Source organism: Streptomyces sp. NPDC050508 (genome assembly GCF_040655155.1).
Classification (GTDB): domain Bacteria; phylum Actinomycetota; class Actinomycetes; order Streptomycetales; family Streptomycetaceae; genus Streptomyces.
This window is the reverse complement of the sequence record NZ_JBFAJJ010000004.1, coordinates 567,220-682,562: the sequence shown is the minus strand read 5'-3', so window position 1 is coordinate 682,562 and position 115,343 is coordinate 567,220. Positions and strand designations below refer to the sequence as shown.

The 115,343-nt window shown below is 69.8% G+C and carries 89 protein-coding genes (2 of these 89 only partly in view); 30 read left to right on the top strand and 59 right to left on the bottom strand.

The annotated features are described in order from the left end of the window. The 4 genes from AB0I69_RS15375 to AB0I69_RS15360 all read left to right on the top strand — a co-directional run. Positions 1-196 carry the final stretch of a DUF309 domain-containing protein gene (locus AB0I69_RS15375; protein WP_363096103.1) on the top strand. Its footprint begins 326 nt before the window's first position, so the window shows 196 of its 522 coding nt (coding positions 327-522); the start codon falls outside the window, past its left edge; it ends in the stop codon at positions 194-196. A gap of 57 nt (positions 197-253) precedes the next feature. Continuing rightward, positions 254-1,027, top strand: coding sequence for a precorrin-6A synthase (deacetylating) (gene cobF / locus AB0I69_RS15370; protein WP_363096102.1), 774 nt, complete (start codon positions 254-256; stop codon positions 1,025-1,027). Positions 1,028-1,099: 72 nt separating this feature from the next. Continuing rightward, the gene (locus tag AB0I69_RS15365) at positions 1,100-3,178 is read left to right on the top strand and encodes an MDR family MFS transporter (RefSeq protein WP_363096101.1); all 2,079 of its coding nucleotides are present in this window, start codon (positions 1,100-1,102) and stop codon (positions 3,176-3,178) included. Positions 3,179-3,221: 43 nt separating this feature from the next. After that, complete coding sequence (locus tag AB0I69_RS15360) at positions 3,222-3,707, top strand: hypothetical protein (RefSeq protein ID WP_363096100.1); 486 nt, start codon at positions 3,222-3,224, stop codon at positions 3,705-3,707. On the opposite strand, the gene AB0I69_RS15355 is transcribed toward AB0I69_RS15360, so the two are convergent. Beyond that, positions 3,691-4,443, bottom strand: coding sequence for a cobalt-precorrin-6A reductase (locus AB0I69_RS15355; RefSeq protein WP_363096099.1), 753 nt, complete (start codon positions 4,441-4,443; stop codon positions 3,691-3,693). The two genes, AB0I69_RS15360 and AB0I69_RS15355, sit on opposite strands and share 17 nt — an antisense overlap. A gap of 242 nt (positions 4,444-4,685) precedes the next feature. Continuing rightward, positions 4,686-5,465, bottom strand: a complete 780-nt coding sequence (locus AB0I69_RS15350; RefSeq protein WP_363096098.1) for a sulfite exporter TauE/SafE family protein — start codon at positions 5,463-5,465, stop codon at positions 4,686-4,688. A gap of 256 nt (positions 5,466-5,721) precedes the next feature. Here AB0I69_RS15350 and AB0I69_RS15345 point away from each other — a divergent pair, with 256 nt between their 5' ends. Both AB0I69_RS15345 and AB0I69_RS15340 read left to right on the top strand, forming a co-directional pair. Beyond that, a complete protein-coding gene (locus AB0I69_RS15345; protein ID WP_363096097.1) occupies positions 5,722-6,546 on the top strand; it encodes a lysophospholipase in 825 nt (274 codons plus the stop codon). A gap of 67 nt (positions 6,547-6,613) precedes the next feature. After that, a complete protein-coding gene (locus tag AB0I69_RS15340) occupies positions 6,614-7,426 on the top strand; it encodes an SAM-dependent methyltransferase (protein ID WP_363096096.1) in 813 nt (270 codons plus the stop codon). Between the two features lie 365 nt (positions 7,427-7,791). Here the strand turns inward: AB0I69_RS15340 and AB0I69_RS15335 are convergent, their stop codons facing one another. Beyond that, positions 7,792-8,295: a MarR family transcriptional regulator gene (locus tag AB0I69_RS15335; protein ID WP_363096095.1), complete on the bottom strand. Its 504-nt coding sequence runs from the start codon at positions 8,293-8,295 to the stop codon at positions 7,792-7,794. A 253-nt stretch (positions 8,296-8,548) separates the two neighbouring features. Between AB0I69_RS15335 and AB0I69_RS15330 the strand changes: the two genes are divergently transcribed. The 4 genes from AB0I69_RS15330 to AB0I69_RS15315 all read left to right on the top strand — a co-directional run bounded on the left by AB0I69_RS15330 (position 8,549) and on the right by AB0I69_RS15315 (position 14,171). Then, entirely contained in the window at positions 8,549-9,586 is a 1,038-nt protein-coding gene (locus tag AB0I69_RS15330) for a zinc-binding dehydrogenase (protein WP_363096094.1), read from the top strand. An 88-nt stretch (positions 9,587-9,674) separates the two neighbouring features. Next, positions 9,675-10,934 (top strand): sensor histidine kinase, encoded by a 1,260-nt coding sequence (locus AB0I69_RS15325; protein WP_363096093.1) that lies wholly within the window; start codon positions 9,675-9,677, stop codon positions 10,932-10,934. 85 nt (positions 10,935-11,019) lie between these two features. Continuing rightward, the gene (locus AB0I69_RS15320) at positions 11,020-12,501 is read left to right on the top strand and encodes an MFS transporter (RefSeq protein WP_363096092.1); all 1,482 of its coding nucleotides are present in this window, start codon (positions 11,020-11,022) and stop codon (positions 12,499-12,501) included. Between the two features lie 116 nt (positions 12,502-12,617). After that, the gene (locus tag AB0I69_RS15315; RefSeq protein WP_363096091.1) at positions 12,618-14,171 is read left to right on the top strand and encodes a carboxylesterase family protein; all 1,554 of its coding nucleotides are present in this window, start codon (positions 12,618-12,620) and stop codon (positions 14,169-14,171) included. A gap of 46 nt (positions 14,172-14,217) precedes the next feature. On the opposite strand, the gene AB0I69_RS15310 is transcribed toward AB0I69_RS15315, so the two are convergent. Continuing rightward, entirely contained in the window at positions 14,218-14,691 is a 474-nt protein-coding gene (locus tag AB0I69_RS15310; protein ID WP_363096090.1) for an ion channel, read from the bottom strand. A 190-nt stretch (positions 14,692-14,881) separates the two neighbouring features. Here AB0I69_RS15310 and AB0I69_RS15305 point away from each other — a divergent pair, with 190 nt between their 5' ends. The 6 genes from AB0I69_RS15305 to AB0I69_RS15280 all read left to right on the top strand — a co-directional run bounded on the left by AB0I69_RS15305 (position 14,882) and on the right by AB0I69_RS15280 (position 20,267). Further along, positions 14,882-15,220: a hypothetical protein gene (locus tag AB0I69_RS15305; RefSeq protein ID WP_363096089.1), complete on the top strand. Its 339-nt coding sequence runs from the start codon at positions 14,882-14,884 to the stop codon at positions 15,218-15,220. Positions 15,221-15,333: 113 nt separating this feature from the next. Next, positions 15,334-16,179 (top strand): hypothetical protein, encoded by an 846-nt coding sequence (locus AB0I69_RS15300; protein ID WP_363096088.1) that lies wholly within the window; start codon positions 15,334-15,336, stop codon positions 16,177-16,179. 137 nt (positions 16,180-16,316) lie between these two features. After that, on the top strand, positions 16,317-17,129 hold the full coding sequence (locus tag AB0I69_RS15295; RefSeq protein ID WP_363096087.1) for an SAM-dependent methyltransferase: 813 nt from the start codon (positions 16,317-16,319) through the stop codon (positions 17,127-17,129). A gap of 40 nt (positions 17,130-17,169) precedes the next feature. After that, the gene (locus AB0I69_RS15290) at positions 17,170-18,573 is read left to right on the top strand and encodes a glutamine synthetase family protein (protein ID WP_363096086.1); all 1,404 of its coding nucleotides are present in this window, start codon (positions 17,170-17,172) and stop codon (positions 18,571-18,573) included. A 2-nt stretch (positions 18,574-18,575) separates the two neighbouring features. Beyond that, positions 18,576-19,715 (top strand): amidohydrolase family protein, encoded by a 1,140-nt coding sequence (locus AB0I69_RS15285; protein ID WP_363096085.1) that lies wholly within the window; start codon positions 18,576-18,578, stop codon positions 19,713-19,715. 24 nt (positions 19,716-19,739) lie between these two features. Further along, positions 19,740-20,267, top strand: a complete 528-nt coding sequence (locus AB0I69_RS15280) for an NUDIX hydrolase family protein (protein ID WP_363096158.1) — start codon at positions 19,740-19,742, stop codon at positions 20,265-20,267. 10 nt (positions 20,268-20,277) lie between these two features. Here AB0I69_RS15280 and AB0I69_RS15275 read toward each other — a convergent pair whose 3' ends face one another. Continuing rightward, entirely contained in the window at positions 20,278-20,808 is a 531-nt protein-coding gene (locus AB0I69_RS15275) for a carbohydrate ABC transporter permease (protein ID WP_363096084.1), read from the bottom strand. Here AB0I69_RS15275 and AB0I69_RS15270 point away from each other — a divergent pair. Continuing rightward, positions 20,798-21,205, top strand: coding sequence for a hypothetical protein (locus AB0I69_RS15270; RefSeq protein ID WP_363096083.1), 408 nt, complete (start codon positions 20,798-20,800; stop codon positions 21,203-21,205). The genes AB0I69_RS15275 and AB0I69_RS15270 overlap by 11 nt on opposite strands. Positions 21,206-21,496: 291 nt before the next feature. Here AB0I69_RS15270 and AB0I69_RS15265 read toward each other — a convergent pair whose 3' ends face one another. Then, positions 21,497-22,264, bottom strand: coding sequence for a class I SAM-dependent methyltransferase (locus tag AB0I69_RS15265; RefSeq protein WP_363096157.1), 768 nt, complete (start codon positions 22,262-22,264; stop codon positions 21,497-21,499). A gap of 273 nt (positions 22,265-22,537) precedes the next feature. Between AB0I69_RS15265 and AB0I69_RS15260 the strand changes: the two genes are divergently transcribed. Then, positions 22,538-23,140, top strand: coding sequence for a TetR family transcriptional regulator (locus AB0I69_RS15260; protein ID WP_363096082.1), 603 nt, complete (start codon positions 22,538-22,540; stop codon positions 23,138-23,140). Between the two features lie 147 nt (positions 23,141-23,287). On the opposite strand, the gene AB0I69_RS15255 is transcribed toward AB0I69_RS15260, so the two are convergent. The 10 genes from AB0I69_RS15255 to AB0I69_RS15210 all read right to left on the bottom strand — a co-directional run bounded on the left by AB0I69_RS15255 (position 23,288) and on the right by AB0I69_RS15210 (position 39,949). Beyond that, positions 23,288-25,072 carry a tannase/feruloyl esterase family alpha/beta hydrolase gene (locus AB0I69_RS15255; RefSeq protein ID WP_363096081.1) on the bottom strand — a complete coding sequence of 595 codons (1,785 nt, stop codon included), beginning with the start codon at positions 25,070-25,072 and terminating at the stop codon, positions 23,288-23,290. Between the two features lie 201 nt (positions 25,073-25,273). Next, complete coding sequence (locus AB0I69_RS15250) at positions 25,274-25,885, bottom strand: sarcosine oxidase subunit gamma family protein (RefSeq protein WP_363096080.1); 612 nt, start codon at positions 25,883-25,885, stop codon at positions 25,274-25,276. After that, entirely contained in the window at positions 25,878-29,180 is a 3,303-nt protein-coding gene (locus AB0I69_RS15245) for a sarcosine oxidase subunit delta family protein (RefSeq protein ID WP_363096079.1), read from the bottom strand. Before AB0I69_RS15245 ends, AB0I69_RS15250 begins: the two co-directional genes overlap by 8 nt. An 11-nt stretch (positions 29,181-29,191) precedes the next feature. Then, complete coding sequence (locus AB0I69_RS15240; protein WP_363096078.1) at positions 29,192-30,424, bottom strand: sarcosine oxidase subunit beta family protein; 1,233 nt, start codon at positions 30,422-30,424, stop codon at positions 29,192-29,194. Beyond that, a complete protein-coding gene (gene glyA, locus AB0I69_RS15235) occupies positions 30,421-31,704 on the bottom strand; it encodes a serine hydroxymethyltransferase (RefSeq protein ID WP_363096077.1) in 1,284 nt (427 codons plus the stop codon). Before glyA ends, AB0I69_RS15240 begins: the two co-directional genes overlap by 4 nt. Positions 31,705-31,725: 21 nt before the next feature. After that, on the bottom strand, positions 31,726-34,164 hold the full coding sequence (locus AB0I69_RS15230) for an FAD-dependent oxidoreductase (protein WP_363096076.1): 2,439 nt from the start codon (positions 34,162-34,164) through the stop codon (positions 31,726-31,728). Between the two features lie 226 nt (positions 34,165-34,390). Then, positions 34,391-35,353 carry an ABC transporter substrate-binding protein gene (locus AB0I69_RS15225; protein ID WP_363096075.1) on the bottom strand — a complete coding sequence of 321 codons (963 nt, stop codon included), beginning with the start codon at positions 35,351-35,353 and terminating at the stop codon, positions 34,391-34,393. Positions 35,354-35,367: 14 nt separating this feature from the next. Continuing rightward, positions 35,368-37,371 carry an ABC transporter permease subunit gene (locus AB0I69_RS15220; RefSeq protein WP_363096074.1) on the bottom strand — a complete coding sequence of 668 codons (2,004 nt, stop codon included), beginning with the start codon at positions 37,369-37,371 and terminating at the stop codon, positions 35,368-35,370. After that, positions 37,371-38,459: a glycine betaine/L-proline ABC transporter ATP-binding protein gene (locus AB0I69_RS15215; protein ID WP_363096073.1), complete on the bottom strand. Its 1,089-nt coding sequence runs from the start codon at positions 38,457-38,459 to the stop codon at positions 37,371-37,373. The genes AB0I69_RS15220 and AB0I69_RS15215 overlap by 1 nt, the downstream gene beginning before the upstream one ends. Before the next feature lie 20 nt (positions 38,460-38,479). Next, positions 38,480-39,949, bottom strand: a complete 1,470-nt coding sequence (locus tag AB0I69_RS15210) for an aldehyde dehydrogenase family protein (protein WP_363096072.1) — start codon at positions 39,947-39,949, stop codon at positions 38,480-38,482. Positions 39,950-40,169: 220 nt separating this feature from the next. On the opposite strand from AB0I69_RS15210, the gene purU reads away from it, so the two are divergent. Further along, entirely contained in the window at positions 40,170-41,042 is an 873-nt protein-coding gene (gene purU, locus AB0I69_RS15205; RefSeq protein WP_363096071.1) for a formyltetrahydrofolate deformylase, read from the top strand. Positions 41,043-41,082: 40 nt separating this feature from the next. Here the strand turns inward: purU and AB0I69_RS15200 are convergent, their stop codons facing one another. Both AB0I69_RS15200 and betA read right to left on the bottom strand, forming a co-directional pair. After that, positions 41,083-41,919 carry a 5,10-methylenetetrahydrofolate reductase gene (locus AB0I69_RS15200; protein WP_363096070.1) on the bottom strand — a complete coding sequence of 279 codons (837 nt, stop codon included), beginning with the start codon at positions 41,917-41,919 and terminating at the stop codon, positions 41,083-41,085. A 6-nt stretch (positions 41,920-41,925) separates the two neighbouring features. Next, positions 41,926-43,593, bottom strand: coding sequence for a choline dehydrogenase (gene betA / locus AB0I69_RS15195; RefSeq protein ID WP_363096069.1), 1,668 nt, complete (start codon positions 43,591-43,593; stop codon positions 41,926-41,928). A gap of 151 nt (positions 43,594-43,744) precedes the next feature. Between betA and AB0I69_RS15190 the strand changes: the two genes are divergently transcribed. After that, the gene (locus AB0I69_RS15190) at positions 43,745-44,542 is read left to right on the top strand and encodes an IclR family transcriptional regulator (protein WP_363096068.1); all 798 of its coding nucleotides are present in this window, start codon (positions 43,745-43,747) and stop codon (positions 44,540-44,542) included. Position 44,543: 1 nt separating this feature from the next. On the opposite strand, the gene AB0I69_RS15185 is transcribed toward AB0I69_RS15190, so the two are convergent. From AB0I69_RS15185 to AB0I69_RS15150, 8 genes are all read right to left on the bottom strand, one after another. After that, a complete protein-coding gene (locus AB0I69_RS15185; protein ID WP_363096067.1) occupies positions 44,544-45,680 on the bottom strand; it encodes an aromatic ring-hydroxylating dioxygenase subunit alpha in 1,137 nt (378 codons plus the stop codon). Positions 45,681-45,770: 90 nt separating this feature from the next. Beyond that, a complete protein-coding gene (locus AB0I69_RS15180) occupies positions 45,771-46,940 on the bottom strand; it encodes an FAD-dependent oxidoreductase (RefSeq protein WP_363096066.1) in 1,170 nt (389 codons plus the stop codon). Continuing rightward, positions 46,937-47,299 (bottom strand): bifunctional 3-phenylpropionate/cinnamic acid dioxygenase ferredoxin subunit, encoded by a 363-nt coding sequence (locus tag AB0I69_RS15175; RefSeq protein ID WP_363096065.1) that lies wholly within the window; start codon positions 47,297-47,299, stop codon positions 46,937-46,939. The genes AB0I69_RS15180 and AB0I69_RS15175 overlap by 4 nt, the downstream gene beginning before the upstream one ends. Before the next feature lie 159 nt (positions 47,300-47,458). Then, complete coding sequence (locus AB0I69_RS15170; RefSeq protein WP_363096064.1) at positions 47,459-48,088, bottom strand: MBL fold metallo-hydrolase; 630 nt, start codon at positions 48,086-48,088, stop codon at positions 47,459-47,461. Continuing rightward, positions 48,088-49,173, bottom strand: a complete 1,086-nt coding sequence (locus AB0I69_RS15165; protein ID WP_363096063.1) for an S-(hydroxymethyl)mycothiol dehydrogenase — start codon at positions 49,171-49,173, stop codon at positions 48,088-48,090. Before AB0I69_RS15165 ends, AB0I69_RS15170 begins: the two co-directional genes overlap by 1 nt. A gap of 209 nt (positions 49,174-49,382) precedes the next feature. Then, positions 49,383-51,356: a discoidin domain-containing protein gene (locus tag AB0I69_RS15160; RefSeq protein WP_363096062.1), complete on the bottom strand. Its 1,974-nt coding sequence runs from the start codon at positions 51,354-51,356 to the stop codon at positions 49,383-49,385. Between the two features lie 89 nt (positions 51,357-51,445). Continuing rightward, positions 51,446-55,006, bottom strand: coding sequence for a choice-of-anchor D domain-containing protein (locus tag AB0I69_RS15155; protein WP_363096061.1), 3,561 nt, complete (start codon positions 55,004-55,006; stop codon positions 51,446-51,448). A gap of 253 nt (positions 55,007-55,259) precedes the next feature. Next, a complete protein-coding gene (locus tag AB0I69_RS15150; protein WP_363096060.1) occupies positions 55,260-58,373 on the bottom strand; it encodes a carbohydrate-binding protein in 3,114 nt (1,037 codons plus the stop codon). 267 nt (positions 58,374-58,640) lie between these two features. Between AB0I69_RS15150 and AB0I69_RS15145 the strand changes: the two genes are divergently transcribed. Continuing rightward, the gene (locus AB0I69_RS15145; RefSeq protein WP_363096059.1) at positions 58,641-59,375 is read left to right on the top strand and encodes a phosphatase PAP2 family protein; all 735 of its coding nucleotides are present in this window, start codon (positions 58,641-58,643) and stop codon (positions 59,373-59,375) included. A gap of 7 nt (positions 59,376-59,382) precedes the next feature. On the opposite strand, the gene AB0I69_RS15140 is transcribed toward AB0I69_RS15145, so the two are convergent. The 23 genes from AB0I69_RS15140 to AB0I69_RS15030 all read right to left on the bottom strand — a co-directional run bounded on the left by AB0I69_RS15140 (position 59,383) and on the right by AB0I69_RS15030 (position 89,474). Further along, on the bottom strand, positions 59,383-60,708 hold the full coding sequence (locus AB0I69_RS15140) for a glutamate-1-semialdehyde 2,1-aminomutase (protein WP_363096058.1): 1,326 nt from the start codon (positions 60,706-60,708) through the stop codon (positions 59,383-59,385). A 6-nt stretch (positions 60,709-60,714) separates the two neighbouring features. Continuing rightward, positions 60,715-61,266, bottom strand: a complete 552-nt coding sequence (rfbC, locus tag AB0I69_RS15135; RefSeq protein ID WP_363096057.1) for a dTDP-4-dehydrorhamnose 3,5-epimerase — start codon at positions 61,264-61,266, stop codon at positions 60,715-60,717. Then, positions 61,263-62,501 carry a polysaccharide pyruvyl transferase family protein gene (locus tag AB0I69_RS15130; protein WP_363096056.1) on the bottom strand — a complete coding sequence of 413 codons (1,239 nt, stop codon included), beginning with the start codon at positions 62,499-62,501 and terminating at the stop codon, positions 61,263-61,265. Before AB0I69_RS15130 ends, rfbC begins: the two co-directional genes overlap by 4 nt. Further along, positions 62,498-63,445, bottom strand: coding sequence for a glycosyltransferase family 2 protein (locus AB0I69_RS15125; protein ID WP_363096055.1), 948 nt, complete (start codon positions 63,443-63,445; stop codon positions 62,498-62,500). Before AB0I69_RS15125 ends, AB0I69_RS15130 begins: the two co-directional genes overlap by 4 nt. Then, a complete protein-coding gene (locus tag AB0I69_RS15120) occupies positions 63,442-64,749 on the bottom strand; it encodes a hypothetical protein (RefSeq protein ID WP_363096054.1) in 1,308 nt (435 codons plus the stop codon). The genes AB0I69_RS15125 and AB0I69_RS15120 overlap by 4 nt, the downstream gene beginning before the upstream one ends. After that, complete coding sequence (locus AB0I69_RS15115) at positions 64,746-66,020, bottom strand: DUF4910 domain-containing protein (RefSeq protein ID WP_363096053.1); 1,275 nt, start codon at positions 66,018-66,020, stop codon at positions 64,746-64,748. Before AB0I69_RS15115 ends, AB0I69_RS15120 begins: the two co-directional genes overlap by 4 nt. Continuing rightward, positions 66,017-67,042, bottom strand: a complete 1,026-nt coding sequence (locus AB0I69_RS15110) for an SDR family oxidoreductase (protein ID WP_363096156.1) — start codon at positions 67,040-67,042, stop codon at positions 66,017-66,019. The genes AB0I69_RS15115 and AB0I69_RS15110 overlap by 4 nt, the downstream gene beginning before the upstream one ends. Before the next feature lie 5 nt (positions 67,043-67,047). Then, the gene (locus tag AB0I69_RS15105; protein ID WP_363096052.1) at positions 67,048-67,695 is read right to left on the bottom strand and encodes a PIG-L deacetylase family protein; all 648 of its coding nucleotides are present in this window, start codon (positions 67,693-67,695) and stop codon (positions 67,048-67,050) included. Next, entirely contained in the window at positions 67,692-68,486 is a 795-nt protein-coding gene (locus AB0I69_RS15100; protein WP_363096051.1) for a sugar phosphate nucleotidyltransferase, read from the bottom strand. The genes AB0I69_RS15105 and AB0I69_RS15100 overlap by 4 nt, the downstream gene beginning before the upstream one ends. Then, positions 68,483-69,736 (bottom strand): class I SAM-dependent methyltransferase, encoded by a 1,254-nt coding sequence (locus AB0I69_RS15095; protein WP_363096050.1) that lies wholly within the window; start codon positions 69,734-69,736, stop codon positions 68,483-68,485. The genes AB0I69_RS15100 and AB0I69_RS15095 overlap by 4 nt, the downstream gene beginning before the upstream one ends. Beyond that, positions 69,733-70,974 carry a glycosyltransferase gene (locus AB0I69_RS15090; RefSeq protein ID WP_363096049.1) on the bottom strand — a complete coding sequence of 414 codons (1,242 nt, stop codon included), beginning with the start codon at positions 70,972-70,974 and terminating at the stop codon, positions 69,733-69,735. The genes AB0I69_RS15095 and AB0I69_RS15090 overlap by 4 nt, the downstream gene beginning before the upstream one ends. 2 nt (positions 70,975-70,976) lie before the next feature. After that, positions 70,977-72,290: an O-antigen ligase domain-containing protein gene (locus AB0I69_RS15085; protein ID WP_363096048.1), complete on the bottom strand. Its 1,314-nt coding sequence runs from the start codon at positions 72,288-72,290 to the stop codon at positions 70,977-70,979. A 1-nt stretch (position 72,291) separates the two neighbouring features. Next, on the bottom strand, positions 72,292-73,839 hold the full coding sequence (locus AB0I69_RS15080) for a right-handed parallel beta-helix repeat-containing protein (protein WP_363096047.1): 1,548 nt from the start codon (positions 73,837-73,839) through the stop codon (positions 72,292-72,294). An 8-nt stretch (positions 73,840-73,847) separates the two neighbouring features. After that, positions 73,848-75,803 carry an alginate lyase family protein gene (locus tag AB0I69_RS15075; protein WP_363096046.1) on the bottom strand — a complete coding sequence of 652 codons (1,956 nt, stop codon included), beginning with the start codon at positions 75,801-75,803 and terminating at the stop codon, positions 73,848-73,850. Then, positions 75,800-77,992 (bottom strand): bi-domain-containing oxidoreductase, encoded by a 2,193-nt coding sequence (locus tag AB0I69_RS15070; protein WP_363096045.1) that lies wholly within the window; start codon positions 77,990-77,992, stop codon positions 75,800-75,802. The genes AB0I69_RS15075 and AB0I69_RS15070 overlap by 4 nt, the downstream gene beginning before the upstream one ends. A 17-nt stretch (positions 77,993-78,009) precedes the next feature. Then, entirely contained in the window at positions 78,010-79,944 is a 1,935-nt protein-coding gene (asnB, locus tag AB0I69_RS15065) for an asparagine synthase (glutamine-hydrolyzing) (protein WP_363096044.1), read from the bottom strand. A 3-nt stretch (positions 79,945-79,947) separates the two neighbouring features. Continuing rightward, on the bottom strand, positions 79,948-81,468 hold the full coding sequence (locus tag AB0I69_RS15060) for a Wzz/FepE/Etk N-terminal domain-containing protein (protein ID WP_363096043.1): 1,521 nt from the start codon (positions 81,466-81,468) through the stop codon (positions 79,948-79,950). Further along, positions 81,465-82,835, bottom strand: coding sequence for a Wzz/FepE/Etk N-terminal domain-containing protein (locus AB0I69_RS15055; RefSeq protein WP_363096042.1), 1,371 nt, complete (start codon positions 82,833-82,835; stop codon positions 81,465-81,467). The genes AB0I69_RS15060 and AB0I69_RS15055 overlap by 4 nt, the downstream gene beginning before the upstream one ends. Continuing rightward, a complete protein-coding gene (locus AB0I69_RS15050; protein ID WP_363096041.1) occupies positions 82,832-84,097 on the bottom strand; it encodes a glycosyltransferase family 4 protein in 1,266 nt (421 codons plus the stop codon). The genes AB0I69_RS15055 and AB0I69_RS15050 overlap by 4 nt, the downstream gene beginning before the upstream one ends. Then, the gene (locus AB0I69_RS15045; RefSeq protein WP_363096040.1) at positions 84,087-85,403 is read right to left on the bottom strand and encodes a nucleotide sugar dehydrogenase; all 1,317 of its coding nucleotides are present in this window, start codon (positions 85,401-85,403) and stop codon (positions 84,087-84,089) included. The genes AB0I69_RS15050 and AB0I69_RS15045 overlap by 11 nt, the downstream gene beginning before the upstream one ends. Positions 85,404-85,473: 70 nt before the next feature. Next, complete coding sequence (locus AB0I69_RS15040) at positions 85,474-86,973, bottom strand: sugar transferase (RefSeq protein ID WP_363096039.1); 1,500 nt, start codon at positions 86,971-86,973, stop codon at positions 85,474-85,476. An 873-nt stretch (positions 86,974-87,846) separates the two neighbouring features. After that, the gene (locus AB0I69_RS15035; RefSeq protein ID WP_363096038.1) at positions 87,847-88,833 is read right to left on the bottom strand and encodes an aldo/keto reductase; all 987 of its coding nucleotides are present in this window, start codon (positions 88,831-88,833) and stop codon (positions 87,847-87,849) included. Then, the gene (locus AB0I69_RS15030) at positions 88,830-89,474 is read right to left on the bottom strand and encodes a hypothetical protein (protein ID WP_363096037.1); all 645 of its coding nucleotides are present in this window, start codon (positions 89,472-89,474) and stop codon (positions 88,830-88,832) included. The genes AB0I69_RS15035 and AB0I69_RS15030 overlap by 4 nt, the downstream gene beginning before the upstream one ends. Before the next feature lie 294 nt (positions 89,475-89,768). Between AB0I69_RS15030 and AB0I69_RS15025 the strand changes: the two genes are divergently transcribed. The 8 genes from AB0I69_RS15025 (at position 89,769) to AB0I69_RS14990 (ending at position 101,104) form a co-directional block, all read left to right on the top strand. Beyond that, positions 89,769-90,497, top strand: coding sequence for an FCD domain-containing protein (locus tag AB0I69_RS15025; protein WP_363096155.1), 729 nt, complete (start codon positions 89,769-89,771; stop codon positions 90,495-90,497). Positions 90,498-90,562: 65 nt separating this feature from the next. Further along, positions 90,563-93,958: a discoidin domain-containing protein gene (locus AB0I69_RS15020; protein ID WP_363096036.1), complete on the top strand. Its 3,396-nt coding sequence runs from the start codon at positions 90,563-90,565 to the stop codon at positions 93,956-93,958. Positions 93,959-94,008: 50 nt separating this feature from the next. Continuing rightward, a complete protein-coding gene (locus tag AB0I69_RS15015) occupies positions 94,009-95,106 on the top strand; it encodes an enolase C-terminal domain-like protein (protein ID WP_363096035.1) in 1,098 nt (365 codons plus the stop codon). Positions 95,107-95,138: 32 nt separating this feature from the next. Continuing rightward, a complete protein-coding gene (locus tag AB0I69_RS15010; protein WP_363096034.1) occupies positions 95,139-96,524 on the top strand; it encodes an extracellular solute-binding protein in 1,386 nt (461 codons plus the stop codon). Next, positions 96,521-97,453 carry a sugar ABC transporter permease gene (locus AB0I69_RS15005; RefSeq protein WP_363096033.1) on the top strand — a complete coding sequence of 311 codons (933 nt, stop codon included), beginning with the start codon at positions 96,521-96,523 and terminating at the stop codon, positions 97,451-97,453. Before AB0I69_RS15010 ends, AB0I69_RS15005 begins: the two co-directional genes overlap by 4 nt. Beyond that, positions 97,450-98,364: a carbohydrate ABC transporter permease gene (locus tag AB0I69_RS15000; protein WP_363096032.1), complete on the top strand. Its 915-nt coding sequence runs from the start codon at positions 97,450-97,452 to the stop codon at positions 98,362-98,364. Before AB0I69_RS15005 ends, AB0I69_RS15000 begins: the two co-directional genes overlap by 4 nt. A gap of 29 nt (positions 98,365-98,393) precedes the next feature. Then, positions 98,394-100,091, top strand: coding sequence for a class I mannose-6-phosphate isomerase (locus tag AB0I69_RS14995; protein WP_363096031.1), 1,698 nt, complete (start codon positions 98,394-98,396; stop codon positions 100,089-100,091). After that, on the top strand, positions 100,088-101,104 hold the full coding sequence (locus AB0I69_RS14990) for an ROK family protein (protein WP_363096030.1): 1,017 nt from the start codon (positions 100,088-100,090) through the stop codon (positions 101,102-101,104). The genes AB0I69_RS14995 and AB0I69_RS14990 overlap by 4 nt, the downstream gene beginning before the upstream one ends. 17 nt (positions 101,105-101,121) lie before the next feature. Here AB0I69_RS14990 and AB0I69_RS14985 read toward each other — a convergent pair whose 3' ends face one another. The 8 genes from AB0I69_RS14985 to AB0I69_RS14950 form a co-directional block, all read right to left on the bottom strand. Next, on the bottom strand, positions 101,122-101,289 hold the full coding sequence (locus AB0I69_RS14985) for a hypothetical protein (RefSeq protein ID WP_363096029.1): 168 nt from the start codon (positions 101,287-101,289) through the stop codon (positions 101,122-101,124). A 289-nt stretch (positions 101,290-101,578) separates the two neighbouring features. Continuing rightward, positions 101,579-103,519: a right-handed parallel beta-helix repeat-containing protein gene (locus AB0I69_RS14980; RefSeq protein WP_363096028.1), complete on the bottom strand. Its 1,941-nt coding sequence runs from the start codon at positions 103,517-103,519 to the stop codon at positions 101,579-101,581. 73 nt (positions 103,520-103,592) lie between these two features. Further along, positions 103,593-104,318, bottom strand: coding sequence for an SDR family NAD(P)-dependent oxidoreductase (locus AB0I69_RS14975; RefSeq protein WP_363096027.1), 726 nt, complete (start codon positions 104,316-104,318; stop codon positions 103,593-103,595). Next, positions 104,315-105,163: an ABC transporter permease gene (locus tag AB0I69_RS14970; protein ID WP_363096026.1), complete on the bottom strand. Its 849-nt coding sequence runs from the start codon at positions 105,161-105,163 to the stop codon at positions 104,315-104,317. The genes AB0I69_RS14975 and AB0I69_RS14970 overlap by 4 nt, the downstream gene beginning before the upstream one ends. Continuing rightward, a complete protein-coding gene (locus tag AB0I69_RS14965; RefSeq protein ID WP_363096025.1) occupies positions 105,160-106,113 on the bottom strand; it encodes an ABC transporter permease in 954 nt (317 codons plus the stop codon). The genes AB0I69_RS14970 and AB0I69_RS14965 overlap by 4 nt, the downstream gene beginning before the upstream one ends. 15 nt (positions 106,114-106,128) lie before the next feature. Next, positions 106,129-107,691 (bottom strand): ABC transporter substrate-binding protein, encoded by a 1,563-nt coding sequence (locus AB0I69_RS14960; RefSeq protein ID WP_363096024.1) that lies wholly within the window; start codon positions 107,689-107,691, stop codon positions 106,129-106,131. Positions 107,692-107,784: 93 nt separating this feature from the next. After that, complete coding sequence (locus AB0I69_RS14955) at positions 107,785-108,951, bottom strand: enolase C-terminal domain-like protein (protein WP_363096023.1); 1,167 nt, start codon at positions 108,949-108,951, stop codon at positions 107,785-107,787. Next, positions 108,948-110,171 carry an ROK family transcriptional regulator gene (locus tag AB0I69_RS14950; protein ID WP_363096022.1) on the bottom strand — a complete coding sequence of 408 codons (1,224 nt, stop codon included), beginning with the start codon at positions 110,169-110,171 and terminating at the stop codon, positions 108,948-108,950. The genes AB0I69_RS14955 and AB0I69_RS14950 overlap by 4 nt, the downstream gene beginning before the upstream one ends. A gap of 168 nt (positions 110,172-110,339) precedes the next feature. Between AB0I69_RS14950 and AB0I69_RS14945 the strand changes: the two genes are divergently transcribed. Continuing rightward, entirely contained in the window at positions 110,340-113,441 is a 3,102-nt protein-coding gene (locus AB0I69_RS14945) for an endo-alpha-N-acetylgalactosaminidase family protein (protein WP_363096021.1), read from the top strand. Between the two features lie 11 nt (positions 113,442-113,452). On the opposite strand, the gene AB0I69_RS14940 is transcribed toward AB0I69_RS14945, so the two are convergent. Together AB0I69_RS14940 and AB0I69_RS14935 are read right to left on the bottom strand one after the other, a co-directional pair. Beyond that, entirely contained in the window at positions 113,453-115,297 is a 1,845-nt protein-coding gene (locus tag AB0I69_RS14940; protein WP_363096020.1) for an immune inhibitor A domain-containing protein, read from the bottom strand. After that, positions 115,294-115,343 carry the 3' portion of a dipeptide ABC transporter ATP-binding protein gene (locus tag AB0I69_RS14935; protein ID WP_363096019.1) on the bottom strand. 985 nt of this gene lie beyond the right edge of the window, so only the last 50 of its 1,035 coding nucleotides appear in the window; the start codon falls outside the window, past its right edge — the gene reads right to left on this strand; it ends in the stop codon at positions 115,294-115,296. The genes AB0I69_RS14940 and AB0I69_RS14935 overlap by 4 nt, the downstream gene beginning before the upstream one ends.

Sequence of the window (115,343 nt, the reverse complement as noted above, 5' to 3'; positions counted from 1 at the left end):
CGGCGGCGCCCGACTGCTGCGGCGCGGCGCCGGGGGCGTCGAGGAGTGGGCGTCGCGGACGGGACGGGAGCAGCCGTACGGGATGGAACTCGCAGGGGTCGCCGCCTGGGCGCGGGGACTCGCGGACCACGTGGAACGGGAGGGCGGGGACGTGGACGCCCGCGCGCGGGCACCTCGGCTGCGGGGGACGCCGTAGCCGGTGCGTGCCGGTGCGGTGTACGGACTGTCAGTGGCGTGGGGCAGACTCGGGGGTGTGCGAAAGATTCATGTCATCGGTATCGGCGCGGGCGACCCCGAGCAGCTGACCCTGCAGGCGGTCAGGGTGCTGCGGAGCACCGACGTGTTCTTCATTCTCGACAAGGGCGAGGTGAAGTCCGACCTCACGCAGCTTCGCCGGGACATGCTTGACGCGCACATACCGGAGGGGACGTATCGCCTGGTCGAGGCGCGGGACCCGGAGCGGGACCGGACGGCCGGGGGTGCCGCGTACTCGCCTGCGGTCGGCGACTGGCGCAGTGCCCGGGCCGAGATCTACGAGCGGCTCATCACCGAGGAGTTGGGCGAGGACGAGAGCGGCGCGTTCCTGGTGTGGGGGGATCCTTCGCTGTACGACAGCACGCTCGGCATCCTGGAGGAGATCCTGGAGCGGGGTGCGGTGGCGTTCGAGTACGACGTCGTGCCCGGCATCAGCAGTGTCTCGGCGCTCGTCGCCCGGCACCGGACAGGGCTGAACCGGGTTGCCCGGCCGGTGCAGATCACCACGGGCCGGCGGTTGTCCGAGGGGTTCCCGGACGGGGTGGACGACGTGGTCGTGATGCTGGACGCGCATCAGGCGTTCCGGCGGTACGCCGACCAGGACATCGACATCTACTGGGGCGCCTATCTGGGCACCCCGGACGAGATCCTCGCCTCCGGTCCGATAGCCGAGGCCGCTCCGCGCATCGAGCGGCTGCGCGCGGAGGCCCGTGAGCGCAAGGGCTGGATCATGGACACGTACCTGCTGCGGCGGCACCCGAAGGGCGAGTAACGGGCTGGGGCCGGGTACCCGAGCGGACCCGCCCACTGTGCAGAGGCGGTCCCCTGGTGTGAAAGTGACCTCGTGACAGTCGCCGAGGACACCGCGCTGCCTTCCGCGCAGCAGCCCCCCGTGCTGGATTCCCGCCGCCGCAACGTCGTCTTCGTGACGATCATGCTGGGCATGCTGCTGGCGGCCCTCGACCAGACCATCGTGGGCACGGCGCTGCCGACGATCGTGTCGGACCTGGGCGGTGCCGCGCACATGTCGTGGGTGGTCACCGCCTATCTGCTCGCGGAGACCGTGGCGACCGTGCTGGTCGGCAAGTTCGGTGACCTGTTCGGCCGCAAGGTGGTCTTCCAGGTCTCGGCGATCGTGTTCATCTCGGGCTCGTTCCTGTGCGGCTTCTCCACCAACATGACGCTGCTGATCGCCTGGCGGGCCGTGCAGGGCATCGGCGCGGGCGGTCTGATGGTGACGGCGATGGCGCTGATCGCCGACGTCATCCCGCTGCGGGAACGCGGCAAGTACCAGGGCGCGATCGGCGCGGTGTTCGGCGTGGCCACGGTCATCGGACCGCTGCTGGGCGGCCTGTTCACCGACCACCTCACCTGGCGCTGGGCGTTCTACGTCAACGTCCCCATCGCGATCGTCGTCGTCATCGCGGCGGCCCGCACCATCCCCGTGGTCAAGTCGGCGATGCGGCCCGTCATCGACTATCTGGGCATCGCGCTCGTCGCGGTCGGCGCGAGCTCGCTGATCCTGGCGACGAGTTGGGGCGGCAACGAGTACGCGTGGGGTTCGGCGACCATCATCGGCCTGTTCGTGGGCGGTGCGATCGCGCTCGGCCTGTTCTGCTGGGTGGAGACCCGGGCCGAGCAACCCATGTTGCCCATGCGGCTGTTCACCAATCCGGTGTTCGCGGTCTGCTCGATCCTCAGCTTCATCGTCGGCTTCGCGATGCTCGGCGCGCTGACGTATCTGCCGACCTATCTGCAGTACGTCGACGGCGACTCGGCCACGATCTCGGGTGTGCGGACGCTGCCCATGGTGATCGGGCTGCTGATCGCATCCGTCTTCAGCGGCAATGTGGTCAGCAAGACCGGCCAGTACCGCATCTTCCCGATCATCGGCTCCGCGGTGATGGGAGTCGGCCTGTATCTGATGTCCCTCATGGGTCCGGGCACCGGCGCGTTCCTGGAGTCGGTGTACATGTTCGTGCTCGGCACCGGCATCGGGCTGTGCATGCAGGTGCTGACGATCGCCGTGCAGAACACCGTCGAGTACACCGACCTCGGCACCGCGACCTCCGGCGTCACCTTCTTCCGTACGCTGGGCAGTTCGTTCGGCACCGCCGTCTTCGGCACGATCTACGCCAACACCCTGGGGCCGAACCTCAAGGACGGGATCGCGTCGGCCGCGAGGACGAGCGCACTGAACCCTGCCGTCATCGCCAAGGCGGCGACGAGCCCGGAGGGCCTGCACAAGCTGCCGCACGCCGCCGCGGCACCGATCATCAACGCGTACGCCGACACCATCCACACGGTGTTCCGATGGACGGTCCCGGTCGCGGCGATCGGCTTCGTCGTGGCTCTCTTCCTCAAGCAGGTCGAACTGCGCGACAGTGCGCGGAAGGGCTCCACCGACATGGGCGAGGGCTTCGCGCAACCGCGCGGCGGGGACTCGCAACGGCTCCTCGAAGCGGCCGTCGGCAAGGTCATCGGCAGTACGGACCTGGACACCGCCCGGCGGATCATCACCGGCTCCGACACCCGGCTGGACGTCGCCGGTGCCTGGGCCGTGATGCAGGTCGAACTGTTCGGCAGGATGGTCGGCCACGCGAGCCTCGGCCTGATCGCGGCCCGCCGCCACATGCCTCCGGAGGTGCTCCTCCCGGTCTTCGACCGCATGGTCGAGGAGGGCTATCTGACCCGCGACGGCTACCTCCTCTCCCACACCGCGGCCGGCGAACGCGAGGCCGAGGTCATCGGCAAGGCGTGGGGCAACTGGCTGGAGGACCGGGTGCAGCAGGACATCGGCCGCCCCTCGGACACGGATCTGCGCGCCGCGGTCGACTCCATCGCCAAGCGCCTCCTGGTGGAGGACCTGACCTCCGGACTGCCGCGGCGTGGGGCGGAGTTGGAGTCGAGCTCGGCGCCGTGAAAACGGCGTGCCCGGCAAGCGGGGGCGCGGTCATACTCACGGCATGTCCCCGACGCCCGTGCGCTTCTACGACCCCGGCCACACCAGCGGCCACTTCGCGGCGTCGATGCTGGTCCGCTGCCCGCGGTGCGACCGGATCGCCCACTTCGAGCACCGCCCTTCCGCGCCTCCCGACGCCAATGGCAGGAGAGAACCGCGCTCCCGTCTCGTCTGCCGGTCCTGCGGCCTGTGCCAGATCGGCACCGGCGCGTACCGCTCCTCGCGGTACACCAGCGACTGTTCCTACCCGACGCTGTGGCTGCAGACCGACACCAGGCACGGGGAGCTGTGGGCGTACAACCTCCCGCACCTGGACCTGATCAGGCGGTTCGTCGCCGCCGACCTGCGCGAACGCGCGCCCTGGTACGACACCGGTCGGAAGAAGACGCTGGTCGCCCGGCTCCCGGTCTGGATGAAGAGCGCCAAGAACCGGGACGAGGTGCTGCGCGCGGTGGACCGTCTCCGGGCCACGGTCATCGCCCCGGGCTGAGCCCCAGCCGCTCCAGCACCCCGGCCACATCAGGCACCGCGCTCACCCCCTCCGGCAACGGCGGCCGTCGTACGACCACGACCGGGACGCCCGCCTCGCGCGCGGCCGTGAGCTTGGCCGACGTCGCCGGTCCCCCGCTGTCCTTCGTCACGACCACGTCGATACGGTGCTCGCGCAGCAGCGCCGCCTCGTCGGCCACCGTGAAGGGTCCGCGCGCCAGCAGCACCTCGGTGTCCGGCGGCATCGGAGGTGCGGGCGGCTCCACCGACCGTACGACGAAGTGCAGTTGGGGCAGGTGGGCGAAGGCGGCGAGACCGAGGCGGCCGGTGGTCAGGAGGACCCGGCGCCCGAGTCCGGGCAGCGCCTCCGCGGCCTCGGGCAGCGACGCGACCATGTGCCAGTGGTCCTCGGGCCCCGGCTGCCAGCCCGGTCGGCGCAGCACCACGACGGGCAGCCCGGTCGCCGCCGCGGCCCGCGCCGCGTTCGCGGTGATCGACTCGGCGAAGGGGTGTGTGGCGTCGACGACGGCGTCCACGCGGTGCTCCCGCAACCACTCGGCCAGCCCCTCGGCCCCGCCGAACCCGCCGATCCGTACGTCCCCGGCCAACGCCCCCGGCCGCGACACCCGCCCGGCGAGGGACGTGGTGACCCGGACCTCGGACGGCCGTGCCGCCAGCTCGGCGGCCAACTCACGTGCCTCGGTGGTGCCGCCGAGGATCAAAATGTGCGGGGACATGCGGTGAGCGTACGAGGTCACGGGGCCTAGGTCGTGTCCGCAAAGTCCCGTCGTCCGCCCGAAGGGCGGGCCCCGCGGCGTCCGGTGCGTGCTCTCGGTGTGCCGGGCGGAAGCCCTCGTACTGGACGTACTTGGGCTTTCGCCCGGTGCGGCGAGAGCGCGTGCCGGGCGTCGCGGGGCTGGGGGCACCTCCCACGCCTTTAAGGCAGTGGGGGAGGGACTTTGCGGACACGGCCTAGGGGTCAGCGGAGGAGCAGTTGCAGTCCGCCGATGATCGTCGCCGCGATCACGAGTTGCTCGAACAATCGCTGGTTGATTCGGTTCACAGCCCATTTGCCGATCAACGCACCGGGCACGACGAACGCCGCGAGTGCCGCGTCAAGCAGGAGGGAGTGCCCGTCGATGAGACCGAGCCCCACGCTGAAGGGCACCTTGGTCACGTTGACGATGAGGAAGAAGAAGGCCGACGTGCCGAGAAAGCCCAGCTTCCGGAAGCCCGCGGAGAGCAGGTACATCGACATCACCGGGCCGCCGGCGTTGGCGACCATCGTGGTGAAACCGCCGAGCACACCGTACGAGCGCGCCTTCGCCCGACCGGACCTGGTGGTGACGGAGTCCGGCTCGTCGTCGGCCCCAGCGTCCACCTTGCGCCGGCGCCACAGCGTGACCCCGGCCATCAGCAGCAGGATCGCCCCGATCGACGTCCGTACGACCGCGTCGTCGGCCCACACCAGGAACAGGGTCCCGATCACGACTCCCGCCGCGACCGCCGGGAACAGCCGCCACAGCGTGGGCCAGTGGGCGTGCCGCCGGTAGGTGAGGACGGCGAGGACGTCGCCGACGATCAGGATCGGGAGCAGTACGCCGGTGGAGGCGCGGGCCGGCAGGACTGCCGCGAAGATCGCCAGGCTGACCGTGTTGGCCCCGCTCACGGCGGTCTTGGAGAAGCCGACGAGCAGGGCCGCGGCGGCGAGCGCGGCGAATTCCCAGCCGGATATGTGCCAGAGAGTCATCGTGTTCATGCGAGCACCGATGGTATGTCCTTACATCTGGCCGCGTAAGGAGTGTCTCGTCAGGTGGCCCCTGCCACGCCCCGGCATCGCCGACAGCCGGGAGGAAGGTCACTGGTGGTGTTCGGTCCACGCGGCGGGCACCCTGACGACCAGGCACGGATCCCAGCGGCGCGCCGGCGAGATCGTCATTCCGAGTGTGGACCGCCGCGAGACCACCTGGGAAGATCCCCCGGACCGGGACCTTCCCGACACCACCGGAGGACACATGGCCGACACCCGCGAGCACCTCCTCACGGGCACCCGGGGCACGATCTCCGCGCACGAGTGGCCGCACGAACAGCCGCGGTACGTCGCCCTCGTCACACACGGATACGGCGAACACATCGGCCGGTACGCCGAGTTGGCCGCCGTACTGCTGACGCACGGCGCAGCCGTCTTCGGTCCCGACCACCAGGGTCATGGCGGGTCGGCCGGTGAACGCGTGCTGATCGAGGACTTCGAGGACGTGGTCACGGACCTGCACTCCGTCGCCGACCTGGCACGCGCCACGCATCCGGGCGTCCCCCTCGTCCTGATCGGCCACTCCATGGGCGGCCTGATCGCCGCCCGCTTCGCGCAGCGGTACGGCGACGAGCTCGCCGCGCTGGTGCTGTCCGGGCCGGTGATCGGAGCCTGGGAGCTGCCGGAACGGCTCCTCGTCCTGGCCGAGATCCCCGACACTCCGATCAGCCCGGCCGCGCTCTCCCGTAACCCTGCCGTCGGCGCGGCGTACACGGCGGATCCGCTGGTCTGGCACGGTCCAATGAAGCGGCCGACGCTGGAGGCCTTCGCCCGAACCCTGGAGACCGTCGCCGAGTCAGGCGACATCGGCCCTCTTCCCCTGCTCTGGCTCCACGGCAGCGACGACCGGCTCGTCCCGCTCTCAGGGAGCCGTGTCGGCGTCGAGCGGTTGAGCGGCGGCGAGTTGACCGAGATCGTGTACGCGGGCGCCCGGCACGAGGTGTTCCACGAGACGAACCGGGCCGCGGTCTTCGCGGATCTGATCCGTTTCCTGGACGGCGTGCTCATCGGCACCACCCGGCCTGCATGACCGTGCCAGACTTCTCGCACACCCCTTCGGGGTCGTCGTCGAACACAGTCGAGCAGAGGAGCATCGCGTGACCGGGACAGAACCGGCCGCCCAGCGGATCGACACGTCGAAGCCGCATCCGGCCCGGGTGTACGACTGGTTCCTCGGCGGCAAGGACAACTACCCGGTCGACGAGCAACTGGGGCAGCAGATCACGGCACTTGACTCGGGCGCTCCGCGAACCGCGCGGGCCAACCGCTGGTTCATGCAGCGGGCGACGCGACTGCTCGTGGGGCAGTCGGGCATCCGTCAGTTCCTGGACGTCGGCACCGGCATACCGACCGAACCCAACCTCCACCAGATCGCCCAGTCCAGCGCGCCGGACGCGCGGATCGTGTACGTCGACAACGACCCGATCGTCCTCGCCCACGCGGCGGCGCTGCTGCGCGGCACCCCCGAGGGCGCGACGGAGTACCTCCAGGCCGACGCCCGCGAACCGCTCACGATCCTCGAACAGGCGGCCCGCGTCCTCGACTTCGACCGACCCGTCGCCCTCTCGCTCATCGCCCTGCTGCACTTCATCGCGGACGAGGACGGCGCCCACGAGCTGGTGGACACCCTGATCGACGCGCTGGCGCCCGGCAGTTGTCTGGTGGTGTCCGCCATGACCGCCGACTTCGAGCCGGAGAAGGTGAAGCGGGGCATTGCCGCCTACGCGGCGGGCGGGGTGACCCTGGTGGCCCGCTCGCACGCCGAAGTGAGCAGCTTCTTCAAGGGACTTGAGCCGGTCGAGCCGGGAATCGTGTCCGTCGCCGACTGGCACCCCGAACTCGCGGCGGGCGAGACGCCGCTCGGCGAGGGGCCGATCTCGTTGTACGGCGGCGTCGGTTTCAAGGCCTGACGGAGTCGGAGGAGCCGGCTCCCGTCCAGCACCGAACGGGAGCCAGGTGCAGGGAAGTTCGACGCCGAACGGCCGGGCAGGTTCCGCCCTCCCGGCGGAGACGGTACGCGCGGCGGCGGCCGGCAACTCGACGTTGCCCCCTCGGTCACCGTCCGCCCCCTCAAGTACCTCACCGCCACGACGGCCGGCACACCCGTGCCGGCCTCGCCCGCGCCGACACTGCGCGAACCCCTCACCGATCGCCAGGCCGAAGCCGTACGCCTGCTCGCTCTGGACCGTTCCAACGCCGAGATCGCGGCCTGGGCATGGCAGCGCGGTCAGATGCGGCCAGGTCCCCGAGCCGTCAGGGGGACATCAGCCGGACGTCAGGCGGACGTTCCGAGGTCCACGGGCACCTCGGCGTGCGTGACGAAGTCGTCGACCAGCCGGTGGAAGAGCGCCGCGAGGTGCCGCAGGTCCTCGGAGGACCAGTCCGCCAGCGCCACCTCCATGCCTCGACGGCTCACGTCCCGTATGCGGTTGACGGCGGCCAGTCCGCTGTCGGTCAGCTGGATGCGCTGGGCGCGGCCGTCGTCGGGGTCCGGGATGCGGATCACATGGCCGAGTTGTTCCAACTGCCGTAGCTGGCGGGTGACATGAGAGGCCTCCACGGACATCCGGACCGCCAGCACCCCGGGGCGCAGCAACTCGCTCTCGGCGAGGTGGCGCAGGATCGCCACGGCGGCCCGGTCAAGCGGCAGCCCGGCCAGCGTCATCAGACGCTCGTGCTGCCGGGCCCGCCCGGCCAGGTAGGCGATGCGGGTGAGGACCCGCTCGATCTCGACTACGTCCGTCGGAACGGGCGCTGTCGCGGGTGGCGGTGTGGACATGGCCCCACCGTAACAGCTACTTGCCTGAGTCAAGCAAGGTCGAAACGGTTGCTTGACTTAAGTAACGCATTTATGGTTGCCTAACTCAAGTAAGTCCAGAGCTGGGGTCGCCTAAGCGGAGGTGTCCCCGTCGCGCCGCACGCCGTGGGGACGGAGTGCGGCGCAGTCACCGGTCCCGGCGGCCGGAGCACTTCCCCCGTCCGCCGCCGGGGCCGGTGACACCCCTCACGCACATGGAAAGCGAGCCCTCCTCATGGCCACGATGAAGTCCGTGCAGACCGGTGCCGTCGACAAGATCGACGTGGTGGACGTCGAGCGTCCGGTGCCCGGGCCGAAGGACGCCCTGATGAAGATCCGCGCCTGCGGGATCTGCGGCACTGACACCTTCTTCCTCCACCTCGGCGGCGGCCCCTTCGGACCCGGCGGCGCCATGACCCCGGTCCCCCTCGGGCACGAGCCGGCCGGCGAGATCGTCGAGGTCGGCGCGGAGGTCGAGGGCCTGAAGGCCGGTGACCGGGTGGTCGTCAACCCGCAGAGCTCGCCCTCCGGGATCATCGGCTGCGGCGGCAAGCACGGCGCCATCAGCGACTACCTCCTCCTCGAGGACTGCGAGCTCGGCAAGAGCGTCACCGTCTTCCCCGACACCGTGCCGTTCGACGTCGCCGCCCTCAACGAGCCGATGGCCGTCGCCCGGCACGCGGTCAACCGCTCCGAGGCCGAGCCGGGCGACAAGGTCGTCATCTTCGGTGCCGGACCCATCGGTCTGGGCGCGGCGATCTGGCTGAAGCTGCGCGGGGTCGAGCACGTCGTCGTCGCGGACGTCATCGCCTCGCGCCTGGAGACGGCACTCGCCGTCGGCGCCGACGCCGTCATCAACTCCGCCGAGGAGGACGTCACCGCCCGGCTGACCGAGCTGCACGGCCAGGCCGCCAACGCGCTCGGCCAGCCCCGCCCCGGCACCGACATCTACATCGACGCCGCCGGTGTCGCCGCGGTCGTCAACACCACGATCGACTCCGCGAAGTGGGGTGCCAAGCTGGTCATGGTCGCCGTACAGAAGAAGGGCGCCGACATCGATCTCGGCGGGATGCTGCGCAGCGAGCTCACGCTCATCGCCTCGCAGGGCTACCCCACCGAGATCTTCGAGGTCACGCAGGAGATCGTCGAGCACCACGAGCGGTTCGCCAAGCTGATCAGTCACCGTGTGCCCTTTGCCGAGGTCGAGCACGCCTTCGAGCTGGCGCTGACGCCGGGAGCGGCGGAGAAGATCGTCGTCACCTTCGACGAGTAGCCGCGGGCGCCCGGGTCTCCGCCGTCGGCCGCGGTCGACGGCGGGGAGCCGGGGAAGCCCGGCCTCCTCGGACAGGAACCCCCACGTCATGATCCACAGCCTGCAGCGGATGCTGCGCTGCCATCCCCGTACCATCGATCTGGTCGTCGCCGCCACGCTCTTCGCCTGCTCATTCCCCGGCAGCGTGATGACGCTCCCGGGCCGTGACCTCGAAGTCCCGTGGTGGCCCGGCGTGTTGGTGTCGGGCGTCTCCGCCGTGGCCCTGCTGTGGCGGCGCACCCTGCCGCGGACCACCGTGGTGGTCACCCTCTGCTGCGCCATGGCGGTGGCCGCGCTCGGCTACATCCTGACGGTCCTGGTGATCGGACCGCTGATGGTCGCGCTCTACTCACTGGCCCGGCTCTCCGACCGGACCACCGCGAACCTCTTCACCGTCTGCGGCATCGCCCTGCTGGTGGGAACGGTCCAAATTCTGGGACCCGACAGCGAACCGCCGGCCCTGAAGCTGCTGGGCCCGGTCATCTGGCTGCTGCTGCCGACCTCCCTCGGTACCACGACCCGGCTCCGCGCGGCCTGTCTGGAGGCGGTGCGGGCCCGTGCCGACCACGCTGAACGGACCCGGGAGAAGGAGGCACGGCACCGTGTCACCGAGGAACGCATGCGGATCGCCCGCGATCTGCACGACGTCGTCGCCCATCACCTCGTACTGGCCAATCTCCAGGCAGGCACGGTCGTACGGCTGATGCGCAGCCGGCCCGAGGAGGCCGAGCGGATCGCCGCCGAACTCGCCGGCTCCACCTTGTCGGCCGTACGTGAACTCAAGGCCACCGTCGGCCTGTTGCGTCACGCCGACGACTCCGAGACTCCCCCGGGACCAGCCACCGGACTGGCCCAACTCGCCGAGCTGGCCGCCTCGTTCGAGCCCGCCGGGCTCCTCGTCACCGTCAACACCGAAGGCAGGCCGCAGCCGTTGTCCGCCGGTGCGGACCTCACGGCGTACCGCATCGTGCAGGAAGCGCTCACCAACGTGACCAAGCACGCGGGCACCGGCTCGGCGGAGGTGCGGCTCAGCTACTCGCACGACCGGCTGGGCATCACCGTCACCGATCACGGCGGTACGACGGCGCCCGCCTCCCCCACTCCGAGCGACGGCTACGGCGTCATCGGCATGCGCGAGCGCGCGCTGTCCGCCGGTGGCCGGCTCCGGGTCGGACACCGACCCGAGGGCGGCTTCGAGGTGGTCACCGAGCTGCCGCTGCTGCCCCAAGCCCAGGACCAAGCCCAGGACCGCGCCCAGGACCGGTCCAAAGGCCACACCCAGCCCCACAGCCCGAATGCACTTGCTTAACTCAATCAATTTCATTATGGTTGAGTGAGTTAAGCAAGTCTGCTCGTCCAGCTCATCGCAGCTCGTTCCCGATGGAGGCACTGCCATGTCCGACGCCCTTGCCCGACCCGCCGAAGCGGGTTCCTCCGCTCCGCCGAGGTCGAATGCCGTCGTCGCGGTGCTGGCCCTCGCCGGGATCGTCGTCTCGCTCATGCAGACCCTGGTCATCCCGATCATCCCGGAGCTGCCGAAGTACCTGAACGCCTCCGCGTCGAACACGGCGTGGGCGGTCACCGCCACCCTGCTGGCCGCCGCCGTGGCCACCCCGGTCGTGGGCCGCCTCGGCGACATGTTCGGCAAGCGCCGCGCGCTCCTGACCAGCATCATCCTGCTGGTGACGGGCTCGATCGTGTGTGCCCTGGCCGACTCGCTGGTCCCGATGGTCATCGGCCGTGCGCTCCAGGGTCTGGCCGCCGCGGTCGTCCCGCTCGGCATCAGCATCATGCGCGATGCGCTGCCCAGCGACCGGCTGGCCGGCTCCACCGCCCTGATGAGCGCCTCGCTCGGCGTCGGCGGTGCCCTGGGTCTGCCCTCGGCCGCCTTCATCGCCGACCACTACGACTGGCACCTCCTCTTCTGGGTCTCCGCCGTCCTCGGCGCCCTGTCCTTCCTGCTGGTCCTGCTGGTCGTGCCCGAGTCCAAGGTCCGCACCGGCGGCCGTTTCGACCTGGTCGGCTCGCTCGGACTCTCCGCCGGACTGATCTCCCTGCTGCTCGCGATCTCCAAGGGTTCCGACTGGGGCTGGACCAGCGCGACGACCCTGGTCCTCGGCGTCGCCGCCGTCGTGATCCTACTCTCCTGGGGCTGGTACGAGCTGCGCAGCCCGCAGCCGCTGGTCGACCTCCGCACGACCGCGAAGCCGCAGGTGCTGTTCACCAACCTGGCCTCGATCGCCCTCGGCTTCTCGATGTTCGCGATGTCCCTGGTCCTCCCCCAGCTGCTGCAGCTGCCCACGCAGACCGGCTACGGCCTGGGCAAGTCGATGCTGGCGGTCGGCCTGGTGCTCGCACCGCAGGGCCTGGTCATGATGGCGATGTCCGCCGTGTCCGCCCGCGTCACCAAGGCCAAGGGCCCGAAGGTCACCCTGATGATCGGCGCGCTGATCGTGGCCTCCGGCTACGCCCTCAACATCCTGCTGATGTCCGAGGTCTGGCACCTCGTCCTGGTGTCCTGCATCATCGGTGCCGGTGTCGGCTTCACCTACGGCGCCCTGCCCGCCCTGATCATGGGCGCGGTCGACCCGTCCCAGACCGGCGCCGCGAACAGCCTCAACACCCTGATGCGGTCGCTGGGCACCAGCTTCGCCAGCGCCATCGCCGGGGTGATCCTCGCCCAGATGACCACCGACTTCGGCGGCTACGCCCTTCCGTCGGAGAACGGCTTCAAGGTGGTCATGGCGATCGGCGCCGGAGCCGCGCTGCTGGCCTTCTTCCTCGCGAGCCTGATCCCCAGGCCCCGTACGGCCGTCGAGGCACCGGCCGACATGACACCGGCCCCTGCTCCGGAGGTCTCCGAGGCCAAGGCCTGAGGCATCCTGGTTCATCGAGCACACGGCGGTCGCCGCCCCTCAATCGACCGGACAGCGACCGCCCGCCGCTTGCCCGCACGCTCCGCCGTTTCCCCGGCCACAGCGAGGAGTCCACGATGATGACGCCCCACTCCCGTGACACAGCGGCCGATTCGGCACCCGAACCGGTGGTGCGGTTCGGCGCCGGTGCGGTGCGCGGGCGGCTGGAGGACGGGCTCGCGGTCTTCCGCGGCATCCCGTTCGCCGAACCGCCCGTCGGGGAGGCCCGGTTCCAGGCACCGCGACCCGTGCGCGGCTGGGACGGCGTACGCGACGCCCTCGCCTTCGGGCCGCCGCCCCCGCAGGAGTCCGGATTCCAGGGCCGCCGGGGCGTGTTGGAGGGACCGACGGGCGACGACTGGCTGACCGTCAACGTGTGGACACCGGAACCCGATCCGGCGGCCCGCCGTCCGGTCATGGTGTGGATCTACGGCGGGGCCTACAAGTTGGGGCACGCGGGCAGCCCCGGCTACGACGCCCAGCACATCGCACGTGACGGCGACCTCGTGGTCGTGTCCCTCAACTACCGGGTCGGCATAGAGGGGTTCGCGCGGATCGACGGGGCGCCCGCCAACCGCGGGCTGCTCGACCAGGTCGCCGCGCTGGAGTGGGTGCGGGAGAACATCACGGCGTTCGGCGGTGATCCGGAGCGGGTCACGGTCTTCGGCGAGTCGGCCGGTGCCGGGTCGGTGGCCTCGCTGCTGGTCATGCCGAGCGCGTCCGGGCTGTTCCGGCGGGCCGTCGCACAGAGCGTGCCGGACTCCTTCTTCTCCGACGCGCTGGCAAGGGACATCGCGTCCGCGATCGCCGCGGAGGCGGGACTGCGCCCCACGGCCGCCGATCTCGCGACCGTGGACCCGCGTCAACTGCCCGTCGTGGGCGAGACGTTGACCGCCAAGATGCACCAGTACGAGGACCGGTGGGGGTCGGTCGCCCACACGCTGACCCCCTTCGCGCCCGTCGTCGACGGCGAGGTGCTGCCCACCACACCCTGGGAGGGCGTCGCGGCCGGCGCGGCCCGGGAGGTGGAGCTGATTCTCGGTCACAACCGGGAGGAGACCCGCCTGTTCACCGTGCTCGGCGGACAGTTCGGGAAGATCACCGAGGAGGACGCGGCGGCCGCCCTGCGCCGGTTCGGCCCCGGCCCCGACGCCGAGCAGGCCTACCGTGCCGCCTTCCCGGGCGCCTCACCGGGCGAGTTGGACGAACTCGTCCGCTCCGACCGGGTGTTCCGCATGTCCTGTCTGCACCTGGCCGAGGCGCAGGTCGGCGCCGGCGGTCGCGCGCACGTCTACGAACTCACCTGGCCGGCTCCGGGGTTGGGCGGCGTACTGGGCGCCTGCCACGGCCTCGACATCCCGCTGCTGTTCGGCACGTTCACCGCCGACCTGGGCAATCTGCTCTTCGCCGACGTCGAGCCCTCCCCCGAGGCCCTGGCGCTGTCGTCCCGGTTCCGCGCGTCCTGGACGGCGTTCGCGAGGACGGGCGACCCGGGCTGGCCCGCGTACGACACCGAGCACCGGTCGGTGCAGGTCCTCGACACGGAACCCGTGGTCACTGCCTACCCGGAGGAGGCCTCGCGGCGGCTGTGGGAGGGGTACGCCTTCGCCGCGCTGCCGTTGATCGGCTGAGCAGCCGGGCAGCAAGAGCCCTGCGGCACACCCTTCCCTCCCCGTCTCAGCCTCCCGGGTTCTCCCCCTTCCCGGCCACCAACCGCTCCAGCCGGTCGAAGCGTTCGTGCAGGACGCGTACCGTCGCCTCGCCCAACTCCGCCGCCCCGCGCGTGAGTTGATGCCGACGGCGCTGTTCGCGGCCGACGAACCAGGTGGCCAGGGCCGCGGTGACCAGGCCGTAGGTGGTGATGCCGACGACCATCACCACCGAGCCGACGACGCGGCCCCACAGTGTCACCGGGTAGAAGTCGCCGTATCCGACGGTGGTCGCCGTCTCGATCGACCACCACAGGGCCTTCGGGTACGTCGTCAGGTTGGCGCCGCGGGCTCCCTGTTCGGCGGCGACCACCGCCCAGGAACCGGCGAGCATCACCACACCGAGGACCGCCGTCGCCGTGCCCGCCGCCTTCAGGTGGAGCGAGCGGCCCTCCCTGCCGAGCAGCAACTCGACCGCCCTGGTGAGGAATCCGGGCAGCATGGTCGCTCCTTCGCGTCGGCGTGCCGGGCGGGTGGCCGGACCTGGTCGCGGCCTGGGGCCAGTGTCGGGGCGGGCGGGGGTGCGGGCATGCCGGGCGGGGCGTTCGAGTTGCCGTACGACGTGCGGCGTTGTGCGCTGGGGGCAGTGTCGGCCAACCGACCGGCCGCCCCACTCGACGGAGGACCCTGCCATGACCGCGGAACCCCGAGCCGTGCCGGAGACCTTCGCGTTCACCTGCGGTGACTGCGGCCACTCCTGGGAGGCCACCTTCCAGGTCATGTTCTTCACCGACCCGACCGACGCCTCGGGCCTGACCACGCAGGAGTACGTCGACGAGGCGGGCAGGGCCCTCAGGTCACCCCTCGCCGACGCGATCTGCCCGAAGTGCGGCGGGCGCATGGTGCATGTGCTGGAGGCCGGGCTCGCCGAACGGGCGCGCCGCGCGGAACAGGAGCCCCGTCCGCACCACGAGCACCATCTGCATCTGCCGCACCGGCATTCCGGGCCGCCGGAGGACGAGGCGCGCTGACGCGACGCCCTGACTGACACGCCGTGACTCACCCGAACGGCCCCCTGCGCTGGAGGGCCGGGCGGCCCGATGGTGCGCTGTGGGGACCTGCCACTCCCCTGGAGGCCCCCGCCATGCACCGTCGCCCGCCATTCCGCCCCGTCCGCGTCCTCGCCTCGGCCCTGGCGGTGGGCGCACTGCTGACCTGCGCGGCCTGCTCCGGCGACGGCGGTGGCGCGGGCGGTGACAGCGCCTCGGACGTCGCCGCCTCCCCGCTCGCCGCCGAGTCCCGGCTCGCCTCGCCCCGTACCGAGACGTCCGCCGCGCCCGTCCTCACCCCGGCCGGGGCGAAGTCCGCGCTGATCACCGAGGCCGATCTTGAGGACAACTGGACGCAGGTCAAGGACGCCGCCACCTGGCGCGACAAGCTGCTCATCGGCAAGGTCGACGTCGCCTACCTCCTCACCGCGAAGACCAACGCCGCCGACTGCCAGAAACTCCTCGACGCGCTCTACGGCGACGATCTCCTCGGCAAGCCGTCCGGCGCGTCCGCGCTGACCGGGTTCGAGCAGAACAGCTCCCGGCTGCTCTACCAGGTCGCCGCCTACGACCGGGCCCGGCTCGGCGCCTCGCTGAACTGGCTGAAGACCCTCCCGGTCAAGTGTGACCAGTTCACCGCGACCGATTCCAAGGGCGGCCATAGGACGGTCCAGGTCATCGAGAGCCCGGTACCCTCCGTGGGCGACGCCCGTCAGGGTCTACAGGTGACCGTCACTGGCCCCGGCAGCACTCAACCCACCACGCTCACCCTGGAGTTGGCCGTGGTCCGGGTCGGCAGCGACGCGATCACCATCACGTCCGGGGGCCTCGACGGCACGGAGAGCGACACGACCAAGGCCGCCGTGCAGCAGGGCACCACGCACCTGAAGGACGTCCTGGCCGGACGGACGCCGCCCGCCCAACCCGGCGACGTGGACTGACAGTTCACCGTTGACGTGGACCGGCAGTTCGCCGTTCCCGAAGAACATTCACCCCGATCGTCGCGACCTCTTGGGCCGAGTGATCACCTGGCGGCACAATGGCGGGGACAGCCACACGGGCGACAAGGAGCCAAGACGTGAGTGACAGCGACACCCCGGCAGAGGGACCGACCCGGCTCAACACCGGTGTGGCGCACAACGCCCGCGTGTGGAACTACTGGATCGGCGGCAAGGACAACTACGAGATCGACCAGCGGGTCGGTGAGCACGTAGCCGGAATGTTCCCGGTGATCCGTGAAGTGGCGCGCGCGGACCGGGACTTCCTCGGCCGGGCGGTGCGTTTCCTCGCCGGCGAGCGCGGGGTTCGGCAGTTCCTCGACATCGGCACCGGACTGCCGACGGTCGACAACACCCACGAGATCGCCCAGCGCGTCGCACCCGACGCGCGCATCGTGTACGTCGACAACGACCCGCTGGTGCTGATCCACGCCCGCACCCTGCTGACGAGCACCCCCGAAGGCGTCACCGACTACATCGACGCGGACGTGCACGACCCGGCGGCGATCGTCCAACGGGCCGCCGACACCCTGGACTTCGACCGTCCCATCGCGGTGATGATGCTGGGCATCCTGAACTTCATCCTCGACACCGAGGACGCCCGGGAGGTCGTACGCAAGGTCATGGCCGCGGTCCCCTCGGGCAGTTTCCTCGTGCTGACGCACCCGACCTTCGACGCCGACCTCGGCGGCGAGGGCAACGTCCCGGCGATGACGTTCTGGAACGAGAACGCCACTCCCCCGATCACCGCCCGCAGCCGCGCGGACGTCGCCGCCTTCTTCGAGGGCCTCGACCTCCTCGACCCGGGCCTGGTGCCGTGCTCCCAGTGGCGCCCGGACTCCGACTCCCCGGCCGTGGTACCGCAGTTCGGCGCGGTGGCCGTGAAACCCTGACGGAGACGACGACCGTCCAGGACGCGACCGTGGAGGACGTATGACCACCCTTGCCGACCCCCTGCCCGGCGGCCGTCCCGGCGAGGTCGAGCGCGCCGCCGCGCTGGCCGCGGAGCTGACCGGGCGCGGTGTGCACGGGATCGTCCTGGCCTACGTCGACACCGCGGGCGTGGGCCGGGTGAAGACGGTCCCGACCGCGAAGCTGGCCTCGGCGGCGGCCTGGGGTGTCGGCATGTCCCCCGTGTTCGACACCTTCCTGGCGAACGACTCGATCGTCACCACCGACGTCCTCGGCTCCCCGGACGGCGATCTGCGTCTCTACCCCGACCTCGACCAACTCGCCGTCCTCTCCGCCCAGTCCGGCTGGGCCTGGGCCCCGGTCGACCGCATCACCCAGGAGGGCGAGCAACACCCCGGCTGCAGCCGCACCTTCCTGCGCCGCACGGTCGTGGACGCACAGCGGCGGCTCGGGCTCACCTTCCGGGCGGGCATCGAGATCGAGTGGGCACTCGGCCTGGCCACGGCCCCCGACGGCGCGTTCGTCCCCGCCACGACCGGCCCGGCGTACGGCGCGATCCGGCAGGTCGAACTGAGCGACTACGGCGCCGAGTTGCTGTCGGCCCTGGCGGCGCAGGGTGTGGACGTGGACCAGTTCCATCCCGAGTACGCGGCCGGCCAGTTCGAGCTGTCGGTGGGCGCACTGGACCCGGTCGCGGCGGCCGACCGCAGTGTCCTGGTACGACAGACCGTCCGCGCGGTGTCCCAACGCCATGGTCTGCGCGCCTCGTTCACGCCGGCCGTCTTCGCCCAGGGCGTCGGCAACGGCGGGCACATCCACCTCTCCGCCTGGCGCGACGGCGCGAACCTGCACACCGGCGGCGACCGCCGCTACGGCATGACGGCCGACGCCGAGTCGTTCGCGGCCGGTGTCCTCGCCCACCTCCCGGCCCTCACCGCCGTCACCGCGCCGAGCCCGGCCAGCTACTTCCGCCTCCAACCCTCCCAGTGGGCAGGGGTGTTCACCGCCTGGGGCCGCGAGACCCGCGAGGCGGCGGTGCGGGTCGTCACCGGTACGGCGGGGCAGCGCGCCCAGGCGGCGAACCTGGAGGTGAAGCCGGTCGACCTGGCCGCCAACCCGTACCTCGCCCTCGGTTGCCTGATCACCGCCGGCCTCGACGGCCTCGCCTCGTCAACCGCCCTGCCCGAGGAGACCACCGGGGACCCCGCCCACCTCGGCGCGACGGAAGTGACGGCACGCGGCGTACGACGACTGCCGGCCTCCCTCGCCGAGTCCGTCGGGGAGTTCCGCAAGGACGAGCGGCTGCGGGCCGCGCTTGGACCGGTCCTCGCCGACGCGGTGATCGCCGTACGCCAGGGCGAGATCGCGGCCGTGGCGGAGCTGGACGACGAGCAAGTGGCTGCCGTATACCGCTGGAAGTACTGACGATGGCCACTGGACCGGTCCACGAGGCGCTCGCCGCGCTGGAGTTGGTGGATCACCACTGCCACGGAGTAGTCACCGAGGAGCTGGACCGGGCGGCCTTCGAGTCGCTGCTCACCGAAGGCGACGTCTGGCCCGGCAGCGGGATCTCGCCGTTCGACAGCCCGGTCGGCATCGCCGTACGCCGTTACTGCGCACCGGTGTTGGACCTGGAGCGGCACGCGCCCGCCGACGAATACCTGGCCCGGCGCGCCGAGTTGGGCTCGGACGAGGTGAACCGGCGCTTCCTGGCAGGCGCAGGCACCGGTGTCTTCTGCGTCGACACGGGGTTCGCGCCGCACCACATCACCTCGCCCACCGAACTCGCGGGGGCGGCGGGCGCGGTCGCGCGTGAGGTCGTACGACTTGAAACGGTCGCGGAGTCCGTGGCCGTGCGGGGTGTCGAGCCGGACGGGTACGCCGACGCGTTCCGGACCGCCGCGCTGGACGCGGTGCGGCGGCCGGGAGTGGTGGCGGTGAAGTCGGTGGCCGCGTACCGGACGGGGTTCGATCTCGACCCGGCCCGCCCCTCGGACGGGGAGGTGACCCGTGCGGCCCGCGTCTGGCTGGCCCGTGGCGGGCGGCTCGAAGATCCGGTGCTGGTACGGCAGTTGCTGTGGACGGCGGTCGACCTGGGGCTCCCCCTCCAGCTCCACACGGGGTTCGGCGACAACGACATCCGGCTGCACCGCACGGACCCCGCCCTGCTCACGGACTGGCTGCACCTGACCGCCGGGACGATCCCGGTGCTGCTTCTGCACTGCTGGCCGTATCAGCGTCAGGCCGGCTACCTGGCGGCCGTCTTCGAACAGGTGTACCTGGATGTGGGGCTCACCCTGCACCATGTTGGACCGGTCCGGGCGCGGGCGGTGCTGGCGGAGGCGATGGAGATCACACCGTTCCGCAAACTTTTGTACAGCTCTGACGCCTATGGTCTGGCGGAGTTCTATGGGCTCGGTGCGCTGGCGTTCCGCCGGGGTCTTGGGGATCTGCTCCAGGACCGGGTGGACGCCGACGAACTGGGCCTGCCCGACGCGCTGCGACTGGCACGCTGGGCGGGGGCCGACAATGCCCGCCGGGTCTACCGGCTATCCGACGGACACTGAAAGTATGATCAAGCAATGTCTGACATGACCGATACCACGCCCGGTTGGCTGTCCGCCGACGACCTCGAACAGGCACGCGCCCGCATGCCGATCCTCTACGTCGAAGCGGTCCCCGTCCGCGTCGACGACAGCGGTGAAGTGACCAGCATCGGCCTGCTGCTGCGCATCGGCCCCGACGGCACGGTCAACCGCACCCTCGTCTCCGGCCGCGTACTGCACCACGAGCGGGTCCGTGACGCGCTCCTGCGCCACCTGGAGAAGGACCTCGGCCCGGTCGCGCTGCCCCGCATCCCGACCTCGCTGCAGCCGTTCACCGTCGCCGAGTACTTCCCGACACACGGCGTCACCCCGTACCACGACCCCCGCCAGCACGCGGTGTCCCTCGCCTACGTCGTGCCGGTCACCGGCGACTGCCGACCCCGGCAGGACGCTCTCGACCTCGTCTGGTTCAGCCCCGAGGAAGCCACCTCGGAGGCGCTGCGCAGCGAAATGCCGGGCGGGCACGGGGTGTTGCTCAAGCAGGCACTGGCACACGTGGGTTGCGTGTCCTGACCGGGACGGCTCAGCCGGTGACACCTCCTTCCGTGAGGCCCGCGAGGACGCGGCGCTGCAGGACGAGGTAGACGAGGACGAGCGGCAGGCTGGTCAGCACCACATGGGCGAACACGAGGTTCCAGCTGACACCGTGCGTGGACGAGGAGGCGAAGGAGTACAACGTCAGCGGCAGCGTGGCCGCCTGGGAGCCACGCAGCAGGAACAGGGCGAAGTAGAAGTCGTTCCAGACCGAGATGATCAGCATGACCGCGCCGGTGAAGAGCACCGGGGTGAGCACGGGCAGCACGATCCGCCAGTAGATCTGCCACTTGTTCGCCCCGTCCAACTGCGCGGCCTCCTCGAAGTCGTGCGGAAGGGTGCGTACGAACCCGGTCGCCAGGAAGATCACCACACCGAGCCGGGTGCCGGCGATCACCAGCATGTAGCCGAGACGCGATCCGTTGAGGCCGAGCCGGGTGAGGACGTAGATCGTCGGGATGATCGCCGAGCACACCCGCACGACCGAACCGACCGGGCCGCTGAGGGTGGTGCACGACACGGTGAAGGTCCCGGCCCAACTCCCCCCGGTGGGCGGCCTGCACGCCCTCCGCCCCACGACCCGCCACGACTTCACCCCTGACGGATTCTCCGAGGCGCCGGTCGTCGTGGCCCGGATCGGCGACACCGTACTCGCGGGCGTGCAGGCCGAGTTGAACGCCGGGACCGGTCTCGCCCTCAAGGCCGCGTCGCCCTTCCCCGCCACGTGTGTCGTCACCATGGTGAACGGTGCCGCCAAGTACATGGCGGACGCCGGGAGTTACGACCGGATCACCTACGAGGCGATGAACTCCCGCTACGGGAAAGGGGCGGCCGAGACCGTCGCGGCACGTCTCGCGGAGACGCTGCGGTCACTCCGAGCCCCCGCCGACACGCCAAGTCACGACAGGTGGGGGTGAGTTGGTGTCACCGTCAGGCCGAGCCGGCGTCAGGAGCAGGTCGCGTCGCACGAGGGTGTCGCGCTGCTCAACCTCTCCCACTACATGTACGACCTGTTCGTCGAGACCGCACAGCACTGGGTGCAGTACCACGGCGAGAAGGGCGGCTACGACGTCGGCTACGTCACCGATCCGTCGTCGGCCTACCGCAAGGGCGGCGACCCCGGCGGTGATCACGCACGTGACCGCCGACGGAACGGTCTACAGTCGCGGGTCGACAATCGGCCGTGGACAGACGACAGTCGGTCGTCGTCAGGAACTGCCGGTCCGCGTCGCAGTGACAGCCACCGTGGCGTAGCGCATCGTGAAGCTGCCGCCCGTCTTGTCGACGGCCGCCCCGACGCCGTTCAGGAGTTCCGCCAGTTTGTCCTGCGGCAGCCGGGTCAGGAGCCCGATCGTGGGCAGTTGGTCCAGCCAGGTGTCCCGGGTGTAGGTGCGTTCCCAGTCGAAGCGCCACTCCTCCGGGTCACTGAACCCACCTGCCGTACGGAACCCGTCGGCGGCCTTGGTGAGCATCGCCGCGTAGGTGTCCTCGGGCGGCCGGGACAGCCACCGGAGGTTGACCGGCGCCTCGGGCAGGACCCGTTCGTAGACCTCGGCGAAGGCTTCCGCGATGTCCGGCGGGAGTTGGAAGACGTGCCAGAACGCGGCCAGCCGTCCGCCGGGGCGCAGTACCCGCGCGGCCTTGGCGGCCCCCGCGATTGGATCGATCCAATGCCAGGCCTGGGCGGCGACCACCGCGTCGAACTCGCGCCCCGCCGGGTCCCAGGTCTCCAACGTCGACACGTCGACCTCGACGCCGAGTCGCCGCGCCACCTCGGCCATCCGCGCGTCGGGTTCGATCCCGAGCACCCGGCAGCCCGCCGCCTGGAACTGCCGTGCCGCGATGCCGGTCCCGCACCCGGCGTCGAGGATGTCGGGTCCGGCGCTGCCGGTGACGATCCGGTCGATCAGTGCCTCGGGATAAGAGGGCCGGGCACGCTCGTAACGCTCGGCGTCGGTACCGAACGACTCAGCGATCCCGCGGGCCCGATGCGAGTCCCGCACGGTGAACCGCGGCCCCTCGGACTGCTCCGGTCGCTCGGGATGCTCGAACTGCCCAGCTCGTTCAGGCAGTTCAGGCTGTTCAGGAGGGAGAGTGGGCATGCGCCCACCATAATGGGCACGCGCCCACTCGTCTACGGTTGGGCACGCGCCCACTTGTCCATGCCGGACAGCTGCCCGCTCGTCCGGGACTGGACGTGCACCCGCTCGCCGGGGGCGGACCCGGACGCGGAAGGAAGGACGCACGGTATGCCGACAGGGGTGGCCCTGCGCGATGCGCGGGAGCAGTTGTTCGACGCCGCCGAGCGGGTCCTGCTCCGGGACGGGCCGAACGCGCTGACCAGTCGTGCGGTGACCACGGAGGCCGGCTGCGCCAAGGGCGTACTGCACCGGCACTTCACCGATTTCGACGCCTTTCTCGCCGAACTCGTCCTGGACCGCATCGGCCGGCTCGACGCACAGTCCGCCGCCCTGCGCGGCACCGCCGGGACCGGCACAGTCGCCGACAACCTCACCGGCGCGCTGTCGGACCTGTTCGGTTCGGTCGCGGTGGCGATCGTCGCCCTGGTCATCTCCCGGGACGCCCTGCGCACCCGGCTGCGCCGCACCACACCCGCCGGCATCCCCCTCCTGACGGAGGCGACCACGATGTTCACCTCGTACCTCACCGCGGAACGCGGCCTCGGCCGGATCGCTGCGGACGCGGACATCGACACGCTCGCCCGCACTCTGATCGGCGCCGGACATCTGCTGGCCGCCGGACAGACGGACCCCCCGCCGGAGACCGAGGCGTTCCACCGCGTGGCGAGCACCGTCGTCGCAGGCGTGACACAGGAGCCGCCTCACAGTTAGCCACCGCACCTCGCAGAACACAGGCGCACCACGTCATGGTCGACGCGCTGCGGGCGACCAAGCGGAGACTGCGTTCCGTGTGAGTGACGACGTCGCGGCCCCGGCGTGAACCGGAGCCGCGACGCCTCAACCACTGGCCGTCTACGGTCAGTTCTTGCCCGTGGTGACGACCCACTTGCCGCCCACCCAGTTGCCGACCGTCTCGTAGCCGGAGCGGAAGGAGCCGAGCCAGTCGAGCTTGAGGGCGGCCTCGGCGGTGGACTTGACCGGGGTGTAGCTGCTCGCGTCGGTGGCCGGGCCGCCCGTGGTGTTCTTGGCGTAGTAGGGGAAGGGGTAGACCGGCCGGGAGGCGGTGGTGTTCCCGCTGCTGTCGACCGACTTCGTGGTCAGACTGGCCGGGGCGTCGCCCTTGGTGACCCAGTCCGTGATCGCGGTCAGCGCGTCGAAGGTGTCCGGGCCCTGGCCACCGCCGCAGTGCGCGACGCCGGGGAGCAGGAAGAGACGGGCGAAGGTCTTGGTGGCCGCCTCGCCGCCCACGACCTTCTCAACTGCCTTGTAGTAGGCCATCGTTCCTACGGCCGGGATGTGCTGGTCGCCCAGCCCGTGCCAGAGGATCAGCTTGCCGCCGGCCTTCTTGAACGCGGTGAGGTCGGGGTCGGTGGCGTCGTACATGCCCTCACCCAGCCGCATGACCTTCTTGTAGTAGGCGGCCGTGAACTTGATGTCCTTGTAGGTCAGGGTCGGTTGTGGGCTGTCGAAGATCTGGTAGCGCAGGGTCTCGCGGACGAAGCTGATGTCGCCGCTGGCGCCGGTGGCGGTGACCGGGGTGATGATGCCGGCCCAGTTCAGCTCGGAGCCGCGCAACTGGTAGCCGGGGTAGAGGAGTTGGCCGTGATCGTCGGTGGGTCCGGCGTAGATGCGGCGCAGGGTGGTGACCTGGTCGGCGGTCAGGCAGTACGCGTCGGACGTCGAGGTCTGGCCGGTCCTGCACTGGATGGCGCCGGGGTCCCAGGTGCAGCTCAACGGGTCGGCGATGATGCCGTCGGCCGAGGCGTCGCAGCCCTTGAGCACGGCCTTGTGGAGGTCGGCAAGGTCGGCGTTGGTGATCGTCGCCGGGCCGCCGTTGAGGTACACGGACTGGGCGGTCCAGGCGTGCGAGAAGGTGTTCAGCGCGGTGAAGTTGTTGGCCGGGGCGCCGGCGATGATGCCGTCGAAGTCGGTCGGGTAGCGCTGGGCCTCGGTGAGGGCCTGGTGGCCGCCCTGGGAGCAGCCGTCGAAATAGGAGTGGGCGGCCGGCTGACCGTAGTACTGCTTGATGACGGCCTTGGCCGCCTGGACCAGTTCGTGGTCGGACTTGTAGCCGAAGTCGGCGCGCAGGGTCGGGTCGGTGGAGAAGAGGCCGCCGCCCTGGTAGTGGCCCTCGTCGCTGGAGGCGACGGCGAAGGCGCCGGTGGTCAGCGGGACGCAGCCGGTCGAGGCGGGGGCGCTGGTGACGTTGGTGTTGCCGCAGAGGCCGCCGCAGCCGACCTGGAGGTAGTTGGCCTGCCAGCCGGTCTCGGGGAGTTTGATCTCGAAGTGGAGTTGGGGGGCGATCACACCCTTGACGTCACAAGCGGCCCAGTTTCCAAGGGTGTTGGCGCTCGCGGCGAGTTCGGTGGCCGAGGTGATCTCGAAGGGCACGCCGGGGACGGCGGCGGCCAGGTCGAGTTGGGCGACAGAGGAGCATGGGACGGCTGGTGCGATGCCCGAGGTCGTGGTGTTCGCCGAAACGGCGTTCGCCGAGGCCGAGTTGGCGGACTGCGTGCTGTCGGTCGTGCCGGTCGCGCTGTTGGCCAGCGTCACACCCGCACCGGTCACCAGCGCGACGACTGCGGCGAGGGTGGCCAGGAAAGCGGCCGCATTCCACCGACGCCATCTCAACAGCTTGGGCATGCTGGATACTCCGTTCGATCGCGGAACCGGGGTTCGTGCGCGAGGAACGTAGCTCTCCGTTAATCTGCGGGCAATAGCGTCGACTCTATTGTTGACGATTTCGTCGAAGGTTCAAGCCTGATGCCGCTGACCAGGCCCGCAGTCGACACGGGCCGCAACGTTAGCTTTCGCCCGCTGCCGCCCAAGCCACTTCGGGTCTGTTCAGGAGTCCTGCACGTACTCCGCGGCCGCGTCCAGCAGCCAGTCCGTGAGATACCCGGCGAAGGACGAACGGACCAACACCCAGAATCCGGCCCCGGGTTCGTCCCGGGCGACGAGCACGACCTGGGCGCGGGCCAGCGTGGTCTGCGCGCAGCGTCCGGCGCCGAAGGCACGCGGGTGCAGATCCAACGCGCAGCCGTGGGCCAGCAGGTCTCGGGCGCGGGCGCCCGAGACGAGGAGGGTGGTGCGCTGGGCCGAGACATCGGTGACGGCCACGTGCTCCTCGCCGCTCGCCGCCCGGATCCGCTGCTCCACGTCCCACTGGGTGTCCGGCGGTCCCACCACGAGCCATTCGTCGGGACCCAGCCACAGCACGGTCAACTCCCCAGCCCTGACAACCGTGTTGGGCTCAAGGGGCAGGGACGGACCGAGCGCGAGTCCTACGGCGTCCGCCGCCGCGCCCTTTGCGTCGAGCCGGAGGTTCACCTGGGCCAGGAAGGGGAGTTCGGCCAACCGGATCGCGCCCCCGGAGGAGCGGGTCGCGGCGGCCAGCCGGTCGGCGGCACCCGCGAGGGGGCTGCGGCGCGGGATGGAAAGGGCGGTGTCAGCCATCGCGGCGGGCTCCCTCGGGGTCGTAGAGGACGGGGCTTGCGACGGTCACCGGGATCAACTGGTCGCCCACGGGGGCGTAGAGGCGTTCGCCGATGCGGTCGCGGCCGCCCTTGATCAGGGCGAGGGCGAAGGTGCGGCCGAGAGCGGCGCTGCGGTAGCTGGAGGTGACGTGGCCGAGCATCGGGACGGGCGGGGCGGGCAGCACGCTGTCCGTGATCAGTTGGGTGCCCTCGGGGAGGAAGGCGGCGGGATCCTCGGGGAGCAGGCCGACGAGGTGTTTGCGGTCGGGGCGCGCGGCGTCGGCGCGGGCGAAGGAGCGCTTGCCGACGAAGTCGGGCTTCTTCTTCGAGACCGCCCAACTCATGCCCAGATCCTGGGGAGTCACGGTGCCGTCGGTGTCCTGGCCGATGATCGGGTAGCCCTTCTCGGCACGCAGGACGTGCATGGTCTCGGTGCCGTAGGGGGTGATACCGAAGGGGGCACCGGCCTCGTACAGGGCCTCCCACAGGGCGACGGCCTCCCACGGTGACACGTTGATCTCATAGGCGAGTTCACCGGAGAAACTGATCCGGCACACCCTGGCCTCGATGCCGGCGACGGTCGTGTCCCGCCAGGCCATGAACGGGAAGTCGTCGTTGCCGACGGCGAGTTGGGGCGCGAGCGAGCCGAGCACCTCGCGGGAGCGGGGGCCGACCAGGGCGACGGTGGCCCACTGTTCGGTCACCGAGGCGCAGTGGACGCGGAGTTCGGGCCACTCGGTCTGGTGCCACTCCTCCATCCAGTCGAGTACGGCGGCGGCGTTGCCCGTGGTCGTGGTGACCAGGTAGCGGTCCGGCGCGAGGCGGATGGCCGTGCCGTCGTCGAAGACCATGCCGTCCGGGCGGCACATGACGCCGTAACGGATCATGCCGACCTTCAGGTTGCTCATCATGTTGGTGTAGAGCCGGTCGAGGAAGACGGGCGCGTCCGGGCCCTGTACGTCGATCTTGCCGAGGGTGGAGCCGTCCATGAAGGCGACGCCCTCGCGGGCCGCCGCGCACTCGCGCAGCACGGCGCTCTCCATGTCCTCGCCGTCCTGCGGGTAGTACCAAGGCCGTTTCCACTGGCCGACGTTCTCGAACAGGGCGCCCTGCATGACGTGCCAGTCGTGCAGCGCGGTCGTACGGATCGGGTCGTGCAGCGCGCCCCGGTCGCGGCCCGCGAGGGCGGCGAAGGAGACGGGTGTGTACGGCGGACGGAATGTTGTCGTGCCGAGCAACGACACGTCCACGCCGAGGAGTTCGGCGACCACTCCACTGGCCAGTACTCCGGAGGTCTTGCCCTGGTCGTTGGCCGTACCGGCCGTCGTGTAGCGCTTGGTGTGTTCGACCGAGTTGAGGCCGGCGCCGGTGGCTCGGGTCAAGTCGGCGACGGTGACGTCTCGTTGGAGGTCTACGAAGCGGGGGGCGTCGGTGGCGGAGGGGACGAGGAACACCTGCATGGCGGGGGTGTGGGGTTCGGTGGTCACCTCGGGCAGGTGGGGTGTCTCGGCGGTGTAGCCCTCCGCCTCGATCGCGCGGGTGCCGGCGGCTGCTCCCTGGGCGAGGACTCCGGCCAGGTCGAGGACGCCGTTCGCGCTGCCCGCGACCTCGACCGCCTGGCGGCAGGTGTCGGGGACGAAGGAGCCGAGGGTGTCGTCGTAGCGGAGTTTGCCGCCTGCCTGGCTGAAGAGGTGGGCGACGGGGTTCCAGCCGCCGGAGACCAGGAGGAGGTCGGCGGTGAAATGCCGGATCGTGCCCGTGGTCGCGCCTGTGCTTTCGCCGTACGGGGCTGCCGTTACGGCGGTGAGTCGCGGGGTGCCTTCGGTGCCGACGACCGCGTGTCCGGTCAGCACCTCGATGCCGGCCTCGCGGGCTCGGCTCGCCCACTCCCCCGGTTCGGACGGCCGGGTGTCCACGATCGCGGCGACCTGGACTCCCGCCGCCGCGAGATCCAACGCGGCTGCGTACGCACTGTCGTTGGTGGTGAAGACGACGGCGTGGCGGCCGGGCAGGACGCCGTGACGGTTGACGTAGGCGCGGGCCGAGGCGGCGAGCATCACGCCGGGGCGGTCGTTGTCCGCGAAGGCAAGTGAGCGTTCGTGGGCGCCTGTTGCGAGGACGACGCGGCGGGCTCGGATGCGCCAGACGCGTTCTCGGGAGACGTGGGTGGGGGCTGCTGCGCCCAGGTGGTTGGTGCGGCGTTCCACGGCCAGGAGGTGGTTGTCGTCGTAGTGGCCGAAGACGGTGGTGCGGCGCAGGACGCGGACATCGGGTGCGGTGGTGAGCTGGTCGCTCAACTCGTCGACCCAGTCGTGGAGTTGGGCTGTGTCCAGCAGGCTGCCGCCCAGCTCGGGGCGGTCGTCGGCGAGGATGACTCGGGCTCCGCTGCAGGCGGCGGCCGCTGCGGCTGCGAGACCGGCCGGGCCTGCGCCTACGACCAACAGGTCGCAGTGGGCGTGGACGGCGTCGTAGCGGGCGGGGTCCGGTTCGGTGGCGAGGCGGCCCTGGCCGGGGAGGCTGGTCGCGACGAGGCCGTCGTAGAGCTCGACCGTTGTCGCGGGGAGCATCGGCTCGGGGAAAGGTGCCTCGATCTGGATGACGGCGTTCGGTTCTTCGACGCCTGCCGTGAAGATGCCCCGGGGGCGGCCGAGTTTGATGCTGGTGCCGGTTTGGATGATGCCGTTGGCGAGGAGGGCGGAGGCGAGGGTGTCGCCTTTGCAGCCCTGGTATTCGGTGCCGTCGAAGGTGAAGGTGAGGGGGGTGTCTCGGTGGATTCGGCCGTGGGTGGGGTGGCGGAACGGATGGCCCGCGGCAGAGCCGCTGATGGATGCAGCGCCCCCGCCGCCCCTACCCGTCCCATCCTCCAGGGGCTCTGCCCCTTCGACCCCGTTCCCAAGGGGCTCCGCCCCCTGGACCCCCGTCGGCCCCGAAAGGGCCTCGTCCTCAAACGCCGGACGGGCTGGAGATGCCGGCCCGGGCCGAGAAGCCTGACCTGGCTGAGGGATTGCCGGTCGCTCCTCCCCCGCCCGGTACACCGTCAGGATCTCGTTCGTCGCCGTGTCTCGCACCGCGTTGAACCATCGGCGGCAGCCCGCCCCATGGTTCCACCGTTCCGCGAAGGGGCCCTTGGGGTTGTCGCGGAAGAACAGGTAGCGCGCCCACTCCTCGTCGGTCAGGTCGGCCGGGGTCTCCGGGTAGGCGACGTGGGCCTGGCCGCCGTAGTGGAACTCGGCTTCGTCGCGGGGCCCGCACCAGGGGCAGGGGATCAGCAGCATCGTTCGGCTCCCTAGTGGGCCACCGCGGCAGCGCCGTGCTCGTCGACGAGCGCGCCGGTGGTGAAACGGTCGAGCGAGAAGGGGGCGTTGAGGTGGTGAGGGGTGTCGTGGGCGATGGTGTGGGCGTAGACCCAGCCGACGCCCGGGGTGGCCTTGAAACCGCCTGTTCCCCAGCCGCAGTTGAGGTACAGGTTGTCCACCGGACTCAGGCCTACGATCGGTGAGGCATCCGGGGTGACGTCCACGATGCCGCCCCAGGTGCGCAGCACATGCGCGCGGGCGAAGACCGGGAACAGCTCCAGGGCCGCGGACATCTGTTCCTCGATGATGTGGAACGCTCCACGCTGCGTGTAGGAGTTGTACGAGTCGATGCCCGCCCCCATCACCAACTCGCCCTTGTGCGCCTGGCTCACGTACACGTGGACCGCGTTGGACATGACCACCGTGGGGTGGACCGGTTCCAGCAACTCCGACACCAGCGCCTGCAACGGGTGGCTCTGGAGCGGGAGTTGGATGCCCGCCATCGCTGCCAGGACCGATGTGTGGCCTGCCGAGCAGAGGGCTACCTTGCCCGCCGATATCGGGCCGAGTGTCGTCTGTACGCCGGTAACCCTGCCATCGACTATGTCCAGGCCCGTCACCTCGCAGTTCTGGATGAGGTCGATGCCTGCCGCGTCGGCGGAGCGGGCCAGGCCCCACGCCACGTGGTCGTGTTTGGCTATGCCGGCGCGTGGTTGGTAGGTGCCGCCCATCACCGGATAGCGCACGTCCGGTGAGGTGTTGACGATCGGGCAGACCTCCTTGACCTGCCGTTCGTCGAGCCACTCCGCGTCCACGCCGTTCAGACGGTTCGCCTCCACTCGGCGCACGCTGTCGCGGACGTCCTGGAGGCTGTGGGCGAGGTTGAGGACTCCGCGCTGGGAGAAGAGGATCGGGTAGTCGAGTTCCTCCTCCAGTCCCTCCCAGAGTTTGAGCGCGTGTTCGTAGATGCCCGCGCTCTCGTCCCAGAGGTAGTTGGAGCGGATGATCGTGGTGTTGCGGGCCATGTTGCCGCCCGCCAGCCAACCCTTCTCCAGCACCGCGACGTTGGTGATGCCGTGGTTCTTCGCCAAGTAGTGGGCGGTGGCGAGGCCGTGGCCGCCGCCGCCGACTATGACGACGTCGTACGAGCGTTTCGGCTCGGGTGTGCGCCAGAGCCAGTCGGGGTGTTCGGGGAGGTCTGCGCCCGGGGTGCGGGGGGTCATCGGGGGGCGTCCTCCTCGGACAGGCGCGGGTAGAGCGGGTGCTTCGCGGCCAGTGCTTCCGTGCGGGCGCGCAAGTCCTCTGTGTCCGGGGCCGGTTGGAGGGCCAGCGCGATCACGTCGGAGACCTCGGCGAAGTCCTCCTCCGTGAAGCCTCGGGTGGCCAGCGCCGGAGTGCCGATGCGCAGCCCGGACGTGACCATGGGCGGGCGCGGGTCGAAGGGCACGGCGTTGCGGTTGACGGTGATGCCGATCTCGTGGAGGAGGTCTTCCGCCTGCCTGCCGTCGAGTTCGGAGTCGCGCAGGTCCACCAGGACCAGGTGGACGTCCGTGCCGCCGGTGAGAACCTTCACGCCGGTCGCTGCCACGTCGGCTCGGGTGAGGCGCTCCGCGAGGATGCGCGAGCCGGCCAGCGTGCGGGACTGGCGTTCCGCGAACTCCGGTGAGGCCGCGACCTTGAACGACACCGCCTTCGCGGCGATGACGTGCTCCAGCGGGCCGCCCTGCATCCCGGGAAACACCGCCGAGTTGATCTTCTTGGCGAGGTCGGCCTCGTTGGTGAGGATGACTCCGCCGCGCGGGCCGCCGAGGGTCTTGTGAGTTGTCGTCGTGGTCACGTGTGCGTGTGGGACCGGGTTGGGGTGCAGGCCGGCTGCGACCAAGCCCGCGAAGTGCGCCATGTCGACCATCAGCAGGGCGCCCACCTCGTCGGCGATCCGGCGGAAGGCCGCGAAGTCCAACTGCCGTGGATACGCCGACCAGCCCGCGATGATCATCTTGGGGCGGTGTTCCTTGGCGAGGCGCTCCACCTCGTCCATGTCGACCAGGTTGTCGGTCTCGGAGACGTGGTACGGCACCACGTTCAGCATCTTGCCGCTGTAGTTGAGGCGCATGCCATGGGTGAGGTGCCCGCCGTGTGCGAGGTCGAGGCCGAGGATCGTGTCGCCGGGCTTCAACAGGGCGAAGAACACCGCCGTGTTGGCCTGCGCGCCCGAGTGCGGCTGAACGTTCGCGAAGCCCGCGCCGAACAGGGACTTGACCCGCTCAATGGCCAACCGCTCGGTGACGTCGACGTGTTCGCAGCCGCCGTAGTAGCGGCGGCCGGGGTAGCCCTCCGCGTACTTGTTGGTGAGGACCGAACCCTGCGCCTCCAGTACGGCGGAGGGTGCGAAGTTCTCGGAGGCGATCATCTCCAACGTGGACTGCTGGCGGTGCAGTTCGGCGCGGAGCGCGGCGTGGACCTCGGGATCCAGTTCCGACAAAGGGGTGTTCAGCGCGTTCATGTGGAGTTCGCGTCCTTCCGGCTAGCCGCGGAGGCGGGACATCGTCGGGTCGAACAACGGCTCCTCGGCGACGACCGCCTCGACGCGTTCGTCGAAGTAGCCGATGTGCAACGTGGTGCCGGGGGTGGCGAGTTCGGCGGGGAGCCAGGCGTAGGCGATGCCCTTGCCGATCGTGTAGCCGTAGGCGGCGCTGGTGACGTAGCCGACGGCGCGCTCGCCGTCGTAGACCGGTTCCTTGCCCATGACGACGGAGTGCGGGTCGTCGATGGTCAGGCAGGTCAATTTCCGTTGTACGTCGGTCTTTCGGCGTTCCAGTGCCGCCTTGCCGATGAAGTCGCCCTTGTCGAGCTTGACGGCGAAGCCGACGCCGGCCTCGTAGGGGTCGTGCTCGTAGGTCATGTCGGTGCCGAAGGAGCGGTACCCCTTCTCCAGGCGGAGGCTGTTGAAGGCGCCGCGTCCGGCGATGACTCCGCCGAGGGGCTTGGCCGCCTGCCACAGGGTGTCCCAGAGTTTCTGGCCCTGGTCGGCGTTGGTGTACAGCTCCCAGCCCAGTTCACCGACGTACGACAAGCGCATGGCGGTTACCGGGACCGTTCCAATGTAGGCGTTTTTGGCGCGGAAGTACTTGAGGCCTTCGTTGGTGAAGTCCCCGTCCGTCAGGGGCTGGAGGACCTTGCGGGCCAGTGGGCCCCACAGGCCTATGCAGCAGGTTCCCGGTGTGATGTCGCGGACCTGGACCGTTCCATCGGCGGGCAGGTGGCGGGTGAACCAGTCGAGGTCGAGGTTGCCGTTGGCGCCGACCTGGAAGCGGTCGCGGGCCAGGCGGGCGACGGTGATGTCGCTGCGGATGCCGCCGTCGTGGTCGAGGAGGAGGGTGTACGTGACCGAGCCGACCGACTTGGCGACCTTGCCGGTGACCAGGCCCTCCAGGAAGTCGGCGGCGCCGGGGCCGGTCACCTCCAGGCGTTTGAGGGCCGTCATGTCGTACATCGCGACGGTCTCGCGGGTGGCCTGTGCTTCCGCGCCGACGATGGGCGACCAGTACTGTGCCGCCCAGTCGTTCGGGGCGGTGATCGAACGGCCTTCCAGCAGGGCCGAGTTGGCCTCGTACCACTGCGGGCGCTCCCAGCCGTTCGCCTCCAGGAAGACCGCGCCGTGTTCCTGCTGGCGGGTGTGGAAGGGGCTGGTGCGGATCGGGCGCGGCTCACCGGACGGCTGGAGCGGGTGGAGGATGTCGTAGACCTCGACGAAGTTCTGGCAGTCGCGGGCCAGGACGTATTCGGGGGCGAGCTGGTGCTGTTCGAAGCGGTTGACGTCGCACTCGTGGAGGTCGAAGGACGAGCAGTAGCCGTCGACCAGCCATTCGGCCATCGCGCGGCCGACGCCCGCCGAGTGCGTGACCCAGACCGCCTCGGCGACCCAGAAGCCCTTGACCTCCGAACTCTCCCCGAGGAGGGGGAAGTTGTCGGTGGTGAAGGAGAAGAGGCCGTTGATGCCCTCCTCGACCTTCGCGTCCCGTGTCGCTGGGAGCAGGGACTGCGTTTCCGTCCAGGCAGGCGCGAAGTCGTCCTCCGTGAACTTGAGGACGGAGGGCATGTCGTCGGCCTCGCCGACCGAGAGGATGTCGTCGGCCGAGATGGGCATCGGGCGGTGGCCGTAGTAGCCGATGCCGATGGCGTCGAAGCGGTCGCGGTAGTAGAGGTCGGCGTCCTGGTGGCGCAGGATCGGGCGGACGGCTTCCTCGGTCTGGCCGGCGAGGGCGGGTACTGGACCGGTCCAGGCGAGTTGGTGGCCGAGCGGGGTCAGCGGGAGGTTCATGCCGACCATGCGGGCGATCTTCGGGCCCCAGATGCCGGCGCAGCACACGACGATGTCGGCGGGGATCTCGCCCTGGTCGGTGAGGACGCCGGTGACGCGGCCGTCGGTCTGCTGGACGTCGAGGACTTCGTGGCGGGCGAGGAAGGTCACGCCGCGCTCGGTGGCCCGGCGGATCTGCGCCTCGACGGCCAGGACGGCCTTGGCGAGGCCGTCGGTGGGGACCAGGAGGCCGCCGAGGACCTTGTCCGGGTTCACGAGCGGGTGCTGCTCGACGCATTCCTCGGCGCTCAGCAGGCGGGCCTCAATGCCCCAGGCGGTGATCCAGCCGTGGCGGCGCCGGAGTTCGGCGACACGCTCGGGGGTGGTGGCGACTTCGAGGCCGCCGACCTGGAGGAAGCAGGGCTTGCCGTCGACGTCGAGGGAGCAGAACTTCTCGACCGTGTAGCGGGCCAACTCGGTCATGGTCTTCGAGGAGTTGGTCTGGAAGACCAGCCCTGGGGCGTGCGAGGACGAGCCCCCGGTGGCGGGCAGCGGGCCCTGGTCGACCACGGTCACTTCGGTCCAGCCTCGCGCGGAGATCTCGTCCGCGAGCGCCGCCCCCACGACGCCCGCTCCGATGATGACCACTCGGGGTCCCGCCATCGCCGCACCTCCGGCTAGAAAACAATCCGGTTGCTGTCTGCGCAACATGCTTCAGGTTGCGCAACTCAATGTGCCCGTCGCGAGGAGTGGGTGTCAAGGGGTCCGTGACGTCGGAAAACAGCCCGAAACACCGGCCTGAACACGCCGACACACGGCGATGCCCGGTGGGCGGTGCGCACCCTCGCGCACCGCCCACCGGGCATGTTCAACCGCCTTGCCGTTTCGGCTACTTGAGCCAGGCGTCGACCTTGTCCTTGTTGGCGTCGACCCACTTCTTCGCCGCGGCGTCGTCGGACAGCTTGTCCTGCGCTATGTACTTGGCCACGGTGTTCTGGTCGTCGTTCGTCCAGTTGAAGTTCTTCACCAGGTTGTAGGCGGGGCTGCCCGACTTGGCGAACTTCGCGCTGACGATCTTGTCGAGGTCGTAGACCGGGTAGTCGCAGGCGATCTTCGACGCGACGGCGTCACAGCCCGTCGTGTACGTCGGCAGCGCGACCTTCTTCAGCGCCACCTCGGACAGGAACCACTGCGGCTCGTAGAAGTAGCCGATCACCCACTGCTTGTTCTTCTCGGCGGTGCGGAAGGCCTGGATGAGCGCGGTCTCACTGCCCGCGTACACCACCTTGAAGTCGAGCTTCAGGTTCTTGACCAGCGCGGCGTCGTTGGTGACGTACGACGGGTCTCCGTCGAGGAGTTGGCCCTTGCCGCCCGACTCGGAGGTCTTGAACTTGGACGCGTACTTGTTCAGGTTCTTGTAGTTGAGGATGTCGGGGTGGGCTTTCGCGAGCCACGGCGGTACGTACCAGCCGATGATGCCTTTGTTGCCGGTCTGGCCGGCCTCGACGGCGGTCTTCTGGCCGGTGATGTACTTCTTCTTCAGGTCGTCGTGGCCCCAGTTCTCCAGGACGGCGTCGACCTCGCCGGTGCCGAAACCCTGCCAGGCGATCTCTTCCTTCAGGTCCTTCTTCTCGACCGTACAACCGAGTTGGTGCTGCGCGACGTACGCGACGACCGCCGCGTCCGCCTCGTAGCCCACCCACGGGTTGACCGCGAGGTTGAAGGTGCCGCACTTGCCCGAGCTGCTGCTCGATCCCGAGGAGGTGTCGCCGACCTTCGCCCCGCCGCAGGCGGTGAGGGTGAGGCCGAGGACGGCCAGGCCGGCCGCGCCGGTTCGCCAGTGTCTTGCCATGGTGTCGTGCTCCTTTAAGCGCTGGTTCGGCGCGCGGCCGCCTGAGTGATCCGGTCGAACATGACTCCGAGCAGCACGATGGCGAGCCCCGCCGCCAGCCCCTTGCCGTACAGCTCGCCCTGCGAGAATCCGGCCACGACGTCGTAGCCGAGGGCGCCGGCTCCCACCAGGCCGCCCACAACAACCATCGACAGCACGTAGATCAGGCCCTGGTTGGTCGCGAGGGTCAGGGCGCTGCGTGCCATCGGGAGTTGAACCTTGGTGATGATCTGCCAGGTGTTGCACCCGGCTGCGGTGGCCGCCTCGACGGTGGTCTCGGGCACGGCCCGCACGCCGTCGGCGGTGATCTTGATGGCGACCGGTACGGCGTACACGACGGCAGCCACGATCGCGGTGAAGCGGGTCGCGCCGAACAGCGCGAGGAACGGCACGAGGTAGACGAACGGCGGCATGACCTGCGCCGCGTCCAACGTGGGCCGCAGCAACCGGTCCACCATCGCGCTGCGCCCCATCCACACGCCGAAGGCGATGCCGAACACCATCACCACCACGGTGGCCACGATCGTCGAGGCCAGGGTCGTCATGGCGTCCGACCACACACCGGTGCCCACCAGCAGGCCCACGCACACGGCCGTGGTGACGCCGGTCTTCCAGCCGCCGAGCACCACGGCGATCCCGATCAGGGCCGCGCCGACGAGCCACCACGGCGAGTCGGTGAGCAGCGACTGGAACGGGTTGAGCAGACCGTTGGTGAGCGAGTTGCGGAAGGCGTTGGTGATGCCCGACAGGTTGTCCTGCACCCACGTCGTCACGCTGTTGGCCGCGTTCGTGATGTGCGTGCCGGTGCTGCCCTCGCCGGGGAACTGCGCCGCCCACAGGTAGGTGTGCGAGAGGTAGATCAGCACCACGACGACCACGGCGCCCGAACCGAGCAGCGGACGGCGCCACTTGAGGAGACGGCCGGCCGAGTTCCGGGCCTGCTCGGCCCGTGTGCTGGACGCGGTGGTGACCCGGTCGAGGACGATCGCCATGATCACGATGGCCAGGCCCGCGTTGAAGGCCGTACCGACGTCGAGCGTCTGCAGTGCCTGCATGACGGTCTTGCCGAGGCCGGGCGCGTCGATCAGGGCCGCGATGGTGACCATCGCGAGGGCGGCCATGATGGTCTGGTTCACGCCCATCACCACGGTCCGCTTGGCCATCGGCAGCAGCACTTTGAGCAGCGACTGCCAGCGGGTCGAGCCCATGGAGTCGGCCGCCTCGACGGTCGTCTCGGGCACGTTGCGGATGCCGTGCGCGGTGATGCGGATCGCGGGCGGGGCCGCGTAGATCACCGTGGCGATCACGGCGGAGGCCGGGCCGATGAGGAAGATCAGGGTCAGCGGGGCCAGGTAGACGAAGGTCGGCATCGTCTGCATGAAGTCCAGGAAGGGCGTGATGATCCGGTTGAACCGGTCGGACAGCCCCGCCCACACCCCCAGCGGGATCGCGAACAGCAGTGCCACGAGGACCGCGGAGAGGGTGAGCGCCAGGGTGTCCATGCTCTCCTGCCACAGGCCCTGCAGCCCGAAGAAGGCGAAGCCGGCCATGGCGAGGAGCGCGACCCGCCAGTTGCCCACGGCCCAGGACACGAAGCCGGCGATGCCGACGACCCCGAGCCAGCCGATCTGCGGCAGCGGGCGGTCACCGCTCGGCTGCGAGATCAGGTCCTGGACGAAGGTCACCAGGTTGTTGATGACCAGGCGGATCTCGTTGAAGAAGTAGAGGAAGAGCGGGTTGGAGTTGCGGTTCGCGCCGACCGAGTCGTTCAGGTCGTTGAACCACCGGTGCAGACCGGTGAGATCGGCCGCCGCCAGCGTCAGCGTCTGCTTGCCGCGCAGCACGGCGAACAGCACCAGCCAGACGAGCAGGATCGCGCCCACCATCATGGGCCGGCTGACCTTGCGCACGGCGGGGACCGTGGGAGGGGCTTCCGCCGCCCGCTCCGTCTTCTCCGGTTTCTCCACGGCGACGGTCATCACGCGTCGCCTTCCTGCCCGGCGACGACCGCGAGGATCTCCTCGTCGCCGACGATGCCGAGCAGCTTGCCGTTCTCGACGACCTTGACGGGCTTGTCGGCCGCGAGTACGGCGCGGGTGGCTTCCCGCACCACTACGTCCGGGCCCAACTCCGGCCCGTCCAGGGCGTCTCCGTCCACCGCGGGACGCATGATCCAGCGCAGGGTGAGGACGTCACCGCGCGGCACGTCCTTCACGAACTCGCGTACGTAGTCGTCGGCGGGGGCGCCGACCAGCTCGTCCCCGGTCCCGCACTGCACCATCTTGCCGTCGCGCATGATGAGGATGCGGTCGCCCAGCTTGAGGGCCTCGGACAGGTCGTGGGTGATGAACACCATGGTCTTGCCGACCTCGTGGTGCAGCCGGATGACCTCGTTCTGCATGTCACGGCGGATCAGCGGGTCGAGCGCGGAGAACGGCTCGTCGAAGAGCAGCACGTCCGGGTCGCCGGCCAACGCCCGGGCGAGACCGACGCGTTGCTGCATACCGCCGGAGAGCTGGTCGGGATAGGAGTTCTCGTACCCGGAGAGTCCCACCAACTCGACGACTTCCAGGGCCCGTTTGGTGCGCTCGGCCTTGCTCATGCCGCGGATCTCCAGGCCGAACGACACGTTGTCGACGACCTTGCGGTGCGGCAGCAGCCCGAAGTGCTGGAAGACCATCGAGAACTTCTGGCGGCGCAGTTCGCGCAGCCGCTTGGCGTCCGCGTCCCGGATGTCCTCGCCCTCGAAGACGATCTCACCCGCGGTGGGTTCGATCAGCCGGGTCAGACATCGCACCAGGGTGGACTTCCCGGAGCCGGACAGGCCCATGACGACGAAGACCTCGCCGGGCGAGACCTCGAAGTTCACATCGCGTACGGCGGCGGTGCAGCCGGTGCGGTCCATCAGCTCGCGGCGGGTGAGCCCGCACAGTTCCTCTGAGTCGGGGACCTGCTCTGCCTTCGGCCCGAACACCTTCCACAGCTTGCGCACGGATATGACCGGGGTGGGGGCCGAGTCCTGGGGCGTGCCGCGCCGCTGCGGCACCTCGGTCTGTGCTGGGGTCACGATCGACCTCTTTTCGGCGTTCAGCCGCGGAACCAGTGCTGCGGCCGGGGTTGGATGTTCTGCCAGATGTGCTTGGGCTCTCGGTACTCGTCCAGGCCGGTCGGTCCCAGCTCCCGGCCCACGCCCGAGTGTCCGAAGCCACCCCATTCCGCTTGCGGCACATAGGGGTGGTAGTCGTTGATCCACACCGTGCCGTGCCGCAGCCGCCGGGCGACCCGCTGGGCCTTCCCCGCGTCCTGCGTCCAGACGGCGCCGGCGAGTCCGTACTCGGTGTCGTTGGCGATGCGTACGGCGTCGTCCTCGTCGGTGAACCGCTCGACGGTCAGGACCGGTCCAAAGGACTCCTCGTGCACCACCCGCATGTCCTGCGTGCACGCGTCGAGGACGGTCGGCGGGTAGAAGTGCCCGTCGGCGAGGCCGAGTTCGTCCGGCCGCTCACCGCCGCACCGCAGTACGGCTCCCTCGGCGATGCCCGCCGCGACGTACGCCTCGACCTTCTCCAGGTGCTGTGCGGAGATCAGCGCCCCGGTCTCGGCCTCGGGGTCGAAGGGACCGCCGAGCCTGATCTGCCGGGCGCGGCGCACCACTTCGTCCACGAAGCGGTCGTGCAGCGAGTCCTCGACGATCAACCGGGCGCCGGCGGAGCAGACTTGACCGGAGTGCAGGAAGACGGCCGTGAGCGCGAAGTCCACGGCCGTCTCGAAGTCGGCGTCGGCGAAGATGACGTTGGGGTTCTTGCCACCCAGTTCCAGCGCCACCTTCTTCACGGTCGCGGCGGCGGTGGCCATGATGCGTTTGCCGGTCTCCAGCCCCCCGGTGAAGGAGACCATGTCCACGGCCGGGTCCTCGGAGAGCGGCGCACCCACCTCGGGTCCGCTGCCGAGCACGAGATTGGCGGCACCGGCGGGAAGCCCGGCCTCCTCCAGCGCCTTCATCAGCAGGATGGAGGTGGAGGGCGTCAGCTCACTCGGCTTGAGGACGATCGTGTTTCCCGCGAGGAGCGCCGGAGCGACCTTCCAACTGGCCTGCAGCAGCGGGTAGTTCCAGGGCGTGATCAGCCCGCACACCCCAACGGGCTCGTACACGACGCGACTTACGGCATCGTCGCGCCCGGTGTCGATGACCCGCCCGGCATCGGTCCCGCCGATCCCGCCGTAGTAGCGGAAACAGGAGACGACATCGGCGATGTCGTACTCGCTCTCCACCAGCCGCTTGCCGGTGTCCAGGGACTCGGCGCGGGCGAACTCCTTGGCGTCGCGCTCCAGGATGTCGGCGGTGCGCAGCAGCAGCGCGCCGCGCTCCCGCTCGGGGGTGCGAGGCCAGGGCCCATCGTCGAAGGCGCGGCGGGCGGCGGTGATCGCGGCCTCGGTGTCGGGGCGCGTTCCCTCGGACACGGTCGCGGTGAGCGTGCCGTCGGCGGGACAGCGGATGTCACGGTGACCGCCGGCCACCGCGTCGCGCCATTCTCCGTCCACATACAGGTCTGCCACGTGTGGAGCCCTTCGAGCGAATTTCGTTGCGCATCACGCACCGTATTGCTTGTGGTGGAACACCCTGGCGAATGTGCAGACATACGTCAAGGGGTTGGCAGATGACGATTTCGCCATGCGGCCCATTGCGCGGTCACCTCTTGACCGCGGGCGGCGCCCGGCCCAACCATGTTGCGTATCGCTCACCTTGTTGTGCAATACGCACCGACGGAGGCCGCCCATGTCCCCTCGACCGCACCCTGGCCGCGAATTCGTCCTCACTCTCTCGTGCCCGGACACCACCGGACTGGTCCACGCCGTGAGCGGCTTCCTCGTCCGGAACTCCGGCAACATTCTGGAGAGCCAGCAATTCGATGATCGACTCAAGGGCCGCTTCTTCATGAGGGTCCACTTCGACGTTTCCGATCCAAACGCCGACCTGAAAACTCTGCGTTACCGATTCGGTCCGGTCGCCGAGGCCTACCGCATCTCCTGGACCCTCCGGGACGCCTCCACCCCCACCAGGACCCTGATCATGGTGTCCAGGTTCGGCCACTGCCTCAACGACCTGCTGTTCCGGCAGCGCACCGGCGCCCTCAACATCGAGATCCCGGCGATCGTCTCCAACCACCGGGACTTCGAGGGACTGGCGGAGACCTACGGCATCCCCTTCCACCACGTCCCGGTCACCAGGGACACGAAGGCCGACGCGGAGGCGCGCCTGCTGGAGCTGGTACGCGACCTGGACATCGACCTGGTGGTACTGGCCCGCTACATGCAGATCCTCTCCGACGACCTCTGCAAGCAGCTTGAGGGCCATGCCATCAACATCCACCACTCCTTCCTCCCCAGCTTCAAGGGCGCCCGCCCCTACCAGCAGGCGTACGACCGCGGAGTGAAGCTCGTGGGCGCCACGGCGCACTATGTGACGCCGGAACTGGACGAGGGCCAGATCATCGACCAGGACGTCGTCCGCGTGGACCACTCGCTCGACCCGGAGGAACTGGTGACGGTGGGCCGGGACGTGGAGGCGCAGGTGCTGGCGCACGCGGTGAAGTGGCACAGCGAGAGCCGGGTGATGGTGTACGGAAATCGGACGGTGGTGTTCCGGTGAGCGGGCGCAGTCGTATACGGGAACTGGCCGACTCCGTGGGCTAGTTCCCCAACCGCTCCAACGCGGCCCGGCGCCACCGCTCCGTCTCCGCGACCTGGTTGAAGGTGAACACATGCAGGCCCGCCACCCCAGCCGACGGCACGGTAAGCGCCGCTGCACTGCTCGCGAGCAACCGGTCGGGCGAGTAACCGCCGGGCGCGGCGAACCGTAGGAACCAGGACGCGTGCTTCGTGAGGAAGCGCGTCGACTCCCCCACCCCGATCTTCGTAGCCATGGCCAGCAGCTTCGCCCGCTGCACAGGCCCCGCGACGCCCACATACAACGGCAGGGCGACGTCACGCCGCCGAATCCGGCCGACCCACTCGCCCAGCACGCGCGCGTCGAAGCACAGGTTGCTCACGATGTACGTGGCGTGCGTGCGCTTGTCCCACATGGCCTGGATGGTGACGTCGTCGTGGATGAGGGGGTGGCTCTCGGGGTAGCCGGTGATGCCGACGCGGGCGAACGGGCTGCCCAGCTCGCTCAGCCTGCGCAGCACCGGCAGGGCCCCGTCGTAGGCCCCGGCAGGCGGATCGGCGTCTCCGGCGGGCACGAAGACGTCGTCGACGCCCGCCTCCCGGAGCTGGTCGACGACATCCTTGAGGTGCGCGTCGTCCCGCAGCAGCCGTGCCGGCACATGCGGGACCACGCGGTAACCGTGCGCCGCCAGCCGTCCGACGAGGTCGAGGGTCGGTTCCAGGCCCTTGACCGGCGACGCCGTCACGGTGACGACGACGTCGCGCGGTACATGGGCGAGAACTTTGTCCTCGGTCGCCTTCGCGGGCAGGACCTCGTAACGGACGCTCGACAGCAGCGTCTTGAGGCCGTCGCCGCCCAACACACCCTACCCGGCCTGCTGCTGGGCGTCGCGGTGGCGGTAGTAGGCGGCCTTGGACGGAGCGACGGGCTCCTTGCCCAGGATCAGGTCGGCCGCCTTCTCGGCGATCATCATGACCGGCGCGTAGATGTTGCCGTTGGTGACGTACGGCATCACCGACGCGTCCACGACGCGCAGCCCCTCAACTCCGTGCACCCTCATGCTCGTTGGGTCGACGACGGACATGTCGTCGGTGCCCATCTTGCAGGTGCAGGACGGGTGCAGGGCGGTCTCGCCCTCCTTGGCGACCCAGGCGAGGATCTCCTCGTCGCTCTCCACGGACGGGCCGGGTGAGATCTCCCCGTCGTTGTACGGGGCCATGGCGGGCTGGTTGAGCAGCTTGCGGGCGACCCGGACCGACTCGACCCACTCGCGGCGGTCCTGTTCCGTGGACAGGTAGTTGAAGCGCAACGCCGGGTGCTCCAGCGGATCCTTGCTCTTGATCTTCACCGAGCCGATCGCGTCGGAGTACATGGGCCCGACGTGCACCTGGTAGCCGTGGCCGCCGGCCGGCGAGGAGCCGTCATAGCGGACCGCGATCGGCAGGAAGTGGAACATCAGGTTGGGGTAGTCGACGTCCTCGTTGCTGCGGGCGAAGCCGCCGGCCTCGAAGTGGTTGGTGGCTGCGGGGCCCTTGCGGAAGAGCCACTGCAGGCCGATGAAGGGGGCGCGCCACTTCGCCATGTACGGCTGCATGGAGACGGGTTGCTTGCAGGCGTACTGGATGTACACCTCCAGGTGGTCCTGCATGTTCTCGCCGACGCCCGGCAGGTCGTGGACGACGTCGATGCCGAGCGCGCTCAGCTCCTCGGCGTTGCCGACACCCGAAAGCTGAAGCAGCTGCGGGGAGTTGATGGCGCCGCCGCAGAGAATGACCTCGCGGGCGCGCACCTGCTGGACCTTTCCTCGGTGCTTGTACTCGACGCCGACGGCCTTCTTGCCCTCGAAGAGGACGCGGGTGACCATCGCGCGGGTGGTGACGGTGAGGTTGGGCCGCTTCCGTACGGGCTTCAGGTACGCCTTGGAGGCGGAGAGCCGGCGGCCCCGGCTGACGTTGCGGTCGAAGGGCGCGAAGCCCTCCTGCTGGTAGCCGTTGACGTCGTCGGTGCGCGGATAGCCCGCTTCCTGGACGGACTTGAGGAAGGCGCCGAACAACGGGTTGGCGGCGGGGCCGCGTTCGAGGACGAGCGGGCCGTCGTGGCCGCGGAACTCGTCGTCGGCCTCGGCCGCGAGGCAGTTCTCCATCCGCCGGAAGTACGGCAGACAGTGCGCGTAGTCCCAGCTCTCCATGCCGGCGTCGGCGGCCCAGCGCTCGTAGTCCATGGGGTTGCCGCGCTGGAAGATCATGCCGTTGATGCTGCTGGAACCGCCCAGCACCTTGCCGCGCGCGTGGTAGATGCGCCGGTCGCCCATGTGCGGCTCGGGTTCCGACTCGTACTTCCAGTCGTAGAACCGGCTGCCGATCGGATAGGTCAGCGCCGCGGGCATGTGGATGAAGACGTCCCACGGGTAGTCGGGCCGGCCGGCCTCCAGGACCAGGACCTCGTTGCCCGGGTCCGCGGAGAGCCGGTTCGCCAGTGCGCTGCCGGCGGATCCACCGCCGACGATGACGAAGTCGTATTGCAGGGGAGCCATGATCTCTCGTCTCGCTCGCGCCGTAGATACGCGAGGCATGCTAATACGGGTAGCGCCATACGCACCAGGTTGCGAGCAACGCAACTTGCAAGGTCCAGGTTTCGGAGTTGTTACTTGCACCGGCGTTGTTTACTGCGCCTATAGTTTCGCTGTGAGCAACTACAGTCCAGATACTGAAACGACAGGTTCGCAGTCCGGCGGGGTCCAGTCCGTCGACCGCGCCATCAGCGTGCTGGAGATCCTGGCCCAGCGTGGCGAGGCCGGTGTCAGTGAGGTGGCCGGCGAGATCGACGTTCACAAGTCGACGGCGTTTCGGCTGCTCGGGGCCCTGGAGGCGCGCGGGCTCGTGGAGCAGGCGGGCGAGCGCGGAAAGTACCGGCTCGGCTTCGGGATCGTGCGGTTGGCGGGTGCCGTCACCGGGCGCATCGACATCACGCAGCAGGGCCGCCCGGTGTGCGAGCGCCTCGCCGAGGAGATGGGCGAGACCGTCAACATCGCCGTCATGCAGGAGCAGTACGCGATCAATCTCTACGAGGTACGCGGCCCCGGCGCCGTCACCGCGCACAACTGGGTCGGCGAACTGACCCCGTTGCACGCCACCTCCAGCGGCAAGGCCCTACTGGCCCACCTGCCCGCGAAGGAGCGCGCCGCGCTGCTGGCGGAGGCGGGCCTGAAGAAGGTGACCCCGCACACCATCACCTCGAAGACGAAGCTGGAGAAGAACCTCGCCGAGGCCCGGGAGCGCGGCTATACCTGGACGCTGGAGGAGCTGGAGATCGGGCTGCACGCCGTGGCCGCCCCGGTCCGCGACCGGGACGGCGTGGTGATCGCGGCGGTCAGCGCCTCAGGTCCCGCGTACCGGTTCACCGAGGAGCGCCTGCACGAACTCGCCCCGGTGCTGGTCAAGGGCGCCGAGGAGATCAGCCACCGCATGGGGTACCTGGGCTGAGTCACCCCTGGTGGGTGCGGATCCCCAGGCGCTCGTTCACCCAGTCGTGGAACGCTCCAATGTGGTGCTCGCTCGGCACCAGCACCCCGCCCTTGGCGTACATCCGGGAGCTCATCCCGGGCTGCGTGCGCTCGCAGGCCTCGAAGTCCTGGCGGTTGACCCGGTCGAAGAGTTCCACGGACCGGCTGACGTCCTTGCCGCTCTCGACGACGTGCGGGAGATAGAGCCAGTCGCACTCGACGATCGTGCGGTCGACGGCCACCGGGTACATCCGGTGGAAGATCACATGGTCGGGTACGAGGTTGATGAACACCTGCGGCTTGATGGTGATCGCGTAGTAGCGCCGGTCCTGGTCCTCGCTGACCCCGGGAATGCGGTCGAGGCCTTCCGAGCCGTCGACGGTGAATCCCTGGACCTCCTCACCGAACTCGGCGCCGTGGCCGACGTAGTACTGGGCGGCGTAGCCGTCGGCGAACTCCGGGAGTACCTCGGTGAGTTCGGGGTGGATCGTGGCGCAGTGGTAGCACTCCATGAAGTTCTCGATGATGAGCTTCCAGTTGGCCTTGACGTCGTAGACGATGCGCCGGCCCACCGAGAGGTGGTCGATGTCGTAGTGATCGAGGGACTCCACGTCGCCAAGGCGGGTGACGACCTCGCTGATGACGTCCTCGTCGAACGACGGCGGGTTCTCCGCCAGGTTGACCCACACATAGCCGAGCCATTCGCGGACGGCAACGCTCACCAGGCCGAACTCGGTGCGGCCGACGTCGGGCATCTTCGTGAGGTTGGGTGCCGCGACGAGTTTGCCGTTCAGGTCGTACGTCCAGGCGTGGTACGGGCATTGGAAGGCCCGTTTGACCTCGCCGGCCTCCTCGGTGCAGAGCTTGGCGCCGCGGTGCCGGCAGACGTTGAAGTAGGCGCGTATGGAGTTGTCGCGGGCGCGCGTGATCAGGATGCTCTCGCGGCCCACGTCGACGGTCCGGAAGGCGCCCGGCCTGGCCAGGTCGGAGGAGCGCACGGCGCAGAACCACATCGTCTCGAAGATGTGTTCCTGCTCCTGGGCGAAGATGCCCGGGTCCGTGTAGGAGGAGCCGGGCAGGGTGGCGATCAGGCTGTCCGGCAGGCTGGTCGAGGTCACAGTGCACTCCTCGGAGAACGTCGTGGGTCGGTCATTCACACGCCGGGAAGAGCGACTCCGGACGGCGTAGTCAAACGGTGTGCTCACGGGTCAACTCGCGGTGGCGGCAAGCTGTTTGCGCCACCGCATGAACAGCCGCGGCTGGTTCATGGCGAGCACGGCGACCGGCTGCCCGGCACACCGGTAGACGGCGAGGAAACTACGGTCGCCCGGGGCGCCCTCCTCGACGGTCACACTGTCGGCACCGGCCGCGTGACCGGCGAACTGGATCTTCACGCCGTACTGGTCCGACCAGAAGTACGGCGGCCGGGGCGCCCCCGCCTCCACCGCACCCCATGACAGCAGCGCGGCCACGGCCGCGTCGGGCCGCTCCCGCGCACCGGTCCAGTGCTCCACCCGGCGGTGGAACCCCGCCTGCGGGTCGTACCAGGAAGCACAATCTCCTACGGCGACCACACCCGCGACGCTGGTACGGCCGTCGGCACCGCACTTGACGCCGTTGTCGAGTTCGACGCCGGACCCTTCGAGCCACTCGACGCACGGCCGCGCGCCGACACCGACAACGACGATGTCGGCGGGGACCGTTCGACCGTCCTCCAGCAGCACGGCGTCGACGCGGGTCTCCCCGCTCAGCCCCTTCACCCCGACACCGCACAACAGCCGTACGCCGTGGGCCTCGTGGAGGGCGGAGACGATGCCGCCCATGGTCTCGCCGAGCGGTCCCGCGAGGGGGGTCGGTGCCGCCTCGATCACCGTCACGTCGAGTCCGAGGGCGTAGGCGGTGGAGGCGACCTCGGCGCCGATGAACCCGCCGCCGATCACCACCAGGCGTCCGCCCAGGGCGAGTTCGTCGCGCAGGGCGCGGGCGTCGTCGAGAGTGCGCAGGGTGTGCACCCCTGCCAGTCCGTCCGTGCCCGGCAGGTTCCGCGCCACCGCACCGGTCGCGACGACGACGCCGTCGGCCCGGACCTCCCGCCCGTCGTCGAGGAGCACGACCCGCTCCGCGCCGTCGACCCGGAACCCGACGGCACGAGCGCCGAGCAGCCACTCCGCCCGCAGGTCCTCGTCGTCGGACTCCAGCGCGAGATCGGCCTCGCCGACGGTCCCGGCCAGGAACTCCTTGGACAACGGCGGCCTGTCGTACGGCCGATGGGGTTCGTCGCCGATGACGACGAGCCGTCCGTCGTAGCCCTGTTTCCGCAGCGAGCGCGCCGCCGACAGCCCGGCCAGCGAGGCGCCCACCACGGCCACGGTCCTCACGCGGGTCCTCCGGCGAGCCGGGACGCGACGCAGGGCGGCAGGTTCGGGGCGTCCGTGGACGGCACCACGTAGATCATGCCGTCCTGGACGAGCACCTCGTGGGTACGCACCGGGCGCTTGGCCGGCGGGGCGTCGACGGCTCCGGTGCGGAGGTCGAACTTCGAAGCGTGCAGCGGGCATTCCACCTCGCAGCCCTCCAGCCAGCCGTCGGCGAGCGAGGCGTCCTGGTGAGTGCACGTGTCGTCGATGGCGAAGACCTCGCCGTCGTCGGTGTGGAACACCGAAACCGGCGGATCGATGTCGAGCCGGTAGGCCTCGCCTCGCGGCAGATCCACGAGAAGGCACACGGGAATCATCATGACACCTCGGTGCGTATAGCGAAACGGATTGCGGTAAGCGCAACGTCAGTTTGAGGGCGGCCCCAAACCGTTGTCAAGGCATTCAGAGGCCACGCGAAGCCCTTACCCAGCGTTGCTTTTCACGCAACATCGCGCGCCATCAGCAACACCAGGTAGTGCTCAGAACCCGCGGTCGATCCACTCCTGAAGATGCGGAGCCTCAGCGGCGACGGTGGTCGTGTCACCGTGGCCGGTGTATACGACGGTGCCGCCCGGCAGCCCGAGCAGCCGGTCCCGGATCGAGTCGACGATGGTCGGGAAATCGCTGTACGACCGTCCCGTCGCCCCCGGTCCGCCCGCGAAGAGCGTGTCACCACTGAAGAGGGCGTTCAGTCCCGGCACGTACAGGCACACCGCGCCGGGCGCGTGACCGGGCGTGTGCAGCACGGTCAGCTTGTCCCCCGCCACCGCCACGACCTGCCCGTCGGCCAAATCACCGTCGGGGACCCGATCCGGGTGGGTCTGTTTCCACAGCGGCAGGTCGTCGGTATGGAGCAGGATCGGAGCGCCGGTGCGGTCGGCGAGTTCGGGTGCGGCGTCGATGTGGTCGTTGTGGGCGTGGGTGCAGATGATGGCGGTCAGTCTGCGGTCGCCGATCGCCTCGACGATGGCGTCGGCGTCATGGGCGGCGTCGATGACGACGACCTCATGGTCGTCGCCGACGATCCACACGTTGTTGTCGACGTCCCAGGTGCCGCCGTCGAGCGTGAACTGCCCCGAGGTGACGAGGTGTTCGATGCGCGCACCCATCAGAACACCACCACCGAACGCAGCACATCGCCACCGTGCATCCGCTCGAAGGCCTTCTCGACGTCCTCCAGCGCGATGGTCTCCGTGACGAACGCGTCCAGATCCAGCCGCCCCTGGAGATAGAGGTCGATCAGCATCGGGAAGTCGCGGGAGGGCAGGCAGTCGCCGTACCAGCTCGACTTGAGTGCGCCGCCGCGTCCGAAGACGTCGAGGAGCGGGAGTTCGAGCTTCATCTCCGGGGTCGGGACGCCGACGAGGACGACCGTGCCGGCGAGGTCACGGGCGTAGAAGGCCTGCTTGTACGTCTCCGGGCGACCGACCGCCTCGATGACGACATCGGCACCGAAGCCGCCGGTCAGTTCGCGGATCGCCTCGACCGGGTCGGCGGCCTTGGAGTTCACGGTGTGTGTGGCACCGAGGGAGCGGGCCTGCTCCAGCTTTCGGTCGTCGATGTCGACAGCGATGATCCGCGCTGCCCCCGCGAGCCGCGCTCCGGCGATCGCCGCATCGCCGACCCCGCCACAGCCGATGACGGCGACAGTGTCACCGCGCCCCACGTTGCCGGTGTTGATCGCCGCGCCTATGCCCGCCATCACCCCGCAGCCCAGGAGCCCGGCAGCGGCAGCCGATGCGGCCCGGTCGACCTTGGTGCACTGTCCGGCGGCCACCAGTGTCTTCTCGGCGAAGGCGCCGATACCGAGAGCCGGGGAGAGTTCCGTGCCGTCGAGCAGGGTCATCTTCTGCTTCGCGTTGTGGGTGTCGAAGCAGTACTGGGGCCGTCCACGCCGACAGGCCCGGCAATTCCCGCACACGGCGCGCCAGTTGAGGATCACGAAGTCACCGGGGGCGACATCGGTGACCCCCTCCCCCACCGACTCCACGACCCCCGCGGCCTCGTGGCCGAGCAGGAAGGGGAAGTCGTCGTTGATACCGCCCTCGCGGTAGTGCAGGTCGGTATGACAGACCCCGCAGGCCTCGACCTTCACCAGCGCCTCGCCCGGCCCGGGGTCGGGGACGACGATCGTCTCCAGGCTGACGGGGGCACCCTTCCCCCGCGCGATCACAGCACGGACCTGGTGAGTCATGGGCACTCCTCGGCTGGTACGAGACCTGAGCGGAATGTTGCTCATTACGGCACGCTTCTCACGTGCCGCAACACAGCATCATGGAGGGCCGAACCGGGGTCAAGGATTCGGCACGCGAAAGCTCGCGGCAGCTCCGGGCGCCCTCCGAGGACACGTCCACCTCGGAGACGGCGCCGACCAGCGAGAACTGCCGCGAGAGGCCCTGTTCGTCAGGCGCCGAAGACCTGGAACTCCGAGACCTGTCCGGCCGGCCAGCCGTTGTTCGCGGTGATGTTGAGTCGTACGTAGCGGGTGGTGGCGGTGGAGGGGAGCGTGAGGGTCGCGGTGTTGCCGGTGGCCGGGTCGAAGGTGTAGCCCGCCGAGGCGAGCAGCTGGGTGAAGGTGCCGCCGTCCGTGCTGCCCTGGACGGAGAGGGTCTGGGTACGGGTGGCCCAGGCGGTGGCCGGGGGAAGTTTCAGGACGATCCGTCTGACGCCGGTCGTGGCGCCCAGGTCGACCTGGACCCACTGCGGGAAGGCGTTGTTGGCGGACTCCCAGTAGGTGGTGGTGTCACCGTCGGTCGCGTTGCCCGAGGCGTACGTCTGGGTGTGGCTGCTCTCCGAAGTGGGGCGGTGGAGAGCCAAGTTGGTGGTGCTGGACGGGGGGTCGGTGGTGACGGTGACCTGGTTGGAGGGCTGCGACACGTTGCCCGCCGCGTCGTAGGCGACGACGTCGAAGGCATAAGCGGTGGACGCGCCAAGTCCCGTGACGGTGAAGGAGGTTGAGCCGGTGGTACCCACCTGGGTGCTGGTCGAGCCGGACACCTGAAGGACGCGGTAGCCGCTCACGCCGACGTTGTCGGTCGCCGTGTTCCAGCTCAGCGAGACGGAGTCGCTGGTGTGCCCGGTGACTGTCAGGCCGCCCGGCGTGGCGGGCGGTGTGGTGTCGCCGCCGTTCGGAACCACCGGCTGGGTGGGGCGAGTTGCGGTCAACGCGAGCTGGCCCTTGAGCATGCGGCCGCCGTCGCCGGTCAGGCGCAGGTAGTAGTCGGAGGAGCAGGCGGTGCCGTCCTCGTCGAGGGCGAGGAACCCGGAGTTGGTGGGCACCCAGGCCTGGGTCTCGGCGGTCTTGGCGATCTGGTTGCCCTCGTTGTACTCGTCGAACATGGAGATGTAGATGCCCTGCACCCCGGCCCGCACCATGTTGTAGAACTGCCGCCACATGAAGTCGCCGTGCGCGCGCTGCCGGCCTGAGACGTCGCCGGGCAGGACGCAGGGCTGGAAGTCGATGCCGTTGGCGTTGCAGTCGGCCTGGTCGGGGACGGTGTAGGTGGTGTACGCGTTGTCGGCCTCGGTCACGTTGCCGATGGCGCCGACCATCCAGGGCGAAATCATGTTGAAGGCGTGGTAGACGCCCAGGAAGCCGGACTGTGAGCCCCCGGTCCCCGTCCGCCATTCGCGCGGGACGCCGCCGATGACGTAACACCCCTGTCCCTTGAACCAGTTGACGACATCGAGGCAGGCGTCGGCGGTGAAGGGGTGGTTGGGGTCGTTGAAGCCGAAGCCCCAGATACAGACGACCGGCTTGCCGTTCTGCTTCGCGTAGGCCGAACTCGCGGTGTGGGCGGACATCTTGTTCGTCCAGTCCGTCTTGATCTCGGACTGCATGTTCGTCCAGTTGGAGACGTCGTACATGATGTAGAACTTCCGGCCGTACGACTCGGCGGCGCTGCGCACCTTGGTCGCCACGGCGTCGCGGGTGGGACCCTCGCCGCCGGTCGGGTTGAAGCGTTGCAGGGCTGCCGTGTCGATGTTGTTCTGCTGCATCCACAGGAAGTGGGTGTTCACCGTCTGCTGGTCGTACGAGGAGAACAGCGTGGCGGGCTGGCCGTTGCCGAGGGCGGCGTACGACGTCTGGTACGTGTTGGTGTAGTCGCGCATGTCGGGCCAGCACTTGATGCCGGTGTTGGTCGGGGACGGGGGCTGGCTCCAGTTCTGGGTCCAGTGCCACCAGCCGTTGATGGGCGCGCCGTCGCCGATGCAGGCGAACCAGCCCTGGTAGCCGACGGTGACCTTGCCGACGACGTCGCCCGGCCCGCTGGCCGCCGACGCGGTGGGCGCGAGTGCGGTCTCGGTCGCTCCCACCGTTCCTACGGCGGTGGTCGCGATCGCGGCTCTCAAGAAGACTCTGCGTGTGACACCCATGTGGATTCCTCCGGGCTCCTCTTCAGGTGGTCGGTGTCGCCGGGCGTGAGCGTGTTCCCGCTCGCGCCCGGCGACACCCTCGGCTCGGATCAGCTGTTCCAGACCTGGAACTCCGAGATCTGACCGGCCGGCCAGCCGTTGTTCGCCGTGATGTTCACCCGGAGGTATCGCTCGGTGGTCGCGGTGAACGTGAGGGTGACCGTGTTGTTGGTGGTGGGGTCGAAGGTGTACGTCGCCGACGACTTGAGGGTGGTGAAGGCGGCGCCGTCGGTGCTGCCCGACAGGGACAGCGTCTGGTTGCGGGCGCCCCAGGTCGCGGGGAGCTGGAGGACGACGCGGCTGGTGCTCTGCGCCGAACCGAGGTCCACCTGCACCCATTGCGGGAAGGCGTTGTTGGCGCTCTCCCAGTAGGTGCCCTGGTTGCCGTCCGTCACGTTCGACGACGCGTACACGTCGGTGTGGCTGGACTCGGTGGTGGCCGCGCCGGCCGCCAGGTTCCTGCTCACCGTGCCGGCGCCAACTCCGGTCAGTGCGACCGTGGTCGTGCCGTTCGACGCGTTGCTGGCGATGCTGAGATCACCGGTGCGGGTGCCGGACGCGGTGGGCGTGAACGTGACGGCCACCGTGCAGGAGGCTCCCGCCGCGATCGACGTCCCGCAGGTGTTGGTCTGCGCGAAGTCGCCCGTGGCGGTGATGCCGGAGACGGTCGCGGCGGCGGTTCCGGTGTTGGTCACCGTGACCGACTGCGCGCTGCTGGCGGTGTTGAGCGCCTGGGTGGGATACGTCAACGATGTCGGGCTGGCCGACAGGGTCGCCGGTGAGGAGCCGCCGTCGCTGGGGAACACCTCGAAGTCCGACAACTGGGCAGCGTTCCAGCCCGTGTTGGCGGTGATGTTCACTCGCACGTATCGTGCCGTGGCCGAACTGAACGTGATGGTGACTGTGTTGCTGTTGGCGCTCGGGTCGAAGGTGTACCCGGCCGAGGCCTTGATCGTGGAGAAGCTGGAGCCGTCCGTGGAGCCCTGCACCGACAGGGTCTGCGTGCGGGTGGACCACGCCGTCGCCGGCGGGAGCTTGAGCACGACCTTGCCGACGCCGTAGTTCTGGCCGAGGTCGACCTGGGCCCACTGCGGGAACGAACCGTCCGTGCCCTCCCAGTACGTCGACGCGTCCGTGTCGGTGAGGTTCGAGGCGACGTAGGGACTCGTGCTCGAACTCGCCGACGCGGGCCGCCCTGCGGCGATGTTCGTGGTGCTGTCGATGCCGGTGCCGGTCAGGGTGACGGTGGTCGGGCTGTTGTTGGCGTTGCTGGTGATGGTCAGGTTGCCGGTGCGGGACCCGCCCGTGGTGGGCTTGAAGCCGACGTTCACCGTGCAGGAGGCGCCGACCGTGAGGGTGGAGCAGTTGTTGGTCTGGCTGAAGTCACCGGTCGCCGCGACGGCCGAGACGGTCGCCGACGCGGTGCCCGAGTTCGTCACCGTCACCGTCTGCGCGGTGGCCGACGAGCCGACCACCGTACCGGCGAAGGACAGACTCCCCGGGTCGGTGTTCAGCACCGGGCCCGGCGCGGTGCCGGTACCGGAGAGGCTGACCGTGTTGGTGATCCCGCCCGCGTTGACGGTCAGGGATCCGCTACGGCTGCCGGTCGCCGTCGGGGCGAACTTCACGCTGACGGTGCACGAGCCGTTGGCCGCGATCGACGAACCGCAGGTGTTGGTCTGGGAGTAGTCGCCGCTGGTGGAGATCGACGAGACGGACGCGGCGGTGCTGGTCGGGTTGGAGACGGTCACGGTCTGTGCGGTGCTCGTCGAACCGGTCGCCACGGAACCGAAGTTGAGCGCGCCGGGGGTGGCCGTCACGCCTTCGGGCGGGTAGGGCGGGAAGACCGGAGTCGGCCAACCGCCGCAGTACGGCGTGCCGCTGATGCCGGAGTTGCCGCCGCCGTCGGTGACGACGAAGTTGCCGCCCGAGCAGTTGTAGACCGGGGCGGAGTAACCGACGCCGGTGGCCGTGACGTTGGTGAACTTGGCGGCGCCGCCGGTCTGTTCCTGGAGGGCGAAGGTTCCGGTGCCGGCGATGGTCACGTTGTTGAGGTTGACCCCGCTGATGGTGCCCTCGACCCACTGGACCGCTTCGTAGGGGCTCTGCTGGATCAGCGCGTTGGTCACGTTGATGGGGCCGGTGATGGCGCCCTGGCTGCCGTCGAACCACAACGCACCCACGCCGAACTGCCAGTTCGGGTCGAGGCTGCCGGCCCGGACCATGGTGTTGTCGGAGATCGTGGTGGTGCCGACCGGCGTCGATGTGAAGCGCTGCCCCACGTGGATGCCGCCGCCCTGGGCGATGCCGGTGTCCACCACGCGGTTGCCGCTGACAGTGTTGTCGTGGCCGCCGTAGATCGCGATGGCGTTGGCGAGGATCTGCAGGGACACGGTGTTGTTGGAGATCGTGTCGTTGGCGTCGGCGCCGACGCCGGAGTCCGCCCAGGTGGCGACGCCGTCGTCGCCGGTGTTGCGAATGTCGCTGTTGGTCACCTTCGAGTTGGTGACGCCACCATGGAAGTTGATGCCGTCGGCGGTGGTGTCACGGATGCGCATGCCGGTGAACGTCAGCCCGTCCATGGGCCCGTCCATCCAGGCGCCGACCTTCATGTGGTCGATCCACAGGTTGGAGACGGTCGAGTCGCTCAGCGCGCCGCCGATGCCGTTGACCTGGGCGCTGTCGTCGCGTTCCTGCACATTGCCGAAGATCGCGAAGTTCTGCAGGCGCACACCGGTGCTCGCGTTGGGCGCCGAGTTGCCGTAGAAACCGGGAGCCGTGCCGGTGACGGTCGCGTACCACATGCCGGCGCCGGCGATCGTGACGTTGTTGACGCTGATGTGGCCGGGGATGTTGAAGGTGCCCGGCGGGATCCACACGGTGCCGCCGGGGCCCGCCGAGCTGATCGCGGCGTTGAAGGCGCTGGTCGCGTCGGCCACGCCGGTCGCATCGGCGCCCTTGCTGGTCACCGACACCGCGCCCGAGGGGGCGGCCGGGGCGGCGCCGACCTGCTCGAAGTCGGCGAAGTCGAGCGTGTACGAGGAGGCGGTGTCCCCCGAGTCGACCTGGAACTTGAAGGTCGTTCCGGCCGGATAGGTGCTGGAGAACAGGCGGTGGGCCTCGTCGAAGAAGTGGTGCGGGTTGCTGCCCGGCGTGTTGGTGAAGGGGTAGCTGCCGTAGTACCAGCTGTAGGCGTTGGTCAGGGTGAAGTCGGGCTGCTTGACGCCGTTGACGTACAGCGACAGCGCGGCGGTGTAGACCGAGCCGCCCGAAGTGTCGGGAATGCTGTACCGGAAGTTGATCGAGTTGGTCGCCACCGGCGTGGTGAACGTGACGTACTGGCCGGTGCCCTGGAGCGTCGTCGCCTTGCGGTACGACGCCTCGTCGGCGAGCTGGCCCTGGGTGTAACTCGGGCCGATGTTCGTGCCGTTGGTGGCGGAGTTCTCCGCCTGCACCTCGACGTAGGGCAGGCTCGCGCCGCTGCCGCCGGTGGCTGTGGACGCCGCCGCGGCGGGTGGGACAGCCAGAGCGAACACGCCTACGGCGGCCAGCATCACGGTGCTGACCGCGCAGACGAGGGCTCGTCTCAGATCTCGGATGGAATGGAACACGTGCCACTCCTTACGTAATGAAATGCCGGAACTGTCGCGCTGGCGCCGCCAGAGAGGGACGGGAGACGGGGGGCCGGTGACGATGCATGGGGGACCGTAATATCCTTGGCATGATCACGCAATAACTAGACAGAGCTTTGCAACAAACAAAAATGTATCCCGCAAGATCCCGGGCGTCCGCACACACGACGGTGCCGCCGGACGGGTTGTCCGGCGGCACCGTGGGGAGGGTGGGGTGAGGAGGCGGGCGGGGTCAGGCGCTCCAGACCTGGAATTCGGACACCTGGCCCGCGGGCCAGCCGTTGTTGGCGGTGATGGTGACGCGGTAGTAGCGCCGGGTGGCGGCGGGGAAGGTGAGCGTCACGGTGTTCTTGGTGTTCGGGTCGAAGGTGTAGGCCGCCGAGGACTTCAGGGGGGTGAAGGTGGTGCCGTCGGTGCTGCCGCCGAGGGTCAGGGTCTGGGTGCGGGCGCCCCAGCCGACGGGCAGTTGCAGAACCACGCGGGAGGCGCTCCGGGCCGAGCCCAGGTCGACCTGGACCCACTGCGGGAACGCGTTGTTGGCGCTCTCCCAGTAGGAACCCTGGTTGCCGTCCGTCACGTTCGAGGACGGGTATACATCGGTGTGGCTGGACTCGCTGGTGGGCCTGCCTGAGGCGAGGTCGGTCCCGGTCGGGTCGGTGCCGGTGCCCGAAAGGGCCACCGTGGTGGGGCTGTTGGACTGGTTGCCGGTCACGGTGAGGGTGCTGGTGCGGGTGCCGGAGGCGGTGGGTCCGAAGGTGACGGAGACCGTGCAGTTCGCTCCGGCGGCCAGCGAGGTGCCGCAGGTGTTGGTCTGGGCGTAGTCACCGCCGGTGGTGATTCCGGTCAACGAGGCCGTGGCGGCACCGGAGTTGGTGACCGTGACGGTCTGTGCGGCGCTGGTGGTGTTCACCGCCTGGTCGGCGAAGGTGAGTGATCCGGGAGACGCGGTCAGGGTGGCCGACGGTGAGCTGCTCCCCGTGGCGAAGCTGAAGTTGTTGATGTTCCAGCCGCCGCTGTCCTGGTTAAGGGTCAGGGTCTGCCGACCGGCAGGCAGGGTCACCTGCGTGGTCGCGGTGACCCAGGTCTGCCAGTCGCCGGTGGCGGGCAGGTCGACGGCTCCGGTGAGGTTCGTGCCGGAGGCGTCCGACAGGTGCAGCGCGCCGGACACCGCGGACGGGGCCGCGATGCGGAGGTCGAGGGTGTAGGTACCGGCCGCGGCGACGTCGACGGTGTAGCGGAACCACTGGCCTGCGCCGGTCCAGCCCAGGTTGTAACCGCCGCCTGTGTCCGAGGTGTTGTCGAGGTCGACGCCGTCGGCGCGGTAGGAGTTGGCGTTGCCGTTGACGGAGGTGACGTTGTAGGCCACGCCCTGGCCGCCGGTGTCGTAGTCCTCCGCCTGGACCGTTCCAGGCACGGCGGCCGGGGTGCCGCCATAGGGGCCCTCGGGAGCGGGTGGCGGCCAGTGGTTGTCGCTCAACGTCGCGACGAATCCGGTGGAGTTGTTGACGAAGGCCGAGGTGCCGGAGCCAAGTCCCGTGACCGTGTTGCCGGTTATCGTCGCGGAGCCGGTGGGCGCGGGGTAGAACGGCGGCGAGATCGCGATGCCGTTGCGGCCGGGACTGCTGACGGTGTTGTCCTGGAGCAGGGTGTTGGTCGAGGTGGAGAAGGCGATCCCGTCGTAGAGGGAGTCGGTGACGGTGTTGCCGGTCACCGTGACCCTGTCGACGGTCCCGGTGTTCTGTCCGTCGCCGCCGTTGCCGATGTGCAGGGCGGGTTGGCCCTGGCTGTAGGCGTTGCCGCCGGAGCGGACCACGGTGTTGCCGGTCACGGTCGCGGACAGCAGGTCGCTGCCGTTGACACCGAAGCGGCCGGCGCCCAGGCCGATGTAGCGGGCGGTGTCGCTGATGTAGTTGTTCTTGACCTGGTGGCCGCTGCCGCCGTAGATCCCGATGCCCTTGCCGCCCCACGGTGCGATCGAGGTGTTGTCGCTGACGGTGACATCGGTCATCGGGTTGTAGTGGGTCTGGGAGCCGTCGCTGTTGGTGTTGTAGGCCACCGAGTTGATGGCGATCGCGTCGTCCCCGGTGCCGCGGACGAAGTTGTTGGTGACCGTCAGGTTGTTGCCGGTGTCCGCGTTCAGCGACACGTTGTTGACGTTGATCCCGTCGGCCCAGATCGACGTCAGCCTGCTGTTCTTCACCGTCCCGCCGGTGCCGGAGGCCCAGAAGCCGGACATGGTGTGCTGGGTCCAGATGCCGTCGGCCAGCCAGTCGGTGCCGGTGGTGTCCATCGCGCCGCCGTCCCCGCCGATGGTGCTCCGGCTGACGGCGTTGGCGTCGATGTGGAAGTCACGCACAGTGCAGGAGGTCAGGTCGAACAGGGCTGCCAGCGGGGTGGAGTTGGGGACGGGTACGTCACGGTAGACCGTGCTGTACCAGAGGCCCGCGCCCGCGATGGTGATCCCCTGTGCGTTCAGGCCCGCGGTGCCCTTCACGTAGAAGGTGCCCTGCGGGATCCAGAGGATCTTGCTCTGCTCCTGTGCCTGGTCGATGCAGTTCTGGATGGCGGCCCGGCTGTCCACGGACCGGCTGTCGGCCGCGCCGTTGGTCGGGGTGTCGTCCGCCACCGCGCCGCAGCTCGTGATCGAGATCGAGTTCGCGGGCTGCGTCTGCGGCGCCGGCGGGTTCTCCACGTCGACGGAGTCCACGTCGTAGGAGGACGCGCTGTTGTCGGAGTCCTTGCGGAGCGAGAACGTGGCGCCCGCCGGGATCGGGGCCCCGGTGACGAAGGTGTGCGACTCGTCCCAGAAGACCCTCGGGTCGCCGTCGGCCGGGTTCTGGTCGTCGCTGGTGTTGTAGTTGCCGTTGCCCTCGTACACCCAGCTCTGCCGCGAGTTGAGGTCCAGGGCCTGCCGGAACACCCCGTCGACGTACAAGTTCAGCGTGCCGGTCTCGCCACCGCCGGATGCCGAATCCGGGATGCTGGCGCGGACGTTGAGGAAGGAGATCGGCTGTCCGGTGGTGTTCGTCCACTGCACCGACTGGCCCGTGCCGTCCAGGTGGACGTAGGAATGGCCCGAGGCCTCCAGGGATGCGTTCGAGTACTGCGTCGTCGGCGCCGAGGTCAGCGACCGGACGGCCGCGCCCCCGGCCGGAGTTCCGCCCTCGGCCTCGTAGACCGAGAACGGGGTCGTCGCACCCACCGCCGCGCTCGCTGTCGCGTTGGCCGCCGTCCTGGACGGCGGCGCATCCTGTGTGGCGGCGGCCGGTAAGACGGACACGCACAGCGCGCCGACCGCGGCGACGGCAGCCACCGCCAGTCGCCGGGGTCTGGGGATCGTCAGCATCTGATGCTCCTTCAGGAGTTCGGGGAACCGGCGCCCCGACCGTACAGAGCACGCATCCACCCCGCTAGATTCCGACGAAGTAAAGAATGATTCATGCAAGCAATTGCAAGTTTCTTGCCAAGCGCCGCAAATTAGGTGCAGGAGATCGCGAACGGCTCGGGAACGGCCGTCCACCACTTCTCCGGACGCAGCCTTGCCGCGACCGGAATGCGGTTAGGGTGCTATGGCTCGCTGGAGAGTGAATCGGACACGACGGGGGGGCTCGCGTTGGATCACGGCGGGCGGCAGCGGAACAATGTCACTACCGCAGGTCGACCGGCGCCATCGGTACTGCCCCCGTCACTGCGCCAGTGGCTCGGGCTGATCGCGGCCCTCGCCACGCTGATGGTCGTCGCGCTCGGGGTGCTGTACTCCGGCCACAGCGAGCCCGGCGCGGTCGACAGGTGGATCGTCCCGCCGACGGCGGACAGTGTGCGCCCGCCGTGGCGCCAAGTCGCCCTGGTCCTGGACTTCTTGGGGGAACCCGCGGGATCGGCGATGGTGATCGTGGCCGGTGTGGTGGGCTGTCTCGTGCTTCGGCTTCCCCGTGCGGCCGTGCTCGTCGTTGCCGGGGCCGGTGCGACCGTGGGGACGACCACGGTGCTCAAGCACGTGGTGGGACGAACCATCCACGGGCCCGGCAACCTGTCGTACCCGAGCGGGCACACCGCCTTCGCCACCGCGCTCGCCCTCATGGCGGCGCTGTTCGCGACGGGCCGGCTCGGCCTCGGCAGGACGGCCGGTATGTCACTCGTGCTCGCGGCGGGGCTGGTGGCCGGCGCGATCATGGGCTGGGCGGAGGTCGGGCTGGGCGCGCACTACCCGACCGACGCTCTCGGCGGCTGGTGCACCGCGCTGGCGGTGATTCCGGCGACCGCGTGGCTGGTCGACCGTACGGCCGACCGACTGGGCGATCGGCCGGCCCGCCGGACGGCCGACGCCGGTCGGCGCGAGCACCGCTGACGTCACCTCACACCAGGCGGCGGAACACCGGCTTCACCGCTCGCCCGGCCAGCCAGGGGGTGGGGTCGGTGGCGTCCAGAGCCTTCCGGTACACCGCACATGCCTGGGCCACCACGTCGACGGTGCGGTCGATGTCCTCGTCGTCGAGTGCGCTGCTCACCACGAAGGACGGGGCCAGCACTCCGCCCGCGAGGAGCCGGCGCAGGAACAGGGTGCGGTACTCCTGCGACGGTTGCAGGTTCTCGTCGAGGGTGGCGAAGACCAGGTTGCTGGCCCGGCCCCGGACGACGACGTGGTCGCCGACGCCCATGGCGGTCGCGGCGTCGCGGACACCGGCGGCCAGCCGCTCGCCAAGGGTATGCAGCCGCGCGGTGATGCCCTCCTCGACATAGGTGGTCTGTACGGCCATCGCGGCTGCCAGGGAGTGCGTCTCCGCGCCGTGCGTGGTGGACAGCAGGAACACCCGGTCGCCGGATTCACGCAGCCCGCCCCGCTCCATCAGGTCGCGGCGCCCGGCCAGCGCGGAGACGGCGAACCCGTTGCCCAGCGCCTTGCCGAACGTGGAGAGGTCGGGGACGACGCCGTAGAGGCCCTGGGCGCCCGCCTCGGACCAGCGGAAGCCGGTGATCATCTCGTCGAAGATCAGGACGCAGCCGTGCCGGTCGGCGAGGTCGCGCAGGCCGGCGAGGTAGCCCGGCGGCGGCTCGGTGTGGGTGGCGGGTTCGAGGATCAGGCAGGCGATGTCGTCCGGGTGCCGGTTGAGCAGTTCCTCCGTGGCGGCCAGGTCACCGTAGGGGAAGGACGCGATGAGCTCGGTGGTCGCCGACGGGATGCCGGCGGACATCGGTGTCGTGCCGATGAACCAGTCGTCGACGGAGAAGAACGGATGGTCGGAGCAGAGGGCCACCCGCGAGCGGCCGGTGGCGGCGCGGGCGAGGCGTACCGCGGCGGAGGTGGCGTCGGAGCCGTTCTTCGCGAACTTCACCATCTCGGCGGTCGGCACGGTGGCCAGGAAGCGTTCGGCGGCCTCGACCTCCACGATGGACGGCCGGACGAAGTTGCTGCCGCGGCCGAGTTCCCGCCGCACCGCCTCGATCACGCGCGGGTGGGCGTGACCGAGGCTGACCGACCGCAGGCCGGAGCCGTACTCGATGTAGCGGTTGCCGTCGACGTCCCACACGTGGGCACCGCTGCCGTGGCTGATGACCGGGGCCAGGTTCTCGGGGTACTGGTCGTCGCCCTTGGCGTAGGTGTGAGCGCCCCCGGGGATCATGGCGTGCAGCCGCTCGTTGGCTGTCCGCGACAGGGGCAGGTGAAGCTCTTCGGTGTCCACGGGACCTCAGCTTTCTCTGTGCTTCAGGACCTCGGCGAGGCTCGGCGCCTCACGGTCCCGCTGGGACATCAGTGCCACCGGCAGCGGCCAGGGAAGGGCGAGCTCCGGGTCGTCGAAGGCGATGGTCACGTCCTCGGTCGGATCGTGCGGTCGGTCGATCCGGTACGAGGTGTCGGCGGTGTCGGTCAGGGCCTGAAAACCGTGCGCGCATCCCGCGGGAATGTAAAGAGTTTTCTGTGATTCCCCTGTGAGTTCGAAGGAGGACCAATTGCGGTAAGTCGGGGAATCCGGCCGCAGATCCACGACGACGTCGAAGATCCGCCCGTACGAGCACCGCACCAACTTGGCCTCGCCCGCGCCGGATCGCAGGTGCAGGCCGCGCACCACGCCCCGGACCGAGCGGGACAGGCTGTCCTGGACGAAGGCGTCCGGATCGAGGCCCACCGAGCGGACCACGTCGGCGTCGAAGGTGCGGCAGAAGAAGCCGCGTTCGTCGGCGTGCGGCGTCGGCTCGAAGAGGAACGCGCCGGTGATCTCCGGGACTTCGGTCGCTTTCATGGAGACTCCTGGCGGGCGTGAGCACGGGTGTGGCCGGTCGCGGGGAACACGGCCGCGGTCAACGAGCCGAACTGGTCCTGCAGTTGGCGGGCGGCGGCCAGGTTCCGCTCGGCGAGGGTCTGCCGCAGTTCGGGCGAGCGCTTCTCCAGCGCCCGGAACTGCTCCAGCAGCCGGTCGGCGTCGACCTCGCGGGCCGGGTGGCAGTACGCGCCGAGGCCCATCCGCTCCATGAGCGCGTCGCTCTTCGCCGCGTAGCTGAGCGCGAGCACCGGTGTGCCGGTCTTCAGCGCGCAGATCAGGTTGTGGTAGCGGACCGCCACCACGGTGTCGGCGGCGACCATCTCGTTCATCAGGTCGTCCAGGGAAGTCGGTTCGGCGGCGGTGACCAGTGGTGAGTCGACCGCTTCGAGGATCGCGGCGACCACCGTGGCGTCGCAGCGGTCGCCGGTGAGCAGCCGGACCGGTCTGCCCTCCTCGACCAGCGTGCGGACGAACCGGATCGTCCCGTCGAGGTAGCGCCGGTAGATCTCGTCGGCCCGGGCGCGGTCGTCGTTGCCGCCGTGGAAGTCCATGACGCCGACGCAGACCGGGCCCGGCGCGTCCGAGGGTGCGCTCGCCTGCGGTGCCGGCAGGGAGAAGGCGAGGTCCGGGTAGACCTCGTCGCGCGCGGTGTTCACGCCCATCGCCCGCATCGCGTCCCTGGATTGGGCGTCCCGGTAGGACCGGTAGGCGGCCAGGCGCCCCGACCAGCGGACCAGGGCGCGGGTGGGCCGGTTGCGGATCTCTGCGGCGCCGACGCTGACCAACGCGACCCGGGTGCGCATCAGTCGGCCGCTCGCGCAGAGCAGGAACAGCGAGTACGGGAAACCCCATGGCCGTAGCGGCAGGGTGGCTTCCAGGACGCCCATGCCCGGCACGATCACCACGTCGTGGCGACGCACCCAAGCCGCGGTGCGGAAGACGTCGACGAACTTGCCCAGGCCCTTCGCCGCGATCGAGCCGACGCGTGACGCGGTCCGGTACTCGGCGCGGTTCCAGTGGAGTCGCGTGGCGGGGATCCCGAACCGGGCGGTCACGGCCTCGGGCCCGCCGCACAGCGCGTCCACGACCGCCTCCGGGTGGTCGGCGCGCAGGTACCCGAGGACGGCCTGGAGCGACCCGTCGTTGCCGAGGTTGCCGGAGCCGAGCAGGCCGAACACCCCGACGCGCACCGGAAGTTCGTCCGTGGACGTCATGCGTGCCTCCCTTCGCGGCCGGCGACGAGGGCGTCGACGGAGACCGTGAGCTGGGCGGGGTCGACCGGGGCGCGGTCCTCGACCCGCTCGCCGGCGCCCGGCCGGACCCGGCTGGTCATCCACGCGGCCAGGTGGCGGTAGCAGGCGCGCCGGTCGGCCGGGGACAGCGGCGCCCGCCGGATCGCCGAGGCGAAGCCCCAGACGTACTCGGCGAGCAGCCGGGGAGTCGGGTGCAGCGGGCCTGCCCGGCGCGGGTCCAGGTTGACGCACCGGGCGCGCTTGGAGGGGTTCGCCCGCTCGGCGCGGGTGGGGTGGTCGCGGCGGAAGTACAGCACCTCCGGCACCTGGTGGAAGGGCCCGTGCAGGGTGATCTCGGCGACGAACGTGCGGTCCGCGTGGTGGTAGCTGTCCATCGGTCTCACCCGGCGCAGCATGTCGGCCCGCATCACTCCGTAGAAGTCGTCGCCGCCCGGTTCGAACAGCAGGCTGCGGAAGCGTTCCGGTGCGTGCGGGGAGTCGGTGGCGAGCGTGTAGTCGTAGGGCACGGTCACCTGGCCGTCGCCGTCGATGACCGCCTGGTCGGTGTGGGCGAGGATCAACTCCGGCCGCTCGTCCAGTGCTTCGACGCAGCGGCGCAGCAGGTCGCGGCCGTAGAGGTCGTCGTGAGAGGCCCACTTGAACAGTTCGCCGCGGGACTCGGCGAACACGTGGTTGTGGTTCGGGGTGGCGCCTATGTTGCGGGGCAGCCGGAGGTAGCGGATGCGGGAGTCCTGCCCGGCGTACTTGCGGCAGATGTCCTCGGTCCCGTCGGTCGAGGCGTTGTCGGAGACGACCAGTTCGAAGTCCTCGTAGGTCTGGCCGAGCAGCGCGTCGAACGACTCGGCCAGATACTCCTCGCCGTTGTACACGGGCAGGCCGATGCTCAGCCTCGGTCGGTCGGTCATGAGGTCCTCACTTCGGGGATGGGTTCGCGGCGCCGCTCGCGCAGGGCGGACCGCAGTTGCAGCCACCACACGGCCGAGCCGCTGATGGTCGCGGCGGCGACGCCCCAGGCCGAGCCGGCCGTGCCGCCGAGGGCCGCGCCGCCGAGTCCGCCGCCGACGTAGCAGGCGGAGGCGAACAGTTGGCAGCGCAGGCTGCGGCGGGCCGCGCCGAGCGCGCGCAGTCCGGCCGCGGCGCCGGTGCCGAGGCCCGCTCCCGCGACGCTGAGGGTGATCTGCAGGATGAGGTGCGAGGAGGAGTGCCAGACGTCGCCGAGCGCCAACTCGCCGAGCCGGCCGGGCATCAGCAGCAGTGCCGAGCCCCAGAGCAGTGCTCCCGCGGCCTGACCTCCGCCGAGGAGGAGGCAGAACCTGCCGAGTTGGTGCGGGGCCTGCCGCAGCACGCGTGCCGCCTCGGGGACGGTGACCAGCGAGAGCCCCATGAGTACGGCGAGGAAGGGGCCCAGCAGGAGTTCGGCGCCCCGCACCGCGCCGACCGCGCTCACGCCGACGATCGCTCCGAGCCCGTACGCCCGCAGTTGGCTCGCGCCGCTGAGGCTGACGTTCTCGACCAGGTACCGGTAGCCGAGATCGCTCTGCTCGCGGAGCCATGCGCGCGCCTCGGTCGTGCGGGGCCGGATGCCGGACTGGACGTAGCCGTAGCCCGCCGCCACCGTGGCGGACGCGCCCCAGGCGAGCACGAAAGCGGCCACGGTGCCCACATGGGCCGCCACCACCATGGCCGGGACGAGTGCGACACCCCACACGACGTCGTTGAGGAACGCTTTGCGTCCGGCGCCCGCGGCGAAGAACGAGAACCGCCAGGCGTCCTGGAGCAGCAGCCCCGGCATCATGAGACCGAGGGCGGCGAACGCGGGCCCCACCCGGCCGCCGAGGCCGAGCCCGGCCAGCAGACACACCGCGCCGAGGGCGACACCGACGCCGAGTGCGGTACCCGTCGACCGGCCCACCGCCCCGCGCCAGGACGCGCCGGGCACGCCGCTGAAGCGCACCACGAGCGGGTCGGTGGCAAGGCCTCGGGAGACGTTGAGCACCACGCCGTACGTCACCCAGGCGAGGCTGAACACGCCGAACGCGGTCACCCCCAGCGAGCGGGCCACGTAGATGCCCACCGCGAAGTTGCTGATGCTGGAAGCCGCCTGGTCGGCGAGTCCCCAGGACAGCCTGCCGACGAGGGCCCGCTTGGCGGACCCGGCCGGTGGCGCCGTTGTCGGCGGATTCTCCCCCTGGGTGGTCATCGGCGTCATGCCTTGATCAGTTCGGCGCCGCACAGGGCGTCGGCCGCGGCGGCCACGGCGTCGAACGGCAGCCCGGACCGTTCGGCGACGTCCAGCAGACTGTGCTCGCCGTCGGAGAGGTTGAGCACCCAGAGCATGGCCAGTTGGGCCTGCTTGGTGTCGCTGCGTCCGCCGAGCGCGTCGTACAACCCGCGCCGGCCCAGCTGTGGTTCGCCGTAGGGGCTGAGGTTGAGGTACCGCCGGTTGCGGTCGAGGACGGCGAACGCCTCACGGCAGACGGCGAGGGTGTCCGCCATCGCCTCCGGGGAGACGAAGTCCGGGTTGTCCGCCGAGGTGTGGTACTCGGGGTAGCCGGCGTACGGGGTCCGGGTGAGCGAGCCGACGCCGAGGTCGAACCCGGGCGAGCAGTACTGCCGCTCGTCGTAGCCGTACGGGGTGAACTCGTTGACGTGGTGCGGGCGTTCGGACGCGGCCAGCACGTGCCGCAGCACCCGGTCGATCTCCGCGTCGCCGCGCCTGCTCTGCTTGTACGTCACCTGGCCCGGGTCGCCGGCGCAGGCCAGCACGAGGCCGTGCTTGACCCGCTCCACCCGTTCCGCGTTGCGGGCCAGCCAGGTGATCGCCCCGATGGTGCCGGGCGCGTAGATGAACCGGTAGGTGTAGTACGGCGTCTGCTCCGCCAGCTCCCGGGCGAGGAACGTCGCCACCGCGATGCCGGCCAGGTTGTCGTTGGCCAGCGACGGGTGGCAGGTGTGGCAGGAGACGATGACCTCGTCGGCGACCTGCCCGGGGACCACGTGTTCGGCGTAGGTGAGGTGGCCGTCCGCGAGGGTGGAGTCGACGCGGACCTCGTACTCGCCGTCGGGCAGCGCGTCCAAGGTCTCCTGGGCCAGGCAGAAACCCCACTCCGGCTTGTAGTAACTGGTGCGGTACGGCACCCAGTTCGGGTGGTCCGGCAGGGTGTGCAGGTGCGCGCGCAGCTCGGACAAGGGCATGGTCCTCGCCACCGGGACGCTGTAGCCGAGCACGTGCAGGCTGGACGCGGCGAAGTCGACGACCCGCCGGCCGGTGCTGTCGGCGATGTACGCGTCCCGGATGTTCCACTCCTGTGGAACGGTCCAATCGAGGACCTGCGTCCCGGTCGGCACCTCGTGCACCTGCAACGGGAGGTACTCGCCGACGATGTCCAGGGTGGCGCGCACACCGTCGCCGGTGATGCTCCGGCAGAGCGGGTACAGCCGCTCCACCAGTGCGTGCATCTCCTCGCCGGGGTCGGTCATCGGCGCCACCGCAGGGTGTCGTCGACGGTGCCGGCCTCGGTCGCCGCGCGCAGCACGGCGAGGCGGGTGAAGCGCTGCTCGAACGCCTCCCGGGTCAGGTCGAACTTCCGGTAGGCGTCGGCGAGTTCGAGCGCGCCCCGCTTCACCGTCCACTCGCAGTCGAAGTCGGGGATCGCGGCGCGGAAGCGGGAGAAGTCCACCCGGTAGGACCGCGGGTCGGCGCCGTTCTCACCGGTGATCACCACCTTCGCGCCGGGCACCGCCTCGGCGACCTGCTCGGCGATCTCGGCGACGGTGACGTTGTTGATCTCGCTGCCGATGTTGAACGCCCGGTCGTGCACCGCTTCGCGCGGCGCGGTCAGCGCGGCCGTGAAGGCGCGGGCGATGTCGGCGGCGTGCACCAGCGGACGCCAGGGGGTGCCGTCCGAAAGCACCAACACCTCGCCGGACAGGAGCGCGTGGCCCACCAGGTTGTTCAGCACGATGTCGGCGCGCAGCCGGGGCGAGTAGCCGAAGGCGGTGGCGTTGCGCATGAACACCGGGGTGAAGTCGTCGTCGGCGAGCTCGTGCACGTCGTCCTCGACCCGCACCTTGGACTCCGCGTACGGCGTCACCGGGCGCAGCGGGGCGTCCTCGGTCACCAGACCCTCTCCACCGGAGGCGCCGTAGACGGAGCAGGTCGACGCGTACAGGAAGCGGCGTACTCCGGCGTCGCGGGCGAGTTGGGCCAGCCGTACGGACGCGTGGTGGTTGATGTCGTAGGTGAGTTCCGGCGCCAGTGAGCCGAGCGGGTCGTTGGAGAGCGCGGCCAGGTGGATCACCGCGTCCACTCCGGCCACGTGGTCGGCGGTGATGTCGCGCAGGTCCACCCGCACTCCCGGCGGGTCGGCGGGCGCCGGGCCGAGGACGGAGTCGGCGAACAGGCCGGAGTCGAGGCCGACGACCTCGTGTCCGGCGGCGGTGAGGATCGGGGCCATGACGGTGCCCAGGTAGCCCTGGTGTCCGGTCAGTAGTACGCGCAAGGTGTTCAACCCCCCAGGTTGAGCGTGAGTTTGGTGGCGGCGAAGGCCTCGGCATAGTGCGCGTGGCATTCGATGCCGCGGATCCGGGCGAGGCCGAGGAAGGCCTCGCGGTCGTACCAGGGCCGGTGTCGCTGCGAGGGGTAGTGCTCCTGCAGCAGCCGTACCTTCTGTTCCGCGGTGTCGGGCGACAGCGGCTGGTATGCCGTCGGCCGGCCGAGGTCGCCGTCCCACTTGACGATCTCGTAGCCGAGCACGAGGTGGTCACGGAACGCGGTGGTCATCAGCTTCGCCAGGCCGCGGTGGTCCTGGTGCGCGTCCTCGGTCCGTGGGGCCAGGATCAGATCCGGGTCGGTCTGCTCGCGCAGTTCCTCGACCGCGGCCTTGGCCTCCTCCCAGTGCGCGGGCAGCCGGCCGTCCGGCAGCTTGTGCACGGTCAGCCGCAGGTCGGCGCCCGGGCAGAAGGCGGCGAGCGCGGCCTGTTCCTCCTGCTCCCGCTCGGTGCCGCCGCCGGAGAGCACCAGCGCGTCGACGCTGATGCCCGGCCGCGCCTGGCAGAGCGTCAGCAGGGTGCCGCCGGCGCCGATGGCGATGTCGTCGCAGTGCGCGCCCACCGCGACGATCCGGTCAAGGGGTCCGGCCCCGAGCCGGATCACGCTCCGACTCCGGCACTGTCCCGCTCCCAGACGGCCCACGGACGGTCGCCCCGGGTGTAGGCCTCGTCGAGCGCGGCCCGCTCCTTCACGGTGTCCGTCGGCTTCCAGAAGCCGCGGTGCTGATGCGCCACCAGCCGCCCGCGCTTGGCCAGTTGGGCACATCCGTCGGCGACCAGGTCACCGTTCTCCGGTATGTGGTCGAAGACCTCCTGGCGGAGGACGAAGTAGCCGCCGTTCTCCCAGAGCGGCATGTCGCTCACCGCGGTGATACCGCCGACCAGGCCGTCCTCGCCCAACTCCACACAGTGGAACGAGGATTGTGGCGGCACGACCATCATCGACGCGCCCGCGTCGCGCCGGGCGAACCGGTCGATCATCTCCGGCAGCGGGGCGTCGGTGAGCACGTCGGCGTAGTTGGCGAGGAACATCTCGTCGCCGTCCAGGTGGTGCCGCACCCTGCGCAGCCGCTCCCCGATGGGTGACTCGATGCCGGTCTGCGCGAACGTGATCGTCCAGTCGGCGATGTCGGTGGAGAGCAACTCCGTCTGACCGCCGCGCAGTACGAAGTCGTTGGAGGCGGTCTCCTCGTAGTTGAGGAAGAACTCCTTGATGTGGTGGGCACCGTAGCCGAGGCAGAGGATGAACTCCTTGTGCCCGAAGTGCGCGTAGTAGCGCATGACATGCCAGATCAGCGGTCTCGGCCCGACCATCGCCATCGGCTTGGGGACGTCGTCGGAGGTTCCGTTGCGCATGCGCATCCCGTAACCGCCGCAGAACAGGACGACCTTCATGCTGTGACCTCTTTCGACTGCGCGGCCTCGACGATGCTCAGTTCCGGGATGGGGAAGACGAGCCAGCCGCCCCACTCGTGCACGTAGGACAGCTGCTCGACCAGTTCGGCCCGCAGGTTCCACGGGAGGACGAGGACGTAGTCCGGTTTGTCGGCGGCTATCTGCTCGGGCGGCAGGATCGGGATGCGGGTGCCGGGGGTGAACCTGCCGTGTTTGTACGGGTTGCGGTCGACCGTGTAGGCGAGCAGGTCGGGGCGGATGCCGCAGTGGTTGAGCAGGGTGTTGCCCTTGCCGGGGGCGCCGTAGCCCACGACCGTCTCGCCGCGCTCGGCCGCGTCGATGAGGAGCCGCAGCAGGTCCCGGCGCACCTTGGCCACCCGGGCGGAGAACTCGGCGTACCCGGACAGCTCCTGCAACCCGGCGGCCTTCTCCCGGCCCAGCACGTCGGTCACCCGTTGCGACGGCTCCCCCGCCACCTCGGCCGGCCTGGCCCACAGGCGGATCGAGCCGCCGTGCGTGGGCAGCAACTCGACGTCCACGAGGGTGAGTCCGCCGCTCGCCAGGGCCCGGATCGCGGAGGCGACCGTGTAGTACTGGAAGTGCTCGTGGTAGATCGTGTCGTACTGGTTCTCCTCGATGAGGGTCAGCAGGTGCTGCACCTCGATGGAGACCCAGCCGTCGTCGGCGACCAGGGCGCGCAGTCCCTGGGTGAAGCCGACAACGTCGGGTATGTGCGCGTACACGTTGTTGGCCACGACCAGGTCCGCCGGGCCGTGCTCGGCGCGGACGGCCGAGCCGGTGTCGGGGCTCAGGAAGTCCGTGAACGTGGGCACCCCCGCCTCGCGCGCCGCGGCACCGACGTTCACCGAGGGCTCGATGCCCAGGCAGCGGATCCCCCGGTCCACCACGTGCCGCAGCAGGTAGCCGTCGTTGCTCGCGACCTCGACCACGAAGGCGTCGGTGCCGAGGCCGAGGCGGTCCACCGCGCCGTCGACGAACGTGCGCGCGTGCTCCACCCAGGAGGTCGAGAACGAGGAGAAGTACGCGTACTCCTTGAACGTCTCCTCCGGCGTGATCAGCGGCGGAATCTGCGCGAGCCAGCAGTCGGAGCAGACCCGCAGGTGCAGCGGGTACGCGGGCTCCGGCTGATCCAGTTGGTCCGCGGCGAGAAAGCTCTCACACGGCGGTGTCGCCCCAAGATCGACGACGCTCGCCATCGCTTCCGAGCCGCAGAGTCGGCATCGTGTCATGTGCTGTCCCCATCCCCCCTGCTCGCGTGGGTGTCCCCACCACGAGCCATTGCTGACCGTCCCGCGATGGCGGTGCGGTACTCCTCCAACAGGCGCTCCAGGCCGACGGCCGGGCTGAACCCCTGCTCGTAGCGGCGCCGGGCCGCCTCGCCCATCTCCCGGTTGCGGGCCGGGTCGACGGCGATCCGGCGGATGCAGGCCGCGAGCGAGCCGGGCTCGCCCGGCCGGTGCAGCAGCCCAGTGACGCCGTCCTCGACGAGTTCGACGAACGCGCCGTGGCCGGCGGCGACGGTCGGGACCCCGGCCGCCATCGCCTCCACGACCACCAGGCCGAACGCCTCCAGCCAGGTCGAGGGAGCCACCACGGCGACCGACCGCTCGATGGCCTTCCGGCACTCCGCCGTGTCCAGCAGGCCGACGTAGCGCACGTCGTCGCGGCCGGCCGCCCAGGCGGTCACCTCTTTCTCCAGCGGCCCGGTGCCGGCGATCACGAGCGGGACGCCCACCCCGCCGCTCGCCGCGAGCTCGTCCCACGCGGCCATGAGCAGCCGTACGCCCTTGGCCTCCGCGAGCCGGCCGAGATAGAGCAGCTGCTCTCCCTCGCCTTCCCGGCAACTGCCCGGGTCGGGCACGAAGTTGTGCTTCACCACCAGCCGGTCGGCCGGCATGCCGGACCGCACCAGGACGTCGCGCTGCGCTCCGGAGATGCAGAGGAACCGTTCCACTCCGGACCACCACCGGCGCCGGTTGACCGACAGGCTGACCGCAAGGGGCACCGTCGCGAGGCGGGAGTTGCGGTAGCAGCCGTGCCGGACCGCGGGCAGCGGTGTCGATCCGACGCACTCCGTGCACGGGTGGCCGTCCCGCTGAAGTGTGCCGGGCGGGCAGACCTGGGTGTAGTTGTGCAGCGTGGCGACGGCGGGCACCCCGGCGTCGGCGCAGGCGGCGAGCACCGCGGGCGACAGGAGCGGGAACACGTTGTGGACGTGCACCACGTCCGGCCGCTCGGCGCGCAGCCTGGCGGCCAGCTCCGTGCGCACCGCCGGGTTCCACGGCACGAGGAGCGGCACCGCGACCTTGCCGAGGAGGGAGCGGGCGCCGATGTCGTCGCTGCGCCGCTCGAACACCTCGACCCGGTGGCCGGCCGCACGCAGCAGCTCCACCTCCTGGTCGACGACCTTGTTCTCCCCGCTCGGCTGCGCCGAGTTGTAGCGGTTGTGCACCACGAGAACGTGCATGCTCAGTTCACCTCCGATCTACGGGCCCAACGCGGGACGTGCCGTCGAGGGGCTTCGGGCGTCGAGAGAGGCTTCGCAAACGGCATCGAGAGCGGAGCGGCTGGGGCCGGGGCCGCCAACAGCGCGGCGGCCAGGGCCAGATGGAGCAGATACGGCGAGGCGTCGCCGAGACCGGCCTCGGTGTACGACGCGATGGCGCAGTAGCTGATCAGGAAGATCGCGCAGGCCCGCTGCAGCGACGGTGGCCGCAGCAGCGCCACGCCGCCCAGCACGATGATGATCGCCGCGACGAGGGTGACGCCGATCAGACCCTGCTCGTTGTAGACGGCCAGCCAGCTGTTGTCGATCGGCAGCCCGCCGAACGACTTGTCGCCCAGGCCCACTCCGAACGCCTGCTCCGCGGCCGACCGGGGCTCGGCCAGCAGGGCGTTCCAGACCTTGGCCCGGCCGGTGAGACTGGAGAAGTTCTCCTGGCTCTGGCCGCGCAGGAACCAGGCCTGCAGCGCGGAGGCGAAGCCGACCGCGGCCACCACGGAGATCAACACCGCCCAGGTGAAGAAGCGGCGGGCCGCGGCACTGGTCAGGACGAGCGAGCCGATCGCCAGCGACAGCCCGAGGAGCAGGCCGAGCGTGGCCGTCCGGGTGTGGGTCAGCGCGAGCAGCACGAACGACGGCACGATGACCAGCACGGCGCTGGTCCGGTCGGTCCGCTTACCGATGACGAGCAGCACGGTGAGCCCGATGATCACCGCCGCGTACTGCCCGATCTGCGGCGGGGTGAGCGGCCACAACGCGCCGACTAGGCGTCCGCCGTAGAGGCCGGGCAGGGCCTTGCCCGGTGAGACGGCCAGGCCGGCGGCCACCGATGCGAGCACCGCGAAGTACATCCGAATGTGGTAGCGGACGAACGTCAGGCTGCCGTCCCACCAGCGGCTGAGCAGCCACAGGGTGCCGACGAAGAGGGTCAGCCGGAAGCAGCGGAACAGCGCGCCGAGCCCGGACTCCAGGCTCGCGCTGGAGATCACGCTCGACACCAGCAGCAGGCTGAGCAGGAGCACGTAGGCGCTGGGCCGGATGCGCACCCGTTGGTTGGCCACGAGCGCCAGCGCGAACGCGGCGACCAGCGAGCCCATGGTGACCATCTGGATGAGGGAGCGGGGCAGCGGGACGATGGTCTTCGCCCCGGCGGAGCCGAGCGTGTTGAGGACCAGCAGCCCCCAGACGATCCCGACGATCCTCGGTGTGCCGGCGGGGCGCGGTTCGGCGCCGGGCAGGGTCCCCGCCGGGTCCGGTCCGCGCGTGAGGTTCTCACCCATGTCAACCACCGGCCTGTAGGTCGAGGGTGCTGCCCTTGTCCTGCTGGTACGGCGTCGCCTGCCACTGCCCGAAGTCGAGCACCTTGCTCTGGTCCTCGGCGACGAACTTCCACGGCCCGACGTAGACGTTGTCGTGCCAGCGGTTGTGCTGCTGCTCGGTGATGGCGTCGGCCACCCCTTCGCCGTGGTAGGGCGACCAGTCCGGATAGGTGCCGTAGTTGGACAGCACCGCCATGCGGTCGCACCGCTCCGTGCACTTGACGACGGACTCGTCGAGCACGAAGTGGTTGTCGTGGATGTCCACCCGCTGGGTCTTCCACCGGCAGTCGGAGTACAGCGGTGCCTTGTTGATCGCGGGTCTCACGCAGCTGTCGGTCTTCTTCACCAGCAGCGTGCAGTCACCGGACGAGGTGTTGGCCGGGCTGTTGCAGAACCGGTCGGCGTTCTCCCAGAGGGTGATCCCGTTCCAGTTGTTCTCCAGCACGTTCCGGTAGATCTCGATCTTGTTGGTACGGGCCGGGACCCGTGGTTCGCCGCCGGACTCGGACAGGTAGACGGTCGCGTACGGGAAGTTGTCGCCGCCGCTGGCGGCCTTGCGGCCCTCGACCCAGTTGTTCCGCCGGATCGTGTTGTCCCGGACGACCGCGTTGTAGCTGGTCTCGTAGATCAGTGCGGCACCGTCGTTGGCCTCGATCACGTTGTTCTCGATCAGGAAGTCGTTGTTGTTGGTGTCCGCCCACAAGCCGGCTCCGCGGTTGTCGTGCACCCAGTTGCCGCTCACCTCGGCCCCGTTGACGGCCCAGAACTTGATGCCTCCGGTACAGCCGCAGCCCTCTTTCCGCCGCTCCCAGTCACCGGTGTTGTTGCCCGTGATCTCGTTGCCCTGGACCACCAGGCCGGTGATGGTGCCGTTGCCCTTGTAAGCGTTCATGCCGTACTGGCCGTTGTCGCGCAGGCAGTCGGCGCGGACCTGCTGGCGGGCACCGGCCATCAGCCCGGCACCGGAGTTGTCCTGGATCGTCGTGTGCTCGATCACCCATCCGTCGGCCGAGTCATGGTTGACCACGCCCTCGTCCTGCGGCGCGACGAAGCCCTGCACGGTCAGATAGCGGATGGTGACATCGGGAGCCGTACCGGTGAACGCGTACTGGTTCTTCTTCCGGCCGTCGAGCACCGCGCCCGGCGCACCGAGGTAGCGGTCCCCCTTCTTGGGGATGACCTGGGCGTAGCGGTCCGGGTCGAGCCTGTGCTTGCCCGGTCGGAGCCAGAACGTGGTGTTCGGGGGGCTGTTCTTGGTCTTCGCCGCGAGGTCGCCGACCACCGCGGGGTCCACGGTCACCGCGCCGGCCGGTGCCTTCGCCGGTCCGGCCGCGGGGTTGGCGCACACCCGGGCCACGGATCGGGCCGCGGACACGGCGGACGCGGACGCGGACGGCGCGGCCTTCGGGTCCTCCTTGGTTCCCGACGTGCTCTCACAGCCGGTCGCCGCCAGCAGGGCCAGCGTCAGCGGTGCCACCGCCAACGCCCAGTGCCGCCTCTTGTTCCCCACGCGCCCCCCTAGCCGTGGAACCTGAGCACGGTGGTGAACCCGTCCGTGCCCTCGGCGAAGCCGGTGCCGACCAGCGTGGTGGTGGGTTCCTTGCGCCCGAATCCGGCGGAGTACCAGCCCAGCGGCGGCTCGGTCTCGCCGCGGTGCGCCTGCCAGGACAACTGCCCGGGCAGGTCAAGCTCCGCGGAACGCCCCTCACCGTCCCGGATCCAGGTGAGCACCGCCCGGTGCCCCACCAGGTCCGCTGCGACGGCCGGGCCGAGGTGGAACGCCAGTCGTACGTCCCGGCGCGGGCTGTGTTGGCCGCGCACCTCGTCGACGATCTTCAGCTCCTGGCTCGCGGCCGTCAGCTCCACGCGGCGGCGGTGCACCGAGCCCTGGTAGCCGTCGTGCTCGGCGGCCCAACGGGCTACCTCTTCACGGGAGTTGTCCACGTCCAGGACGCGGGTGCGGGCGTGCCGGGTCCACAGGAACGGGCCGCCGGAGACGGACTGGTCACCGCCGTCCAGTTGGAGGGTGTTGTGGCCGAGGGTCGACCGGAAGTACTGCCGCCACTCGGGTTGCCCGTGGTAGCAGTACGTCCCCGGGTCGGCGAGCACGTCGATGCCGTCGTGCCGGACCTCCACGGACAGCGCGTCGGCGTGGGCGTGCGCGGCGATGGACAGGAAGCCGTGCGGACCTCCGTCGCAGCGGCACCAGATCTCCCCCGGGCCGCGCAGGACGGTGAGTCCCGCGTCGGCGAAGTGGGCGGGCCTGGTCGCCGGGCGGGCGGTTCCGTCCTTCGTGTACGGCCGGACGAGCGCGGCCAGCAACGGGGTGCGCACGTCGGTGCCGGTCACCTCCGGCCACCAGTCGAGCCGGCCGAACACGGCGTCGCCGGTGGCGAGGAGCGAGCCCCAGCGGTCGGTGCCCTCGCCGTCCAGGATCAGGCCGAAGCCGTCGTCCGCGTCGCCCTGGCGGGGCGGGCGCAGCCGGTTGTCCACTACGGCGGCGAGCGCGTCGGTCATCCGCAGCAGCACCAGCCGGAGCGACTCGGGCACCGGCACGCCTGCGGCATCGGCCTCGGCCACCGCGGCCAGGCCGAGTTCCAGCACGAGTCCGTGGTACTCGGTGGCCAGCTCGCGGTTGAGGCCGGAGTCGAAGGTGTTGGCGCGCAGCTGCCGCTCCAGCGAGCGCAGCGCGCCGGCGCGCCAACGCGCCGAGGAGGGGAACCAGTTGAAGGCGCAGGCCGCGGCGAACTGTCCGGCGGTCTCGGCGATGACGTGGTTGTTCGCCGAGGAGCCCCGGCTGGGGAAGGCGGCCAGCCAGCGCTGGTGGTGCCAGATCTGGTTCAGGGCGACCGGGTTGCCCTCGAACAGTTCGGCCGCGCCCGGCCAGCCGTCGAGCAGCCGGCGGATCCACACCCAGGACAGCAGCCGGATGCCCAGTTCGATGCCGCTGATCCAGTGCACGCCGCGCAGTGGTGGGTTGGCCGCCCACCACGACCGCAGGTGCTCGGCGACGCGCTCGGCGTACCGCTCGTCCCCGGTGACCGCGTAGGCGGCGGCGAGCACGGTGAGGTACTGGTGCCGGGACGGCTCCCAGATCTGCTTGATGTCCCCGGCCACGTCCTCGTTCCGGTACGGCACGTCGAAGGCGTAGCCCGACGGGGCCCGGCGCCCGGTCTTCGGGTCGTACGACCAGTCCGGGTCGGTGAGGTCGTCGCGGGCCACCCCGAAGAACTCGGCGTGCCCGTACATCAGTTGGTCCGCCTCGGCGACGAGTCGTTTCGCGGCGTCCGGTGGCACCGCGGCGATCGTCCCCGCGGGCAGGACCGCGGTGAACCGGGCGCCGGTCACGCTCGGGGCGTCCGGCCGCGTCGCCCGCCAACGCCGCCTGCGCACGGCGTCGCCCGCCCTGCCCAGGACCTCCTGCGGTCCCATCCGGGACAGTCGCCGCAGGTACCAGCCCGCGCTCATGGTCATGGTGTCCTCGCCAGCGTCACCGGCGCACCGCCGGCCAGGCCCGTCTGCACGGCGAGGGTGGCCGAGGTGGTGGCGACCAGCGACTCCAGCGGCACCGGCATCGGTCCGCCGGTCCGAACCGCCTTGATGAACGCGGCCAGTTCGGCGTTCTGGCCCTTGTCCCGGGCCTTGGGCAGCCGCGAACTGACCCACTTCTTGGGGCCGTGGACGGAGGCGCGGACGAAGTCGTCGAGCCGCAGTACCTTGCCGTCCGCGACCAGGTCCAGGGTCTCCTTGGGGAAGCCTGGGGCGCCGGTGGTGACGTAGCTGATGGTGGCGGTGGAGCCGTCCGGGTAGCGCAGGAGGACCTGGAGGTCCTCGTTGCCGGGCGCGGCTGTCGCGTACACCGATATCGGGTCGGCCTCCAGCAGCCAGCTCGCCGTGTCGATGAAGTGCCCGCCCTCACCGGCGAACCGCGAGCCCTCGGTGCCTTGCCGGAGGTACCAGCTGCCGCCCTGCAGCTTGCCCGCGTTGACCAGATAGCGCAGGTTCGCCGGACCGGTCCGGGCGCCGAACCGCTTCCTGCTCTCCTGGAGCAGCGGCGCGAACCGGCGGTTGAAGCCCACCTGGAGGCGGTCGTTGCCGGACTCCTCCACTGCCGCGAGCACTCCGGCCAGCTCGTCCTCGGTGAGGGCCAGGGGCTTCTCCACGAACACGGTCTTGCCTGCCAGCAGTGCCCTGCGGGTCAGTTCGGCGTGCGAGCTGTGCCGGGTGACCACGAACACCGCGTCGATGGACTTGTCGCCGAGCACGGCGTCGAGATCGGTGGTGGCCTCGGCGAAGCCGAACTTCCGCTGCGCGTTGGCCGCGGACAGCGCCGTCGTGGTGACGACCGTCGACAGCTCGACGCCCTCGCGCTGTGCCAGGTGCGGCAGCAGCATCGACGTGGCGTAGTTGCCGGCGCCGACGAACGCGAGGCGCACCGGCGTCCGGTCGGCCCGGGCCGGGGTGGACGCTCCGCCGCCGGTTCGCTTCACCGCGGGCACGACGACCGCCGGGGTCCCCGCCTCTTCCGCCACCCCCTCGGGTTCGGGGTACCGGAACAGCACGGCCACGGCCTTCAGTTCGCCGTCCTTCAAGCGCCGGTACGTCTCTACGGCGTCGTCGAAGTCGGCGATGTGCGAGACCAGGGGCTCCACGTCGACGCTGCCGCGGGCGAGGAGGTCGAGGAAGCAGGCCAGGTTGCGGCGCTCGGTCCAGCGCACGTGGCCGATCGGGTAGTCCCGGCCCTCCAGCTCGTACTCCGGGTCGTAGCGCCCGGGGCCGTAGCTGCGCGAGAACCGGACGTCGAGCTCTTTCTCGTAGTACGCGTTCCACGGCAGGTCAAGGCGGCACTTGCCGATGTCGACGACCCGGCCGCGGTCCCGGCAGAGGTGGGCGGCCAGCTCGACGGGCTGGTTGCTGCTGCCGCCGGCGGCCAGGTACACCTGGTCCACGCCGTGGCCGTCGGTGAGTTCGACGACGGCGGCTTCCACGGCCGGGGACGCGGGGTCGCCGCAGGCCGCGGCGCCCAGGCGCCCGGCGAGTTCGCAGCGCGTCGGGTCCGGGTCGGCTCCGACCACGCGGACTCCCGCGGCGGTGAGGAGCTGCACCACCAGTTGCCCGATCAGTCCGAGGCCGATGACCAGCGCCACCTCGCCGAGCTGCGGCTCGCCCTGGCGGACGCCCTGCATCGCGATCGACCCGACGGTGCCGAAGGCCGCGTGCCGCGGTGCGAGGCCGTCGGGGACCGGGGCGTAGAGGTTCTTCGGCACCCAGTTCAACTCGGCGTGCAGCGCGTGCTCGTTGCCGGCGCAGGCCACCAGGTCGCCGACCTTCACGTCGTCGATCCCGGCGCCGACCTGCTCGACCACCCCGCACAGCGAGTAGCCCAGCGGGGTGTAGGAGTCCAGCTTGCCCATCACCTTGCGGTAGGTGGCGGGCACCCCGTTGGTGGCCACGCTCTGCATGACCTTGGCCACCTGGTCCGGCCGGGAGCGGGCCTTGCCCAGCATCGACATGCCGGCCTCGGAGACCTTCATGAGCTCGGTACCGGTGGAGATCAGCGAGAAGGCGCTGCGGACCAGCACACCGCCCGGCTTGCACCCCGGCACCGGAACGTCGAGCACCGCCAGCTCGCCGCTCTTGTAGTTCTGTACGACCTGCTTCACCCGAGAACTCCTCATTCCTAAGCGGTCAACCGAGTGCTCTGGCCGGACCCGGAGGTCGCGTCGCGATACCAGTACTCAAGGGTCAGTACGTGCCACAGATGCTTGGAGTAGTCCGCCTGTCCGGCGGCGTCCTCGGCGACCATGCGTGCCAGCGCGTCGCGGCGCAGGAACCCGGAACTGACGAGCAGGCCGTCGTTGACCACCTCGCGCACCAGCGGTGCCAGGTCCCGGCTCATCCAGGCGCGCAGCGGGGCGCTGAACAGGCCCTTGGGCCGGTACACGATCTCCTTGGGCAGGACCGAGGTGGCCGCCTCCTTGAGGACGGCCTTGCCCTGTCGTCCGACGATCTTGCGGTCACCGGGCACGGCGAACGCCGCCTTGACCACCTCGATGTCCACGTACGGCACCCGTACCTCGGTGGAGGCGGCCATGCTCGACCGGTCCGTGTACGCGAGGTTCAGGCCCGGCAGGAACATGCGGGCGTCGGTCAGGCACATGCGGTTGACGAAGTCGTCGAGGTCGTTGTCCTGGTAGACGTCCGTGTGCTCGGTGATCACGTCGTCGACCGTCCCGGCCAGGTCCGGGTCGATCAGGGCGAGCAGCTCGTCCTGGTCGTACATGGTGTAGCTGCGCCGGAACGCGGTCTCCTCCGGCAGACCGGCGAAGGAGAGGAACCGCTTCGCGAAACGCACCGACCGGTAACCCCGGCGGGCCGAGGCGACCGGCAGCCGGTCCACGACCCCGGACACCCCGCGCCGCAACGGTCGGGGGACGCGCTGGTAGCGCACCGCGAGCAGGTTGGCCAGGTGCTTGCGGTACCCCGCGAACAGCTCGTCCGCTCCCATCCCCGAGAGCATCACCTTGACCCCGGCCTCGCGGGCGGCCATGCAGATCAGGTACGTGTTGATCGCGGCGGGGTCGCCGATCGGCTCGTCCAGGCTGTACGTCATCTGCGGCAGCAGGTCGAGCACGTTCGGGGCGATCTCGATCTCGTGCAGGTCGACGCCGAACTGCTCGGCGACCTGCCGGGCGTAGCGCAGGTCGTCGGGCATCGCCTCGAACTTGGCGTCCTCGGCGCGGAATCCGATGGTGTAGGCGGAGATCCCGGGTTGGTGGCGGGCCGCCAGCGCGGTCAGATAGCTGGAGTCGAGGCCGCCGGAGAGGAAGGTCGCCACGGGTACGTCGGAGAGCAGGTGGCGGCGGGTCGACTCCTCGACGACGGCGGCGAGGTCCGGCTGTTCACCGGCCAGGGCGCGGTCACGGCCCTCGGCGGCGACGTCCTTCAGGTTCCAGAAGCTGCCGCGTTCCACCCGGCCGTCGGGCCGGCAGCGCAGCCAGCTTCCCGGCGGGAGCTTCTCCGCCTCGCGGAACGCGCAGCGGGAGTCCGGCACCCAGTAGTAGAGGAGCGAGGCGACCAGCGCCGCCTGGTCCACCTCCAGCGACTTGCCGGTCGCGGCGGCGAGCGCCTTGAGCTCGGAGGCGAACATCAGGCCCCCGCCGCGCCGGAGCAGGAACAGCGGCTTGATGCCCAACTGGTCGCGGGCGAGCACCAGTTCACCGGTGCGTTCGTCGAAGATGCCGAACGCGAACATGCCGCGCAGCCGGGGCAGGCAGTCCGTGCCCCAGCGCCGCCAGGCCTCCAGGACCACCTCGGTGTCGGAGGTACCGCGGAAGCGCACCCCGGTGGCCGACAGCTCGGCGCGCAGCTCGGGCGCGTTGTACAGCTCGCCGTTGTACGTCAGGGCGAGGCCGTCCGAGACCATCGGCTGGGCGCCGGTCTCGGACAGGTCGATGATGGCCAGCCGGCGGTGCCCGAGCTGTACTTCGGCGTCACCGACGGGGTGGCCGTAGCGGCCCGCGCCGTCCGGGCCGCGGTGGGCGAGGGTGTCGGTGAGCCGGTCGGTGACGGCCTTTCCGTCCGGCCATCGGTACGTGCCTGCGATGCCACACATGTCCTACCTCACCTCCTGGTCGTCGTCCGGGACCCGTGCGGCCCGTATCGGCTGCCGTTCCGTGCGGCGCAGGCCCGTGCCGTTCTGCCGGGCCGGCCGCTCGCTCCGGCCGCGCAGCGCGGTGTGCAGCCCGTCCCACAGGGTGCCGTCGGTCCGATCCCGCGGATCGGGGTCGATCAGCACCACACCGATCACCGGAATGCGCTGGTCCGCGAGCTGTCGCGCCACCGTGTGCAGCCAGGCGGCGCTGCCGTGCCCGGCACGCACGACGAGCACGGTCTGGGTGCCGAGATACTGCAGGTCGGTCCACGCGGTGCCGGGCGCCACCGAGCCGACACCGATCCGGAAGTCCTGCGGCGACACGGCCGTGACCTGTTCGCCGCCGACCACGGTGGGGTCTCCCGGCTTCGGGCGGTGGCGGGCGAGCTGCGTGCCGGGGAGACCGTCCACGACGACCACCGGCCCGTCCGCCGCCAGTGCCCGGGCGAGGCTCAGGGCGATCACGCTGGTGCTGCGCGCACAGCCCAGTTCCAGCAGCGACAGCGGTTCCGCCGAGCCGCGCGCGGTGCGGGTCAGCGTCGTGGTGAGCCGTTCGCGTGCCACCCGGGTCCGTCGGCGCTGCCACAGCCTGCCCGACCGGCGGGGCAGTTCGGCGATGACCGAGGCACCGAGGTTCCCCGCGATGTCCCGGCGCAGCACGGGCCGGTCCGCCACCACCACCGTGACCGCGGCCAGCGCGAGCCCGAGGAAGAGCCCGAGGATCATTCCGATCGCGGCGTCGGTGACGACGGCCTTGGGCAGGGAGTGCCGCACCGCGCGCGCGGCGTCCACGATCTGGGTGCCGGCGACGAGTTGGGGTGCGCCGACGCGTGCCTCCTCGGCGCGTTGGCCGAAGTCGGAGATCTGTGAGGTGAGTTCGGCCCGCCGGGCGAAGAGCGATTCGAGGTTCGCCGAGTCCTTGGGGTCGGTGTCGGGCGTCCGGCCGGCGATCGTCTTGTTGACGTCGGCGAGCTCCGCCTGCATACGGTCACGCTGGTCGAGCAGGCCCTTGGCGTTGGCGTCGGCGATGGCCTGGATGCGCTTGGCGTGGTCGGCGACGAACGCCTCGGCCAGTGCCTTGGCGCGGGCCACCGCTTCCGCGTCGGTCTTGCCCGTCACATCGATCTGGAGGACGTTGTTGGTCAGTCCGGTGCCCCGGTAGTCCGCCATGAAGTCCGCCGGTTTTTCCGGGGACTTGAGGATCCGCAGAGCCTGGCCGGCGATCCGCGAGGTAGCCAGCAGCTGGGCGTCGGTGCGGATCAGCGTTCCGGTGTCGTTGGGCTGGTCCTCCTGGTGCGCGACCAGCACCTTGGTCACCGCGGCCGGGGCGGGCGGCAGCAGGACCGCCACGACCGCGCCGAGCAGCAGTCCGAACAGCGCCATGGCGCTCCACAGGCGGCGGCGTCTGCGCACCGCGACCACCAGTGCCTGCAGGTCGAGGAGCGGAGTGGTGGCCGACGACTCCGAAGTCGTGCTCGTCATCACGCTGAACCTCCCGTCGCGTGGCCGTGGACGGCGAACGCCAAGGTGGCCTCGTCCGCAGGTCGGCCCGCGGTCCGCGTCGGACGGGTGTGGACCGTGCCGGCGACGACGACGCCGACGAGCTCGTGGCCGCCGTCCGCACACGCCTCGGCTATGTCGGCGAGTTCCTCCGCGGTCCAGCTGCCCGCGCTGAGGACGGCCAGCGCTCCGGACTCCGTGTCGCGGTCGGGCACGATCGGCCGGTCCGCCGACACCTCCACCACCCGCAGCAGCGGATCGTTCTCGACCGCCGCGGCGAGCTGCCCGGCGGCCCGGCGGGCGACCTCGTCGCCTTCCGGTACGACGACCAACAGTCGCCGGGGGGCGGGTAGTTGGTCCCGGAGGCGAGCGCACACGCGCCGGTAGCGGATGCTTCTCTCGGCCTCGTCGCCGGACCTCTGCGGGGCCGGTATGTCCCACCGGACGTCCATGCCGAGAAGCCGGCGGAGCCGGGCCCGTGAGCCATGGCTCTCGGGCCGGTGCCCGCGCGGTTCAGCGGGCACGTCGACGGTGCCGAGGAACGGCGAGCCGAGCGCCGCGGCGATCTCCGCTTCGGTACGCAGCCGGCGGCTCACGCGTGCGGCGGCGAGATGGCCGACGACCGCGAGCAGGAAGAACAGCAGTGCCCCGGCGGCGATGAGCTGTGTCCTGGTCGGTGCTGCCGCGCCGGTCGGCCGGGGTGCCGGCCCCATGACGACCATGCTGGCCTTGGCGGTCGCCGGGTTGGCCTCCTCCAGCTTCTTCATGGCGTCCTGCAGCCCGGTGCGCAGCCCTTCGAGTTCCGTGCGCGCCTGCACACTCTCCACGCTCTGCCCCGGATCGGCCGCGTTGGCCAGGTCGCTGATACGGCGGTTGGTCTCCGCCACCTGCTTGCGCAGCGCCTCTGTCGCCGTGTCCGCCGCGGGGTCGGTGTCGCCGCCCGCGATGCGTACGGCGAAGGTGACGAACTGCTGGGCCAGCTGGTCGGAGAGCCGTTGCGCGCGCTCCGGGGTGTCGGCCGTACCCGAGATCTTGATGATGTTCCCGTCGTCGGCCTTGGCGGTCACCTTGCCCTGCAGGTCGGCGCCGCTGACGCCCTTCCAGGCGAGGGTGGTGGCCACGCGGTCGACCACTGCCGAGCTGGTCGCGATGTCCACCTGGGTCAGCAGTTCGCGCTCTTCCCACTGACCCGGCAGCAGTACCGATGCCTCGGCCGTGTAGCGCGGCGGAAGCAGCAGCACCGAGGTGCCGTAGCCGAAGAGCGCACCCACCAGGGCGACCACGGCGAGCAGCCGCCACCGCCGACGGAGAATCCGTCCGATCGTGACCAGACGGATCGTGTCCTCATTCAATGGTGCGGCCTCTTCCCCGTACGGAGCGGCCCACCCGCCGACACCGGGGCTTGGTCCCGGCAGGCGGCGGCGTAGGCGGCGAGCAGCGACGCTTGCGAGTTGCTCCAGGACAGCGGGCCGCTGATCCGCTCCTGGCCGATGGTGCCCATCCGGGCCCGCTTCTCCGGATCGTCGAGAAGGAGCGCGATGAGCTTGGCGAACTGGGCCTCGTCGTTGGCGGGCGCGTAGACGGCGGCGTCACCGGCGGAGACGCGCGCCTCCCGGAGGTCGAACGAGACGATCGGCCGCCCCATCGCCATGTACTCCAGGACCTTGTTCATGGTCGACACGTCGTTGAGCGGATTGTGCGGGTCGGGAGAGAGACACACGTCGGCGGTGCACAGGTAGCGCACCAGGTCGGCGTCCGGGATGCGTCCGGTGAACTGCACCTGGTCGGAGAGACCGAGTTGCCGGGACAGTTCGACCATCGCGTCGAAGGCGTCGCCGGCGCCGACGAAGACCGCGTGCCAGTCGGTCCGGCCGACCTCGTCGCGCAGTTTCGCGAGGGCCCGCAGGGCGTAGTCGACGCCGTCCTGGGGGCCCATGACGCCGAGGTAGCACAGCAGGTGGGGCTTGCCGCGCTTCAACTCCGGTTCCGGCGGCACCGGTTGGAAGCGGTCGGTCGCGGGCGCGCTGCGCACCACGAAGACGTCCTCGGGCCGTCGGCCGCCGCGGCTCAGCGCGACGTCCTTGTAGCTCTCGTTCGTGGCGAGCACGATGTCCGCGGCCCGGTAGGTGCGTCGTTCCAGCGCGCACACGGCGCGGTAGAGCAGGTCCTCGCCGCGGTCGAACCGGGAGAGGTACAGCTCGGGTACCAGGTCGTGCTGGTCGAAGACGAACCGCGCGCCGCGCCGCTTCATCCACAGGGCCGGCAGGAACAGCAGGTCCGGCGGGTTGCAGGCGTGGACCACGTCGACCGGGCCGACCTTGCGGGCCAGCCGGACCGTGTGCCACAGCGCCGATCCGTACTCCCGCAGGTAGCCGGCCGGTCCTCCGGTGGCCGCGCGCAACGGGTAGCGGTGGATCCGCACCCCGTCGATCACCGCCTCCGGCTCCGTGTCCCGCTTCTCCCCCTGGGGGCAGATGACGTGGACCTCCCAGCCCGCGTCGCGCAGCGTCGTGCACTCCTGCCACACGCGCCGGTCGAACGGCACCGACAGGTTCTCCACCAGAATCAGCGCGCGCCGGCCCAGGCCGTCGCTGCTGCTCGCGTTACCAGGCAAGGCCCATGTACCCCGGTTCGGTCCGGCGCGTCTCGGCGTCGGGAAGGTGGATGAGGTCGACGATCATCGGTCCGTCCGCGTGGGGCAGGGCCGCCAGTACGGCCGGGTCCTTGCTCCCGACCAGGCACACCTCCGCGTGGTCGAGCACCTCGTCGACGGAGTCGGCGAGGAGCTGCGCGAGGTGCGGCAGCCGGCTCTCGATGTACTCGCGGTTCGCGCCGAGCAGCCGGGAGAGGCTCACATTGGCGTCGTAGATCTTGAGGTCGTAGCCCTTGCCGAAGAGCCGCTCCGCGAGTTCGACGAGCGGGCTCTCGCGGAGGTCGTCGGTGCCGGGCTTGAAGGAGAGTCCGAACATTCCCACCTTGCGCTTGCCGGTGCGCTCGACCAGGTCCACCGCGCGCTGGAGATGGTCGGAGTTGGAGGCGAGCACGTGGGACAGGATGGGTACCGAGACGTCGGCCCGCTGTGCCGCGTGGACCAGGCTGCGCAGGTCCTTGGGCAGGCAGGAGCCGCCGAAGGCGAAGCCGGGCCGCAGGTAGGCGGGGCTGATGTTCAGTTTGCGGTCGGCGAGGAACACGTCCATCACCTGGTGCGAGTCCACGCCGAGGGCCTGGCACACGGCGCCCAGCTCGTTCGCGAAGCCGATCTTGAGGCCGTGGAACGCGTTGTCCGCGTACTTGATGGCCTCGGCGGTCGGGATCGGCACCCGGAACACCTCGTTGGGCAGGCCGTCGTAGAGCGCCGCCACCGCGTCGCCGCTCGCCGGGTCGAGTTCGCCGATGACGGTCTTCGGCGGGTCGAAGAAGTCCTTCACGCTGGTGCCCTCGCGCAGGAACTCCGGGTTGACCGCGACCCCGAAGTCCACCCCGGCGGTGCCGCCGACGTGCTTCTCCAGGATCGGCACCAGCAGGTTCAGGCAGGTGCCCGGGAGCATGGTGCTGCGGAACACGACGGTCTGCCGCCCGCCCCGCTCGGCGAGCGCGGCGCCGATCTCCTCGGTGACCCGCTCCAAGTAGGTGGTGCACAGGCTGCCGTTGGGCTCCGACGGGGTGCCCACGCAGATCAGCGACACCTCGCTGCCCTCGATCGCCTCGCGGACGTCGTCGGTGGCGCGCAGCGCTCCGGTCCGCACGACCTCGGCGATGAGTTCGCCGATCCGCTCCTCGACCACCGGGGCCTTGCCGTCGTTGACCAGGTCGGCCTTCACCTGGTTCACGTCCACGCCGATGACCTCGTGGCCCATGCTGGCCAGGCACGCGGCCGATACGCAGCCCACGTATCCGAGCCCGAAAACGCTGACTCTCATGCTCCGTCTCTCCCCCCAGTCAGGCCCTTGTGGCCTGCGGTCCGCGCGCCGGTCGGACGACCCCCGCGCATCAGTAGGCCCCGTGCCCGTGGAGTACGGCACGCAGCGTCTTCCACAAGATCACTGTGTCCAGGGCGAGCGACCAGTCCTCCACGTACCGCAGGTCGAGGCGCACGGCCTCCTCCCACGGCAGGTCGCTGCGTCCGCTGATCTGCCACAGGCCGGTGAGCCCGGGCTTGACGAGCAGCCGTCTTCGGATGTCCGGGTCGTACGCGGCGCACTCCTCCGGCAGCGGAGGCCGGGGGCCGACGAGCGACATGGATCCGGTGAGCACATTGAAGAGCTGCGGGAGCTCGTCGAGCGAGTACCGGCGCAGCACCGCTCCCACCCGGGTCACCCGCGGATCCCGGCGGAGCTTGAACAGCAGACCCGCGCCCTCGTTGCGAGCGGCCAGTGCCGCACGTGCCCCGTGGGCGCCGACGACCATGCTGCGGAACTTGAGCATGGTGAACTCGCGGCCGTCCTTGCCGACCCGGCGCTGGCGGTAGAACACCCCGCCCCGGCTGTCCGTCAGCACGAGCAGCGCGACGAGGAACATCAGCGGCGCGAACACGAGCAGCAGGATCGTTGCGCCCAGTCGGTCCACGACCCCCTTGATCGCCCGCCGGCCTCCGGTGAAGGTCGGCATGCTGACCCGCAGCAGCGGGATCCCGAGCACCGCGTCGACGTGCAGCCGCGGGCCGGCCACCTCCATCAGCACGGGGGCCACGATCATCTCGGCGTCGCTGCCTTCGAGGTTCCAGGCCAGCCGCTGCAGCCGGTGCGGTGACCAGTGCGGGTCGGGTGTGACCGCGACGACGCGGTAGCCGTCGTGGCGGACGTGCTTGGCGACGTCCTCCAGGAGGCCTATGACCGGCACTCCGTCCAACTGGTCGCCGTCGAGCCCGTGTTCGTCGCCGTCGAGCCCGCGGCCGTCCGTCGTGCACACCGCCTCCACCCGCCAGCCGAGGTGCGGGAACTTGCGGGTCCGGCTGATCAGGTCGCGGACGGTTGCCGGGCTCCCGGCAGCGAGCACCGGTCTCAGGCAGCGTCCGTCGTTGCGCTGTTTGTGCAGCCAGAGACGGAGCACATACCGCTCGGTCATGGTGACGATCGCGATCGCGGGGATCGCGACGAAGATCCAGAGCTTGATGTTGCGCGAGGTCAGAGCGATCCCGCCGAGCGCCAGGACGACGGTCGCCGTGAAGAGCGAGCGTCCCAACCGGCGGAATTCCTCGGCGCCTTGACCGAGTACGGCCGGGGACCACGAGCGGCTCACTGCCAGCGCGCCCAGCACCAGCACCTGGGTGCCGAAGGCGAGAATGCCCCACTTCTCATGCCAGTTGGCCGCGTCCCGGGCCCCGAAGAAGTCGCCGATCGCCCCCACCACGAAGGCGGTGGCCACGGTGTCGCTGAAGATCACGGTACGGCGGTACCGCTGCTCCCAATCGGTCGCCGGCTGGCTGATCGCCCCGTCCGCAAGACGCCCGCGCGCCGACGGAAAAGGGCCGACTATTCCCCCCTGCCGCACAGAACCCCCCAAGGTCCCCAGTGATCAGGCGTGTTCGCCTCACACTGTCCCGCCCCCTGCGGAGGGTCCCCGCCCCCCGCACTGTGCCTCCCCTCGGGAGGCCCCACCGCACTGTTCCCCCTCGGAAGACCATCGCCCCCTGCGCATGGCGTCCCGGCTGTTCGGAGCTGTGTGAGCAATCCCCTGGCTACAGCGGACTCGCAGGTCCTGCCGGCTGCCAGGCTCCTGAGGTGCACCGAAATCGGTCGTGACTTCGGATGCTCCCCGTGCCCCAAGCCCCCTAAGGCTCCAAGAATCGATCACCCCCACGTCCGGCACGAGAGACGCGGCTACTGGCCGTCTGCACCGTCGGACCCATAGATCGTTATTTGTCGCCTGGTGTCCCACCTGACGAAGCACGGTCAATCTAGACCATCCGGGCCCTCCTGGAGAGAGGTCTGTGTGGAATTTGTGCTCAAGATTTGAAGCCGGGTCCACAGATCGGCAACGGTCTGCGGGGGCCTCGGCGACGGAAGAAACGTCTTGCGGCCTGTGATTGCGGGAGTTGTCCGAGCCGTTGGCACCACAATCCAAGGTGCCCCGACATCGACCGACGGCAATCGGAAGCTGCGCTTCCCCGCTCCGCACGCCATCGGATGCGACCCGGACTGACGCGAATCATTCCTCCCGAGCCGTCCGAACTCGCCCCGGCAGGCGGGGCATTCGCGTACTGGTGCCGCAAGGGCCGATCGGATCGCCACACGCGAACGCCGTGAAGGATCCGGTTACCGGCCTTCGCCGGCACGGGAGCCGATTCCGGTCACGCGAGGAACTGGCCGAACGGCCCGGCGGCGGACCGGAGACAGCTCGCACGTCACGCTGTTTCAGCCACTCCTACGAAGGCGGGACTTCTGCCGCCCGTGCGGCTGCCGCGTCGAGGTCCAGCCATGCTTCCTCGGTCAGATCGGTGGCGGCCCAACGGGCCGCGGACACGACCTCGTCAGGGGTACGGAAACCCGCCACCACGCAGGCCACGTCGGGGTCACGCAGCGGAAACCGCAGGGCGGCGTGAGGAAGCGCGGTGCCGTGTCGAGCGGAGACCCCGGCAAGAAGCCGAGCACGACGCAGTGCAGATTCCGAGGCGGGGCCGTAGTCGAAGGTGGCATCACTCGCGGGGTAAGGACGGCTGAGCAGACCGGAGTTGAACGGGGCGGCGGCCACCACCGCGACCCCACGGTCGGCGCACGCGTCCAGCAAGGGGCGAGCTGTGCGGTCGAGAAGGGTCCATCGCCCGGCCACCATCACGGCGTCGACCTCAGCTTCCGCGACGATACGCAGCAGCGGGGCGACCGTGTTCGCACCGACGCCGACGGCGCCGATGACGCCTTGGTCGCGCAGAGCGATCAACGCGGGCAGGGCCTGGCCGAGGGCGGCTTCCAGACAGTCGTCAGGATCATGGACGTAGACGATGTCCACATGGTCCAGTCGCAGACGGTTCAGGCTGCCTTCCAGACTTCGCAGTACACCGTCCCGTGAGTAGTCGGGGCGGCGAACCAGCGTGTCGGGTACGGCGAAACCTCCTGCCATGAGGTCGGATCCGGTGGGTGCCGGGTGGGGTTCCAGCAGTCGGCCGACCTTGGTGGAGATGGTGAACTCCGTCCGTGGACGGTGAGCGAGGGCGTCGCCGAGTCTCCGTTCGGAGAGCCCGAGGCCGTAGTGCGGGGCGGTGTCGTAGTAGCGCACCCCCACGTCCCAGGCAGCCTCAAGGGTGGCCTGCGCCTGGCAGTCGTCCATCGGACTGTGGAGATTGCCGATGGGGGCGGCACCGAATCCCAGCGTGCTGACACGGACGCTCGTACGACCGAGTGGGCGGGCCCTCACGAGGCGATTCCGTACCGGCGTGCGGCCGGGGCTCGGCCGGTCCGGAAGACGAGGCCGTCCGGACTCACGACAGGATTGCCGGCGGGATCCAGCACGCACCGGACGTCGGACAACTCGCGCAAGACCCGCACCGTGGAGGGCGATTGGCCGAGGCGGAGGAGAACGTCGCGGCCGGGACCGGCTACCGCGACCGACGTGACGCCTCGGCGGACCTCGGGGCGCGCCGGCCACACCGGGGGCCGCACCACGGTAGCGAAGCACTGTACTTTCATCAGCCCTCTTCCCGAAGCCGAAGCGGCAGCTGCGGCCGCAGCCCGTCCATACCACCGCCCACGGTCAGGGCGGTGCCCGAGACGGATGCAGCGCCGGGCGAAGCCGGACAGGCGGCCCTTGCCGGCCGAGCACAGCGCCCGCGCGACCCGGGTGACACGCACAGGTCCGAGGACGTCGATGTCCAAAACCCGATGCCACTCGTCGTCGGTGTTGTCCTCGATACCGCCCTGCGCACCGGTCCCGGCAATGGCGACGGGCGCTCCCACTTCCACGATGTCTCCTTCGTATGCGTACGGGCAGCGTTCATCGGCCGCCATGTGCAGGAGCCACCCGGCATCGCGTACCGCATGAGGAAGGATCTGCTTCATCTGCCAGGCAGGACCCTAAGGATGGGATCCATTTCGCGCAACACCCTGACACACGTGCGTAGTTCATTCCGTTTTGATGGGTTCTACGCAGGGCCTCTGCCTGACATCTGTCCGACCTCTTCCCAACTCACAACGGCAGTGCCATATTGGCCACCGAAAATGAACCTGATTAATCCGTGGCACAAGAGGGGGTTCGCCTTGACTGAATCGGCAAGCGACTCGACAGGCGGCTCAACACCGGCTCCTGGCAAGGAAGATGACGCAACGTCACATCCCTACCGCCCGGGGTACGAACTGGTCGCGGAACAACTGCTGGAGTACATCGCTCAGCAGAACCTGCGCCCCGGCGACCGCCTCCCCACCGAACAGGGCCTGGCCCAGATCCTGGGAGCGTCCCGCAACGTCACCCGCGAGGCCGTGAAGGTCCTGGCGGCCATCGGCCGGCTCACCGTGCGGCGAGGCGCGGGCATCTTCGTCGCCGCGTCGGTCGGCGGACTGCTGGACGACGAGCTCTCGCACTTCCGGCCGACCAGCATGGAAGACGTCCGGATGCTGCTGGACTACCGCAAGGTGATCGAGTCGGAGACAGCACGCCGTGCCGCCTCCCACGCCACCCCGATCGAGGTCCGGGCCATCCGGGAGAGCGCGGAGAGTTCCCTGACGGCGGCCACGATGAACGACGTGGACACCTTCGCCAAGGCGGACGCGGCCTTCCACGACTCGGTGGGCGCCGCCTCGCACAACGTGTTCCTCAGGGCGAGCGTCGCCGGCGTGCGGCGCCTGGCGTCCCAGTCCGACGTACTGCTCTTCCACGGTGACGTGCCCGGATCGCTGGAGGTCGCCGCACATCAGCATGTGGCCATAGCGGAGGCGGTCGCCGCGGGGGCGGCCGATCTCGCCGAGCGGCTGATGGTGGAACACATCGCCACCACACAGAGCCAGTTCGAGAGGAAGATCCGCGACCGGCTGTTCAGTCCTGGCGCTCCCGCGACCCCCGAGGGACCTCCGGGGCGCTCTGAATGAGTGGCAGCACCGAGGCTCCGCCGCCGTCCGCGGAGGCAGCAGCCCCGTAAACCGGCCGACCCCGCATGTGCCGCGGCACAGCGACCGGGCCGCCCGACGCCCTGAAGTCCCGGTGGACGACCGGGACTTGCAGGACTTGCAGGTATCAACCTCCCTCAGGCGATTGGATACGTGTGTCTCATCCGTCTGCGCGCAGGGGCGCCTTCACGCCGCTGCGAAGAAGTTTCACGGCCGCCGTCTCGGTGGCCGCGGTGGCCGCCCTGCTGAATGCCGTACCGGCCCAGGCGGCTCCCCGGTCGCCGGACCTCGATGTCTACGTCTCCCCGACCGGCCGGGACGTGGGATCGGGAACCGCCGCCCACCCCTTCAAGACCCTCGACCACGCACGGGACTACGTGCGCGACGTCAAGCAGAAGGCCAAGGGCGACATCCACGTCCGGCTCCTGTCCGGCACCTACCAGCTCAGCCGCACCTTCGCCCTGACCGCCCAGGACTCCGGCCGCGACGGACACAGGATCGTCTACGAGGCCGCCCCCGGCGCACACCCGGTGATCAGCGGGGGCAAGCAGGTCACCGGCTGGACCCCGGCCGACTCGGCGGGAAAGGTCTACAAGACCAAGGTGGGCGACATCGACACCCGCCAGCTGTATGTGGACGGCGAGTTGGAGACCCGGGCGCGCAGCGGCAAGAACCCCGCCGGTTTCAGCCAGACGTCCACGGGCTACGCCTTCACCGACTCCGCGCTCAACGCCTACAAGCGTCCCTCGGACCTGGAGGTCGTCAACTCCTGGGGCTGGAAGCTGATGCGCTGCCCCGTGCAGTCGATCGCCGACTACAAGATGACGATGCAGCAGCCCTGTTGGCACAACGCGCATCTCCAGCAGGGCCAGGAGATCCAGAACCCGACCTGGCTGGAGAACGCCCGCGAACTGCTGGACACCCCCGGTGAGTGGTACCTGGACAAGGGCGAGGGCGAGATCTACTACATGCCCAAGGCCGGCCAGGACCTGTCCACCGCGACCGTCACCGTGCCGCTCGTACAGGACCTGGTGGACCTCAACGGCACCAGGACGGACCCCGTCAGCAACGTGTCCTTCCAGGGCATCACCTTCTCCTACTCCACCTGGCTCGCGCCCAGTTCCTCCGAGGGACTCATCGAGGGCCAGGCCGGTTTCCGGATGGTCGGCAACGACCCCGACTTCGACGCGACCCGCCTGAAGTGGCAGAAGACGCCCGGCGCCGTCAACGTCGACTACGGCCACGGCATCGCCTTCGAGGGCAACACCTTCACCCATCTCGGCGCGGTCGGGCTGAACTTGAACACCGGCACCCAGGGCACCGACATCACGGGCAACGTCTTCCGCGAGATCGCCGCCACCGGCATCCAGATAGGCGGGGTCGCGGTGATCGATGCCCACCCCGACGACTCCCGGGACATCACCAAGGACACCAGGGTCGACAACAACGTGGTCACCAAGGTCGCCGACCAGTACAACGGCTCCATCGGCATCCTGGCCGGCTACACCGACCACACCACGATCACCCACAACAAGGTCTACGACCTGCCCTACACCGGTATCTCCGTCGGCTGGGGCTGGGGCCTCACCGACCAGGGCGGCGACACCAACTACCCCGGGAATCTGGGCGTTCCGATCTGGGACACCCCCACGACCAGCCGCGACACCCAGGTCACGGACAACGAGATCTACGACATCATGAAGTCGCAAGCCGACGGCGGCGCCATCTACACCCTCAGCACCAACCCCGGCGGCCTGGTGTCCGGCAACTACATCCACGGCACACCACCGCCCGCCTACGGCGCGATCTACCACGACGAAGGCAGCCGGTACTGGACGAACACCGGCAACGCCCTGTGTGACGTGGCCTACCAGTGGCTGTTCCTCAATCACGGCATGGACATCAACGCCACCGGCAACTACACCACCCAGCCCGCCTACTCCGCCCAGGCCAACAGCACGGGCAGCACCATCAGCGGCAACACCACCGTGGACTCCTGCGCCCAACTGCCCGCTTCCATCGTCAACAACGCGGGCCTGCAACCGAGTTACCGCCACCTCGACCCGGGCCCCGACGCCACGGACCACCAGGCGCCCAGCAGCCCCGGCACCCCGAGCGCGGTCACCGACTTCCCGACGATCGCAGACCTCACCTGGGCGGCATCCACCGACGACACCGCCGTAACCGGCTACTCCGTCTACCGCGACGGCAAGCTCATCAGCGCCACCGGCAAGACCTCGGTACGCCTCCCGGGCCTGACCGCCGGGCAGACGTACGCCTTCCGGATCACCGCCCGCGACGCCGCCGGCAACGAGTCCGCTCCCAGCCCGACCCTGCACGTCACCATGCCCTCGGGCACGGACCTCGCCTTCAAGAAGCCGATCACCGCCTCGTCGTACTCGGAGGCCAACACCCCGGAAAAGGCGGTGGACGGAGACCTGTCCACCCGCTGGGCCCAGGGCCTGGGCCTGCCCGACCCGTCCTGGATCCAGGTCGACCTCGGCGCGTCGTACGACGTGAACGGCGCGATCACGACCTTCGAGAAGGCCAGCGGCTACAAGTACCGCATCGAGGTCTCCCCCGACGAGGTCCACTGGAAGACACTCGCGGACCGCACCACCGCGAACACCACGGCGGCCACCGACTACGCCCACACGGACGCCCCGATCGCGGGCCGCTTCGTACGGCTGACCGTCACCGGCTCCAACTGGAACGGCGGCAGCATCTACGACTTCCAGGTCTACGGCACCCCGAGGACCGTCACGGACCACACGGCCCCAACTGCCCCCGGACAGCCCACTGTCAAGCCGCTGCTGCCCAGCCTGGTGGACGTCAGCTGGCCCGCGGCCACCGACGACACCGGCGTCACCAGCTACGTCGTCTACCAGGACGGCAAGCGGATCGGTGTCACCGACGCCACGACGCTGCGGGTCTCCGGTCTGACAGCCGACACGCAGTACTCCTTCACCGTCGTAGCGCGCGACGAGGCGCTGAACACTTCCGACCCGAGCAAGGCGGCCGTCGTCACCACACCGGCCGACAACGACCTGGCCCTGAACAAGCCGGTCATCGCCTCGTCGGCGTACGACGCGGACCACGCGCCCGAGAAGGCGGTCGACGGGAATCCCTCCACCCGCTGGGCGCAGGGCGCGGGCCTGCCCGATCCGTCCTGGATCCGGGTCGACCTGGGCAAGGACACCGCAGTCTCCAGCGTGGTGACCACCTTCGAGTTGTCCGGCGGCTACAAGTACCGCCTGGAGTACTCCACCGACGGCACGACCTGGTCCCTGTTCGAGGACCACACCTCTGCCGCCACCTCGTCGTCGACCGTCTACTCCTTCGCCGACACACCCGTCACCGCGCGCTATCTGCGGCTGACCGTCACCGGTTCCAGCGGCAACGGCGGCAGCGTCTACGCGCTCCAGGCGTACGGCGGCTTCTGAGCACGCAGCTCTCCAGCCAAAACGTTTCCCTACAGAAGACGAAAGCCAGGATGAAGATCACCCATGTCGAAGTGCACCGGATCGATGTTCCGGCAGCCAGTCCGCCCTTCCGCTGGCGCGACGGGCTGAGCGGCAGCGCTCCGGTGGGCGACGGCGCGGTCCTGCACATCGGGACGGACGAGGGAGCCGAGGGCGTGGCGGCGTTCGCCCGGCCGGGCGCCTACTCCACCCTGCGGGACCTGGTGGACCGGGTCTTCCGTGCGGAACTGGTCGGGGCCGACCCGATCCAGCGGGAGTGGCTGTGGCACCGGGTGTGGGAGCTGGACCGTATCCACGAACTCCCGCTCCCTACCCTGGGGTTGATCGACATCGCCCTGTGGGACCTGGCCGGCCGCTACCACGGCGAGCCGGTCTGGCGCCTGCTCGGCGGCTTCCGGGATGCCATCCCCGCCTACGCCTCCACCTCGACGTTCGCCGGCATCGCGGAGTTCCTCGACGTGGCGGACCAGTGCCTGGAGCTCGGCTACCGAGGCATCAAGCTGCACGCCTGGGGTGACGCCCGCCGTGACGCGGAACTGTGCCTGGCCCTGCGCGAGCACGTCGGTCCCGACGTCCCTCTGATGTACGACGGTTCAGCGGGCTTCGACCTGCCCGACGCGATCCGGCTGGGGCGGGCGCTCTCCGAGGCCGACTACCTCTGGTACGAGGAGCCGATCCGCGAGTTCAGCATCTCGGCCTATCAGCGGCTCGCCGAGACCGTCGACGTACCGCTCCTGGTGGCCGAGACCTCCGACGGAGCGCACATGAACGCGGCGGACTTCATCCGATCCGGTGCCGCCACGTTCGGTGTACGGACGGGCACCACCCTCCGGGGCGGTGTCACCGGCGCCATGCGCACCGCGCATCTCGCCGACGCCTACCGGCTGCGGGCCGAGGTGCACGGTTCGGACATTCCCAACCACCACCTGTGCATGGCCATCTCCAACACCACCTACTACGAGTCCCTGGTGACCTCGGTGAACGTCGTCCGTGAGCGCCACGTGGACGACCAGGGCCTGGTGCACGCCCCCACGGGGCCCGGCATAGCCCTCCCCCTCGATTTCGGCTACGGCAGCCAACTCCTGCCGTTCGTCGAGCAACCGCGCTGAGCGGCGCAAGAACAGAAAGGCAAGGCAAGACGATGGAGTCTTCCCGATCCCCGAGAACCAGCCGACGTCACTCGCTGCTCCGCACGGCGGCCGTCACGCTGTCCCTGGCCACCGCGGCCGCCCTGGCCGGCTGCGCCAGCGCCGACACCACCACCCAGTCCTCCTCTGCTCAACCGACGTTCAAGTCGGCCACGCAGAAGGCCGGTTCGCAGATCACGGTGTGGGCCGACTCGACCCGGCTGCCGTCGGTGCAGGCGTACCAGAAGGCGCACCCGGACGTGAAGATGAAGATCGTCACGTACGACGGCGGGGCCGACGGATCGACGTACCTCCAGTCGAAGGTGCAGTTGTTCGACCGGACCGGCAGCGGCTGGCCGGACGTGGTGTTCGGCTCGCCCACCGACGTGACCTGGGCATCGGAGGCCACCAAGCCGGGCGCGCAGCCGTTCGCCGCGCCCCTGGACGACAAGCTCGTCCCGCAGAGCACGCTCGACGGCTTCGCCAAGGGTTCCCTGACGCCCTGTCAGTTCAATGGCCACACCTACTGCATGCGCAACGACATCGCGCAGGTCGTCCTCTGGTACAACAAGTCCCTTATGGACAAGTGGGGTTACCAGGTCCCCACTACTTGGGAGGACTACGAGGCCCTCGGCACGAAGGTCGCCAAGGAGCACCCCGGCTATCTGGTCGGCTCGGTCGGCGACACCAACTCCCATGAGTCGTACTTCTGGTCGGGCCAGTGCCCGGCGTTCAACCTCACCAAGCCGGACACCCTGCGCACCGACCTCCAGGACCCGAAGTGCACCCGGATGGCGACACTGCTGGACAACCTGATCAGCGCCAAGGCCGTCGCCACGCAGGGCTTCTTCAGTCAGGGCTTCGCCAAGAACAGCGGTAGCAAGGTCCTGATGGCGTACGGCCCTTCCTGGTACGGCCAGTACCTCTTCAAGGCCGGCTTCAAGACCCCGGCCAAGCAGATGGCCGCGGCGCCCCCGCTGACCTGGAAGGGAGAGAGTACGGCTGCCACGGGCAACGTCGGCGGCGGTGTGTGGATGGTGTCCTCGCACAGCGCCAACCTCAAGGCGTCCACGGACCTGGTCACCTGGCTGACCACCTCCGACGCGAACCAGGCCGCCGCGCCCACTTACCCGGCCTACTCCCAGGCCGCGAAGGCATGGCTGGCCAACCCGGCCAACAAGGACTACTTCGCCAATGGCGTGAGCGGGCCGTTCGAGCAGGCCGCGAACGAGGTGTGGACCGGCTGGTCGAACACCAGGTTCTCGGACTCCACCGCCTGGTCCAGCGTCGTCCTCCCCGCGCTGACCTCCGGGAAGACCCTGACCGAGACGCTGCCGGCCTGGCAGCGGGAGATCGCCAACGAGGCCAGGACCCAGGGCTACAAGGTGGTCGATCAGTGACCTTGCTGGAGACCGAGCGCGTCACCGTCTCCCCCTTGCGCCGCCGCACCACCCCGCGGCGCAAGGGCGGCGGTCGCGCGGGCTACTTCTTCGTCGCGGGCTACGCGGTGCTGCTGCTCGCGTTCGGCGTCTTCCCCACCGGGTACGCGTTCTACCTGTCTCTCACCAACGACCGGGGCCAGTTCACCGGGCTCAACCAGTTCACGAAGGTCATCCAGGACTACCGCTTCGCCCCTGCCTTCACCCACATGCTGGTCTATCTGGTCATGTGGCTGGTGACCCTCGTCGTGCTGGTCGTGCTGACCGCCGTGATCCTGCGCAGCCGCGTGCGTCCGGGCACCTCGGCGCTCTTCCGCTTCCTCTACTACATCCCCGGCGCCCTCGCCGGAGTGGCGAGCGTGCTGGTCTGGCTGTTCATGCTGGACCCCGACGTCAGCCCGGTGTCACGGCTGCTCACCGCCCTGGGGTTCAAGACGTTCGCCGCCGTCCTGGCGCCCGGCAACCTGCCGTTGGTCCTGATGCTGATCGCCTTTTGGACCGGTGCAGGAGGCTGGATGGTCGTGATGTACGGGGCGTTGAACAACATCCCCGACGAGGTGCTGGAAGCGGCCCGCATGGACGGTGCGGGCCCGTGGCGCACCGCGTGGCACATCCAGATCCCGATGATCCGGCAGTGGATCGTCTACATGACGATCATGGCCTTCGCGACGGGCACCCAGCTGTTCGTAGAACCCCAACTGCTCCAGACCGCAAGCCTCGGCAGGGTGAGCCCCACCTGGTCGCCCAACCAACTGGCCTACGTCTACGCCTTCCAGCAGGGCGACTTCAACGGCGCCGCCGCCATCTCCGTCGTCCTCCTCGCCGTAGGCCTTCTCGCCGCCGGGCTGCTGGTCGCTCGCTCGAACCTGTTCAAGTTGGACGAGAAATGACACAGACCGCTCTCTCCCCGACGGCCGTGAAGCGGCGTGTCCGCCTTTCCAGGACCCTGCCCTTCCTGGTCGTAGGACTCCTCCTCGCCCTGCTCCTGTTGTTCTTCGTACTGCCGGTGATCTGGCTGCTGTTGGCGCCTTCGAAGACCGCCGGCGAAGTGGTGCGGGACAACCCGCTCTCGTTCGGTTCGTTCCACCAAATAGGCACGGCCTGGCGGCACTTGTTCGCCTTCCAGGACGGCGCCATGACGAGGTGGCTGCTCAACTCGGCCGTCTACTCGGGCGGTTCACTCGTCCTGACGCTGGCCGTCAGCGTTCCGGCCGGCTACGCGCTGGCGCTGACGAAGTTCCGGGGCCGCAAGACGCTCCTCGTGATCACCCTGGTCACCATGATCATGCCGCAGGCCACCCTGGTGCTGCCGATCTTCCTGGAACTCAACCGCTTCCACCTCATCGGCACGATCTGGTCGGTGATACTCCCCTTCTCCTTCTATCCGTTCGGCGTGTACCTGGTCTACATCTACTTCGGGAGCAGCCTCCCCAGGGACCTGCTGTCCGCCGCGCGCATCGACGGCTGCACCGAGTGGCAGCTCTTCGCACGCATCGCACTCCCGCTCGCCAAACCGGTGGTCGGACTGGTCGCGTTCTTCAGCTTCGTCGGCAACTGGAACAACTTCTTCCTGCCCTACCTCGTCCTGCCGAACAGCGAGCAGTTCCCCGTCCAGGTGGGCCTGAACCAACTCCTCACCTCGACACCGTCGTTCAACCCCGTCGCGGGCGCCGGCCTGAACGTCACCATCCCCGAACTCGCCCTGGCCATCATCGTCGCCATCCTTCCCGTGCTGGTGCTCTTCGTCTTCTCGCAGCGCACGCTGGTGTCCGGGATGCTCGCCGGATCGAGCAAGGAATGAGCGGCGCCCTGTCCGCGAAAGGAAACCCCGTGTACCGGCTCGATCCGCGCTACGCCCCCGCCCCACAGGCCGTCCTCCGCAGCGGATGGCAGGCGGTGGCCGCCCAACTCCCCACCGGCCCCGCGGTGTTGGCGATCGACGGCCCCCCGTCCGTCGACTGGTCCCTCCTCGCCGATCGCCTGGAACACGAGCTGACCGGCCGCGGCATCGCCCCCGTCACCCTGCTCGACATACGGACCCACTACGCACCGCCGGCACACGTCAGAAGCCGTACCGAACACCCGGCAGACGCCACCGACCCCTACTTCCGCAGGCTCGCCGACAACCCCCTCGACGACCTCTTCGAGACCCTCCCGGTACCCGCACCACCACAGGCAGGACTGCGCCTCGTCTACGGCCCCGGCGCCGCCCTCGTCGAGCACGACCTGCTCTGGTACGCCGATGTGCCCAAGCGCTACGCGGAGGCCGCCGTCGGCGCGGACGAGCTGGGCGCCAACCTCGGCCTGCCGGGCGAGATGCCCGACTTCAGGCGGCTGTTCTACATCGACTGGCCGATGCTCGACCGGCACCGCGACGCACTCGCACCCCACCTGGACGCCTGGCTCGACATGCAGCGCCCCGACCACCCGGCGTGGATCGACGGAGCGGGCCTGCGCGCCACGTACACCGCCCTGGCCCGCAAGCCCGTCCGCACCCGCCCGTACTTCAACTCCACGCCCTGGGGCGGCCATTGGGCCCAGCGCGAACTCGGCTTCAACCCCGACTCCCCCAACACCGCGCTCGGTTACGAACTGATCGCACCCGAGGCCGGCATCCTCATCGGCACCGGACCGCCGGCGCAGGCCGAGGTGCCGTTCCAACTCCTGTGTGTGCTGGAACCGTTGAGCGTGCTGGGGGCAGAGGTGCACGCCCGCTTCGGCACGTCCTTCCCGATCCGCTTCGACTACCTGGACACCGTCGGCGGCGGCAGCCTCTCCGTGCACTGCCACCCGAAGGAGTCGTACATGCGTGAGCGTTTCGGCTGGGCGTACACCCAGCACGAGACGTACTACCTGACCCTCGGCAGCAGCGACACCAAGGTGCTCCTCGGCCTGCGCGAGGACGCCGACGTCGGCGTCTTCCGCAAGGAAGTGGAACGGTCCATCACCGACGGAGTACCCATGGACCCCGAGGACCACGTCCTCGCCTTCCCCGCCGAACAGGGCCAGTTGTTCATGATCCCGGCGGGCACCCCGCACGCCAGCGGCGCGGGCAACCTCGTACTGGAGATCAGCGCCACCCCCTACCTGTACAGCCTGAGGTTCTACGACTGGCTGCGCCCCGGAGCCGACGGCAACCCGCGCCCTCTCCCCTACGAGCACGGGTTCGCCAATCTGGAGACCGGACGACGCGGCGACTCCGTCGCCCGTGACCTGGTCCAAAGGCCGCGCACCCTGCGCGAGGGCACCGGTTGGCGGGAGGAGGTCATCGGCGGCCTGGCCGAGATGTTCTACGAGGTGAGGAGGTTCGTGCTCGACGCCGAGGCCGAGGCTGACGACGACACTCATGGACGGTTCCACATCCTGAACGTGGTGGAAGGGGAAGGCGTCACAGTGCACACGGCGGCCGGAGACAGCCACGAACTGGCCTACGCGGAGACACTGACCGTGCCGGCCGCGGTAGGCCGCTACACCCTGCGAGCAGCAGCCGGCGGCCCGGTGCGTGTCGTGAAGGCGTTGGTCCGTTGATCCCTGTCCTGGAGATCGGCGGCACCCATGTCACCGCGGCGCTCGTCGACCTGCGCGACGGCAGCGTCACCAGTCGTACGCGCGAGCCGCTCGACGCGGACGGCGATGCCGAGGACATCCTGGGCACCGTACGGCACTGCGCCGATGGGCTGTCGGTGCCTCCTGGTGCGCGGTGGGGAGTGGCGGTGCCCGGTCCGTTCGACTACGCGCGGGGGGTCGCCCTCTTCAGGGGCGTGGGCAAGTTCGAGGCCCTGTACGGAATGGACGTGCGGCGAGCACTCCTCCGCGGACTGCGGCAGCGTCCCGGCGACGTCGTGTTCCTCAACGACGCCCACGCCTTCCTGACCGGCGAGTGGTCCGCGGGTACCGTCCGCGGGCATCACCGCGTCGTGGGCATCACGCTCGGCACCGGTGTCGGTTCCGCGTTCCTCGCCGACGGCCGCATCTGTGGGAACGTTCCAGGCATACCGCCCGAGGGCCGGATGGACCTCACCGAGATCGACGGCCACCCACTGGAGGACACCGTCTCCCGCCGGGCCATCCTCGCCCGCTACGGCGACCCCGCCGCCGATGTACACGACATCGCCGAACGAGCGAGAGCTGGAGAGGAGCGGGCCCGGCAAGCACTGGACGGCGCCTTCACCGCACTGGGCGCCGTGCTGGGCCCGCGCCTGCTGACCTTCGGCGCGACCGCCCTGGTCGTCGGAGGCTCCATGGCCCGCTCCTGGGACCTTGTCGCCCCCGCCCTGTCCACCGGTCTCGCGGCCGGTGGCTGGACGCCGGACGACCCACGTGCCGACGCGAATCCGCTGCCTCCCGGAGCCCCGGAGTGCCCCGCAGGAGACACGCGTCCTGGTCCCGGTCACGCTTCGTCGGCCGCCGCACGGCGTGTTCGCGCGATGAAACCTGCTTGCCCCGAGGGAGACGCCGCGCTGGTGGGCGCGGCCCGAGCGGCGGCGACGAGGTCCCAGGAGCAGGCCAGGGTGTGTATGGGCAGGGCTGGATGCAAGTGATTCGTCCTGAGTGCACGTCAGCCGACGAACCTCGACACCACCGTCAGTGGTCGGTCCGGCACGAAGGCCGGCAGCGAAAGTACCGCCGGTTGCCTGGCGTACGGCGACTCGCGCACCCGGCGCGGACGTTCCCGCTCGCTCAACAGCCGTCGCTTCCAGCCACGCCCGGCATCGGTGTCAAGCACGGGCACCTCCGGGGGTTTCGGCTACGCGGCTGAGCGGGGCGGCGACCTCTTCGGGGGGCTGGTCGTCGATGAGGGCGGCGAAGACGGTGGGTTCGCCATCGCCGCCACAAGGACGGCACTCGCCCAGGAATCCGGGCAGCATGCCCGGAACCTGCGCGACGGACGGCCGGTGCCGGGTGCCCAGTACGCTCCCGCCCGCCCCGCGTCACCCCAACGGCGGGCGGGGTGTGACCTGCGTGATCCGTCGATCCCCGGCACGGGCAATGGATGGCCCGCCGGGGTCGTCGGGTCAGCCGGTGACTGGTTGGACGTAGGCGTCGTCCGCGTAGTAGGTGCCGGATGTGGGTGTGCGCAGGCGGAGTTGGGTCGCGGTGGTCGGGGCGGTGAAGGTGACGAGGTGCCAGGTGTCGGCGGTGGTCTCGTCGGGGGTGCCGGTGGCGACCACCGTGCCGGAGGAGTTCAGGGCTTCGACGGTGAGTGGAGTGGTGGAGGCGGAGCGGACTCGTACGGAGACGCGGCGGGGGGTGGTGCCGTCGATCGGCCGGGTGAGGGCTGAAGTGCCGGTCAGAATGGCCGAGTTGCCCAGGTCGCCGGACGGGTCGGTCGTCACGGACGCGGTGCCGGTCACCGTCCACGACGAGGAGAGGGTGTCGAAGAGGTCGGTGAGGACGGGGGTGGTGACGCCGGTGCCGTTGTAGGCGCCGATGTTGGGGGCGGTGGCGGCGGAGACGGGGTTGCCGAAGTAGTCGAGGCCGCCGTTGTCGGTGATCGGGGTGCCGCCGGCGATGGTGGGGTAGCCGGTGATCAGCCGGTAGCCGGCGGGGTCGCGGATGCCGGGGGCGGCGAGGCCGGGAGCGGTGGTGAGGGAGTTGGTGGCGGTGGAGGGGGCGGTGACGTTGTAGAAGGCGTTGTGGTCGATGACGAAAGCGGAGTCGCTGAGCTTCCAACTGACCGTTCCGGAACCGGTCTTGCGGATCAGGTTGTTGGTGAACCGCACGTCGAGTGCGGCGGACGTCGACTCGGTGACCAGGGCGGGGCTGAGGCCGCTGCCGATCACGATGGTGTTGTTGTAGATCCGGCCGTCGCTGAGTTCGCCGTCGCAGATCTGAAAGCCGCGGGTGCGGTCGTTGACGGAGATGTTGTCGCGGATGGTGAAGTCGGCGGTCGGGGTGTCGTAGGGGCAGAGCAGGAAGAATCCGCCCGCGTTGTCGTGGGAGAGGTTGTACTGGAAGACGGTGCCTGAGGTGGAGTGGTCCACGTCGTAGGCCATGCCGTCGGAGGTGGTGTTGCCGCCGGAGGTCTCGTTGTACTGGAAGACGGAGCCGATGCTGTTGGCCGTCCACATCCCGGCGTTGGGGCTGCCGGAGCGTTCGTTGAAGCCGGTCAGCCGGTTGTGCTGGACGAGCGCGCCGTCGTTGCCCTTGACGACGATGCCGTCGCCGCCGATGTCGGTGAGGGTGTTGCCCTGGACGAGCAGCCCGGTGGAGGCGTCCCAGGCGGCGCTGCACAACGTGTTCCAGAACGCGGCGAGTTGGGGGCGCCGGCACCAGTTGGACCAGGTGTAGATGCCCTGCCGGTCCACGGAGTGGATGGTGTTGTCGAGGATGTGGGTGTCGGCGAACGCGGTGGGTGTGGTGGCGCCCTGGGCCTCGATGACGATGCCGCCGGTGGCGTTCGCGTACTTGCCGGTGCCGCTGTCGCCGGTGGTGGCGGTGGCCGAGGGCATGATGCCGCGTACGTCGTGGATGTTCAGGCGCTGGAGGGTGATGCCGCTGACCGTGCCCGCGTCGGCGGCGTAGACGTAGACCCCGCGCCGATAGGCGGTGTTGTCGCCGTCGGCGGTCAACTCCAGGTCCTGGACGGTGGTGTAGGGCGTGTTGTCGAGGAGTACGGCGTTCACCGCGCCGTCCGCGTTGATCGCGGGCAGGTCGCCCGTGCCGTACGCGCCGATGACGACCGGGGTGGTCGCGGTGCCGGTGGCATCAGGGGCGAGTTGGCCGGAGCAGGACGTGCCGCGTCTGAAGAGGACCTGGTCACCGGCCGTCAGGGTCAGTGCGTTGACCGAGGCCAGCGTGTTGAGGGGCGAGGTTGAGCTGCCGCTGCCCGCTGTGGTGGCGGAGCAGTCTACGTAGTAGGTCGTGGCGGCGGCCTGGGCGGGTGGGGCCGCGGTGAGGGCGGTGCCGAGAGCTGTCAGGCAGGCGAGGAGTGCGGTGCGGGCGCGCAGGCGCATGGTGGGACTCCATGGAGGACGAGGACGACAACTGGGGGTGTGGGGTGGGTTGTTGTCGTACATCGGGTCGTCGTCACAGGGACACCTCCGGGGTGCGGGCGGACAGTCCGCCGTCTACGGGCAGTACGGCACCGGTGACGAACGAGGCGTCGTCCCCGGCGAGGAACGCGACGGCCCGGGCCACCTCATGGGGCAGTCCGGGTCGGCGCAGCGGATAGGGCCGGACCCGGCTGGCCAACTCCTCGGGCTTGTCGGCCAGATGGGCGTTGCGCTCGACCAGGATCAGGCCGGGGGCCACGGCGTTGACGCGGATGCCGTGCGGGCCCCATTCGAGGGCGGCGGTACGGGTGAAGGCGACCAGACCGGCCTTCGCGGCGGAGTACGCGCCGAAGCCCTCCGCCGCGAACTGGGCATGTACGGACGCCACGTTGACGATCGCGCCCGGCCGGTCCGCCTCGATCAGCCGCGCGGCGAAGGTACGGGCGAGTCGTACGGCCGCGTGCAGGCTGACGTCGAAGGTGAACTGCCAGCCCCGCTCGGTGCCGTCGAGAAGAGACGAACGCTCTTCCGCGAAGGCGCAGTTGACGAGTACCGACGCCTCCCGCCCGGCGAGTACGCGCTCCGCTGCGTCCGGGTCCGTGAGGTCGCAGACGACCGGCTCGATGCGGTCGGTCGCGGTGTCCCGTACGGACTCCAGGACGTCCACGGCGACGACCTCGTGTCCCCGGTCGGCGAGTTCGGTGGCGATCGCGCGCCCGATGCCACGGGCGGCACCGGTCACGACAGCGGTGGTCGTCATCGCTTCAGCAACCCCTTGTTCAGTCCGTCGGCGAGCAGATTGAAGCCGATCACCAGCCCCACGACGACGGTGACCGGGCCGAGCGCGTACGCCGGATTGTCGCCGAGGAAGGTCGCGCTCGTGCGCAGCAGCGCGCCGAGCGAAGGGGTGGGCGGGGTGACCCCGATGCCGACGAAGCTCATCGCGCCCTCGACGAACACAGCCGTGGACAGGGACAGCGCGGCCTGCACGATCAGCGTGTCGAGGATGTTGGGCAGGATGTCGCCGACCAGGATGCGTAGTCGTCCGGCACCCAGGGCGCGGGCCGCGAGCACGTATTCGCGGTCCTTTTCGAGTCGTACGGCGTCCCGGGTGATCCTTCCGAAGACCGGGACGTTGATGCCGGCGACGGTCCAGAACACGGCGGCCGTGCCGGGGCCGAGGACCGCGGCGAGGGTGACGCCGAGGATCAGCGCGGTGAAGGCCAGCATGACGTCGAAGGCCCGCTGGAGTACGACGTCCACGAGGGGGTGCAGGGCGCACAGAACGCCGAGGGTGACACCGGCGAGCGCGCCGAGCGGGACGGCGGTGGCGGCGATGAGCAGGTCGAGCCGGATGCCGTACAGCGTGCGGGTGAGCAGGTCGCGGCCGAACTCGTCGGTGCCGAGCGGGTGGTGGAGGCCGGGGCCGAGGAGCGAGTCCGGGCCCTGGGTGAGTGGTGAGTACGGAGTGAGCAGCGGCGCCGCGATGCCGAGCAGCACGAGGAGTACGACCAGGGCGAGGCCCCAGCGGGCCGAAGGCGCGCTCAGCGCGCGGGAGTTGGCGGCCAGTCGTACCCGCCCGCGTACCGCTATCACCGCGCTCATATGCCGCCCCTGATCCGTACCCGTGGGTCAAGTCCCGCCTGCATCAGGTCAGTCAGTGTCTGGAGCACGACGAACACGCCGACCGCGAGCAGCAACAGGTCCTGGACGAGCAGGTAGTCGCGGCCGAGGACGGCCTGGAGGAGGAGTTGGCCGATGCCCGGCCAGGCGAAGACGGCTTCCACGACGATGGCGCCGCCCAGGAGTTGGCCGATCTGGATGCCGAGGACGGTGATCACCGGCGGCAGGGCGCCGGGCAGGGTGTGCCGGGTCAGCAGGCGCCGTTCCGTGAGCCCCTTGCCGTGGCCGGTGCGCACGTAGTCCTCCTGGACCGACTTGCGCAGCGCGGCGGCGAGGAAGCGGGCGAGGACCGCGCCGGTGGGAAGGGCCAGGCACAGGGCGGGCAACAGGAGGTACTGGACGCCGATCACCGGGTCGGCGAGCAGCGACTCGTGACCCGAGGCGGGCAGGACGCGGAAGGTGACCGCGAAGAGCAGGACGAGCAGGACGCCGGTGACGTACGGCGGGACGGCGAGCGCCAGGTTCACCGCGCCGCCGAGGAGTGCGCGGACGCCCTTGTGGTGGGCGGTGCCGAGCACGACGCCTGCCGCTCCACCACCCGCCAGCGCCAACACCAGCGCGGCGGCGGCGAGTTCGAGGGTGTTGCCCAGGCCGTGTCCGATGAGGGTGGCGATGGGGGCGCCCAGGATGAAGGAGGTGCCGAGGTCGCCGGTGAACAGGCCGGTGAGCCAGGTCCAGTACTGGACGGGCAGCGACGAGTCCAGGCCGAGGGAGGCCCGGACGTGGGCGACGGTGGCCGCGGAGGCGTCGGGTCCGGCGAGGACGACGGCAGGGTCTCCCGGTGCGAGCCGGAGGATGCCGAAGACCAGGACGGACGCGGCCAGCAGCACCAGCAGGGCGGACGGGACGCGGCGGAGGGCGTAGCGCAGCATGACGGCTGTCCCGCCTCAGCCGATCGAGGTCTGGTCGAGGTCGAGGTAGTCGTACATCGTCCAGCCCAGGCCCTGGACCTTCTTGGTGATCGTGAAGGTGTGGGAGCTTGCTACGAGGTCGGAGACGAACTGCTCTTCCAGCAAGAGGTCGTTGACCGCGTCGGCGGCCTCCTTGGCGGCGGTGTCGGTGGTGGCCTGCCACAACTGGTCGGCGAGTGCCCGGTACTTGTCGCTGTCGAAGTTGGAGGCGTTCTTGTCCGCGTTGAACGGGAACGCGCCCTTGACCAGGGTCGCCGGGTGCAGCTGTCCGAAGCCGTGGCCGTTGATGAACAGGCCGGGCAGTTCGCCGGCTTGGAGCTTGGCGAGGAAGTCGGCGGCCTGGAGCGGCTCCGCCTGCGCCTTGAGGCCGATCTGCGTGAGGTCGTACTGGACGATCTCGGCGATCTTCGCGTTGGTCGCGAGGCCCGCGTTGTAGACGACCTTGACGGTCTTGCCGCCGGCACCCGCTGCCTTGATGAGGGCCTTGGCCTTGCTCAGGTCGCGGGTGTAGTGCGCGGCCTTCGCCTTGTCGTAGGCCGGTGAACTCGTCGCCCAGGGAAGGGAGGTGACCGTACCGATGCCGCCGAGGACCTGGCTGAGGACGCGGTCGCGGTCGACGGCCCAGGCGACGGCCTGGCGCACGCGCTTGTCGTCGAGGGGCTTCACCTTGACGTTGGAGGCGATGTAGAAGCCGGAGTCGTGGGCATCGGAGACGGTGACCGCGAACTGGTCGTCGCTCTTGATCGAGGCCGCGTCCAGCGGGGCCACGTCGACGAGAAGGTGCGTGCCGCCGGAGCGCAGCGAGGACACCATCGAGGCGGACTGGCCGACGACGGAGACCTCGACGGCGTCGAGCAGCGGGGCGCCCTTCTTCCAGTAGGCGTCGTTGCGCTTCAACTCGAAGCCGGTGCCCGGCGTGTAGCTCGCGACCTTGAACGGGCCGGTGCCGATGATCTTCGTGCCCTTGAGCAACTCGTCGATCGACTCCTTGTCGACGATGAGGAGGATCTCGAAGAGGTCGAAGAGGTTGCTGACCGGGTGCGCGAGAGTGAGCGTGATCGTGTGCGCGTCGACCTCGGTGATCTTCGAGATGGCGAGGGCGACATGCTTGAGCTGGGACGCGGTGGTGTCCTTCGTCAGGTTCTCCAGGGCGAAGCGCACGTCCGCGGCGGTGAAGGCGCGTCCGCTGTGGAAGGTGACGCCCTCGCGCAGCTTGAGGGTGATCGACTTTCCGTCCGCCGTCTGCGTCCAGGACTCGGCGAGCGACGGCTTCGGCTGGAGGGTCTTGTGGTCGTACTCCGTCAGGGTGTTGAAGACCGTGCGGGCGAGCGTGAAGTTCGGGTTGTTCTGGCCGAAGAGCGTCGCGGGCGCGATGTCGGCGCTCTGCGCGATCTTCAGCGTGCCGCCCTTCTGCGCGGTACCGGACGCCTTCGTGCTCTCGTCGGCGGCACTGCGGCAGGCGGGCACGGCGAGCAGCGCACCGCCGACGCCGATCGCGGCGAGCAGGCTGCGGCGGGATATGGCGAGTCTTTCGGGCATGGGGGAACTCCGGTGGGCAGGAAGAGAGATGAGGGCTGTGGGGGCGCTCGACGGAGGTGACGTTCCGTCAGGCGTGCGAGTGCGAAGGCGGGTTCAGCGACAACAGGAGGGGCGCGGTTCGAGGCGTCCGCTCCAGACCCGGGTGACCGCCGGGTGCTCGGTGTCGAGTTCGAGGCCGATGCCGGGGGCGTCGGACAGAGTGAGCCGGCCGCGCTGGATCCGCTCGGCGCCGTGCACCACGTCCGCGCGCCAGTCGACCTCGCCGTAGGCGTACTCCAGGCGTTCGGCGAGGGCCGGGTCGGTGGGCGCGATGTGCGCGGCGTGCAGGGTGGCGACGGGGCCGGAGGGGTTGTGCAGGGAGATGCGCGCCTTGAACGCCATCTGGTTGACGAGGTCGAGGGCGGCGAGGGGGCCGCCGGCGTGCTTCACGTCCGGCAGCAGGACGTCGAGCAGGCCGCGCACGGCATGGATGTCGCTCCGGCGCCGGGCGAACTCGCCCCCGGCCAGGAGCAGTTCCGTACGGGCGCGCAGCTCGGCGAGTTCGCCGGGGCGTTCGATACCGACGCCGTCCTCCAGCCAGTGCAGGCCGAGATCCTCGAAGTGGCGCAGGAGTGGGGTGAGTTCGGCGAGGGTGAGGCGCTGGTGGGCGTCCACCATGACGTCGATGCCGTCGCCGACAGCCGCACGCACGGCACGCACCCGGTCGAGGCCGATCCGGGCGAGGTCGTGCCGGCCGGCCGGGTCCGGGGTGTCGAAGGGGGCGAGTTTCACTCCGGTGAAGCCGTCGCGTACGGCGGCTTCGGCGGTCGCGGCCACCTGGTGCGGGGCACGGCCGCCGGGGGCTCGGTTGAGGTTGGCGTACAACTCGACCGTGTCCATGGTGTCCTGGGATGAGAGCAGTCGCCGCAGCGGCACGCCGGCCCGGCGGGCGGTGCGGTCCAGGCGGGCTTGCTGAACGCCGCCCCGTACTGTGGCCGTGGCGAAGTCGTCGCGGGTGTAGAAGTCGCCTGGGCCGTCGGAACGCGAAGCGACCGGGTCGAACGGGCCCGCGAACCGCCGGAGTTCGCGCATCACGGTGTCGAGGGCGCCCGCGTCCGAGCACTCGCCGTACCCGTACGCACCGTCCTGGTCGCTCACCCGCAGTACCAGCCACTCCGTGCGGGCACTCACCGCGATCCGGAACAACTCCCAGCCCTCGGCGGGAGGCAGGGCCGGAGCAGACCCAGGCACGACAACCTCGCCGCGTGGCAGTCCCGTCACGACGCCGCCTCCTGCTCTCCGGCGTCCCCGAGCAGCGCGAGCGGGTCCAGGTAGACCGACTCCAGCAGCGGCATCGCGGAGGCGACGACCAGCGTGCCGGAGCCGAACGTACTGGTCACGATGCGTTCGTCGGCGCTCCAGCCCCGGTGCACCCGGTCGCCGACGGCCGCGCGCAGGTCGGGCAGGTACTCGTCGGCGACGACGATGCCGCCCGCGAGAACGACCCGGCTGGGGTTGAGCAGATCGGCGACAGTGGCCACCGCGCGTCCCGCGAACTCGGCGCGGGTGCGCAGGAGTTGCTGGGCACGGGCGTCCCCGGAGCCGGTCCCGGCCGGGCGCGCGGCGGCGATCAGCCGCTCCAGCGGAAGCGGCAGATGCGCGTCCCTCGACGCCAACACCCCCTCCGCGCGGGCCCGTTCCACCAGGACCGCGTCGCTCGCGACCGCCGAGAGGCACGCGGTACCGCAGCACGCGCACGCCGTGTCCTCGACCCCGCTCACCGGGAGATGCTCGATGCCGCCGGCCGCCGCGCCGGGTCCGCGGTGCACGGAGCGGTCGACGACCAGGGCGGCGCCGAGGATGTTCCCGAAGAAGATGTACACGAAGTCGTCGACCTCGCGACCCGCCCCGAACCACAACTCGGCGCGGGCGGCGGCCCGTACGTTCTGGTCGAGCATCACGGGCCCCGGCAACCGGTCGTCCAGCAGGTCCAGCAGGTGTACGTCGGTCCAGCCCAGCGCGCTGTGCTCGACGACCGTGCCGGCGTCGCCGTCGACCCAGCCGCCGAGGCTGATGCCGGTGCCCAACAGGCGGCGCCCGCCCAGCCGTTCGGCCAGGAAGTCCCGGGCGCCGGTCACGGCCTGCTCGGTGATCCGGCGCGGGTCGAGGGCGCCGTCGTGGTCGAGGACCCGTTGCGAGAGCACCGTGCCGTCGAGGGCGACCAGGCCGAGCGTGGTGCGCAGCAGGCCGATGTGGATGCCGAGGGCGACCGGTCCCCGTGGGTCGATGCGCACGGGGACGCGCGGCCGACCCTGGGTGGTCTCCAGCGGGGCCTGCTCGCTCAGCAGGCCGGCGTCCACGAGGACGGCGGTGAGTTTGGTGACGCTGGGCGCCGACAGTCCCGTACGACGTGCGATGTCGGCGCGCGAGAGCGGGCCGTCGGCGACGACGGCTCGCAGGACGGCCGAGGCGTTGCCTCGGCGCATGCCTTCCGCTCTCATGGTTCACCCCTTCTCCACGACTTAATTTCAGAAATTAAGTCAGAATGGCGAAGTCGCGCAATGGCCGTTACGGAAGATCTCGACAGATGGACAGGGCTCGACGCGGACGCAGGAACGCGGCTGAATCGCGATCTTTCAGTTGTCATGTACCGGAAAGGGAGTTTGGCAATGCCGGAGACGAACCTGCCCGAAGCCAGTCGTCCTGTAGGCCCGAGCAGACGCGCCGTTGTCGTGACAGCAGCCGCCGCCGGTCTGGCCGGGTCGCTCGCCGTGCCGGGCATGGCTCTCGCCGACGACGGCAGCGCCGCGGTGCTGCGCTCCCCCGAGCTGGAGGTGGTGGTCGACACCACGTTCCCTCAGATCGTGTCGTACACCGACCGCGAGAGCGGGGCGGTGATCCACGGCCGCGCGGAACCCCTGACCTCCCTGCTGGTCAACGGGCAGGCGTACACCCCACAGGTCACCGCCACGGTCGGCGCGGACCGGGTGGTGTACGAACTGACCCTGGCCGAGGGGGTGTTGATCGGCGCGGAGATCGCGGTGGACGGCTGGACGGTCACGTTCAAGGTCACCTCCGTCACCGACACCGAAGCGTTGCGGGTGGGCACGCTGGAGATCCCCGGGCACAACCTCGTCAGCGTGCGCTCCGACCAGGACACCGCGACGGTGATGGCCGCGCGGGTCGGGCTGAACAAGGCCGTCACCGCCGACACGACGATCCGCGTCACCGCGTCCACCCCGGCCGACGCGAAACCGCTGGGCTGCGCGTACGTCGTCGCGCACACGGCCGAGTTGGGCGTGGCGCTGGAGAACAACAGCGTCTACGACACGGTGTCCACCGCCGCCGACACCACCTGGGAGAACGGGCGTTTCTGGCGCCGGGCGCGGCAACTGGCCGACGGCAGTGTCGAGTTGGGCATCTCGTGCGGGCAGTGGACCTACCGCGCGGCCGGCGCGCCCGACACCGAGCCGTTGCCGTTCGCCACCGTGATCATCACCCGGGACCGCAACGACGACGGGATCGTCGACTGGCAGGACGCCGCGATCGCGCTGCGGGACATCATGGTCGAGCCGCCGGGCGCGGACGGCCAGCATCTGCGGGTGGCGTCGCACATCTCGTACAACTTCGCCTCGCAGGCCACGAATCCGTTCCTCGCCGCGTTGGACCAGGTCAAGCGGATCTCTCTGGCGACCGACGGGCTACGGCAGTTCACGCTTCTGAAGGGCTACCAGGCTGAGGGCCACGACTCCTCGCATCCCGACTACGGCGGCAACTACAACCAGCGCGCCGGCGGCCTCACCGACCTCAACTCCCTGCTGCGCGCCGGAAAGAAGTGGCACAGTGACTTCGCCGTGCACGTCAACGCCACCGAGGCGTACCCCACGGCCCGGCACTTCACCGACACCCTCGCCGACCCCGCCAACCCACAGTGGGACTGGCTCGACCTGTCCTACCGCATCGACTCCCGCCGCGACCTGACCGCCGGCACCATCGCCGCCCGCTTCGCCCAGCTCCGCGCCGAGACCGACCCCGCCCTCAACACCGTCTACCTCGACGTCTTCCGCGAATCCGGCTGGACCTCCGACCGCCTCCAGCGCGAACTCCACGCCCAGGGCTGGATGATCGCCACCGAATGGGGCCACGGCCTGGAACGCTCCTCCCTGTGGTCGCACTGGGCCAACGAGACCGACTACGGCGCCGACACCTCCCGCGGCATCAACTCCCAGCTCATCCGCTTCCTGCGCCACCACCAAAAGGACGTCTTCGCCGACAAGTGGCCGCTGCTGCCCACCGCCCGCCTCGTCGCCTACGAGGGCTGGCGCGGCGAGGTCGACTGGAACGCCTTCTACGCCAACATCTGGACCCAGAACCTGCCCGCCAAATACCTCCAGGCGTATCCGATCAAGCGCTGGGACGAGCATCAGGTAACCTTCTTCGGCCCGTACGCCACCACGGTCGACGACACCACCGGCAGCCGCCGTATCACCACCGACGGACGTGTCGTCCACGACGGCGGCGCCTACCTGCTGCCCTGGGAGCCACGCAACGCCGCCGACCCGGACCGCCTCTACCACTACAACCCCGCCGGGGGCACGACGACTTGGCGCCTCCCGCGCAAGTGGCCGACAGCCGGACGGATCTGGGCCTACCCGTTGTCCGACACCGGGCGCGGCCCCGCCGTCGAACTCCCCGTCACCGACGGCACGGTGACCATCACGGCGGATCCCGCCCAGCCGTACGTCGTCCACCGCACCCCGGCACCCACCCGGTCCGATCCCGCCTTCGGCGAAGCAACGCCCTTGCGCGATCCCGGCTTTCTCTCCGGCAGTCTGGGGCACTGGCAGGTCACGGGCCCCGCCTCCGTCGTACGGAACGCCCTCGGCGACCGGGAGTTGGTCATCGGAGCGGGGGACGCCGCGGCGCTGACGACCCGGCTGCGCCGGCTGCCGCCCGGTCCGTACGCCGCCTCCGTGCAGGTCGAGGTCGGCGCGAGCGCGGGTGAACAGCGGCGGGCAGCACTGGAGTTGGCCACCGCCGACGGCGTCACCGCAGTGAACTGGACCGACACCTCCACCGCCGTCAACTACGTCAACGCCGACAGCAAACACGGCACCCGCGCGCAGCGCATGTTCACGTACTTCACCGTCCCGGCGGGCGGCGGTCCGGTCAGTCTCACCTTGCGCGCGGCGGCCGGTGACGCACGGATCGTCTTCGACAACCTGCGCGTCGTCGCGGCGGCGCGTCCGCAGGCCGCCGGTGCCCTGGTCTTCGAGGATTTCGAGCATGTCCCGCAGGGCTGGGGCCCGTTCGTCGAAGGCCCCGGCACCGGAACCGCCAACGACCCGCGCACCCACGTCGCCCGCCGCCACAGCACGTACACCCAACGCGGCTGGAACGGCAAGGCGATCGACGACGTCGTCGACGGCGAGTGGTCCCTGAAGTCCCGCGGCGAACGCCTCGGCACCGTCTACCGCACGCTCCCGCACACGGTCCGCTTCGCACCCGGCCACCGCTACCGGGTCACCTTCCGCTACGAGAACGACTCCGCCGGCCAGTACGCCTGGACCACCGCCGTCGACACCCCCACCACCCGGCAGCTCAGCAGCACTCCCGTGCCCGCCGCCACCGAACCCACCGAATTCACCTACGAGTTCACCGCACCCGACACCGGCGAGGCATGGGTCGGCCTCACCAAGACCGGCACCAGTTCCACCGCGGAATTCACGCTGGACGCCTTCACCGTCACGGAACTGGAGGGGTCCGAGTAGTCAGTCGGCGTCTACGACGAGGCGCCCACCGCGATGCCGACCCGGCCGTCGGCGTACTCCTTGGTCACCGTGATGGTGGTGCCGGAGTCGGCGTCGTAGCTGGAGCCGTACGGGTTGGTGGCGTAGTGGTAGGTGCCGTTGACGTCGTCGAAGGTCGCCACACCGGGCTGGGAGGGGATGGTCTGCTCGACGCCGTTGAGGTGGAAGGTCAGGGCCTTGGTGGCGTGCAGGGCGAACGGGGCGTCGTAGGACTGGAGTCGGTTGCGGATCGTCGCTCCGGTCGTGGCGAGCGCCGGGGTGGCGTGGGCGTCGATCGGGAGGATCTCGCCGTAACCGCCGTTCGTCCTGGTCTTGTTGTTGGCGTACTTGGTGTTCCAGTACCAGATCAGGACGCCGTTCTCGTAGGTCAGGTGCTCGGTGAGGTTGTACGCGGTTGAGGCCCAGCCGAAGTTGTACGGGCCGCCCTGGAGGTATCGGTCCTCGCCGACGTACTGGCGGTTCTCCACCACGTAGTAGCGGGCGTTGCCGTCGGCGTCGTCCGGCAGGGTGACCACGACGGCCTCGGGGCCCTTGGTCGAGGACTTCACCGAGAGCGGGTTGAGGGCGTAGCGCGCCGCGGTGGCGGCCTCGGCGGTGGCGTAGTCGAGCCAGCCGAGTTGCAGTTTCGCCCAGGCGCCGAGGTCGGCCGGGTAGGTGGAGATCTCGTTCTCGCTGCTGAGCAGTGAGCCGTTGGACATGACCGACCAGAAGCCGGTGGAGTTCTCGCCGCCCGAGGTGTCGTACAGGTCGGGCAGGCCGAGGTCGTGGCCGTACTCGTGGGCGATGGTGCCCAGGCCGTGGTTTTCGTTGGTCATGACGTAGTCGTTGGCCCAGATACCGGAGTCTCCGATGGCCGAACCGCCGTCGAGGTTGCCGTTGTCGGGGCCGAGGGTGTCCGCGTCGGTCTGGAGGTAGGAGACGGTGCCCTTGTGGGAGCCGATCGCGTTGGTGCCGTAGGCGCCGCCGCCGTTGGCCTGGGACTCGCCGGCGTAGTAGATCTGGATGTGGTCCAGGTATCCGTCGGGCTCGTTGTAGATGCCGTCGCCGTCGTAGTCGTTACGGTCCCACTGGTCGAACTTCGCCAGGTACGCCTTGATCTCGGCGGCGGTCTTGCCGGCGGCCAACTGCTGGGCGTACCAGGTGTTGAGGCCGTCGGTGACGAGCTGCTCGTTGCAGTAGTAGGTGGAGATCGCGACACCGTCGCGCTTGCAGCTGTCGGTGCCGTAGTGCGAGATCGAGTGGTCGACCTTCACCCAGTCCTGGACCGTTCCAGTGATGGAGTAGGCGCCGGTGGACTGGCGCTGGTAGTAGGACTTGAGGGTGTCGTGGCCTGCGGTGGCGTCGCCGAAGATCTGGTGCTGGTAGTAGGACTTGCTGTAGTCCGAGGTCCACACCGTCGCCGTGTCGGTGGTGCGGTCGGGTTCGGCGATGGTGTTGTGCAGCGGGCCGGCCGCGCCGCCGTACGTCGGGTCGATCGCGCTGCCGAACTCGACGGGCAGCACGAAGATGCGGTCCGTGGTGCGGGCGGTCTCGGCGTACTTGCCGTCGGCGTACTCGACGCGCTTCGAGGAGCCCTTGTCGGTGGCCGCGGCCTCGCCCTTGACGACCTTGCCGGTCGCCTCGGCACGGGCCTGCTGGGTCTTCAGGTCGGCGGGGCTGAACTCGGTGTGCTGTTCGGCTGCTTGGCTCGACGTGGTCGTGTCGTCGTCGTCCGCCATGGCCGAATACGACAGCAGGGACCCCGCGACGAGCAGCGACGCCGTGGTCGCCACCAGTGCCGCGAGGGCGGGTCTGCGGTTCCTCTTGTGCTTGCTCAACGTACGTCCTCCATAAGGGAGTCGGTGGTAGGTGCAGGGGTCTGCG

Bases quoted from the DNA above. Each gene is read 5' to 3' on its own strand.
- AB0I69_RS15320 (WP_363096092.1), top strand. From the start codon at position 11,020: ATGTCCGACGCCCTTGCCCGACCCGCCGAAGCGGGTTCCTCCGCTCCG.
- AB0I69_RS15075 (WP_363096046.1), bottom strand. From the start codon at position 75,803: ATGACCATGAGCGCGGGCTGGTACCTGCGGCGACTGTCCCGGATGGGA.
- AB0I69_RS14975 (WP_363096027.1), bottom strand. From the start codon at position 104,318: ATGACGACCACCGCTGTCGTGACCGGTGCCGCCCGTGGCATCGGGCGC.
- AB0I69_RS15030 (WP_363096037.1), bottom strand. From the start codon at position 89,474: ATGAAGCAGATCCTTCCTCATGCGGTACGCGATGCCGGGTGGCTCCTG.
- AB0I69_RS15315 (WP_363096091.1), top strand. From the start codon at position 12,618: ATGATGACGCCCCACTCCCGTGACACAGCGGCCGATTCGGCACCCGAA.
- AB0I69_RS15095 (WP_363096050.1), bottom strand. From the start codon at position 69,736: ATGACACGATGCCGACTCTGCGGCTCGGAAGCGATGGCGAGCGTCGTC.
- AB0I69_RS15330 (WP_363096094.1), top strand. From the start codon at position 8,549: ATGGCCACGATGAAGTCCGTGCAGACCGGTGCCGTCGACAAGATCGAC.
- AB0I69_RS15300 (WP_363096088.1), top strand. From the start codon at position 15,334: ATGCACCGTCGCCCGCCATTCCGCCCCGTCCGCGTCCTCGCCTCGGCC.
- AB0I69_RS14960 (WP_363096024.1), bottom strand. From the start codon at position 107,691: ATGCCCGAAAGACTCGCCATATCCCGCCGCAGCCTGCTCGCCGCGATC.
- AB0I69_RS15280 (WP_363096158.1), top strand. From the start codon at position 19,740: ATGACCGATACCACGCCCGGTTGGCTGTCCGCCGACGACCTCGAACAG.
- AB0I69_RS15010 (WP_363096034.1), top strand. From the start codon at position 95,139: ATGGAGTCTTCCCGATCCCCGAGAACCAGCCGACGTCACTCGCTGCTC.
- glyA (WP_363096077.1), bottom strand. From the start codon at position 31,704: ATGAACGCGCTGAACACCCCTTTGTCGGAACTGGATCCCGAGGTCCAC.
- AB0I69_RS15115 (WP_363096053.1), bottom strand. From the start codon at position 66,020: ATGACCGACCCCGGCGAGGAGATGCACGCACTGGTGGAGCGGCTGTAC.
- rfbC (WP_363096057.1), bottom strand. From the start codon at position 61,266: ATGAAAGCGACCGAAGTCCCGGAGATCACCGGCGCGTTCCTCTTCGAG.
- AB0I69_RS15240 (WP_363096078.1), bottom strand. From the start codon at position 30,424: ATGACCCCCCGCACCCCGGGCGCAGACCTCCCCGAACACCCCGACTGG.
- AB0I69_RS15225 (WP_363096075.1), bottom strand. From the start codon at position 35,353: ATGGCAAGACACTGGCGAACCGGCGCGGCCGGCCTGGCCGTCCTCGGC.
- AB0I69_RS15250 (WP_363096080.1), bottom strand. From the start codon at position 25,885: ATGGCTGACACCGCCCTTTCCATCCCGCGCCGCAGCCCCCTCGCGGGT.
- AB0I69_RS15160 (WP_363096062.1), bottom strand. From the start codon at position 51,356: ATGGGTGTCACACGCAGAGTCTTCTTGAGAGCCGCGATCGCGACCACC.
- AB0I69_RS15130 (WP_363096056.1), bottom strand. From the start codon at position 62,501: ATGACGTCCACGGACGAACTTCCGGTGCGCGTCGGGGTGTTCGGCCTG.
- AB0I69_RS15325 (WP_363096093.1), top strand. From the start codon at position 9,675: ATGATCCACAGCCTGCAGCGGATGCTGCGCTGCCATCCCCGTACCATC.
- AB0I69_RS15245 (WP_363096079.1), bottom strand. From the start codon at position 29,180: ATGCTGCTGATCCCCTGCCCCTGGTGCGGGCCCCGCGACGAAGCCGAG.
- AB0I69_RS15100 (WP_363096051.1), bottom strand. From the start codon at position 68,486: ATGAAGGTCGTCCTGTTCTGCGGCGGTTACGGGATGCGCATGCGCAAC.
- AB0I69_RS15015 (WP_363096035.1), top strand. From the start codon at position 94,009: ATGAAGATCACCCATGTCGAAGTGCACCGGATCGATGTTCCGGCAGCC.
- AB0I69_RS15350 (WP_363096098.1), bottom strand. From the start codon at position 5,465: ATGAACACGATGACTCTCTGGCACATATCCGGCTGGGAATTCGCCGCG.
- AB0I69_RS15290 (WP_363096086.1), top strand. From the start codon at position 17,170: ATGACCACCCTTGCCGACCCCCTGCCCGGCGGCCGTCCCGGCGAGGTC.
- AB0I69_RS15305 (WP_363096089.1), top strand. From the start codon at position 14,882: ATGACCGCGGAACCCCGAGCCGTGCCGGAGACCTTCGCGTTCACCTGC.
- AB0I69_RS14970 (WP_363096026.1), bottom strand. From the start codon at position 105,163: ATGAGCGCGGTGATAGCGGTACGCGGGCGGGTACGACTGGCCGCCAAC.
- AB0I69_RS15260 (WP_363096082.1), top strand. From the start codon at position 22,538: ATGCCGACAGGGGTGGCCCTGCGCGATGCGCGGGAGCAGTTGTTCGAC.
- AB0I69_RS15125 (WP_363096055.1), bottom strand. From the start codon at position 63,445: ATGACCGACCGACCGAGGCTGAGCATCGGCCTGCCCGTGTACAACGGC.
- AB0I69_RS15355 (WP_363096099.1), bottom strand. From the start codon at position 4,443: ATGTCCCCGCACATTTTGATCCTCGGCGGCACCACCGAGGCACGTGAG.
- AB0I69_RS15000 (WP_363096032.1), top strand. From the start codon at position 97,450: ATGACACAGACCGCTCTCTCCCCGACGGCCGTGAAGCGGCGTGTCCGC.
- AB0I69_RS14950 (WP_363096022.1), bottom strand. From the start codon at position 110,171: ATGAGAGCGGAAGGCATGCGCCGAGGCAACGCCTCGGCCGTCCTGCGA.
- AB0I69_RS15020 (WP_363096036.1), top strand. From the start codon at position 90,563: ATGTGCCGCGGCACAGCGACCGGGCCGCCCGACGCCCTGAAGTCCCGG.
- AB0I69_RS15335 (WP_363096095.1), bottom strand. From the start codon at position 8,295: ATGTCCACACCGCCACCCGCGACAGCGCCCGTTCCGACGGACGTAGTC.
- AB0I69_RS15175 (WP_363096065.1), bottom strand. From the start codon at position 47,299: ATGATGATTCCCGTGTGCCTTCTCGTGGATCTGCCGCGAGGCGAGGCC.
- AB0I69_RS15120 (WP_363096054.1), bottom strand. From the start codon at position 64,749: ATGACGCCGATGACCACCCAGGGGGAGAATCCGCCGACAACGGCGCCA.
- AB0I69_RS14965 (WP_363096025.1), bottom strand. From the start codon at position 106,113: ATGCTGCGCTACGCCCTCCGCCGCGTCCCGTCCGCCCTGCTGGTGCTG.
- AB0I69_RS15230 (WP_363096076.1), bottom strand. From the start codon at position 34,164: ATGGCGGGACCCCGAGTGGTCATCATCGGAGCGGGCGTCGTGGGGGCG.
- AB0I69_RS15345 (WP_363096097.1), top strand. From the start codon at position 5,722: ATGGCCGACACCCGCGAGCACCTCCTCACGGGCACCCGGGGCACGATC.
- AB0I69_RS15045 (WP_363096040.1), bottom strand. From the start codon at position 85,403: ATGAGAGTCAGCGTTTTCGGGCTCGGATACGTGGGCTGCGTATCGGCC.
- AB0I69_RS15310 (WP_363096090.1), bottom strand. From the start codon at position 14,691: ATGCTGCCCGGATTCCTCACCAGGGCGGTCGAGTTGCTGCTCGGCAGG.
- purU (WP_363096071.1), top strand. From the start codon at position 40,170: ATGTCCCCTCGACCGCACCCTGGCCGCGAATTCGTCCTCACTCTCTCG.
- AB0I69_RS15085 (WP_363096048.1), bottom strand. From the start codon at position 72,290: ATGGGTGAGAACCTCACGCGCGGACCGGACCCGGCGGGGACCCTGCCC.
- AB0I69_RS15090 (WP_363096049.1), bottom strand. From the start codon at position 70,974: ATGCACGTTCTCGTGGTGCACAACCGCTACAACTCGGCGCAGCCGAGC.
- AB0I69_RS15220 (WP_363096074.1), bottom strand. From the start codon at position 37,371: ATGACCGTCGCCGTGGAGAAACCGGAGAAGACGGAGCGGGCGGCGGAA.
- betA (WP_363096069.1), bottom strand. From the start codon at position 43,593: ATGGCTCCCCTGCAATACGACTTCGTCATCGTCGGCGGTGGATCCGCC.
- asnB (WP_363096044.1), bottom strand. From the start codon at position 79,944: ATGTGTGGCATCGCAGGCACGTACCGATGGCCGGACGGAAAGGCCGTC.
- AB0I69_RS15150 (WP_363096060.1), bottom strand. From the start codon at position 58,373: ATGCTGACGATCCCCAGACCCCGGCGACTGGCGGTGGCTGCCGTCGCC.
- AB0I69_RS15360 (WP_363096100.1), top strand. From the start codon at position 3,222: ATGTCCCCGACGCCCGTGCGCTTCTACGACCCCGGCCACACCAGCGGC.
- AB0I69_RS15170 (WP_363096064.1), bottom strand. From the start codon at position 48,088: ATGGGTGCGCGCATCGAACACCTCGTCACCTCGGGGCAGTTCACGCTC.
- AB0I69_RS15165 (WP_363096063.1), bottom strand. From the start codon at position 49,173: ATGACTCACCAGGTCCGTGCTGTGATCGCGCGGGGGAAGGGTGCCCCC.
- AB0I69_RS15255 (WP_363096081.1), bottom strand. From the start codon at position 25,072: ATGCCCAAGCTGTTGAGATGGCGTCGGTGGAATGCGGCCGCTTTCCTG.
- AB0I69_RS14945 (WP_363096021.1), top strand. From the start codon at position 110,340: ATGCCGGAGACGAACCTGCCCGAAGCCAGTCGTCCTGTAGGCCCGAGC.
- AB0I69_RS15285 (WP_363096085.1), top strand. From the start codon at position 18,576: ATGGCCACTGGACCGGTCCACGAGGCGCTCGCCGCGCTGGAGTTGGTG.
- AB0I69_RS14980 (WP_363096028.1), bottom strand. From the start codon at position 103,519: ATGCGCCTGCGCGCCCGCACCGCACTCCTCGCCTGCCTGACAGCTCTC.